Source organism: Ensifer sp. LC163 (assembly GCF_001695855.1).
Classification (GTDB): domain Bacteria; phylum Pseudomonadota; class Alphaproteobacteria; order Rhizobiales; family Rhizobiaceae; genus Ensifer.
On the sequence record NZ_MBSS01000001.1, the window covers coordinates 619213 to 725643 of the forward strand.

At 62.8% G+C, this 106431-nt stretch carries 100 protein-coding genes (1 of these 100 only partly in view); 47 read left to right on the forward strand and 53 right to left on the reverse strand.

Going from position 1 to position 106431, the window contains the following annotated elements; genetic code table 11:
• On the forward strand, positions 1-263 hold the 3' end of the coding sequence (ychF, locus tag BC360_RS03040) for a redox-regulated ATPase YchF (protein ID WP_065786355.1). Its footprint begins 841 nt before the window's first position; only the last 263 of its 1104 coding nucleotides appear in the window; its start codon lies off the left edge, out of view; the stop codon is at positions 261-263.
• A 9-nt stretch (positions 264-272) separates the two neighbouring features.
• Here ychF and BC360_RS03045 read toward each other — a convergent pair whose 3' ends face one another.
• A complete protein-coding gene (locus tag BC360_RS03045) occupies positions 273-1376 on the reverse strand; it encodes a hypothetical protein (protein ID WP_065794291.1) in 1104 nt (367 codons plus the stop codon).
• A 252-nt stretch (positions 1377-1628) separates the two neighbouring features.
• Between BC360_RS03045 and BC360_RS03050 the strand changes: the two genes are divergently transcribed.
• The 3 genes from BC360_RS03050 (at position 1629) to BC360_RS03060 (ending at position 3029) form a co-directional block, all read left to right on the forward strand.
• Positions 1629-2081, forward strand: coding sequence for a MaoC family dehydratase (locus BC360_RS03050; RefSeq protein ID WP_065794159.1), 453 nt, complete (start codon positions 1629-1631; stop codon positions 2079-2081).
• The gene (locus tag BC360_RS03055) at positions 2081-2551 is read left to right on the forward strand and encodes a MaoC family dehydratase (protein WP_083222398.1); all 471 of its coding nucleotides are present in this window, start codon (positions 2081-2083) and stop codon (positions 2549-2551) included. The genes BC360_RS03050 and BC360_RS03055 overlap by 1 nt, the downstream gene beginning before the upstream one ends.
• A 265-nt stretch (positions 2552-2816) precedes the next feature.
• Entirely contained in the window at positions 2817-3029 is a 213-nt protein-coding gene (locus BC360_RS03060; RefSeq protein WP_065786353.1) for a hypothetical protein, read from the forward strand.
• 4 nt (positions 3030-3033) lie between these two features.
• Here BC360_RS03060 and BC360_RS03065 read toward each other — a convergent pair whose 3' ends face one another.
• On the reverse strand, positions 3034-3579 hold the full coding sequence (locus BC360_RS03065) for an adenine phosphoribosyltransferase (protein WP_065786352.1): 546 nt from the start codon (positions 3577-3579) through the stop codon (positions 3034-3036).
• Positions 3580-3886: 307 nt separating this feature from the next.
• On the opposite strand from BC360_RS03065, the gene BC360_RS03070 reads away from it, so the two are divergent.
• Positions 3887-4072: a DUF1059 domain-containing protein gene (locus BC360_RS03070; protein ID WP_065793274.1), complete on the forward strand. Its 186-nt coding sequence runs from the start codon at positions 3887-3889 to the stop codon at positions 4070-4072.
• A 490-nt stretch (positions 4073-4562) separates the two neighbouring features.
• Positions 4563-4868 (forward strand): hypothetical protein, encoded by a 306-nt coding sequence (locus BC360_RS03075; protein WP_065786350.1) that lies wholly within the window; start codon positions 4563-4565, stop codon positions 4866-4868.
• Positions 4869-5027: 159 nt separating this feature from the next.
• Here the strand turns inward: BC360_RS03075 and BC360_RS03080 are convergent, their stop codons facing one another.
• From BC360_RS03080 to BC360_RS03090, 3 genes are read right to left on the reverse strand one after another with little or no spacing between them, the layout of a single operon-like run.
• Positions 5028-6287, reverse strand: coding sequence for a CCA tRNA nucleotidyltransferase (locus tag BC360_RS03080; protein WP_065794160.1), 1260 nt, complete (start codon positions 6285-6287; stop codon positions 5028-5030).
• Entirely contained in the window at positions 6284-6916 is a 633-nt protein-coding gene (locus tag BC360_RS03085) for a CoA pyrophosphatase (protein WP_065786348.1), read from the reverse strand. The genes BC360_RS03080 and BC360_RS03085 overlap by 4 nt, the downstream gene beginning before the upstream one ends.
• Complete coding sequence (locus tag BC360_RS03090) at positions 6913-7536, reverse strand: DUF1285 domain-containing protein (protein ID WP_065786347.1); 624 nt, start codon at positions 7534-7536, stop codon at positions 6913-6915. Before BC360_RS03090 ends, BC360_RS03085 begins: the two co-directional genes overlap by 4 nt.
• A gap of 194 nt (positions 7537-7730) precedes the next feature.
• On the opposite strand from BC360_RS03090, the gene BC360_RS03095 reads away from it, so the two are divergent.
• From BC360_RS03095 to BC360_RS03120, 6 genes are read left to right on the forward strand one after another with little or no spacing between them, the layout of a single operon-like run.
• Positions 7731-8744 carry an AAA family ATPase gene (locus BC360_RS03095; RefSeq protein WP_065786346.1) on the forward strand — a complete coding sequence of 338 codons (1014 nt, stop codon included), beginning with the start codon at positions 7731-7733 and terminating at the stop codon, positions 8742-8744.
• 3 nt (positions 8745-8747) lie between these two features.
• The gene (locus BC360_RS03100; RefSeq protein WP_065786345.1) at positions 8748-9668 is read left to right on the forward strand and encodes a DUF58 domain-containing protein; all 921 of its coding nucleotides are present in this window, start codon (positions 8748-8750) and stop codon (positions 9666-9668) included.
• Positions 9665-12472 carry a DUF4159 domain-containing protein gene (locus BC360_RS03105; RefSeq protein WP_065794161.1) on the forward strand — a complete coding sequence of 936 codons (2808 nt, stop codon included), beginning with the start codon at positions 9665-9667 and terminating at the stop codon, positions 12470-12472. The genes BC360_RS03100 and BC360_RS03105 overlap by 4 nt, the downstream gene beginning before the upstream one ends.
• A 10-nt stretch (positions 12473-12482) precedes the next feature.
• Positions 12483-14552, forward strand: coding sequence for a hypothetical protein (locus BC360_RS03110; protein ID WP_065794162.1), 2070 nt, complete (start codon positions 12483-12485; stop codon positions 14550-14552).
• Positions 14549-15037 carry a GNAT family N-acetyltransferase gene (locus tag BC360_RS03115; protein WP_065786342.1) on the forward strand — a complete coding sequence of 163 codons (489 nt, stop codon included), beginning with the start codon at positions 14549-14551 and terminating at the stop codon, positions 15035-15037. The genes BC360_RS03110 and BC360_RS03115 overlap by 4 nt, the downstream gene beginning before the upstream one ends.
• A gap of 38 nt (positions 15038-15075) precedes the next feature.
• The gene (locus tag BC360_RS03120; RefSeq protein ID WP_065786341.1) at positions 15076-16269 is read left to right on the forward strand and encodes a glycoside hydrolase family 5 protein; all 1194 of its coding nucleotides are present in this window, start codon (positions 15076-15078) and stop codon (positions 16267-16269) included.
• Positions 16270-16614: 345 nt separating this feature from the next.
• On the opposite strand, the gene BC360_RS03125 is transcribed toward BC360_RS03120, so the two are convergent.
• Positions 16615-17175 carry a GNAT family N-acetyltransferase gene (locus tag BC360_RS03125; RefSeq protein ID WP_065794163.1) on the reverse strand — a complete coding sequence of 187 codons (561 nt, stop codon included), beginning with the start codon at positions 17173-17175 and terminating at the stop codon, positions 16615-16617.
• A gap of 257 nt (positions 17176-17432) precedes the next feature.
• Between BC360_RS03125 and BC360_RS03130 the strand changes: the two genes are divergently transcribed.
• A complete protein-coding gene (locus BC360_RS03130) occupies positions 17433-18410 on the forward strand; it encodes a glutathione S-transferase family protein (protein WP_065794164.1) in 978 nt (325 codons plus the stop codon).
• A gap of 57 nt (positions 18411-18467) precedes the next feature.
• On the opposite strand, the gene BC360_RS03135 is transcribed toward BC360_RS03130, so the two are convergent.
• Positions 18468-18977 carry an NUDIX domain-containing protein gene (locus tag BC360_RS03135; protein ID WP_065794165.1) on the reverse strand — a complete coding sequence of 170 codons (510 nt, stop codon included), beginning with the start codon at positions 18975-18977 and terminating at the stop codon, positions 18468-18470.
• Between the two features lie 68 nt (positions 18978-19045).
• Here BC360_RS03135 and BC360_RS03140 point away from each other — a divergent pair, with 68 nt between their 5' ends.
• Together BC360_RS03140 and BC360_RS03145 are read left to right on the forward strand one after the other, a co-directional pair.
• A complete protein-coding gene (locus BC360_RS03140; protein WP_065786992.1) occupies positions 19046-19948 on the forward strand; it encodes a metallophosphoesterase family protein in 903 nt (300 codons plus the stop codon).
• A 292-nt stretch (positions 19949-20240) separates the two neighbouring features.
• Positions 20241-20792, forward strand: a complete 552-nt coding sequence (locus BC360_RS03145; RefSeq protein WP_065794166.1) for a tetratricopeptide repeat protein — start codon at positions 20241-20243, stop codon at positions 20790-20792.
• Positions 20793-20856: 64 nt separating this feature from the next.
• Here the strand turns inward: BC360_RS03145 and BC360_RS03150 are convergent, their stop codons facing one another.
• Positions 20857-21639, reverse strand: a complete 783-nt coding sequence (locus tag BC360_RS03150; RefSeq protein WP_208858144.1) for a DUF3313 domain-containing protein — start codon at positions 21637-21639, stop codon at positions 20857-20859.
• A 407-nt stretch (positions 21640-22046) separates the two neighbouring features.
• On the opposite strand from BC360_RS03150, the gene BC360_RS03155 reads away from it, so the two are divergent.
• A complete protein-coding gene (locus tag BC360_RS03155) occupies positions 22047-22565 on the forward strand; it encodes an RNA polymerase sigma factor (RefSeq protein WP_053248203.1) in 519 nt (172 codons plus the stop codon).
• Positions 22566-22568: 3 nt separating this feature from the next.
• Complete coding sequence (locus BC360_RS03160) at positions 22569-23396, forward strand: anti-sigma factor family protein (protein ID WP_065794167.1); 828 nt, start codon at positions 22569-22571, stop codon at positions 23394-23396.
• Positions 23397-23828: 432 nt separating this feature from the next.
• Here the strand turns inward: BC360_RS03160 and leuA are convergent, their stop codons facing one another.
• Positions 23829-25538, reverse strand: coding sequence for a 2-isopropylmalate synthase (gene leuA / locus BC360_RS03170; RefSeq protein WP_065786335.1), 1710 nt, complete (start codon positions 25536-25538; stop codon positions 23829-23831).
• Between the two features lie 455 nt (positions 25539-25993).
• Complete coding sequence (locus BC360_RS03175) at positions 25994-26578, reverse strand: ATP-dependent Clp protease proteolytic subunit (RefSeq protein ID WP_065786333.1); 585 nt, start codon at positions 26576-26578, stop codon at positions 25994-25996.
• 241 nt (positions 26579-26819) lie between these two features.
• On the opposite strand from BC360_RS03175, the gene BC360_RS03180 reads away from it, so the two are divergent.
• The gene (locus BC360_RS03180) at positions 26820-27398 is read left to right on the forward strand and encodes a HupE/UreJ family protein (RefSeq protein WP_065794169.1); all 579 of its coding nucleotides are present in this window, start codon (positions 26820-26822) and stop codon (positions 27396-27398) included.
• 154 nt (positions 27399-27552) lie between these two features.
• Here the strand turns inward: BC360_RS03180 and queF are convergent, their stop codons facing one another.
• The 5 genes from queF to BC360_RS03200 form a co-directional block, all read right to left on the reverse strand.
• Positions 27553-28017, reverse strand: a complete 465-nt coding sequence (gene queF / locus BC360_RS03185; RefSeq protein WP_065786331.1) for a preQ(1) synthase — start codon at positions 28015-28017, stop codon at positions 27553-27555.
• Positions 28014-28934 (reverse strand): cation diffusion facilitator family transporter, encoded by a 921-nt coding sequence (locus BC360_RS03190; RefSeq protein ID WP_065794293.1) that lies wholly within the window; start codon positions 28932-28934, stop codon positions 28014-28016. The genes queF and BC360_RS03190 overlap by 4 nt, the downstream gene beginning before the upstream one ends.
• A 260-nt stretch (positions 28935-29194) precedes the next feature.
• Entirely contained in the window at positions 29195-31384 is a 2190-nt protein-coding gene (locus BC360_RS03195) for an anthranilate synthase (RefSeq protein ID WP_065794170.1), read from the reverse strand.
• Between the two features lie 113 nt (positions 31385-31497).
• A complete protein-coding gene (trpLE, locus tag BC360_RS32485) occupies positions 31498-31542 on the reverse strand; it encodes a trpE operon leader peptide TrpLE (RefSeq protein WP_202618528.1) in 45 nt (14 codons plus the stop codon).
• 118 nt (positions 31543-31660) lie between these two features.
• The gene (locus BC360_RS03200) at positions 31661-33766 is read right to left on the reverse strand and encodes a TonB-dependent receptor domain-containing protein (protein ID WP_065786989.1); all 2106 of its coding nucleotides are present in this window, start codon (positions 33764-33766) and stop codon (positions 31661-31663) included.
• Between the two features lie 293 nt (positions 33767-34059).
• On the opposite strand from BC360_RS03200, the gene BC360_RS03205 reads away from it, so the two are divergent.
• Positions 34060-35004, forward strand: a complete 945-nt coding sequence (locus BC360_RS03205; RefSeq protein ID WP_065794171.1) for an extensin family protein — start codon at positions 34060-34062, stop codon at positions 35002-35004.
• Positions 35005-35104: 100 nt separating this feature from the next.
• Here the strand turns inward: BC360_RS03205 and BC360_RS03210 are convergent, their stop codons facing one another.
• Positions 35105-35557, reverse strand: a complete 453-nt coding sequence (locus tag BC360_RS03210) for a thioesterase domain-containing protein (protein ID WP_065786329.1) — start codon at positions 35555-35557, stop codon at positions 35105-35107.
• A gap of 230 nt (positions 35558-35787) precedes the next feature.
• On the opposite strand from BC360_RS03210, the gene BC360_RS03215 reads away from it, so the two are divergent.
• Positions 35788-36294 carry a DUF1993 family protein gene (locus BC360_RS03215; protein ID WP_065786328.1) on the forward strand — a complete coding sequence of 169 codons (507 nt, stop codon included), beginning with the start codon at positions 35788-35790 and terminating at the stop codon, positions 36292-36294.
• A gap of 96 nt (positions 36295-36390) precedes the next feature.
• Here the strand turns inward: BC360_RS03215 and BC360_RS03220 are convergent, their stop codons facing one another.
• From BC360_RS03220 to BC360_RS03260, 9 genes are all read right to left on the reverse strand, one after another.
• Positions 36391-38070, reverse strand: a complete 1680-nt coding sequence (locus tag BC360_RS03220; protein WP_065794172.1) for a formate--tetrahydrofolate ligase — start codon at positions 38068-38070, stop codon at positions 36391-36393.
• Positions 38071-38192: 122 nt separating this feature from the next.
• A complete protein-coding gene (locus BC360_RS03225) occupies positions 38193-39416 on the reverse strand; it encodes a DUF2333 family protein (protein WP_065794173.1) in 1224 nt (407 codons plus the stop codon).
• A 3-nt stretch (positions 39417-39419) separates the two neighbouring features.
• Positions 39420-40709 carry a DUF6638 family protein gene (locus BC360_RS03230; RefSeq protein ID WP_065786325.1) on the reverse strand — a complete coding sequence of 430 codons (1290 nt, stop codon included), beginning with the start codon at positions 40707-40709 and terminating at the stop codon, positions 39420-39422.
• Between the two features lie 132 nt (positions 40710-40841).
• Positions 40842-41249: an endonuclease domain-containing protein gene (locus BC360_RS03235; RefSeq protein WP_065794174.1), complete on the reverse strand. Its 408-nt coding sequence runs from the start codon at positions 41247-41249 to the stop codon at positions 40842-40844.
• A 114-nt stretch (positions 41250-41363) separates the two neighbouring features.
• Positions 41364-43280, reverse strand: a complete 1917-nt coding sequence (locus BC360_RS03240) for an AAA family ATPase (RefSeq protein WP_065794175.1) — start codon at positions 43278-43280, stop codon at positions 41364-41366.
• Between the two features lie 2 nt (positions 43281-43282).
• Positions 43283-44431, reverse strand: coding sequence for a hypothetical protein (locus tag BC360_RS03245; protein WP_065786323.1), 1149 nt, complete (start codon positions 44429-44431; stop codon positions 43283-43285).
• Positions 44432-44491: 60 nt separating this feature from the next.
• A complete protein-coding gene (locus BC360_RS03250; protein ID WP_053248181.1) occupies positions 44492-45580 on the reverse strand; it encodes a hypothetical protein in 1089 nt (362 codons plus the stop codon).
• Positions 45581-45745: 165 nt separating this feature from the next.
• On the reverse strand, positions 45746-46132 hold the full coding sequence (locus tag BC360_RS03255) for a c-type cytochrome (RefSeq protein ID WP_065794176.1): 387 nt from the start codon (positions 46130-46132) through the stop codon (positions 45746-45748).
• 157 nt (positions 46133-46289) lie between these two features.
• On the reverse strand, positions 46290-46883 hold the full coding sequence (locus BC360_RS03260; RefSeq protein WP_065794177.1) for a thymidine kinase: 594 nt from the start codon (positions 46881-46883) through the stop codon (positions 46290-46292).
• A 271-nt stretch (positions 46884-47154) separates the two neighbouring features.
• On the opposite strand from BC360_RS03260, the gene BC360_RS03265 reads away from it, so the two are divergent.
• The 6 genes from BC360_RS03265 to BC360_RS03290 all read left to right on the forward strand — a co-directional run bounded on the left by BC360_RS03265 (position 47155) and on the right by BC360_RS03290 (position 52774).
• Entirely contained in the window at positions 47155-48111 is a 957-nt protein-coding gene (locus BC360_RS03265) for a choline ABC transporter substrate-binding protein (protein WP_065786320.1), read from the forward strand.
• 82 nt (positions 48112-48193) lie between these two features.
• On the forward strand, positions 48194-49039 hold the full coding sequence (gene choW / locus BC360_RS03270) for a choline ABC transporter permease subunit (protein WP_065794178.1): 846 nt from the start codon (positions 48194-48196) through the stop codon (positions 49037-49039).
• Complete coding sequence (gene choV / locus BC360_RS03275; protein WP_065794179.1) at positions 49036-50085, forward strand: choline ABC transporter ATP-binding protein; 1050 nt, start codon at positions 49036-49038, stop codon at positions 50083-50085. The genes choW and choV overlap by 4 nt, the downstream gene beginning before the upstream one ends.
• Before the next feature lie 89 nt (positions 50086-50174).
• The gene (locus BC360_RS03280) at positions 50175-50918 is read left to right on the forward strand and encodes a HugZ family protein (protein WP_065794180.1); all 744 of its coding nucleotides are present in this window, start codon (positions 50175-50177) and stop codon (positions 50916-50918) included.
• A gap of 119 nt (positions 50919-51037) precedes the next feature.
• Positions 51038-51382 carry an ArsR/SmtB family transcription factor gene (locus BC360_RS03285; RefSeq protein ID WP_053248174.1) on the forward strand — a complete coding sequence of 115 codons (345 nt, stop codon included), beginning with the start codon at positions 51038-51040 and terminating at the stop codon, positions 51380-51382.
• 345 nt (positions 51383-51727) lie between these two features.
• Positions 51728-52774, forward strand: a complete 1047-nt coding sequence (locus BC360_RS03290) for a Gfo/Idh/MocA family protein (protein WP_065794181.1) — start codon at positions 51728-51730, stop codon at positions 52772-52774.
• Here BC360_RS03290 and BC360_RS03295 read toward each other — a convergent pair.
• Together BC360_RS03295 and BC360_RS03300 are read right to left on the reverse strand one after the other, a co-directional pair.
• Positions 52769-53905 carry a Gfo/Idh/MocA family protein gene (locus BC360_RS03295; RefSeq protein ID WP_065786315.1) on the reverse strand — a complete coding sequence of 379 codons (1137 nt, stop codon included), beginning with the start codon at positions 53903-53905 and terminating at the stop codon, positions 52769-52771. The genes BC360_RS03290 and BC360_RS03295 overlap by 6 nt on opposite strands.
• A 12-nt stretch (positions 53906-53917) precedes the next feature.
• Positions 53918-56203: a glycoside hydrolase family 9 protein gene (locus BC360_RS03300; protein ID WP_065794182.1), complete on the reverse strand. Its 2286-nt coding sequence runs from the start codon at positions 56201-56203 to the stop codon at positions 53918-53920.
• A 317-nt stretch (positions 56204-56520) separates the two neighbouring features.
• Between BC360_RS03300 and BC360_RS03305 the strand changes: the two genes are divergently transcribed.
• Both BC360_RS03305 and ade read left to right on the forward strand, forming a co-directional pair.
• A complete protein-coding gene (locus BC360_RS03305; RefSeq protein ID WP_065794183.1) occupies positions 56521-57849 on the forward strand; it encodes an aspartate aminotransferase family protein in 1329 nt (442 codons plus the stop codon).
• A 193-nt stretch (positions 57850-58042) separates the two neighbouring features.
• On the forward strand, positions 58043-59740 hold the full coding sequence (gene ade, locus BC360_RS03310) for an adenine deaminase (protein WP_065794184.1): 1698 nt from the start codon (positions 58043-58045) through the stop codon (positions 59738-59740).
• A gap of 15 nt (positions 59741-59755) precedes the next feature.
• Here the strand turns inward: ade and aac(6') are convergent, their stop codons facing one another.
• Both aac(6') and BC360_RS03320 read right to left on the reverse strand, forming a co-directional pair.
• Entirely contained in the window at positions 59756-60220 is a 465-nt protein-coding gene (aac(6'), locus tag BC360_RS03315) for an aminoglycoside 6'-N-acetyltransferase (protein ID WP_065794185.1), read from the reverse strand.
• Positions 60220-61857: an alpha-glucosidase family protein gene (locus BC360_RS03320; RefSeq protein WP_065794186.1), complete on the reverse strand. Its 1638-nt coding sequence runs from the start codon at positions 61855-61857 to the stop codon at positions 60220-60222. Before BC360_RS03320 ends, aac(6') begins: the two co-directional genes overlap by 1 nt.
• A 179-nt stretch (positions 61858-62036) precedes the next feature.
• On the opposite strand from BC360_RS03320, the gene BC360_RS03325 reads away from it, so the two are divergent.
• Positions 62037-62951 (forward strand): sugar kinase, encoded by a 915-nt coding sequence (locus BC360_RS03325; RefSeq protein ID WP_065794187.1) that lies wholly within the window; start codon positions 62037-62039, stop codon positions 62949-62951.
• A gap of 48 nt (positions 62952-62999) precedes the next feature.
• Here BC360_RS03325 and der read toward each other — a convergent pair whose 3' ends face one another.
• The 3 genes from der to BC360_RS03340 all read right to left on the reverse strand — a co-directional run bounded on the left by der (position 63000) and on the right by BC360_RS03340 (position 65897).
• Complete coding sequence (gene der / locus BC360_RS03330) at positions 63000-64430, reverse strand: ribosome biogenesis GTPase Der (RefSeq protein WP_065786308.1); 1431 nt, start codon at positions 64428-64430, stop codon at positions 63000-63002.
• Between the two features lie 117 nt (positions 64431-64547).
• Positions 64548-65216, reverse strand: a complete 669-nt coding sequence (locus BC360_RS03335) for a tetratricopeptide repeat protein (protein WP_065786307.1) — start codon at positions 65214-65216, stop codon at positions 64548-64550.
• A gap of 93 nt (positions 65217-65309) precedes the next feature.
• On the reverse strand, positions 65310-65897 hold the full coding sequence (locus BC360_RS03340; RefSeq protein ID WP_065794188.1) for an NnrU family protein: 588 nt from the start codon (positions 65895-65897) through the stop codon (positions 65310-65312).
• 176 nt (positions 65898-66073) lie between these two features.
• Here BC360_RS03340 and BC360_RS03345 point away from each other — a divergent pair, with 176 nt between their 5' ends.
• On the forward strand, positions 66074-67093 hold the full coding sequence (locus tag BC360_RS03345; RefSeq protein WP_065794294.1) for a polysaccharide deacetylase family protein: 1020 nt from the start codon (positions 66074-66076) through the stop codon (positions 67091-67093).
• 21 nt (positions 67094-67114) lie between these two features.
• On the opposite strand, the gene sbmA is transcribed toward BC360_RS03345, so the two are convergent.
• The 5 genes from sbmA to glpK form a co-directional block, all read right to left on the reverse strand.
• Positions 67115-68374: a peptide antibiotic transporter SbmA gene (sbmA, locus tag BC360_RS03350; protein ID WP_065794189.1), complete on the reverse strand. Its 1260-nt coding sequence runs from the start codon at positions 68372-68374 to the stop codon at positions 67115-67117.
• 183 nt (positions 68375-68557) lie between these two features.
• Positions 68558-69757 carry an MFS transporter gene (locus BC360_RS03355; RefSeq protein WP_167590798.1) on the reverse strand — a complete coding sequence of 400 codons (1200 nt, stop codon included), beginning with the start codon at positions 69755-69757 and terminating at the stop codon, positions 68558-68560.
• Positions 69758-69836: 79 nt separating this feature from the next.
• Entirely contained in the window at positions 69837-70589 is a 753-nt protein-coding gene (gene map / locus BC360_RS03360) for a type I methionyl aminopeptidase (RefSeq protein ID WP_065786304.1), read from the reverse strand.
• An 87-nt stretch (positions 70590-70676) separates the two neighbouring features.
• Positions 70677-71735 (reverse strand): LLM class flavin-dependent oxidoreductase, encoded by a 1059-nt coding sequence (locus BC360_RS03365; RefSeq protein WP_065794296.1) that lies wholly within the window; start codon positions 71733-71735, stop codon positions 70677-70679.
• A 129-nt stretch (positions 71736-71864) separates the two neighbouring features.
• Positions 71865-73352, reverse strand: coding sequence for a glycerol kinase GlpK (glpK, locus tag BC360_RS03370; RefSeq protein WP_065794190.1), 1488 nt, complete (start codon positions 73350-73352; stop codon positions 71865-71867).
• A 264-nt stretch (positions 73353-73616) separates the two neighbouring features.
• Here glpK and BC360_RS03375 point away from each other — a divergent pair, with 264 nt between their 5' ends.
• The 3 genes from BC360_RS03375 (at position 73617) to xdhB (ending at position 78343) form a co-directional block, all read left to right on the forward strand.
• A complete protein-coding gene (locus BC360_RS03375; protein ID WP_065786302.1) occupies positions 73617-74393 on the forward strand; it encodes a 3-hydroxybutyrate dehydrogenase in 777 nt (258 codons plus the stop codon).
• A gap of 117 nt (positions 74394-74510) precedes the next feature.
• Positions 74511-76001: a xanthine dehydrogenase small subunit gene (gene xdhA / locus BC360_RS03380; protein ID WP_065794297.1), complete on the forward strand. Its 1491-nt coding sequence runs from the start codon at positions 74511-74513 to the stop codon at positions 75999-76001.
• Between the two features lie 2 nt (positions 76002-76003).
• Positions 76004-78343 carry a xanthine dehydrogenase molybdopterin binding subunit gene (gene xdhB / locus BC360_RS03385; protein WP_065794191.1) on the forward strand — a complete coding sequence of 780 codons (2340 nt, stop codon included), beginning with the start codon at positions 76004-76006 and terminating at the stop codon, positions 78341-78343.
• A gap of 54 nt (positions 78344-78397) precedes the next feature.
• Here the strand turns inward: xdhB and BC360_RS31295 are convergent, their stop codons facing one another.
• Positions 78398-78736, reverse strand: coding sequence for a hypothetical protein (locus tag BC360_RS31295; protein ID WP_139109889.1), 339 nt, complete (start codon positions 78734-78736; stop codon positions 78398-78400).
• 12 nt (positions 78737-78748) lie between these two features.
• Between BC360_RS31295 and BC360_RS03395 the strand changes: the two genes are divergently transcribed.
• From BC360_RS03395 to BC360_RS03410, 4 genes are all read left to right on the forward strand, one after another.
• Positions 78749-79690, forward strand: coding sequence for a LysR substrate-binding domain-containing protein (locus tag BC360_RS03395; protein WP_065794192.1), 942 nt, complete (start codon positions 78749-78751; stop codon positions 79688-79690).
• 160 nt (positions 79691-79850) lie between these two features.
• On the forward strand, positions 79851-81089 hold the full coding sequence (locus BC360_RS03400; protein WP_065794193.1) for a urate hydroxylase PuuD: 1239 nt from the start codon (positions 79851-79853) through the stop codon (positions 81087-81089).
• Entirely contained in the window at positions 81086-82402 is a 1317-nt protein-coding gene (gene guaD, locus BC360_RS03405) for a guanine deaminase (protein ID WP_065794194.1), read from the forward strand. Before BC360_RS03400 ends, guaD begins: the two co-directional genes overlap by 4 nt.
• Positions 82403-82668: 266 nt before the next feature.
• Complete coding sequence (locus tag BC360_RS03410; protein WP_065786296.1) at positions 82669-83805, forward strand: alpha-hydroxy acid oxidase; 1137 nt, start codon at positions 82669-82671, stop codon at positions 83803-83805.
• A gap of 227 nt (positions 83806-84032) precedes the next feature.
• On the opposite strand, the gene uraH is transcribed toward BC360_RS03410, so the two are convergent.
• From uraH to BC360_RS03440, 6 genes are all read right to left on the reverse strand, one after another.
• Positions 84033-84395, reverse strand: coding sequence for a hydroxyisourate hydrolase (gene uraH, locus BC360_RS03415; RefSeq protein ID WP_065786295.1), 363 nt, complete (start codon positions 84393-84395; stop codon positions 84033-84035).
• Positions 84396-84408: 13 nt separating this feature from the next.
• A complete protein-coding gene (locus BC360_RS03420; RefSeq protein ID WP_065786294.1) occupies positions 84409-84906 on the reverse strand; it encodes an ureidoglycolate lyase in 498 nt (165 codons plus the stop codon).
• A 96-nt stretch (positions 84907-85002) separates the two neighbouring features.
• Complete coding sequence (gene uraD, locus BC360_RS03425) at positions 85003-85506, reverse strand: 2-oxo-4-hydroxy-4-carboxy-5-ureidoimidazoline decarboxylase (protein ID WP_065786293.1); 504 nt, start codon at positions 85504-85506, stop codon at positions 85003-85005.
• Positions 85506-86435 carry an allantoinase PuuE gene (puuE, locus tag BC360_RS03430; RefSeq protein WP_065794195.1) on the reverse strand — a complete coding sequence of 310 codons (930 nt, stop codon included), beginning with the start codon at positions 86433-86435 and terminating at the stop codon, positions 85506-85508. Before puuE ends, uraD begins: the two co-directional genes overlap by 1 nt.
• Before the next feature lie 78 nt (positions 86436-86513).
• Positions 86514-87314, reverse strand: coding sequence for a DUF1045 domain-containing protein (locus BC360_RS03435; RefSeq protein ID WP_065794196.1), 801 nt, complete (start codon positions 87312-87314; stop codon positions 86514-86516).
• Positions 87315-87521: 207 nt separating this feature from the next.
• Positions 87522-88664 (reverse strand): NAD(P)/FAD-dependent oxidoreductase, encoded by a 1143-nt coding sequence (locus BC360_RS03440; RefSeq protein WP_065794197.1) that lies wholly within the window; start codon positions 88662-88664, stop codon positions 87522-87524.
• Positions 88665-88702: 38 nt separating this feature from the next.
• Between BC360_RS03440 and mnmD the strand changes: the two genes are divergently transcribed.
• Both mnmD and BC360_RS03450 read left to right on the forward strand, forming a co-directional pair.
• Entirely contained in the window at positions 88703-89422 is a 720-nt protein-coding gene (gene mnmD / locus BC360_RS03445; RefSeq protein ID WP_065794198.1) for a tRNA (5-methylaminomethyl-2-thiouridine)(34)-methyltransferase MnmD, read from the forward strand.
• A gap of 135 nt (positions 89423-89557) precedes the next feature.
• Positions 89558-91144 carry a trimethylamine methyltransferase family protein gene (locus tag BC360_RS03450; RefSeq protein ID WP_065794199.1) on the forward strand — a complete coding sequence of 529 codons (1587 nt, stop codon included), beginning with the start codon at positions 89558-89560 and terminating at the stop codon, positions 91142-91144.
• Between the two features lie 90 nt (positions 91145-91234).
• On the opposite strand, the gene BC360_RS03455 is transcribed toward BC360_RS03450, so the two are convergent.
• Entirely contained in the window at positions 91235-91684 is a 450-nt protein-coding gene (locus BC360_RS03455) for a host attachment protein (RefSeq protein WP_065794200.1), read from the reverse strand.
• A 126-nt stretch (positions 91685-91810) separates the two neighbouring features.
• Positions 91811-92485, reverse strand: coding sequence for a helix-turn-helix transcriptional regulator (locus BC360_RS03460; protein ID WP_065794201.1), 675 nt, complete (start codon positions 92483-92485; stop codon positions 91811-91813).
• Positions 92486-92581: 96 nt separating this feature from the next.
• On the opposite strand from BC360_RS03460, the gene BC360_RS03465 reads away from it, so the two are divergent.
• The 3 genes from BC360_RS03465 (at position 92582) to BC360_RS03475 (ending at position 95847) form a co-directional block, all read left to right on the forward strand.
• A complete protein-coding gene (locus BC360_RS03465) occupies positions 92582-92881 on the forward strand; it encodes a hypothetical protein (RefSeq protein WP_139109891.1) in 300 nt (99 codons plus the stop codon).
• Between the two features lie 19 nt (positions 92882-92900).
• Positions 92901-94004 (forward strand): DNA alkylation repair protein, encoded by a 1104-nt coding sequence (locus tag BC360_RS03470; RefSeq protein ID WP_065794203.1) that lies wholly within the window; start codon positions 92901-92903, stop codon positions 94002-94004.
• A 298-nt stretch (positions 94005-94302) separates the two neighbouring features.
• The gene (locus tag BC360_RS03475; protein WP_065786982.1) at positions 94303-95847 is read left to right on the forward strand and encodes a DEAD/DEAH box helicase; all 1545 of its coding nucleotides are present in this window, start codon (positions 94303-94305) and stop codon (positions 95845-95847) included.
• Between the two features lie 101 nt (positions 95848-95948).
• On the opposite strand, the gene BC360_RS03480 is transcribed toward BC360_RS03475, so the two are convergent.
• The 3 genes from BC360_RS03480 to BC360_RS03490 form a co-directional block, all read right to left on the reverse strand.
• Complete coding sequence (locus BC360_RS03480) at positions 95949-96830, reverse strand: DMT family transporter (protein WP_065786285.1); 882 nt, start codon at positions 96828-96830, stop codon at positions 95949-95951.
• A 154-nt stretch (positions 96831-96984) separates the two neighbouring features.
• On the reverse strand, positions 96985-97473 hold the full coding sequence (locus BC360_RS03485; protein ID WP_244512656.1) for a GyrI-like domain-containing protein: 489 nt from the start codon (positions 97471-97473) through the stop codon (positions 96985-96987).
• 189 nt (positions 97474-97662) lie between these two features.
• Positions 97663-98547 carry a LysR family transcriptional regulator gene (locus BC360_RS03490; RefSeq protein WP_065794205.1) on the reverse strand — a complete coding sequence of 295 codons (885 nt, stop codon included), beginning with the start codon at positions 98545-98547 and terminating at the stop codon, positions 97663-97665.
• A gap of 80 nt (positions 98548-98627) precedes the next feature.
• Here BC360_RS03490 and BC360_RS03495 point away from each other — a divergent pair, with 80 nt between their 5' ends.
• From BC360_RS03495 to BC360_RS03510, 4 genes are all read left to right on the forward strand, one after another.
• Complete coding sequence (locus tag BC360_RS03495; protein ID WP_083222402.1) at positions 98628-99716, forward strand: YeiH family protein; 1089 nt, start codon at positions 98628-98630, stop codon at positions 99714-99716.
• A gap of 235 nt (positions 99717-99951) precedes the next feature.
• Positions 99952-101346 (forward strand): circularly permuted type 2 ATP-grasp protein, encoded by a 1395-nt coding sequence (locus BC360_RS03500; RefSeq protein WP_065794299.1) that lies wholly within the window; start codon positions 99952-99954, stop codon positions 101344-101346.
• A 4-nt stretch (positions 101347-101350) separates the two neighbouring features.
• Complete coding sequence (locus BC360_RS03505; RefSeq protein ID WP_065794206.1) at positions 101351-102289, forward strand: alpha-E domain-containing protein; 939 nt, start codon at positions 101351-101353, stop codon at positions 102287-102289.
• Between the two features lie 16 nt (positions 102290-102305).
• Entirely contained in the window at positions 102306-103133 is an 828-nt protein-coding gene (locus BC360_RS03510; protein ID WP_065794207.1) for a transglutaminase family protein, read from the forward strand.
• A 64-nt stretch (positions 103134-103197) separates the two neighbouring features.
• Here BC360_RS03510 and BC360_RS03515 read toward each other — a convergent pair whose 3' ends face one another.
• Entirely contained in the window at positions 103198-103572 is a 375-nt protein-coding gene (locus BC360_RS03515) for a hypothetical protein (RefSeq protein ID WP_065794300.1), read from the reverse strand.
• Entirely contained in the window at positions 103563-103997 is a 435-nt protein-coding gene (locus BC360_RS33090) for an NAD(P)-binding domain-containing protein (RefSeq protein WP_139109892.1), read from the reverse strand. Before BC360_RS33090 ends, BC360_RS03515 begins: the two co-directional genes overlap by 10 nt.
• Here BC360_RS33090 and BC360_RS03520 point away from each other — a divergent pair.
• A complete protein-coding gene (locus tag BC360_RS03520; RefSeq protein WP_065794208.1) occupies positions 103960-104280 on the forward strand; it encodes a winged helix-turn-helix transcriptional regulator in 321 nt (106 codons plus the stop codon). The genes BC360_RS33090 and BC360_RS03520 overlap by 38 nt on opposite strands.
• Positions 104281-104509: 229 nt before the next feature.
• Here the strand turns inward: BC360_RS03520 and araD are convergent, their stop codons facing one another.
• Positions 104510-106249 (reverse strand): L-arabinonate dehydratase, encoded by a 1740-nt coding sequence (gene araD / locus BC360_RS03525; protein WP_065794209.1) that lies wholly within the window; start codon positions 106247-106249, stop codon positions 104510-104512.
• 53 nt (positions 106250-106302) lie between these two features.
• Positions 106303-106431: aldehyde dehydrogenase family protein (locus tag BC360_RS03530; protein WP_139109893.1), on the reverse strand; the 129-nt coding region annotated here is incomplete at its 5' end.

A 106431-nucleotide genomic window follows, 5' to 3' on the forward strand; every position in this document is an offset into this window, starting at 1 on the left:
TCGACCTCATCACCTATTTCACCGTCGGCCCGAAGGAAACGCGCGCCTGGACGATCCAGCGCGGCACCAAGGCACCGCAGGCCGCCGGCGTCATCCACACCGACTTCGAACGCGGCTTCATCCGCGCCAACACCATCGCCTTCGACGACTACATCGCGCTCGGCGGCGAAGTCGGTGCCAAGGAAGCTGGCAAGGCCCGCGACGAAGGCAAGGAATACGTCGTCCAGGACGGCGACGTCATCCACTTCCGCTTCAACACGTAAGACATGAAATCACGACGCGGCATGCAGCCGCGTCGTGATCCCGGCCGGCAGAAGGTTCATCACCACGCGGCGCAGCCTCTGCCAGAAAATGCCGATGAACAGCACGGTAACGCCGACCACCGCGAAGGCGACGAAGACGTAGCTGTCCAGCGACGCGCCGCTCTTGCTCAACATCGTCCAGACCGCGCCGCCCAGCGACAACAGCCCTGAGGTGACGAAGGCGCGGCGGTCAATGACCAGCCCGGCCAGCATGAACAGGGCAACAATCAGAATGGCGGCCACCGCCTGACCGAAGCTGGCCTGCCCGTCCCACCATGTTCCGCCGCTGTTCGGCATGAAGACCAGCCCCATCATCGAGTAGAGCAGCGCCGGCGCCGCTGTGAGATGCAGCCAGAAAGCCGTGTCGGATCGCGACGTCACGCGCTGTGGATCGGAGACGTCGTAGCGCATGGCAACCGCGAACACCCCCAATGCTCCAATGAGCAGGATGGGCGGCAGGAGCGAGATATAGTCGTCGCTAGCAACATTGATGCCGAACCCGCTGTCGAGCGCGGATACGACAGACATCACCGCGATAGATGCGATCGACAGCACCAGGCCGGCCAGGGCCAGCGGAACGCGGTAGCGCCAGTAAAACAACGCCAGGGGTATCGGGAAAGCCGCGAGATACGTCAGTGCAAGGGTTTGAGGATGCCATTCATCCCGGTGTCCGCTCAACACGGCGTACGTCGCCATCGCAACCCAATGCACGAGCGCCAGTGTCAGCGCCACGGAGGGCAGCGCCAGCCGCTGGCGCCGCACCAGGATTTCCGCAAGCACGACAATCACCGGCAGCGTTGCGAACGGACCGCCCAGGCCCCAGAGGCCGATCAGGACCACCACGACGCCGATCGTGATCAGGATATCGTGAAATCCCCTGACGAACCGCGGCTGCTCGCTGTCTTCGGCCGCACATGCATCGAGAGCAACATCGTCCCGGTCTACGGCATCCGCTGCCACCGGCCCGAAGCTGATGCCGCGGTCGGTGAGATAGGCCTCGAGATCGCTCACCTGATGCGCGGAGATAATCCCTTTTTCGGCCGCTCCTGCGAGCGCCCTGTTCAGTTCGGTCACGAGCATTCCTCAATCAAAAAGGGGTCGATACATCCGTAAAACAGGTGGTTGCATGAACGACCGGCATGCGCAACCTGGAAATTCCTCGATACGGTCGTATCAACTGATGCGAGAGCGCCACGCGTCAAACGTGACGCATGAGGGACGCTGTAACGCCTGAAAGCGACTGCTCAATTTCCCGCTCAAATCGATTCCGATTTGAGAAATTATGCAGTACGTAAAGCGGCAGCAAATCAGACGGGACAACTCAGCATGCTGTATTTCGAGGATTTTTCGCAAGGGCGGCGCTTCGACTACAAACCAGTCGAAATGAAGCCCGCGGACATGGTTGCCTTTGCCCGCGAATTCGACCCGCAGCCGATGCACCTCGACGAGGAAGCCGGCAAGCGCAGCATCCTCGGTGGGCTCTCGGCCTCGGGCTGGCACACCAGCGCCGTTGGCATGCGCATGATGCTCGACGCCTTCATGGGCCAGTCCTCGTCTCAAGGTTCGCCCGGCATCGACTTCATGGACTGGAAGAAGCCGGTGATCGCGGGCGACGTTCTAACTGGCTTCAGCCAGGTGCTCGAAGCGCGCCGCTCGCAGTCCAAGCCGAGCCTCGGCATCGTCAGGTTTCGCAACGAAATCGTCAACCAGGCCGGTGAGCCGGTGGCGGTTTCGGAATGTTCCGTGCTCTTCCGTTGCCGCGACCAGGGTCAGAACTGATGATGACGATGGAGGAGTTTTACGCCACCGGCCGCAGGACCATCATCGGCAGCCTGACATTTACCGCTGACGACATCGTCCGTTTCGCCCGCGACTTCGATCCGCAGCCCTTTCATCTCGACGCCGAAGAAGCCCGGCATTCGCTCTTTGGCGGCCTGTGCGCGTCCGGCTGGCATACCTCCGCTGGATGGATGCAGTGTTTCGTCCGGTTCTGGAAGGATGAGCAACGGCGGCTTGCCGCCGAAGGCCTGCAGGCACCAAGGCTTGGCCCTTCGCCCGGTTTCCGCGATCTGAGATGGCTGACGCCGGTCTATGCCGGCGACACCGTGACCTATGCCGTGACGTTCCTCGAAAGCCGCACGCTTGCGTCGCGGCCGGGCTGGCGGATCAACAGCATCCTGTGCGAAGGCGAAAACCAGCACGGCGAAGCGGTGATCCGTTTCGAAAGCAAGGTGATCGAGTTCGTATAGAGCACTTCCCGGAAAAGGGCGAAGCGATTTTCCGTCCGGAAATGTGTAAAAACAAGGAGCTAGCGCGTTTCCGTGACGCTATCTAACGCGGAAACGCTCCAGAGCGTGAACGACCGTCGCCCATCCCAGAAGATGCGCGCTGCGGTTATTCCTTAAGTCGGGAACGATTTGGGCGTAAAATCCGTTCGGACTTTCAAAGCTCCACGCCAGTGGCCGGCAGGCCAACGCGCAGGCGAGCTTCGACAGGAGGAACGGAGAATTATCGATGGAAAAGACCCATGTTCGTGAACTGGCGGATGAGTATCTTCGCCTTGGAGGCCATCGCCGCGTGGCGATCGACGATAATGAAACCTCGATCAGAAGCTGGGAAAGCGAACCGCCGGAAGCCGACGCATTCTGGCGGAACAATGTGGAAACGCTTTCGCCGGCAACGCAGCGCGAGGTGCAGCTGATGCTGCCGACGATCAACCGGGCCTGAGCCCTTAGTGACCTTCGAATTCGATCAGCGTGCGGACGTTGACGCCGAGCGCTTCGAGCTTCTTGCGCCCGCCGAGTTCCGGCAGGTCGATCACGAAGCAGGCCGCGACGATATCGGCGCCCATCTGCTTCAACAGCTTGACGGCCGCCTCGGCCGTGCCGCCGGTCGCGATCAGGTCGTCGACCAGAATGACCTTCTCGCCAGGGCTGATCGCATCCTTGTGCATCTCCATCTCGTCGACGCCGTATTCGAGGCTATAGGCGATGCGCACCGTGTCGTGCGGCAGCTTGCCCTTCTTGCGGATTGGCACGAAGCCGGAGGAAAGCTGGTGCGCGATCGCGCCGCCGAGAATGAAACCGCGCGCCTCGATGCCGGCGATCTTGTCGATCTTGGTACCGGCATAGGGATGCACCAGTTCGTCGATCGCACGGCGGAACGCACGTGGATTTCCAAGCAGGGTGGTGATGTCGCGGAACATGACGCCCGGCTTCGGATAATCCGGAATGTTGCGGATGGCGGCGATCAGTTCCGATTGAACGGTGGTGGTCATGGGCAAAGAAGGCCTTTGTGTCTCTTGTTACCGCAAACCCATAACACCATCGACCCGCATGTCTATAACGGTTTCTTGCCCCGCGCCTACAGCGCCGCGCGTCAAGTATGACGCGCTAAGGACGCTGTAGCACTGCAAACTTGCTGTATAATTTTCTCCTTAAATCGATTCCGATTTAAGGGCTTATGCAGTCGCTGGAACAATTTGGCCGCTCCGGGGGTTGATGCTACGCTGGTGCCTACGGCACGCGGAGGAGATGGGCGTGCCGCCTGCCTCGCTTTGAGCTCACATCGGAAGGAGGAACATCATGCGCCTGTTTGAATGCGGTTCTCTTGTCCCGGGTTGCGAATGGCACACCCGCGCCGATAACGACGCCGAAATCGTCCGCCGCGTGGTGGAACACATGCGCCAGGCCCACGGCGAAACGATGATCCGCGAAAACATGATCGACAACATCAAGGCCCGCATCGTCGAAGAGACCGAGGCCGCCTGACGCAGACACATGCCGTCTGAACGCGCGGGTTTCGCGATCATAGCGCACCCGGAGCGCATCTCATTGCCTTGCCGCCCGATGATGGTGCGTGGTGCCGAACGGGTGCGAGGCACCAAAGCGATCACGGCTACTGCATAATTCCTTAAATCGGAATCGATTTAAGGAATTATGCAGTAACTCAAAGTGTTACAGCGACCTTTGCGCGTCTAAATAGACGCGCGGCGCTGTAAACCGCCCGACCTGGATTTTCAGAACGCATTGACCGATTCCGTGATCCAGTTCTGGAACTGGGGGCACACAGCACTGCCTTCGGCGATCCCAGGCGCAGTGGCAATGGCGTGAACGGAGATTTGACCCGCGCGGTACTCACGCTCTATAGCCATTCAATCAGCACGTGGCCTGCAGTCCTCATGGTGATCTCTTGCGTTTGCCGGCGGCCTGCGCGAACGTCCCATGCCCTGCATCTTTTTTGAACTGGCATTCGAAACCAATGAACGACAAAGTTTTTGAAACGTTGACCGGCATGTACTTCACGGTCGACGACCCCGATGGAAGTTACGGCACCGGTCAAGTTATTCGTCTCGCTGCCGAAGGGATCTATTTCATTCGCTTCGATGGCAACGAGGTGACACTGCCTCTGGAGCTCGTATCCATCGGCGAGATGTTGCAGACCACCGAGGAAGAGTACAAGCTCTGGCGGTTCTTCGACACGATCGAGGAAAGGGACAAGTGGATCGAATGGCTAGACGCACCGTCGAAGCCGCGGGTCGTCTCGCTCGTGAAGCCGGCCAAGTAACGGCTGTCGGCTGGTACCGCAGAGGCCGACAGCTTGTACCTGGCAGAAGGTCTTATGGGCGACACTTTCAAGGCTGCATGGTCAATCTTGGGGGCTGCCCATGAGGGGTATTTTTGCTGCCATGCTGCTGACACGACGCCAGAGTGCTTTCCGCGCGCTTTACGCGCGCGGCACCATGGCTTCGAGCCGGGCGACAAGGTTCGCCCGGTCGACGCTGAAGTTGCGCTCGACCCACAGGGTCTCCAGTTCACCCAGCACCTCGCCGACGCGCGGCCCGGCCGGAATGCCGGCCTTCAGCACATCGGCGCCCGTCAGCGGGAAGCTTGGACGCTTCCATGTCTCGGCGCGCTTCAGCAGGCGCTGGAACGCCGCCGTCTCGGCAAGCAATGTCGGATCGTTCTCGGACTTGCGTCTGGCCGAGGCGAGCGCCAGCCGCAGCCGAGCCGAAATCCCCTCTGCACCGTGGCGATAGAGCAACCGGTCGAGCGCCGCATCGACCGTCGTTGCCGGGATTGCGGGCGCACTCGCCCAGCGCGCGAAGTAGCCGGCCTCCGCCTTCGACAGGCGCAGCCGTCCAGCCATGGCTTCGAGCCGCTCTTCATCCGGTGGCACGATCGCGGCAAGGCGCAGCAGCGGATCCGGCGCCCACGAGAATGCCCGCTCGGCGGCAACCAGTTCCGGAATGGCGTCGATGCCCCATTTCTCCGTCTCGGGCAGGATTTCGGTCAACACGCCGGCCTGTCGCATCCAAAGCAGCGCTCGGCCCGGGTCCTCGGCCGAAAGCAGCTTCTTCGTTTCCGCCCAGACCCGCTCTGCCGAAAGCGTCGACAGCTTGGAGCGCGCCTGGGCGCAGGCCCTCAAGCCATCGGCATCGGGACGACCGTTGCCGTAATGGGCAAAGAAGCGGAAAAAGCGCAGAATCCGGAGATAGTCTTCGGCCACCCGCTCGGCCGCGTTGCCGATGAAACGCAAGGTCCGGCTCTCGATATCGGCAAGGCCGCCGACATCATCCACGACCTCGCCCCGATGGTCGGCGTAGAGCGCGTTGATGGTGAAGTCGCGTCGCTCGGCATCCGCTTTCCAGTCGGTGCCGAAGGCCACTTCCGCGCGGCGCCCGTCGGTCGCAACATCGCGGCGCAGCGTCGTCACCTCATAGGGCGTGCCGTCGATCACCAGCGTCACTGTGCCGTGGTCGATGCCTGTTGGTACCACCTTGATACCGGCGGCCTTGGCGCGGGCGACAACCTCGTCGGGATGCCAGGTGGTGGCCATGTCGACATCGCCTGCCGGCACGCCCATAAGGCTGTTGCGCACGGCGCCGCCGACGACGCGCACCTCCCCTCCTTCCCCATTCAGGAGGTCGAAAACGCGGCGAAGGGATGGAGCCGAAAACCAGCTCTCACCGGCAACCGAGGTCATGCATAAAGCCTTTCATAGAGCATTCGAACGATGCCGGCGGTGATACCCCAGATATTCCTGTCGCCATAGGGCATGCGATAGAAATGCCGGTCCTCGCCCTGCCAATGGCCGCTTCCGCGCCCATGGTTTCCGGGGTTCATCAGGAACGACAACGGCACTTCGAAGACACTTTCGACCTCGTCCGGATTGGGCACCAGCTCGAAGCCGGGCTGCACCACCGCCAGAACCGGCGTAATCTTGAAGCCGGACAGCGCCATGTAGTGCGGCAGTCGTCCGATGGTTTCGACGAAACGTGGATCGAGACCGATCTCCTCCTGCGCCTCGCGAAGGGCGGCAAACTCGATCGAGCGGTCCTCCGGGTCGACGGCGCCGCCGGGGAACGCCACCTGGCCGGAATGCTTACGCAGGCTTGCGGTCCGCTGGGTGAAGATGACATGCGCATCCTCGCCGTCGTCGACCACCGGCACCAGCACGGCGGCATCCTTCAGATGCAGGGTCTCAAGATGCGGCACGATGCCGGGATTGAGGAGGAAATCGCCGTGCTCCCGCCACGCGCTTTCCACCGGCCCGCCCATCTGGGTCAGTGCCCGGCGGCGAAATTCGTTGGCGGAATAGGGATGCACATTCATCGCGACAGCGCTTCCAGTTCAGCGGCTGGCATGATCGGGAAGACGGAACCACCCGAGCGCACGCAGAACATCTCGATGCCGTCGACGACCACGGTCTCGCCGAGTTCGACAATATCGTACATGACGGGCCGCGAAACCAGCGCTTCGAGCCGGCCACGCACATGCAGATAGGGCTTCAGTTCGCGGTTCTCGCCGTGGATGACAAAACGCAAGACATGTTCCGGCCCGGCCTCGACAACGTCGCCGACATTGGTGCGAAAGGTCAGCACCTGCACGCCATCCGTCTGCGTCACGCTCATTTCGACGGCAACGAAGGGCGCGTCGACGATGCGGATCGCCACCTTTTCCACAGGCGTCACCAGATAGGTAACGCCGTCGTCGTCCTTGCGCAAAACTGTGGAGAACAGCCGCACCAACGGCTGGCGGCCGATCGGCGTGCCGAGATAGAACCAGGTGCCGTCGGCGCGGATTTCCATGTCGATATCGCCGCAGAACGGCGGATTCCAGCGCTCCACGGGCGGCAGGCCGCGGTTGCCGTCACCCGTCTGGCCGGCCGCGCGCGAGATCAGCGCCGCCAGTCCGGCTGCGTCCCCGGTTCGCTGAATTTCGGCTTCTGCCATCGTTCCGTCCCGATTGGCCCCGATTTTGCACCGGAGGCGTGTATGCGGTCGCGAGATGCGACGTGTATGCTGTCACGAGATAGTGCGTCTGCGGCGACTTGTCAGCCGTCAGCCAGGGTCTAAATTGGAATAAGGCAACTGAAATCCCCGGCGGGGCGATTCGGTTCAACAACGGGCGACCGGGGAGTACGACCATGAGTGTGATGAAGGGCGCCACGGACGCGACCGACGAAAAGGCGATCGTTGCCGCGGCGGAAAACGCGCTCGCGGAGATCGCGCTCGTGCGGTCCGAAGTCGGCAAGGTCATCTTCGGTCAGGAGAACGTGGTCGAGCAGACCCTGCTTGCGGTGCTGTCCGGCGGTCACGCCCTGCTCGTCGGCGTTCCCGGCCTTGCCAAGACCAAGCTGGTGGCGACGCTCGGCACTGTTCTCGGGCTCGCTTCCAGCCGCGTGCAGTTCACGCCCGACCTGATGCCGTCGGATATTCTCGGCTCCGAAGTCATGGACCAGGATGGTGCCGGTCATCGCTCCTTCCGCTTCATCCCCGGTCCGATCTTCACGCAGCTGCTGATGGCCGACGAGATCAACCGTGCCTCGCCGCGCACGCAGTCCGCATTGCTGCAGGCGATGCAGGAGTATCACATCACCGTTGCCGGCGCCCGCAAGGACCTGCCGCAGCCATTCCACGTGCTCGCTACCCAGAACCCGCTGGAGCAGGAAGGCACCTATCCCCTGCCCGAGGCCCAGCTCGACCGCTTCCTGATGCAGGTCGATGTCGGCTATCCCGAGCTTGCGGCCGAACGGCAGATCCTGCTGGAAACCACCGGCGTCGGCGAGAGTTTTGCCCGGCCGGTGATCGACGCCGCCCGCCTGCAGCAGATCCAGAACCTCATCCGCCAGATGCCGGTCGGCGAGAAGGTGGTCGACGCCATCCTGGCGCTGGTGCGCTCGGCCCGTCCCGGCAACGGCAATGCCGCCACCGACAAGAACGTCGCCTGGGGCCCCGGCCCGCGCGCGGGCCAGGCACTGATGCTGTGCGCCCGCGCCCGCGCGCTCTATGACGGACGTCTCGCGCCGTCGATCGACGATATTCTGGCGCTTGCCGAGCCCGTTCTCCAGCACCGCATGGCACTGACCTTCGCCGCCCGTGCGGAAGGCATGACCGTGCGCGACGTGATCGCCGGGCTGGTGAAACAAGCCAAGGGATAAAGAATGGCGTCCATCGGGCACATTGTTGCGCGTACCCCCGCTGGTGAGGTTCTTTCCCGTGCGCAGCAGCGCGCGATGCTCGTTCCTGACTGCCTGGTCGAAGCCCGCCGGATCGCCAATACGGTGATCTCCGGCTGGCATGGCCGGCGCAAGCGCGGGATCGGCGAGAATTTCTGGCAGTTCCGCCCCTATAGCGACGGCGAGAGCCTGTCGCGTATCGACTGGCGCCGCTCCGCCCGCGACGATCATACCTATGTGCGCGACCGCGAATGGGAAGCGGCCCACACCATCTGGCTCTGGGCCGACCTGTCGCCGTCGATGATGTACAAGTCGACGCTCGGTTCGGTGTCGAAGGAAAGCCGGGCGTTGGTGCTGATGCTTGCGCTCGCCGAGATCCTCGCGCGCTCGGGCGAACGCATCGGATGCCCCGGGGTGATGGAGCCCGTCTCTGCCCGCAACGCCGCCGAACGGCTGGCAACCGCGATCATGCTGAGCCCGCTTGCCGAAGGGCTTCCGGACACGGGCATGATCCGCAGCGCCAGCGATCTCGTGCTGATCGGCGACTTTCTCGATCCGACCGACAGGATCATGGAGCGGCTGGGTCCCCTCGCCCGCCGCGGCCTGCGCGGCCATGTCGTCGAGATTGCCGATCCTGCGGAGGAAGTTTTCCCCTATGCCGGGCGGACCGAATTCAGCGATCCGGAAACCGGCCAGAAGCTGACGGCTGGCCGCGCCGAGATCCTGCGCGAGGACTACCAGCGCGCCTATCTCGCCCGCCGTGAGAGCCTCGGCGTGACGTTGCGCCATCTCGGCTGGACCTTTACGCCGCATAGAACCGACCGGCCGGCCTCCGAGGCGCTGGTTGCCGTCCACATGTACCTCTCCGGCATGCCGGGACGCGCCACCCATGGGGGCCAGCTATGACCGGCCTTCCATTCCTCTTTGCCAATCCTGCGCTGCTTGCCGCCCTCATCGCTCTGCCGGTGATCTGGTGGCTGTTGCGCATGACGCCGCCGAAGCCGGCGGCCGAAGTGTTTCCGCCGCTGCGCATTCTCGCCTCCGTGCTCAAGCGCGAGGAGACGCCCTCCAAAAGTCCGTGGTGGCTGACCCTGCTGCGCATGCTGATGGCGGCCGCGGTCATTCTCGCGATCGCCGATCCCGTCGTGAACCCGCGGCAGAACACGCTTGCGACCGGCGGCCCACTCGCGATCGTCGTCGACAACAGCTGGGCCACTGCCACCGATTGGGAACAGCGCGTCAATGCCGTCAGTACGCTGATCGATGATGCGGAAGCGCGCGATCTGGCGATCTCGATCGCCTTCACCGGCGATCGCCAGCACGATGCCACGCCGGGCTCGGCCGCGACCGCGCGCAACAGGCTTGCCGCTGCCGCCCCCATCCCGCTTGCCGTCGACCGCGGCCAGGCGATAGCCGCGCTGAAAACCGCATTTGCGGGCACGAAACCCGGCACGCTCGCCTTCGTCAGCGACGGCATCGAGGCTGCAGACCAGAAAACGATGGCAGCGCTCGCTGAGGTTGGTGCGGCCGAATTGCGGCTGATCGAGGCCGATGGCAGCCGCACCGTGGCGCTGACCGATACCAGCAACGGCTCGACCGGCATGTCGGTGACCGCCACGCGCCTGCGCAAGGACGGTGCGCTGACCCTGCCGATCGTCGCCTATGATACGCGCGGTCGCGCCATCGCCGACGGACAGATCGCCTTTGCCGCCGGCGATGGCGTTGCCAAGGGCAGCATCGAAGCGCCCTTCGAACTGCGCAACGACTTTGCCCGCATCGGCATCGAGAATGCCGCGACCGCCGGCAGTGTGCATCTGCTAGACGATGGCTTCCGCCGTCGCCGCGTCGCCCTTTTGAGCGGCGAAGCCCGCGACCTGTCGCAACCGCTTCTGTCGCCGCTCTACTATATCAACCGCGCGCTCGCCCCCTACGCTGACCTCGTCGAACCGCACGAGACCGATCTGGCCGTCGCCATTCCGGAACTCTTGGAACAGAAACCATCCGTGCTGATCATGGCCGATATCGGCCGGCTGCCTGAAGAGATCTATCCGAAGCTGTCGAAGTGGATCGACAATGGCGGCATGCTCATCCGCTTCGCCGGCCCACGACTAGCCGCTGCGCCCGCCGACGATCCGCTGGTGCCGGTGACGCTGCGCCAGGGCGAGCGGGCGCTCGGTGGCGCGCTTTCCTGGTCCGAACCGCAGCCGCTCGCCGACTATCCGGCCAACAGCCCATTTGCCGGCATGGCACGCCCGAACGACATTCTCGTCAAGCGGCAGGTGCTGGCCGAGCCGACTGCCGATCTTGCCGAGCGCACCTGGGCAAGCCTTGCCGACGGCACGCCGCTGGTAACGACGTCGGCCCGCGGCGCCGGCCGCATCATCCTCTTCCATGCCAGCGCCGAGGCCACCTGGTCGAACCTGCCGATCTCAGGCGACTTCGTCGAGATGCTTCGCCGCAGCGTCCAGCTTTCGCGCGGCGGCGGCGTTGCCAACGAGGGCAAGGTCCAGCAGCAGACGCTCGCGCCTTACCGGCTGCTCAATGCCGACGGCGTGCTCGTGGCCGAGACCGGAAACGCCCGGCCGCTTGACGTCGTCCCCGGCAAGGTGCCGGTTGCGACGCCGAACAACCCGCCGGGTCTCTATGGCTCGGAAGACGGTTTCACCGCGCTCAACCTGCTGCCGCGCGACGCCGAACTGCAGCCGATCGACATGGCCGCCGCCGGCGCTCACACCGTGCAGCAATTGGCCGGCTCCGAGAGCTGGTCGCTGAAGCCGGCCCTGTTCACGCTGGCGCTGCTGCTGTTGCTGGTCGACGCGCTGATCGTGCTGTTCATGGGCGGTGCCCTCTCGCGGCCGCGCGCAGCAAAGTCAATGACCGCGGCCATGCTGCTGGCAGCAAGCGCCTTCCTCGTTTCGCCGCCGGACGGTCTGGCCGACGACAGCCGACCGGAAGACGCGGCCATCCTCGAGCGCCTCGACACGACGCATCTGGCCTATGTCGTGACCGGTGAAAGCGAAGTCGACCGCCTTTCCGAGCGGGGCCTGATGGGGCTGACCGACTTCCTCACCTATCGCACGACGCTTGAACCCGGCACGCCCGTCGGCCTCGACATCGCCAAGGACGAACTCTCCTTCTACCCGATCATCTACTGGCCGGTCTCCGCATCGGCGCCGATGCCGAGCCCGCAGGCCGTCAGCCGCATCGATGCCTATATGCGCGCCGGCGGCACCGTACTGTTCGACACGCGAGACCAGTTCTCCTCGCTCGGCGCAACTTCCGGCGGCACCAGCCCCAACACCGAGAGGCTGCAGGCGATCCTCGCCAACCTCGACATCCCGCCGCTGGAGCCGGTTCCGACCGATCATGTGCTGACCAAGGCCTTCTACCTCCTGTCCAATTTCCCCGGCCGCTATGCCGGTAGTCCGCTCTGGATCGAGGCGCAGCTCGACAATCGCGAAGAGGCAAGCAATCGGCCGGCCCGCTCGGGCGACGGCGTGACGCCGATCATGATCACCGGCAACGACTTTGCCAGCGCCTGGGCGGTGGACGCCAATGGCGTCGCGCTCTTGCCGACGGTGCCGCCGGACGAGATGCAGCGCGAATACGCCTTCCGCTCCGGCGTCAACATCATGATGTATATGCTGACCGGCAACTACAAGGCCGACCAGGTGCACGTGCCGGCCCTGCTCGAACGGCTCGGACAGTGAGGGCCGATCGATGACCGCCGACTTCTCGCCTTTCATCCCCTGGCCCTATCTTGCGATGCTTGCCATTGCAGCCGCGGTTCTCGCCGCGCTCGGCATCTGGCGCGGTGTGCGCGGGGCCTGGGTTCGTGCCGCAGCCCTTGCCGCCTTCTGCCTGGCACTTGCCAATCCGATCCTGTTTCAGGAGGAGCGCGAACCGCTGTCGACGATCGTTGCTGTTGTCGTCGACCGCAGCCAAAGCCAGGACTATGCCGGCCGGCGCGAGCAGACCGACAAGGCGCTTGCCGACCTCAAGGACCGGCTCGCCCGCTTCCCGCAGATCGAGACCCGCATTGTCGAAGCTGCCGACAGCGAGGACAGCGAAGCACCATCGACGCGGCTCTTCTCCGCGTTGACATCCGTGCTTGCCGATGTGCCGCCGGCGCGGGTCGGCGGTGCGATCTTCATCACCGACGGCCAGATCCACGACGTCCCCGATATCAATCAGAAGCTCGGCTTCGACGCGCCGGTCCATGGGCTGATCAGCGGCAGACCGGACGAGTTCGATCGCCGCATCGAGATTGTCAGCGCGCCGCGTTTCGGCATCGTTGGCGAACAGCAGAAGCTATCCTTCCGTGTGGTCGACGATGGCAAGGCGCCGGGCGGAACCGCCGAGGTGACCATCCGCCTCAACGGCAACGAGATTGCCACCGAGGTCGCCGAACCCGGCACCGACGTGCCTTTCAGCTTCACCGTGCCGCGCGGCGGCAACAACATTCTCGAATTCGCCGTGAACGGCGTCCCCGGCGAAGTCACCGAAACCAACAATCGCGCCGTCCATGTGCTCGACGGCATCCGCGAGAACCTGCGCGTCCTGCTCGTCTCGGGCGAGCCGCATGCGGGCGAGCGCGCCTGGCGCAATCTTTTGAAATCCGATGCCGCCGTCGACCTCGTGCACTTCACCATTCTGCGGCCGCCGGAAAAGCAGGACGGAACTCCGATCAACGAATTGTCGCTGATCGCCTTTCCGACGCGTGAGCTGTTCGTCGACAAGATCAGCGAATTCGACCTGATCATCTTCGACCGCTACCAGCACCGCGGCGTTCTGCCGATCCTCTACTACGACAACATCGCCCAATATGTGCAGAACGGCGGCGCGCTTCTGATCGCCGCCGGGCCTGAGCATGCCGGCAACGATTCCATTGCAGCCACGCCCCTGTCGGCCGTGCTGCCGGCAAACCCCACCGGCGTGATGAATGAAAAAGGCTTCTACCCACGCCTGTCGGACGAGGGAAAGAAGCATCCGGTCACCCGTGGCCTCGAAGGCGCTGCAAGCGAGCCGCCGCAATGGGGCCGCTGGTTCCGCACCGTCGATGTCGATCGGCCGCTCGGTCAGACCGTGATGGAGGCCGCTGACGGCAAACCGCTTCTGGTGCTGAACCGCGTCGGCAAGGGGCGCGTCGCCATGCTCCTGTCCGACCAGGGCTGGCTCTGGGCTCGCGGCTTCGAAGGAGGAGGTCCGCACGTCTCGCTCTATCGCCGCACCGCCCATTGGCTGATGCAGGAGCCGGCGCTGGAAGAGGAAGCGCTGACAGCACGCGCGGCCGGCCGCACGTTGGAAATCACCCGCCAGACCATCGAAGGCGACCCCGGCCCGGCGACCCTCAGCTATCCCTCTGGAAAGACCGAGGAACTGACGCTGACCCAGCGCGAGCCCGGCCTCTACAGCGCCGAAGTCAAAACCACGGAGACCGGGCTGTTCGAAGTCGCCAACGACGAACTGACGACGCTTGTTCACGTCGGCAATGTCGACGCTCCGGAGTTCAGGGCGGCGATCTCGACCGAGGACAAGCTGCGCCCCTGGGCTGAAAAGACCAAGGGGCTGGTGCGCCGGCTGGCTAGCGCCGACGGCGCCATCGACCTGCCGTCGATCCTGCCGGTGCGCGGCGCTATCCGTGTCGCCGACGACCAGCGGCTGTCGCTGCGCATGACCGACGAGACGGTGCTGCGGGGCATCAACTCGCTGTCGCTGTTTACCGGTCTCTTCGGCCTTGCGGCCCTGCTCTTCCTGATATCGGCGACCTGGTACCGCGAGGGCCGATGACCGATCCGAGCATCGCCATCAGCAACCTGCGCGACGTGCCGTGTTTCGCGGACGATATTGCCGACCGCGTCTGGCGGGCCTGGTGGGAACCGCGCGGCTTTCCGCTCGGCCATATCGCCGGGCTGGTTGCCGGAAGCCTCGGCGACGATCACATTCCATTTGCCATCGTCGCCCATCGCGGCGCGACCTTCATCGGTACCGCATCGGTCATCGAATCCGATCTGGACGAGCGGCCGGCGCTTGGCCCCTGGGTCGCGGCGGTCTGGGTAGAGCCTACATTTCGCGGGCTGGGCATTGGGGCAAGCATCGTTCGCCATGCGGCGGAAGCGGCTTTGGCCATCGGCGTCGACAGCGTTTATCTCTGCGCCTTGCCGCAGAAGCGCGCGTTCTACCAACGCGGCGGCTGGCAGCTCGACGAAAAGGATGTGGGTGAAAGCCGGCTCGACGTCTTCAGCATGCGCCGTTCCCGATTTAGGCCACAATGACTGTCGACATCGCAGGGACAATTTTTGGAGCCCTGTAGATGCGTTTGATAGCCTCCTCCCTCCTCGCCCTTGCCTTAGCCGGTCCTGTCATCGCCGGGCCCGCCCACGCCGCCGATCTCATCGGTTTCTGGGACAAGCCGCAGCATGGCGGCAATAGCTTCAACCGGCTGCCGCCGGACGAGGCCTATTTCAAGGCACTGTCCGGCTACGGCGCCACCTGGGTTCGCCTGTCCTACGACAAGTGGAAGCCGGCCAAGCGCGACTATCTGATTGGCGACGCCGACAAGTACGAGGGCATTCCCGCCGCCGACCTGAAGACGCTGAAGGAAACGCTCGACCGGGCCGACAGGGCCGGATTGAAGATCGTCATCACCCCCTTGTCGCTGCCCGGCATGCGCTGGTCGCAGAACAACGGCAACAAGTTCGACGGCCGCATCTGGCAGGACAGGGCCTGGTGGGCTCAAGCCGCAAGCTTCTGGCGCGATCTTGCGCGCGAGCTTAGGGATCATCCTGGTGTTGCGGCCTACAACATCATCAACGAACCGGCCCCTGAAAAGCAGAATGGCCTGGCCGAACATGCCGACAACAAGGCGATGCTCGACTGGTATGCGGAAAAGAAGGACGGGGCCTCCGACCTCGTCGCCTTCTACGAAACGATCATCGCCGCCATCCGCGAGGTCGATCCAGCCACCCCGATCATGGCCGACGCCGGCTGGTATGCCGCAGCCGACGGTTTCAACTATTGGCCGTCCGGCCTCAGCGACCAAAAGGTGCTCTACAGCTTCCACATGTACGAGCCCTATGCGGCGACGAGCGCGCCCAACATGAAGCGCGAAAAGCCCTACGCCTATCCCGGCAAGGTACCCTTCGGCGAAGGCGAAGAGAACTGGGACAAGGCGCGGGTTGCGTCCTACCTCGACCAGCCAGTGCAATGGGCGAAAGACAAGGGCATTCCGCTCAACCGCGTCGTTGCCGGCGAGTTCGGCTGCATGCGGCGCTGGACCGGCTGCAAGGCCTATCTCGAAGACGTTCTGACGACGCTCGACAAGGACAGCCTGCACTGGGCCTTCTATAGCTTCCGCGAAGACAGCTGGGACGGCATGGACTACGAGCTGGGATCGAAGAAGGTCCACTGGAAATACTGGGACGCGATCGACGCCGGCGCGCCGGACCCGGTCAAGCGCACGGCGACACCGGAATTCGAGCCGATAGCCAAGCGGCTGGCGAAATAGGAGCGCCCAACCTGCGCGGACGGGGTCTGGCGGGAAAGCTGCTGGCAGCGGCCGAGGTAGAGGCGGTCCGCCGCGGCTGCTAAGGCGCCTGGATCGACACCGTCAACCTGCAGGCGCTGCGCCTACAAGCGCCAGGGCTACGAGACGTTCTGCGAGCTGCCCGACTTCCCGCCGGGCCGCAGCCGGGTCTTCCTGAAGAAGCGGTTGGCTTAGAGGCTACAGCGCCGCGCGTCTTATCAGACGCGCAAAGGTCGCTGTAGCACTTTGAACCGCTGCATGTTTCTATCCTTAAATCGGATACGATTTAAGGATAGAAACATGCAGTAGCGGCCGCGGCGTTATCTATCAGACGGCAAGCGCCAGTTCGATATCAGCCTCCGATGCAGTTGCACCGTGGGCCGCCGCATCATCCCGCCAGCTGATGACACCGGAAAGGCCGGCGTGCACACCCTCGGCCATCGGCACCACCAGCACCCGCGCCGGATCGACCGGGCCCGGAAACTCCAACGCGGCGTAGCGGACTTTTTCGAATCCGAGCGGCTGATAATAGGGCGGATCGCCGACGAGGATGACGGCCTCAGACCCCTTCCGCCGCGCCGCCTCCACGGCGATGCGCACGAGTTCCCGGCCGATGCCCATGTTCTTGTGCGACGGCCTGACGGCAAGCGGCCCAAGCAGGTGGCCCTTGATCGAACCGGCCATGACAGGCGTCATCCGCACCGAGGCGATCGTCTCGCCATTGTCGGCGCAGACGAATGACAGCGACCGATCGTGCGGCCCCTGCTCACGGATGCGCGCTGCCGCCCGGGCAAACCGGCCGGGGCCAAAGGCTTCATCGTTGATGATTTCGATGGCTGCGTCATGGGACGCGTCTTCGGTCAGGTAGACGAGGTCGTGCTTTTTCATGGGATCAGGAACCAGGCATACGAACGGACATGGGATGGCTTCGCCCGAAGGGGCGTTGGCAGCATCAGCGTCGTCGCAGGTTTCCCGAGAAGGTCATGAGTACGGTTCGTTCCGGACACAGAGAAATTTTCTGAAATCGCCGATAGCAGAAAATTGCCCGATGTCAAAGCCCAAAACGCACTGTTCAGAAATCGATACCTACCGCAGGCCGACAAAGCGGCTATCTATGAACGACGAAAACCCGAAGGAGATCGCCCATGGGCAGGCTTGTAGACGGCGTCTGGCAGGACGTCTGGTATGACACGGCGGCGACGAAAGGCCATTTCAAGCGCAGCGAATCACAATTCCGCAACTGGATCACCGCCGATGGTTCGCCGGGCCCATCCGGCCAAGGCGGCTTCAGGGCAGAGGCCGGGCGTTATCATCTCTACGTCTCGCTTGCCTGCCCCTGGGCGCATCGCACGCTGATCTTTCGCAAGCTGAAGAAGCTCGAAGACCTGATTTCGGTCTCGATCGTCGATCCGCTGATGCTGTCGAAGGGCTGGGAATTCAAGGGCAAGGATGGCGGCACCGTCGATCACCTCTTCGGCTTCGACGCCCTTTGGCAGGTCTATGCCCGTGCCGATCCCAGCTATTCCGGCCGGGTAACCGTACCGGTGCTGTGGGACAAGCAGCAAAACACCATCGTCTCCAACGAATCCGCCGAAATCATCCGCATGTTCAACTCCGCCTTCAACGGACTGACGGGCTCGAAGGACGATTTCTATCCGGAGGACCTGCGCACCGAAGTCGACGAACTGAACGGCCGCATCTATGGGGCGGTCAACAACGGCGTCTACAAGGCAGGTTTCGCCACGAGCCAGGAGGCCTACGAGCAAGGCGTCACCCCACTGTTCGATATGCTCGACGAACTGGAAGAACGGCTCGCCACTCGACGCTACCTGACCGGCAGCAAGCTCACCGAAGCCGACTGGCGGCTATTCACGACGCTGGTGCGCTTCGACCCTGTCTATGTCGGTCACTTCAAGTGCAACATCCGCCGGATCGCCGAATACAAGAACCTGCAGGGCTACCTGCGCGACCTCTACCAGGTGCCGGGTGTGGCCGAGACGGTCAACATGCATCACATCAAGGACCATTACTACCGCAGTCACACGATGATCAATCCGACCGGCGTCGTACCCGTCGGCCCGATCCTGGATCTGGATGCGCCGCATGGGCGGGAAACCATTTAGGCCCGTGCCCTTTAAGGCGTCCCCGCGCGTTCAGGCGCGCGGGGGCGGGCAGCCGGCCTACCAGTAAGTGTCGAAAGCAGTGCCACCCGCCAGCTCGGCAAGCCGGCGACGCGTTGCCGGAGTGGCATCGTCCGGCAGCGCGTCAAGCGCGAAGAAACCGCTCGCCGCGATCTCCAGATCCGGCACTTTCGGTAACGTCTGGCGCACGCCGTCGCAACGGTAGAAGACCACATGATCACGACGGCTCGTGCGCCTGTTGTAATAGACCTGCACCAGTGTCGGCGGGATCGTCGTCTCCAGATTACCCTCTTCCCGCAACTCCCGCAGCAGGCCCTCAAGCGCAGTCTCGTCGCGGTCGAGCCCACCGCCCGGCAGGTGCCAGCCGGGAAGATAGGAATGCCGCACCAGGAAGACGCGCCCTTCGCCGTCGAAACAAGCGGCGCGCACGCCGATCGTCATGCCACGCGCCAACGCGTAATAGCCATGGGCCAGACGCATCAGGACGCGGAGATACCAGCGCCGCATCTCCGGTGGCCGCTGCTGTTCCAGATGCCGTTCCTCCCGCATTTACCGCCAGGCCGGATTAATCCGGCGACATGATTCCCCTCAACTGGAATATGCGCTAGACGGGGATGATGTTCAAACTCGCCCATATCTCCGATGTCCATCTCGGCCCTCTGCCCGACCTCTCCTTGAGGGAGCTTGCCTCCAAGCGCATCACCGGCTTCGTCAACTGGCACCGGAACCGTAGACGGCACCTGTTCACGGGCACGCTCGACTGCCTGATGGCCGATATCGAGAAGCGCGATCCCGACCACATGGCGATCACCGGAGACCTGGTGAACCTCGCCTCGTCGCGGGAGATCACGGCGGTCACCGATTGGCTCGAGGACGCCGGCGATCCCGCCAACATCTCGATCGTCCCGGGCAACCACGATGCCTATGTGCCCGGCGCCTACGAAAAGACGACGCGCGCCTGGTATCCCTATATGCGCGCCGATGGCGCACCGGCCAATTGGCACGAGAGCCACCGTTGTTTCCCCTATATGCGGGTGCGCGGCCCGGTGGCGCTGATCGGCTGCTCGACCGCAGTGGCGACACCGCCCTTTGCCGCCAGCGGATATTTCGGCCAGAGGCAGGCGCGGGCCACCGTCAACCTGCTGCGCCAGGCGGGCGATGCCGGGCTCTTCCGCGTGGTGATGATCCACCATCCGCCAATCCGCGGTGCCACCTCGCTGCACAAGCGCATGCTCGGCATCCGCCGGTTTGCAGCGACGATCTCGTCCGGCGGTGCCGAACTGGTGATCCACGGCCACACGCACCTGAACACCGTCTATTCGCTCAAGGGCCCGAACGGCCCCGTGCCGGTCGTCGGCATCTCCTCCGCGTCGCAGGGGCCGGGCGGCCACAAGCCGCAGGCCGCCTACAACCTGTTCACGATTGCCGGTGAGGCCGGTAACTGGCACCTCACCCGCGAGCGCTACGCGCTCAACGCTGATGCGACCGGCGCGACGCTGGTCGAAACCACCCGCTTCTAGGTCATGTCGCGCAAAAGTGCGCAGCGGTTTTGCGATAACGACATGCGAGGGAACACGAGCTTAAAGCGCAACAAGCGGATCTGAAAGATCGCGGCGCGCTTTAGGCCCCTCGCCCGAAGGCCGCTTGAACGAGCAGACCGGCCTGTTTTTCGCCGGAGCCTCGTCGCCGGGCGAATAAATGCGTCTGTTCGTGCGTCACACTCCCGTTCGGGTTCCCACAACCGGCAGAGCGATCTATTCTCTGTGCCGAAAATGGTGTGCTCGGCGCCATTGCAGATGATGGGAGATCGGCATGATGTACCGCAAGACCATTCTATGTGCCCTGTTTGCCGCCAGCGCGGCTGCCTTTGCAGGGCAGACGGCCATGGCCGCCGGCGAGGACACCAGCGAGCCGCCGAAGAAAACCAAGACGAGCAGCGAATGCACCAATGGCAAGATCTGGGATGCCAAGAAGAACGCCTGCGTCAACGCCAAGAAGAGCGATCTGAGCGACGACATCCTGTTTGAGGCCGCCCGCGAGCTTGCCTACGCCGGTCAGTATGAGAACTCCATCAAGGTTCTCGGCGCCGTCAAGGATCAAAAAAGCGCCCGCGTGCTGAACTATCTCGGTTATGCCAACCGCAAGGCCGGCCGCATGGAACTCGGCATGCAGTATTACAAGTGCGCGCTTCAGGCCGACGAGAACTATATCCTCGCCCGCTCCTACATGGGCCAGGCCCTGATCGAGCAGGGTCAGATCGAGGATGCCCGCGTACAATTGGTCGAGATCCGCGATCGCGGCGGCGAGGACAGCTGGGCCTATCGCTCGCTGCTGCAATCGCTCGGCGGCGTCAGACAATATTGATGCATGCCCTCTGCCTTCCCGAACATGGGAAGGCAGCCGCGGCATCGACCCAAGAAGCCTTTCCTCAGATGCGCTTCTTCTCGGTCCATTCCGGCGGCAGGCCCAGCGCGCCGCCGACGATGCCCGTCACGCCCGAGCCACGCCCGAAGATAGCGCAATCGGGATCGGTCGACTTGCCGGTAACGGCATAGGAGACGCTGTTCGAGACGTTCTTCATTGACGGCAGTTCGAAGCCGGACTTCATCGGGTCGTTCGATTTTGCCAGCAACGCACTGAAATCGTCGGAAAAATCGCCGGCCAGTTCGAACGCATCGGCAGCGGTCGACGCGCGCGAACCGTTGGTCAGGATGTTGGCTCCGCGCGCCCATGTCAGCCCGGCGATCTGCTTGCCCTTCGCATCGAAGGCCTCCGCCTCGACGGCGAGACTGCCAAGGCCGATCGGAATGCGCGGAACCGGCACGGGGGAAACCGCCGTGGTGACAGTCGACACGCCGGCGACGACGGCGTTCGTTGCCTTGACCTTGCTGACCACGGAGCGCACGGCCATATCCGCCGGCTTCGATACCGGTACCACATCGAAATGTGCACTGAGTGCCTCGCACAGCGACCGGTCGATGGCCGTTGCCACCAGCTTCTTCTGCGGGTCGCCGAGCGTGCCGACATCGGCATTGGCGGCAAAGGTCGTCGGGATCAGATGCACCGTCTTGACGTTCTTGGTCGAAGCGGAATCCACCCGATATTTCGTCTTGGTCACCATGCCGTCGCTGGCGACGAAATCCTTGTAGGACGACAGCGAACCGGTTTCACTGAGGGACGCGCTCTGGCAGGCCGCAAGGCCTGTCAGCAACGCGGTCAGCCCGGCAATCCGGATGCAGGCCCGCGCCGGCCGCAACCGATCAGAACGCGATCGCCCCGTGGATCGCCGACCGTCACGTCTTCCGCTACCGCATTCTTGTTTGTTCATTGACACTTCCCCCGACAACGACCTGCAGTTGTGCGGATGAGTACCGATCAGATTCGGGCCGAACTTTGGCGCAATGCCGGCCAGCCCTTGCAGTTTACGGTAACGAAAGCGCCGCGAGATGGAACGCCGATGCGCGAAGGTTTTTGGGATAATGGCGCGCGAAAGAACAGATTTCGCTTTCCGATCCGTGACTTCCCTTGCAGACTGAGGACCAAATGTTTCATATCATTCGCTGTGGATATTACTTGGCGAATAAAGACACGATCCCGCACGTTTCATTTGGAAGAGCAATGCGCCCAGCGGCAGAAACGAAGGACTTCAGACGCGACTTGGTCAGCCTGCTGCCCAAATTGCGCCGCTTCGCGATGACATTGACGCGCAATGCACATGATGCCGATGACCTTGTCCAGGAAGCTTGCGAAAGAGCGATTACGCGCAGTCACCTCTGGAACGGCGAAGGCCGCCTCGAAAGCTGGATCTACGCCATGACGCGCAATCTTTGGGTCGACGAGATCCGCAAGAGGAAGGTCCGAACCGGCAGTGGTACGATCGATGTGTCCGACCAGGATGAACTGAGCGTCGAGGCCTCCGCCGAGAAAGCCGTCTACGCCAATCAACTGCAGAAGATGATCCTCTCTATGCCCGAGGGCCTGGCAAGCACCTTCCTTCTGGTCAATGTCGAAGGCCACAGCTACCGCGAAACGGCCGATATCCTCGGCATTCCCATCGGCACGGTGATGAGCAGGCTGTCGACGGCGCGCCTGAGGCTCGCCGCGATGATTTCCGAGAACACCGAAAGGAGGGCATGACCGTTGCAGCAGACGAAAGGTCACGCGCTCGAAATCCGGTTGTGCGCCTATATCGACGGCGAACTCGGCGAGGCAGAAAAGACTGAACTCGAGACACTCCTCGCCCATGACGAGGACGCCAAGGCGTTGTTTGAAAAGCTGAAGGCGGGCAGCGCCTTCGGCGACACGGCTTTCGAGGATTTCCTTCACGATCCCGTTCCGCTGGCTCTGGTGCGTCAGATCAAGCAGGGCTCCGGCATCAATCCCAAGGCGGAACGCGTAACCATAGCGGCCGCCAATGTGCGCAGTGCACGCATCTGGCCACGTGTCATGGCGGCATCCGTGGCGCTGGTGTTGGTCGGTGGCGCCACCGGCTTTATCATCGGCACGGCCAACAACGTCGCCGAGCCGACGAAGCTCGCGTCGGCACGCACCTGGCTTGACGACATCGCCGACTACCACCGCATCTATTCGCGACAGAAGGAACGCCTCGTCGAGGTTCCGGCCTCCGACGCGCCGAAGATCGAGACATGGCTCGCCTCCAGCGTCGGTGTCCCGTTCACCATTCCCAACCTGACCGGCAAGGGCCTGAACTTCGAGGGTGCGCGCCTGCTTGTCGCCAACAGCAAACCCGTCGCGCAACTCATCTATCGCAATGCCGATGGCGATGTGTTTGCGATCTGTTTCCTCAAGGACAGCGACAGCCCGCAGTCCGACAAGTTCTCCGAAAGCATCCGCGACGATCTTGGCATGGTTTCCTGGCAGCGCGGCGGCGCGTCCTTCGTGGTCGTCGGTCCGTCTGCCACCGTCGGCCTGCACGATCTCGCCGAAGCGGTCGCAACGACGATCTGAGTCCACGCCTTGAAAGCGTAGCTGAGCCGCGACCTCCGCGAACGTTCGGGAACGGTCTCATCGCAGCGCCCGTTGCCGGAGTGGATCTCGCGGCCGATGCAAGGACAGCGCTTCTTCAAGCCGACCGCGCGGCAAAGGAAGCCGCAGAACGACCCAGCTCGCCCGAGCGTCAGGCGGTCGCGGCGGCCCGCGAGGAGTGGCGCATCAATCGCGAACGGGTAAAAATCGAGGAGCGCGAGCGCGCGCCGGCCGAGCGCGGGGCCGACCGTGATCGGCGTCACCCCGATCGCAAGGCTCGGCGGGCCCGGCAGGCTCCTTGCGACCGACAGGCCGGCATGACGCCCGCGTCATTGCCAGACCGTGATTGAGAGTTGTGTCAGGTATCGATCGAAAACGCCGCGCGTCCGTTTCGGGCGCGCGGCGTTTTGGTGATCAGCCGCGCTTCATTTCCAGCACGCGGTTTGCCGCCGAGACGATCGCTTCCAGTGAGGCAGCCACGATGTTCGTGTTGATGCCGGCGCCGAACAGCTTGCCGCCAGGGTGCTCCATCTCGACGTAGGCGATGGCGGCGGCGTTCGAGCCGTGCTGCAGTGAATGCTCGGAGTAGTCGGCGACCGAGAGATCGACGCCGAGATAGATCGACAGCGCGTTGATGAAGCCGTCGATCGGACCGGTGCCCTTGCCCTCGATGCGCTTGATCTCGCCGTTGTCGGTGATCTCAGCCGAAACCACGCGCACACCCTTGTGTTCGCCCACCGGATAGGTGTGGTGATCGACGAACTTGATGCGCGCGCCCGGCTGCTCGACATAACGCTCGATGAAACGCTCGTGGATGCGCTTGGAGGGTAGCTCCTTGCCTTCCTCGTCAGTGATGCGCTGGATGTCCTCGCGGAACTCGACCTGCAGGTTGCGCGGCAGGTTGATGCCGTAGTCTTCCTGCAGGATATAGGCGATGCCGCCCTTGCCCGACTGCGAATTGATGCGAATGATCGCCTCATAGGAGCGACCGACGTCACGCGGATCGATCGGCAGGTACGGCACTTCCCACAATGGCTTGTTGGCGGTCTTGATCGCCTTCATGCCCTTGTTGATCGCGTCCTGGTGCGATCCGGAGAAGGCCGTATAGACCAGTTCGCCGACGTAAGGGTGGCGCTCCGGAATGACCATCTGGTTGGAATACTCGTAGACTTCCTTGATCCGCTCGATATCGGAGCAGTCCAACTTCGGGTCCACGCCCTGGGTGAACATGTTCAACGCCAGCGTCACGACGTCGACGTTGCCCGTGCGCTCGCCATTGCCGAAAAGTGTGCCTTCGACGCGGTCGGCACCGGCCATCAGGCCGAGCTCGGTCGCCGCGATGCCGGTGCCGCGGTCATTGTGCGGATGCAGCGAAATGATCAGGCTCTCGCGATTGTCGAGGTTGCGGCACATCCATTCGATCTGGTCGGCATAGATGTTCGGCGTCGCCATCTCGACGGTCGACGGCAGGTTGAGGATCAGCTTGTTGTCCGGGGTCGGCTTGACGATCTCGGTTACGGCGTTGCAGATCTCCAGCGCCACTTCCAGCTCAGTGCCGGTGAAGCTCTCCGGCGAATACTCGAAGCGATAGCCACCGCCGGCCTTGGCCGCCATGTCGGTGATCATCTTGGCCGCGTCGGTCGCGATCTGCTTGATGCCGGCGACATCCTTGGCAAACACCACGCGGCGCTGCAGTTCACTCGTGGAATTGTAGAAATGCACGATCGGCTTGTGGGCGCCCTGAAGCGCCTCGAAGGTCCGGGTGATCAGCTCCGGCCGGCACTGCACCAGCACCTGCAGGGACACGTCTTCGGCGACGTTGCCCTCCTCGATGCACCAGCGGGCGAAGTCGAAGTCCGTCTGCGAGGCCGAGGGGAAGCCGATCTCGATTTCCTTGAAGCCCATGTCCAGCAGCAGCTGGAACATGCGCGCCTTGCGGTCATGGCCCATCGGGTCGACGAGCGACTGATTGCCGTCACGCAGGTCGACCGAGCACCAGATCGGCGCCTGGGTGATCGTCTTCGACGGCCAGGTACGTTCGGCAAGCGCGATCTGCGGGTAAGGCTGATACTTCACCGCCGCTTCCGGCATGCCGTTCTTGATGGAATGGGATTTCTGGATCATTGCAGCTTCTCTTCATCACTGAGCGCTCTAGCCGCTTTGCCATAACCGATCGGGGATCGGATTGCGATGGCAAATGCCGCGGCGGGCGCGCCTTTGTCCTAAAACTCTATCGGATTCGAGGAGCATCTGCCGGCGTGGCTTTTCGGCCGCCGGGCGCTCCTCAGCGAACCCGGCAACCGCGAGTAAGGCCGAGAAGAAGAAGCGAGGCGAAGGCGCGCAACGGCGCACGATTGTCATCGTGTGCGGCAGAGATCGTAGCGATCCGATATGCGTCGGCCTTGGTCATGCCAAAGCCTATACACGGCTTGCCGAAACGGAGCAAGGCTCCCGGGAGCCGAAACATGAAGCGGGCGGCCGCCACCCCTCTCGCGCGATGCTCGGCAAAGCAAAAGGGCACCGGCGCTACCGCCGATGCCCTTTGCGACCTCAACGTCGTTGCCGACGGAATGCGGGTCTCAGATATCAGAAACCGAGGTGATGATGCGCGAGACGAGACCGTAGTTCTTGGCCTCTTCAGCCGACAGCCAATAATCGCGTTCCGTATCCTTGGCGATCTTTTCGACCGACTGGCCAGTCGCTTCGGAGAAGATCCTGTTCAGGCGCTCGTTCATCTTGATGATTTCGCGTGCCTGGATCTCGATGTCAGAAGCCATGCCGCGGGTGCCGCCCGACGGTTGGTGAAGCAGGAAGCGGGTGTTCGGCAGGCAGACGCGACGCTCCTTGGGCACGCCGACATAGACCAGCGCGCCGGCCGATGCGACCCAGCCGGTGCCGATCGTCCAAACCTTCGGCTTCACGAACTTGATCATGTCGTGAATGCTGTCGCCGGATTCGACGTGGCCGCCCGGCGAGCTGACGAAGAGGCGAATGTCGTCATCGCTGGCGGACGCAAGCGCCACGAGCTGCGAGCACACCTTCTGCGCCAGTTCCTGCGTGATCGTGCCGTAGATGAAAATCGAGCGCGACTTGAAAAGGTTCGCCTCCGTTTCCTTGCCCAAGGGCAGTTCGGTGTTCTTGTCTTCCTCGTCGTTGTCGTTCATCCGTGATTCTCCGGCGTCTCATGAATTTCTCTGTCAAAGTCAGATAATGCGACTCGACCGCGAAGACAATGCAACAAACCGAAGGGGCGACAAAGCGGCAATCCGGACTGTGCCTATGGTAAACGCTGCCACCGTCAAATGCCGTATGGACAGAGACCCAAAGCCCAATAAGATCGATCCCGTCAAAAAGCAGCAAAGGCGGGGCTGTCCTCCCAGGCCCTGTCGATCCATGGGGACAGATATGAACAGACGCATCCTGATTGCGGCGGCGGCGCTGATGGCATCCGCAGCACCCGCCTTCGCACATCTCAACCCGGACGAGCACGGCTCGTTTGCGGCCGGCTTCTCGCATCCACTCTTCGGCCTCGACCATATTCTGGTCATGGTCGCCGTCGGTCTCTGGGCGGCGCAGATTGGCGGTCGGGCGCTATGGATCGTGCCGACGGCCTTCGTTTCGATGATGGCCGTCGGCTTCGCGCTGGCAACCGCCGGCATCGAGCTTCCCTTTGTCGAGCCCGCGATCCTCGCCTCGGTCGTCGCACTGGGGTTGCTGGTGGCCATGGCCGTGCGCCTCGATACGGCCGCGTCGGCAGCGATCGTCGGCCTCTTCGCGCTCTTCCACGGTCATGCGCATGGCGGCGAACTCGGCAGCGCCGGCGCGCTTCCCTTCGCCGTCGGCTTCCTGATTGCAACCGCCGCCCTTCACGCGGCCGGCATCGGCCTTGGCATGATGCTCGGTCGCCTCTCAGGCGGCGGTGCGCTGGCGCGCGTTCTCGGCGGCATCACCGCACTTGCCGGCGCAGCCTTGATCTTCGGCTGACGGTCGTAACGAGCCGCAAAACGAAAATGGCGGGCTACAGCGCCGCGCGTCAAATATGACGGGCAAAGGACGCTGTAACACCTTAAATCTGCTGCATAATTTTCTCCTTAAATCGGACCCGATTTAAGGAATTATGCAGTAGGCCCGCCATTTTCTATCCGCGTCCGCGATAGGCGGGAACGCCCTGGTCGGGCAACCAGAGCCCTTCCGGCGGCTTGCCGGTCTGCCAGAAGACATCGATCGGAATGCCGCCGCGCGGATACCAGTAGGCGCCGATGCGCAGCCATCGTGGCGACAAAAGCGTTACCAGCCGCCTTGCAATGTCGATGGTGCAATCCTCGTGGAAGGCGCCGTGATTGCGGAAGGAATGCAGGAACAGCTTCAGCGACTTCGATTCCACCAGCCATTCATCCGGCACGTAGTCGATGACGATGTGGGCGAAGTCAGGCTGGCCGGTCATCGGGCAGAGCGAAGTGAACTCCGGCGCGGTGAACCGCACCAGGAAGTCCGCGCCCTGGTTGCCACTCGGCACGCGCTCAAGCACCGCTTCGTCGGGGCTCTGCGGCAGGTCGACCTTCGCGCCCAATTGCGACAGGCCGGATACGTCAGTCTTGCTCATTTTCGTGGTGCTCCACTCACTTTTACGCGCACGCCGTGCGCCTTTTCACCTTCCGGCTCGACATGGATCGCGATCTTGGCGCCGGGATGAACGGCGCGGATCGCGTCCTCGATCCGATCGCAGATATCATGCGCCTCGCCCACCGGCATCATTTCGGGCACGACCATGTGGAAATCCACAAAGATCACCGGACCTGCCTGGCGGGTCTTGAGGTCATGCACCCCGAGCGATCCCTTGGCATTGGCGGCAATCGCCGTCTTGATCGCCTCCTCCTCCTCGGCCGGCACCGCCCGATCCATCAACCCGTCGATCGACCGCGAGATCACCATCCAGCCCTGGAACAGGATGTTGCAGGCGACAATGACGGCGAGCAAGGGATCAAGGATCGCGTAGCCCGTGGCAATGGCAAGAACAAGGCCAATCAAAACACCGATCGAGGTGACGACATCCGACAGGATGTGGTGGCCGTCGGCGCTAAGAGCCGGCGAGCGATGTTTCCGACCGGCACTGATCAGCACATAGGCCCAGATGGCGTTGAGGACGCCCGCTGCAAAGTTGATCGCCAGGCCGAGCGCCGGCGCTTCCAGCACCACCGGCGCCATCATCGCCGGCACCGCTTCCCAGACGATCAGCAGAGCGGCAACGACGATCAGTACACCCTCGACAACCGCGGAAAAATACTCCGCCTTGTGGTGCCCGAAGGGATGGCCGGCATCCGCCGGTTTCGCCGCATAGCCGATCATCAGATAGGCGATCACCGCCGCGATCACATTGACCGTGGACTCGAGGCCATCGGACAGAAGGGCCACCGAGCCCGTTACCCACCAGGCGAGAAGCTTCAGCCCCAGCACGGCCAGAGAAAGCGGAATGCCCCAGAAGGCAAGCCGCAGGACGGTTCGGTTATCGGATCGAGACATCTTCTTCATTCCTCATGCAGATGCAAACGAGTTGCAAACGCAAGCCCATTGAAACGCAAAACCGCCCGCGCGAATTTCGCGCAGGCGGTTACTGGAAAACATATGTGCCAACGATGCCGGATTGTCAAAGGGGTGATCGGCTCACTCCCGCTTTCATTCCTGCTACGCCAAACGTCCCATGAAGACGCCTACAAGCCCAACAACGAAAAGCGCCGCCCCTTGGTACGGAGGCGGCGCCTGACTGTCTGCAAATACTTTCCTTAAGCGGCCTTGACCTTCGCCCGCTTGGCGAGATGCGCGACCACGTTTTCGATCATGCGCATGCCGGCATCACCACCGAGCGTCATGATCGATTCCGGATGGAACTGCACGGCGGCCACGGGCTCCTTGGTGTGCTCGATGCCCATGATCGTGCCGTCTTCGCTTTCGGCGGTGATCATGAAATCGCGCGGCAGGCTGGACGGATCGGCAAAGATCGAGTGGTAGCGACCGACGGTCACCTCCTTGCCGAGGCCGGAGAAGACGATGCCGGGTTCCAGCACGCGGATGCGCGACGGCTTGCCGTGCATCGGGATCGCCAGTTGCCTGAGGTCGCCGCCATAGGCCTCGGCAAGGGCCTGAAGGCCGAGGCAGACGCCGAAGATCGGCAGGTCGCGGGCGCGCGCCTTCTTGATCGTCGCCTTGCAATCGAAATCCTTCGGATTGCCGGGTCCGGGCGAAAGCACGACGAGATCCGGCTTCACTCGATCGAAGATCTCCTCGGCCACCGGCGTGCGCACCGTCGTCACCGTCGCCCCCGTCTGGCGGAAATAGTTCGCCAGCGTGTGCACGAAGCTGTCCTCGTGATCGACAAGCAGGATGTTGACGCCCGCGCCGACGGCAGCGACGTCGCGGCCAGCCTTGCCGGCGTTGGCGGATTTCGCGTCACGAATGGCTGCGATCATGGCAGAGGCCTTCAGTTCCGTCTCGGCTTCTTCTTCTTCCGGGTTCGAATCGTAGAGCAGCGTCGCGCCCGCCCTCACCTCGGCAATGCCGTCCTTGATGCGGATGGTGCGCAGCGTCAGCCCGGTGTTCATGTCGCCGTTGAAGCCGACCATGCCGATGGCGCCACCATACCATGCGCGCGGGCTCTTCTCGTGGCTTTCGATGAAGCGCATCGCCCAGAGTTTCGGCGCGCCGGTCACGGTCACCGCCCAGGCGTGGCTGAGGAAGCCGTCGAAGGCGTCCATGTCGTCGCGCAGGCGCCCCTCGATGTGGTCGACGGTATGGATCAGGCGCGAGTACATCTCGATCTGCCGGCGACCGATGACCTTGACCGAACCCGGCACGCAGACACGGCTCTTGTCGTTGCGGTCGACGTCCGAGCACATGGTCAGCTCGGATTCGTCCTTCTTGGAGTTCAGGAGCTTGAGGATCTGCTCGCTGTCGGCGATCGGGTCGTCGCCACGCTTGATCGTGCCCGAAATCGGGCAGGTCTCGATCCGGCGGCCGGACACGCGCACGAACATCTCCGGCGAGGCGCCGACCAGATATTCCTGGTTTCCGAGATTGATGAAGAAGGAATAGGGCGACGGGTTGATCGCCTTCAACCGGTTGGAGATCTCCGACGGCTTGCTGTCGCAGCGCTCGAAGAACTTCTGGCCGGGAACGACTTCGAACAGGTCGCCGCGGCGGAAGCTTTCCTTGGCCTTGACGACCAGCTCGGCATATTCACCGGGACGATGGTCGCCATGCGGCGGAATGCTGTCGACTGTCTGGAAGGGTTCGCTGGCGATCTCCTCGGCCTTGCCTTCGGTCGAAAGCCCGTCCTTGGCGAAATCATAGCGGTCGATCCAGGCCTTGGCGGCATAGTGGTCGACGACGAGAATCTCGTCGGGCAGGAACAGCACCATGTCGCGCTGGTCGTCCGGGCGCTTCAGCTTCAGGTCGATGGCGTCGAACTGAAAGGCGAGATCGTAACCGAAGGCGCCGTAGAGGCCGAGGCTCGCATCCTCGGCCGAATGGAAGAGATTGGTGACGGCCCGAAGCACGGTGAAGACCGTCGGCATCTTCGAGCGCTCTTCTTCGGTGAAGACGCGGTCGGGCGCGTTGATCGTCAGGTCGAGACGGGTCGCCGTTAAGGCGCCGAGCGTGATGTCGGCGACCGACTTGAGGTGATCAGCGATGATCGACAGCAGCACTTCGCCGCGGCCGTTATAAGCTTCGATCCAGAGCGAGCGGCCGAAGGAGGAGATGCCGAGCGGCGGGTCGACGACGGCCGTGTCCCAGCGGGTGTAGCGGCCGGGATATTCGTAGTTGGATGAAAACACTGCGCCGCGGCGCTCGTCCAGCCTGTCGACATAGCTTGAAATCGCTTCCGCATAGGAGGCCTCGCGCCGCCTGCGGGTGACGACGATGCCGCCCCTGGTGGTATAGCTTTCCGCACCGTCTTCGAGAACTACCGTTGCCATTCATCTCGCTCCGTAAAAGCCCGGTTTTCCCACACGGCCAGAATACGAAAAAGCCGCCTCGAAATCTCCGGGCGGCTTCATGTCTCAATCACGCATGACTGGTCAAGGCCGCCTCAGCGAGCCCACCACCAGATCGAAATGTTGCGTGCGCTTGTCATGGGCGAAAGTGTTAGCGCGGGTTGGTGCCTTGCGCAAGCGGGAAAAGCGGTGCCGTGAGGGCAAAAGAGAAGGCGGCCACAAGGACCGCCTTTTCGACTGGAGCTCGTCTGCAAGAGCTCAGAATTTGGCCTTCGCCGTGACGAGGAAGGTTCGGCCGCGGCCGGTGTCGATCGAGCTGCCGGCAATGGTGCTCGACGACGGAGTGTAGGTCTTGTCGAACAGGTTCGTCACTGTCGCCGTCACTTCGAAGCCGTTCTCGAACTTGTAGTTCGCGAACATATCGACCAGGCCGTAACCCGGAACGGTCGGCGGTGTGCGGTTGATCGCGCCGACGTCGGCACTCGATACGGCGTAGAAGCGCGTTCCGACAGTCAGGCGCTGGTCTTCGAGGAAGCGGGCACCGAGCGTGGCGCTGACAATATTGTCCGGCAGATAGCTCTGCACGCCGAAACCGTTGATCTGTGACGGCAGCTTGCTGTCGGTATACGTATAGGCGAGGTCACCGAAAACATAACCGGCATCATAGGCCGCCTGCAGCTCGAAGCCCTGAACCGTCGAGGTGCCGGGATTGTTGACGAAGAAGATCTGACGGCCGCCATTGAGCAGGGCTGCGGTGATGTAGTTGTCGATCTTGTTGTGGAAGTAGTTCGCCTTCACACGCAGGCTGTCGCTTGAGTCGAGCAGGCCGTCGAAGGTGAAGTTGGCGCCGACTTCCCAGCCCTTGGAAGTTTCAGGCTCCAGGAACGGATTGGGGAAGAAGGACTGGCCGCTGGAACCCGGATGCGTGCCGCCGGCAAACGTCTCGTTCACGGTCGGCGAACGCGAGGTCTCGGCGTAAGTCACATAGGGCTGGAACCAGTCGGTCGGGTTGAGCGCAAGCGTGATGCTCGGGTTGAGGCGGCCGTCCGACTTGTCGACCGTATAAGGGCCCGCCGGAAGACCGATCGGGTTGCCGGCAACGACAGCGCCCGAGCCGTCGAGGCTGAAGTGGTCCCACCGCAGGCCGGCCGTCAGGTCGACGATGCCATAGGTGAAGGTCGTGTTGCCGAAGACGCCCGTCGTGGCATTGGTGCCACTGCCGTTGACGCCGGCGCCCGGCCGCGCCGTGCTGTTGATGACGTCGTAGTCGTCGCGGAAATATTCGACGCCGTAGTTGGCCCTGACCGCGACTTCGCCGAGATCGAACAACGAGGTGTTAGAGATATCGAAGCCCTTGCCGGTGTCGGTGATCTGACGGCCGGCGGCAGTACCACCACCTCTGACATCGGTGTCGTACTTCATCTTCAGCCGATTCCAATAGGCATTGGCGCGAAAATCGATGAGTTCGTTATCAGGCGTATAGGAATAGCTTGCAGCCAGCGTCTGGTTCTTCACGTTCTGGAAGTAGGAGTTGGCGAAGAAGTCGTTGTCATAGGTGATGCCGCTGAACTTGAAGGTATGATCCTCATCCGGCGTCACCTCGAACTTCAACATGCCCGACAGCAAATCTTCTTCGGTGTAGGGAACCTGAACGCCATTGCCGTTGTCGTAGTTGCCGGGGTCGGCCTTGCTGATGCCCCCCAGCACCGAGAAAACGTCGTTGAAGCGGTACGCGCCGATCAGTGATTCCGACCAGCCGGCGCCGTTGGTGCCGTAGGTGGCGGAGGCGATGCCGCCGTAGTTCTTGCCGTCCTGGATCAGGTCTTCGATGTCATAGGTCCTGAAGTTGACCGAACCGGCCAGCGCGCCGCCGCCGACGCCGTTGACGGCGCCGCGGGTCACGTCGATCTCGGACAGGAACGCCGGATCGAAGTAGGCAAGACCTTGCGCTTCGTGACCGGTGAAGCGGAAATTCTGACGCACGCCATCGATCATCATGTTGACGCGGCCGGAACCTTCGAAGCCGCGAATGTTGACGGCCACGCCCGGGTTCTGCGGGTTGTTCGCCGTCGATGTGCCGGGCACGCCGCGCAGCAGCTCGTCGGTTTCAAGCCCGGACTGGAGGTCGATCTGGTCGGTCGTTACCACGCTGACCGGGCCGGCCTTGGCATAGGGATCGCCAGTGCGCGCACCCTTGACGACGATCGGCGAAAGGAAGGTCTCGCCTTTCTTGGTGGCCTCGGCGTTCTGCTCGTTTGCCTTTGGCTCGTTCGTCGCGGTCTGCGCGAAAGCACCAGTGGCAGCGGAAAGAGCAAGTGTAGTCGTGCAAGCCAAGAGAGCCAGGCGACGGTGCCGGTTAAGCATGGACCAATCCTTTGAAATCATGGGCCGGGCTTGCTGTTGAGCGGCGAACTCAAGGGGCTGGCTGGGCGTGGGTTCGAATACGTTGCGACATTGCGTCGCCTCATTTATGCCGCATAAAAAACATGACTATTATTGTCAACATAGAAACACCTCCCCCACAATTTATAGGATCGTCCCAATTCGGAGCGTTGCCGAACTGCAACGCCCCTTGCCATCAGGTCGATGAAACCAGATGGCTTCCCATGCGTTCCTCCCCTCGGGGCCTGCCCTCGCGGACATGTGAAAGGAAATGCATGCGTTGTCATATGCCCCTGATATTCCTGTCGTCATTGCTCCTCATGAGCGCAAGCCTTCCAAAAACCGGCCCCCTTCCCTCCAGCAAACCACCTGCTGACGCGCAGGCGGAGGCACCGATCCCCGCTCCGGAAAAAAAGCCGGAGACGCCGGTGAAGGAAGGGGACGAAGACAAGAACCAGCCGCCGCCAGACGGAAAACACGGCAGCCAGGCGCCGACGCCTGAACCGAAGCCGACGGAAGGCACAGAAGGCGAAAAGGCTGGTGACAACGGAGCAGACGGGATGAAGGACGACGACGCCGAAGAGGAAAAGAACAAGGACAAGTCGGCGGACGACAAGGCGGACCAAGCGCCTGTCACCTACCCGCCTGTCGAAAACGAGAACCCGGCCGAATACGCCAAGTGCCTGTCCGAGCTGAAAGCGCTGGGCGCCGTCTTCGCCGAAGCCAGGCGGATCGACGACGGCAAGGGCTGCGGCATCGACAAGCCGCTCGATGTCGAGAGCGTGTTGCCCGAGGTCAAGCTGGCGCCGAAAGGGCTGATGCGCTGCGAGGCGGCATTGGCATTGGCGCGCTGGACGAAAGAAACGGTGCAGCCGGCCGCCGACGTCGCGTTTGCCAAGGGCACGACCGTCAAGACGTTGAACCAGGCCTCCACCTATATCTGCCGCCTGCGCAACAATGGCGCGACAGGCAAGATCTCGGAGCATGCCCACGGCAACGCCGTCGACATCGCCTCGTTTACCCTCAGCGACGGCAAGACCATCGAGATCCAGCCCCGCGACGAAGACGGCACCATGACCGGCGCCTTCCAACGCGCGATCACTGCCTCGGCCTGCCTCTACTTCAAGACCGTGCTCGATCCGGGCAGCGACGCAGCTCATGAGACGCACCTGCATCTCGATGTGATCGAGCGCGGGAACGGATACCGCTACTGCCGATAGAGCCGTTCCGCCTTAGACGGCGTCGCAGAAACGCTCTATCAATTTGTTTTTTTACGCATTTCCCGACGGAAAACCGCTTCGCGCTTTTCCTGGAAATGCTCTAATCCGCACCATGCCCCAGGGCGACGAACTCGCCTTCGAAACGCCCGGCAAGGTCGCCGCCATCGAGCAACTCGGCGGTAACGACGATGCGTGCCCTGCCCCGGCGGTGAAGCATGCGCAGAAAGCCCGGCCATTGCCCCGTGTCCGCCAGGGTTGACCGGGCGGAGAATGCGCCGGCAACCGGCTTCAGATACTCCATCCGGTTGCTCTGGATAACGAGGCGGGCCGCAACGCCGGCGCGGCTCAAGCGCACGTGCAGCAGCGCCCAGGCGGAAAGGATCGACAGCGCCGAGGCGCTGCCGCCGAACACGGTTTCACGGTGATTGATGTTGGGAGCGAGCGGCGCAGAAAGCTGCACATGCTCCTCCGTCGCCTCGTCGACATGAACCTGCATCGCTGCGGAAAGCGGGATATGGTTGTGAAGATAGGCTTCAAGGTTGAGTGGAGTCATGGAGGCACATATCCATTTCGAGCTTAAGACGTGTTCGTCAGCGGGCAATCACAACATGAACATAGAGGCGGCGATGCAGACAATACCCACCACCTTTCGTCGCCAGCCCGCGAACAATCCGTAAGGTTCGCACGGCATCAAAGATGGCGCCGGCGCCTTGCAGGATCAAGTTTCGTTTCCCAGATAGCAGTCCAGGAATATCACCTTCCCCAAGCCCGAGGAAACGTCCCATGGCCCTCACAATGTACAGGCTCTCCGTCCCCACTTTCGTTCATGGCTTCAATGTCCTCGGCAAGCTGCTCGACAAGGCCGAGGCCCATGCCGGCGAAACCGGCCTTTCGCTCGATGAACTGGTCAACGCCCGGCTGGTCGCGGATATGCTGCCGCTCTCAGGCCAGGTGCAGCGCGCCAGCGACACGTCAAAGGGCACCATCGCCCGGCTGACCGCACTTCAGGTGCCGAGCTTTCCCGATGAGGAGAAAACGTTCGGTGAGCTGCGCGAGCGCATCGGCAAGACCGTCACCTTCCTGGAAACGGTTCGGCCGGCCGATCTCGAGGGCAGCGAGACCCGCGAGGTCACATTGAACTTCACCAAGCTGAAGATGACGCTGAGCGGCGAGGATTATCTGCTAAAGTTCGTGTTGCCCAACTTCTACTTCCATCTGACCACCGCCTACGACATTCTCCGCCACAAAGGCGTTCCGGTCGGCAAGGCGGACTTCATCAACCTCAGCTGAGGCGGTGCATAAAACAGGACGCGGTAGAGCTTTAAGATCACGCCGCAACGCCTCAAATTGATTCCGTTTTGAGGCGCTGTGGATAGCCGCAACCGGCTAGAACAGGCCCTCGATATAACCCTGCTGGTTGAGATAGATCTTCTCCGACGATGGCGCCTTCGGCAGGCCCGGCATCGTCATGATCTCGCCGGTAATGACGACGATGAAGCCGGCGCCGGCGGCGAGCCGCACTTCGCGGATCGGCACCGTGTGGTCGGTCGGCGCGCCACGCAGGTTGGGATCGGTCGAAAACGAATACTGCGTCTTGGCCATGCAGATCGGCAGGTGGCCGTAACCCTGATCCTCCCAGGTCCGCAGTTGATCGCGCACCGACTTGTCGGCGATCACTTCGCCGGCGTGGTAGATGTCCTTGGCGATCGTCTCGATCTTGTGGAACAGCGACATCTCGTCGGGGTAAAGCGGTGAAAACTGCGAGTGACCGCCTTCGGCCAGCTCGGCTACCTTTCGCGCCAGTTCCTCGATGCCGGCCGAGCCTTCGGCCCAGTGGCGGCAGAGCACGGCTTCGGCCCCGAGCGTCGCGACATAGTCCTTGATCGCCTGAACCTCCGCCGGCGTATCCGAGGTAAAATGATTGATCGCGACGACCGCCGGCACACCGAATTTCTTGACGTTCTGAACATGGCGACCAAGGTTGGCGCAACCCTTGCGCAGCGCCTCCAGGTTCTCCTTGCCGAGATCGTCCTTCTTGACTCCGCCATTCATCTTGATGGCGCGCACTGTTGCGACAACGACGGCCGCATCGGGTTTAAGCCCGGCCTTGCGGCACTTGATGTCGAAGAACTTTTCCGCACCGAGATCGGCGCCGAAACCGGCTTCGGTCACGACGTAATCCGCAAGTTTCAGCGCCGTCGTCGTCGCGATTACCGAATTGCAGCCATGGGCGATGTTGGCAAACGGACCACCATGCACGAAGGCCGGATTGTTCTCCAGCGTCTGCACGAGGTTCGGCTGCATCGCATCCTTCAAAAGCACGGTCATCGCGCCATCGGCCTTGATGTCGCGGGCAAAGACCGGGCTCTTGTCGCGCCGGTAACCGATGATGATGTTGCCGAGGCGCTTTTCGAGATCCCTAAGGTCGGTTGCCAGGCACAGGATCGCCATGACTTCCGAGGCGACGGTGATGTCGAAACCGGTCTCGCGCGGATAACCATTGGCGACACCGCCGAGCGGCCCGACAATGCTGCGCAGTGCCCGATCATTCATGTCTATCACGCGGCGCCAGGCGATGCGGCGGATGTCGACGTTCTGCTCGTTGCCCCAATAGATATGGTTGTCGAGCAATGCCGCAAGCAGATTGTGCGCCGAAGTGACGGCGTGGAAATCGCCCGTGAAATGGAGGTTCATGTCCTCCATCGGCACCACCTGTGCGTAGCCCCCGCCGGCGGCCCCACCCTTGATGCCGAAGCAGGGGCCGAGCGACGCCTCGCGGATGCAGACGATCGCCCTCTTGCCGATACGATTGAGCCCGTCGCCAAGACCGACCGTCGTCGTCGTCTTGCCCTCACCCGCCGGCGTTGGGTTGATCGCCGTCACCAGGATCAGGTGGCCGTTCTTCCGGTCTTTCTGGGCGGCGATGAAGTCGGCGCCGATCTTTGCCTTGTCGTGACCGTAGGGCAGCAAATGCTCCGGCGGAATGCCGAGCTTTGCGCCGATCTCCATGATCGGTTTCTTCTTCGCGGCGCGCGCGATTTCGATATCGGACTTGACCTCCGCCATGGGTTTTCCCCTCCCCCCAAGCTGCATTCTTGTACCTCATCCCTTATGGGATGATGTGTTTCGTTCAGCTTCGCCGTGGCGGGCAGCTCCGGACTGGAGCCGCCGCCAACAGGGGCTGATTTCTATCGTGCGAGGATGTCGCGCATCTCGACGATGTTGGAGCGCACCCGCAGGATATAGAAGCCCATGGTCGCCAGATGCGTCGGCATGATCCAGCCGGCCTCCTCGCCGTTGGAGATGATCAGCGGCTGGATGCGAAGTGCCGCGCGCAACTGCTTGATCGTTTCCGTCCAGATCGGCGTCAGACCGCGCTGGACAACGACGTTGTCGAAGTCGGCGCCGGCAGCGGAGAGGATACCGTAGTAACCATAGAGCTGGCCGTAGGCGAACCAGAAACGGTCGTCGGCACGCGTATCGAACCAACCGCCATTGTGGTTTTCCGAGCGCTCCCGAATGATCGCCGAGGTATTGCCGAGATCGTTGGCGATGCGGTCGAGGAATTCGACCAGGTTGTCCGCGCGGCCGTCAAAGATCGCCTCGCACTTGGCAAGCGAGGTGTTGAAGGTGCGCATGTCCTTCATCGCCGCGCGATAGAAGCTCGGCGTCGGGGTCTTCGGGCCAAACGGATTGAGGCCGAAGTACCAGGTCTCCTCATCAAACTGGATGTTGCCGCGCGCGCGCTGCAGATCGTTGTTGATGCCCGACGTGCCGCGAACGCGGCCGAGCGAATCGACCAGCTCCACCGAAGTACGGCGAACCGCCTGGTTGATGCCGCGCTGGAACGACGCCTTGTTGTCGAGCCAGGGCGTATCGTCCCAATCGAGACCGAAGAAGCCGACCTTGTAAAGCAGCATCGACGAAATCCAGGCATTCTCGTTGACGTTGAAATCGATGAGGTCGGCCGCAACATCGACGATCGCCGAGGTCTGGCACTGGGTTCCGGCCGGCAATTGCACGGCGGCGAGCGCCTCAGGCGTGACTTCGGCCGGCGGGGCCGCTGCCGCTGCCTGGTTCGCGGCCGGTGCGCCGGTCGTCGTTTGGCCCGTCGTCGCACCCGGCCCGCTCACCGGAGAACCGGCCGGCGCCTTGCGCTCGGCGAGCTTGTAGCGATCGACATAGTCGGCATCGAAATTCGTCCAGGCCTGGGTCTGCCAGATGAAATAGCCATAGAAGAAGATCAGACCAAGCAGGATGATGCCGATCGGCCCCTTGATGATCCAGCTGCGCGCCCGATACCAGTTTCCAAGCGCAACGAACGGCCACAGCAGCCAGGCAACGGCCAGGCCGATGCCGCGACCGATCGCGGTAAAGACACGCTGGAAAAACGCGACGATCGGATCAAACATGTCCTATTCCTCTCTGAGGCCGTAAAGCTTGCGGCGGAAAGCCGCCTTGTCCTTGAGATATGTGCCGGTCAGTGTCGCCACAACATATTCCCTGAACTTTTCGCTGTAACGCTCATAGGCGTCATAAAATCCCTGCTTGTCGAAGACGAAGCGGGAAACGAAATCGCGGGGAACGAGCTGGGCGATCAAGCGGTTGACCAGCCACTGATCGGGATGCGTCGGCGAGGCCCTGACCAGCATGAAGCGGTTTGCCGGCGCGACATCCTGCATCCTGATGCTGCCTGTCGTCTGCACGGTGCGCAGCATTTCCTGCAGGAAGGGATAGGCCCCGTCGCTCGCGACAAGCGCGGCATTGCGGTGCATCCAGGTCTGCAGCCAGATGCGGTCGGCACGGGCAAGATCCGTCGTCGGATCGGCGTCATTGATCAAGCCGCGTACCACCATGTCGGCACGATGCTGGTAGAGCCCGGAGTCCTCGACCCAGGACGCCTGCGGCAGCTGCAGCCGCTTCGTCGAGGCGAGAAAGTCGTAGATGCGGGCATGATCGTCGATCGCGATATAGCTGACCTGCCAGGGCCGCGATCGGCGAAACCCGGGAACCGACGGATCGCAGATAACCGTCGTCGTCTTTTCGTCGAGGAAGACATAGACACCGCCGAAATGATTGGCCCAGAAGGCATCGTGGCGGAAAACCAGCTGATCGGGCACCAGCGCGTTCTGGCGGATGTCGCCCGTCACCTTCGCCAGCTCGACCATGCGGTTCAGCATGTCATCGTCCGTCCACGCCGTCGGCACCTTCTTCAGCCGGTCGACGAGGGCCCTGAGTTCGGCCGCCTTGCCGAGCATGTCTTCGGCCGAGAGCACCCGGAAACGCACCTCGTTGATCGACAGCAGATCGTCGATGTCGTCGACGATGGAAACCGAATCCTCGATCTCGCCGTAGAGCGCATCCTTGATCGTCACCGCGTTGATCGCGCGACTGTTGGCGTTGAAGAACTCGTGCATCAGCGCCGCCGTGTTGGAAAAGCTCGTATGCACGACCGGCAGTTCCGCCTGATCCGGCGTCATGATGATGAAGCGACGGTTGACGCGGTTCGGATCGAGATAGTCGCGGTCGCCGAGCTCGTCGGCGATCTCAGGCGAGAACCCGGTCATGTCAATGCTGAAGCGCGTCAACGCCGTCGGACGCAGACCGAACCCCTGCAGCGCCTTGTTGTAGCGCGCGATCAGATGCGGTTCGGCAATGTCAAGCAGCCGTCCATAGATAAGCTCGGCTTCGAGCAGACGTTTCATGCCTGCACCTCCGCCGTGAAGATATCGCGAGGTTGCTCAGCGCCATCGAGCTCGTGTTGGCCCAACAGGTGTCCGCGTCCCCTCTCCCCGCTCGCGGGGAGAGGGCTAGGGTGAGGGGCAAATCTCCATCGCTCAATCATGGCTTTCGCCCGCGGGAATGAACGTCAAATCCGATGTTCTCACTTCACCTGTCAACCGCTTCTCCAGGATCGCGACGATTGTCTCCAGAACCGTCTCACACTCCTGAAGAACGTGGGTGTTCCAGAAGCGAACGACACTCCACCCGTTGGCCACCATGTACATATCGCGAATTGAATCGCTACTCCTATTCGCGTGCTGGCTTCCGTCTACTTCGACAATGAGATGATCATCCCGACAGGCGAAGTCAGCAAAATAGCGACCGATAGGAAACTGCCGCACAAACTTGTAGCCGTTGAGCCGCCGACCTCTGAGTTCTGCCCACAGCATCGCTTCTGCCTCGTTGTCCGAACGTCTTAGAAGGCGGGCACGCGCAGTCTCTTTCGTGTTCGCTCCCCTCAATATCGGCCCCTCACCCTAGCCCTCTCCCCGCAGGCGGGGAGAGGGGACGGCGCTGCGCCCCGCTTCCGATTTGCAGAACTGGGCGTGACAGAAGCTGATATGCATTCTGGACCATCAGCCCTGCCACCGGCCGTCGCGTTTCATCGCCTCGATCTCGCGGATCGCCTTTTCGCGCTGGCGCTCGCGGCGGATGATGTCGGTGACGGCGGCATCGTCCGACTTGTCGGTGTAGCGGAATTCGCTGTCGGCGTAGCGGTTGATTTCCTGCAGCACCATCTCGATGGTGATCGGGCCGCGAAGCGCCTCGATCATCGCCTTCTTCTCGTCGTAACCCTTGTGTATGAACGAGCCGGCATCCCTGAACCAGTCGTCGGGCAATTCGACGTCCATCGCCCTCAGCTTGACTGCGTCGGTGATGTTCTTGATCGCCCGGCCGGTAAAGCGCGGCTCGGCTTCCTTGATCATGTGCAGATAGGCGCCGACATCGGCGAGCGTGGCAAGCGCCCCCTTCTCCTTCTGATAACGCTCCCAGACGGAAACGAGGCCCTCTTCCTGCGGTCGCGAATGCGCCTCGTAGGACTGCGACACGGCGCGGTTGATCTCCTGTCCTTCGAACAACGCGTGCTCGCCGAGCGGGATCTTATGGTTCTTGCCGACCAGCAGCGCGAAGATGTCGACATAGTCGTCTTCCGTCTGCGGCCCGTCGACCAGCCAACGGGCGCCGGCGCGCTGGCGCAGCGCATCGTCGACATTCTCAGGATAGTTGGAGAACATGCCGAAGGTGCAGTTGCCGCGCACCACCGTCGAGGCGCCGGCAAAGCTCTCCATCAGCACCGCCGTCACCTCGTGCTGGCCGGCGGACGCCCGGTCGTCGGAACGCTTGGCCGCGACCTGGTCGACGTCGTCGATGGTGCCGAAGCCGATCGCCCGCGGGTTGACGACGTTGTTGACGAACTCCTTGCAGTTCTGGCCGGACTTGCCCTGATAGGACGAGATCTGGTCGACGCCGAAATTCTCGTAGTGGAAGGCGTAGCCGGCGATCTCGCAATATTCGTTGAGCATGCCGGCGAGCATCTGGATCAGGATCGTCTTGCCGGTGCCCGGCATGCCGTCGCCGATGAAGGTAAAGAGGAAGCCGCCAAGCTCGACGAAGGGGTTCATCTGCCGGTCGAAGTCGTAGGCCATCAGCATCTTGGCAAGCTTCAGCGCCTGGTACTTGGCGATATGGTTGCCGATGATCTCTTCCGGCTTCTTGAAGGTCATCACCAGCGGCTTGCGCTTCTGGCCCGGCGCGACATCGAAGCCGTTGAGCGTGAAGTCGTCCTGGTCGAGACGGATATGCACGTTCTCGAAACTCTGCAGGCCGGTAAAGCGGCCCTTGCGCGCAATCAGCCCTTCGATGGCGACGCGCGAAAGCGCGCGCGCGCGCGCCGTCAGCGCCAGATCGTCGGCCGCCCCGGCAATGCTCCGGTCGAGTGCGGCGATCAGTCCTTTGAGCGCATCCTGCGGCGTGTCGAACAGGAAATCCGGCTCGACCGCATCGTCCACCGGCTCGCCCTCGCCCGACAGCGTCGAGCCGAGATAGGCGGCCAGCGTGAAGGCGCAGATGTAGGCAGAGGCGTTGAGCAGCGCCTTGAACTGGCTGGCGTCCTCACCGGCAAGCGGCGCGGTCGTATTGCGGGCCTGCAACTGTTCAAGGCTCGTCTGGCGCGCAAAGACGTCGGCCACGGCCAGCGCCACCTGAATACCGCGGCGGGTCCTGTAGAGGACGGCGTGCTGCGCCGGCGACAGCATCGGGTCGCCCTGCCGCACCGCCTGGATGGTCTTAACAAGCTCGACCTCGCGCGTGCGGCGTTGGCCGCCGGTCGAAACCGTCGAGACGAACCGCCGCCCGGTGCCGGCGAGCGGCGCGCCGACTGAGCCCTCGTCCCGCTCGAGGATCACCAGCTTGGTCACCAGCCCCTGCGCGATCGCCTGGTGCTTGGCAATCTCGTCCTCGTGCAGCGTCGTCAGTCCGGTATTGAGTGTCATGCTTAAACCTCGCTCACGACCTGGTTTCCGGAGATGACATGCACCTTGTAGTCGCCGAAGACCTGGGCCGCCTCGCCGGATGCATAGAGCGCCTGATAGGCGTCGTGCGGCACCAGCGCATGCTTCTCGTAGGACGACACGCCCATGCGCGTGGCCTCCAGATTGTCGGTGTCGATGTGGAACTCCTCCTGTGCCGGCGTCGTCGACCAGAAGCCGCGCTTTGCGGCGCGTTCGGCCTTGGAAAACACCTCCTGCACGGTCCAGGTCAGGAGCCAGGCATTTTCGGGCTTGCGCACCTTGGACAGGATCTCGTTGATTTTCTCGTTGTTCTCGGTGATCCCGGCCGAATAGAACGGACCAAGCACGATGCGCCGCAACTGCTTGGGGTGCAGTTCGGGGAAATCCTTGTCCATGTTGGTGGCGATCGTCACCGGTGTCAGCGAATAGGTGCTGTTCTTCGAGGCGAAATCATCGAAGCGGCTGGCAAGTTCCGGATTGAGCAGGCCGCCCACCGGCAGCGGAATATCGATCTGCGGATTGAGCTTGCCATCCTCGGTGACGAGCATTTCGACGATCTTCTCGGACGAATCCTCGATTGTCGCCATGTAGACCATCGGCAGGGTCTGGGTGCCGTCGAAGGCGCCCCAGCTCACCACATAATAGGGTCGCATGGTCTTCGGGTTGACGGCGACGCGGATCGTTTCCGGCAGGATGAACGGCGAGAAGATCTCGCCCTTGCCGATCTGTTCGAGATAGAGGCGCTCGGCCATGCGCGACTGAAGCGCTTCGGGAAAAGCCTTCTGCCGCAGGATGAAATCGGCCATCTCCTCGCGCAGCGCATCGGCCGAGGGAATATCCGCAAGCCGCTTGCCCGCCGCCTGGCGGTCGTTTTCCAGTTCGAGCACGTTCTGGAAAACCGGAAAGCCGCTCTCAGCCCGGGAGATCCTGAACTGATCGACGAAGCCGATGCGGTTCTCCCAGCAGGCGATCGACGCCTTCAGCCGGGCGAGGTAGGGAACGATCACCTCGCCGACCACCGTGTTTCGATAGAGCGGCGAATTGCGGTCGCCGAGAAACAGCTCGAGCCCGGCCAGCGCCGAATGGATCGAGGTAAAATACTGCGTGACGGCAGAAGATGCTGCGACTTTCATGCCGTTCCTCCCGGCGTGTGCCGCAAGGCAAACTCGGACCGTATCATGCCCTGGCGCCGATCACTGCTGCACGTAGTTGGCGGTGTTGTGCTTGTCCATCACCGCCTGGAACCGGCGGGCAAAGGCGTCGTCAGCCAGCTTCTTGCGGCGCTGGATGTCCTGCGTCGACAGCATGTTCTTCTCGTGCATTTCAAGAAGGTCGCCGATGTGCCGCTGGGCCGCCGCGCCGATGCCGGCCATCGTCTCTTCGGCTGCCGTATCGACCTGGCTTCCGAGCGTATTGATCTTGTGGGCGACGTCCTGCTGGGCCGCCGTCTTCAACGAGTCTTCCAGTGCCTTGTAGAGCACGATGCGCTGTTCGGTATCGATCGTCAGCTTGTTGATCAGCGTGTTCTGCGCAGCGATCTGGTTGTTGAGCGAATCGACGAAGGTCTGGAACATCGAGGTGTAGCGCTCGAGCGTCTGGCTTTCGGCCAGCAGTTCCTGCTCTTTCGCCTGCTTCTCGTTGTATTCCGTCGCCAGTGCCGAGCGCTCGCCTTCAAGCTCGGTGCGCACCTTCTGCTCGGTCGACGCGGCGATGCGGTTCTCGATATCGAGCAGCAGCGGGTTCAGCTCCTCGATGCGCTTCTGCACCGCTTCGAGATTGGACATCGTGCCCTTGCGGCGCTCGATCACCTGGATCAGGCTCTGCTCGGAGGTCTTGTAGCGCTGGTCGAGGATCGACTTCTGGTCCTTGAGGATGCCGACGATGGTGTCGGATTTCGACAGCAGCTCCTGCAGGTTGCCGGCAAGCGACATGTTGCGCACCCGGTCGGTGCGCATGCGCTGCATCTTCTGCTTGGAGAAGATGCCGATGAACTTTTCGTAGCCGGTGTAGTTCTTCATGCTCTCGAACTCGGAGCCGAAGATGTTGGTCGCATCTTCCAGTCCGATGATCAGGTCGGCGATGTTGGCCTCCATCACCTTCTGCTGGCTGATCACGTCCTGGATGCGGGCGTTCTCGATATCGAAATTGACATCGCCGAGCTTGGTCTCGGCCTTGGCGAATTGCTCCAGCACGACGCCGGATTGCTCGAGCTTGCCGCGCATCTGCTCGACAACGCTTTTCGTCTTCTCGATTTCCGCGTCAAAATTCTGAAGAGTCGCCATATCATCCCCCTGGATCGGTTGAGGCAACAGGTGCCATCCGGGCCAAATTACTCAGCCTTCGATTGCAGTTATATAAAGGGTGTTTATCGAAAGAGAACAAGTCTCGACCGCCGGCTTTTTTGGTCAACCGTCCCGTCGAAGTACTTGAGATATCGACGGCATTGCCTATTTGGCGGCCGACGGGTCCCTCAGATAGGCAATGACGTCGGCAATGTCCTGCGGCTTCTTCAGCCCGGCAAAGCTCATCTTGGTGCCGCCCACCATCGCCTTGGGGCTCAAGAGATACTCGCTCAGCGTCGCCTCATCCCATACATGCCCCTCGGAACCGAAGGCCTTCATGGCCTCGGAATAGCTGTAGTCGGGGACCGAGGCGGCCGGGCGGCCGATGACGCCCATCAGGCTCGGCCCCACCCTGTTGTTGGGCTCGGTCGCCGTGTGGCAGGCGCCGCATTTGCGGAAGACGCCAGCGCCCGCCTTGGCATCGCCGCCGGCATGGCCGGGCGTGGCCCCGAGACAGAGACAGAGCAGGAGAGACGGAAGCAGACGCGGCATCGCGAACCTCATCGGGAAGAACCGGGATCAGCATGGCATCCCGAAGGCGTGACTTTCAAGGTGCCACGCGGCCGCACACGGCGCCACGCGTCCAATGGGACGCTGTAACACTCTAAAGCTGCTGCATAACGCCTTGAATCGAATCCGGTTTAAGGCGTCAAGCAGGGTCGCAGCGCATCTTTTCTTCCCAATGGCGCCGGCAATAGGAGACATATTTCTCGTTGCCGCCGACCTCGACCTGGGCACCCTCGCGCACGACATTGCCCTGCCCGTCGAGACGGACGACCATGGTCGCCTTGCGGCCGCAGTCGCAGATCGTGCGCACTTCGCGCAGCTCGTCGGCAATTGCCAGCAGCGCCATCGAGCCCGGAAAGAGCTTGCCCTGGAAATCGGTGCGCAACCCGTAGGCCATGACGGGAATGCCGATCCGGTCGGCGACCCGCGCCAGCTGCCAGACCTGCTCCTCATCGAGAAACTGCGCTTCATCGACGAAGACACAGGCAATCTGACCGGCGCCATCGGTGTTGAGCTTTTCGATCAGCGCGTAAAGATCGTCGCCGCCATGGAAGGGAATGGCATCCGCATCGAGGCCGATGCGGGACGAAATACGCCCGGTGCCTGCCCGGTCATCGAACGCCGCAATCAGCATGACGACGCGCATGCCGCGTTCCTGATAGTTGTAGGATGCCTGCAACAGCAACGTGCTCTTGCCCGCATTCATCGTCGCATAGCTGAAATAGAGTTTGGCCATATCCTGCCGTTTCCGGAAATCGTCTTGCCGGTACATGACGAGGCTTCGCCCCGAAGGCCAGTGCCTGTTTGCGCGACCCACAGTTTTTCGCCCGGCTTGACCATTTCGTGGGCATTGCGACATTCAGCGTCGCATCGTGCATCCCGTCCGCGTATTGACGCAATACACTTCCTTCGACATCAAAGCGCTTGAATTCGCTATCCAATGGTGTTTGGCTAAAATGCCAATGGTGTTTGGCTAAAACAATAATAGAGGCAGGGGAACGACAACTATGAACAAAGCACTCTCTCTCAAATTCATGCTCGCGGGCGCCGTTTCGGTGGCTGCCCTCGTTGCAGGAAACGCCGCGGCAGCCGAGCCGGAAAGCTGTGGCACCGTCCGGTTCTCCGATGTCGGATGGACGGATATCACCGCCACCACCGCCACGGTTTCCGCTGTCCTCAAGGGGCTCGGCTACGAGACCGACATCAAGGTTCTCTCCGTTCCGGTCACCTACACCTCGCTCAAGAACAAGGACATCGACGTCTTCCTCGGCAACTGGATGCCGACCCAGGAAAACGACGTGCGCCCTTATCTTGACGACAAGTCGGTGGAATCCTTCGGGCCTAACCTCGAAGGCGCGAAGTACACGCTGGCGACTAACGCCAAGGGTGCTGAACTCGGCATCAAGGACTTCAAGGACATCGCCGCCCAGAAGGACGCGCTCGAGGGCAAGATCTACGGCATCGAGCCGGGCAATGACGGCAACCGCCTGATCATCGACATGGTCGACAAGGACACTTTCGGCCTCAAGGGCTTCGAAGTCGTCGAATCCTCCGAACAGGGCATGCTGGCGCAGGTCGCCCGCTCCGAAAAGGACGGTGCGCCGATCGTATTCCTCGGCTGGGAACCGCACCCGATGAACGCCAATTTCAAGCTCACCTATCTCTCCGGCGGCGACGATATCTTCGGCCCCAACTTCGGCGGCGCCACCATCTTCACGAACGTGCGTGCCGGCTATACCACCGAATGCCCGAATGTCGGCAAGCTGCTCACGAACCTCAAGTTCTCGCTGCAGATGGAAAATGAGATCATGGGCAAGATCCTCAACGACGGCAAGGAACCGGACGCCGCCGCCAAGGAATGGCTGAAGGCCAACCCGACGGCGATCGAACCATGGCTTGCCGGCGTCACAACCAAGGATGGCGGCGAAGGCCTCGCCGCGGCGAAGACCGCGCTCGGGCTCTGACCGGTAGCAAGGCGGGGCAAGTCCCCGCCTTTTTTCACCGCATCGCGCGATATTTTTGATCTGACGAGACGGATTCACTCCTGTGGAATTTCTGACCGAAAACCGCATCCCCATCGGCGGCTGGGCCAAGGCGTTCGTCGACTGGCTGACAACGAACTTCGAGCTGTTCTTCGACCAGCTTGCTGGCTTCCTGTCGGGCGTCGTCGGCGTTCTGCTCTATATCCTGCAGACGCCGCACCCGATGATCGTCGTTGCCGTGATCACGGCGCTCGCCTGGTGGTTCCGCCGTTCGCTCGGCGTGACGCTTTTCACCGGCCTCGGACTGCTGCTGATCATCAACCAGGGCTACTGGAAGGAAACGACGGAGACGCTGGCGCTGGTGCTGGCCGCGAGCGTCGTCAGCATGGCCGTCGGCGTTCCACTCGGAATTGCCGCCGCGCGCCGGGCCTGGGTCTATGCCGTCATGCGGCCGATCCTCGATCTGATGCAGACGATCCCGACCTTCGTCTACCTGATCCCGGCTCTGATCCTCTTTGGTCTCGGTATGGTGCCTGGCCTGATCGCAACCGTGATCTTCGCCATTCCCGCACCCATCCGCCTGACCCGCCTCGGCATCATCTCGACGCCGCCCTCGCTGGTCGAAGCGGCACAGGCCTTCGGCGCAACGCCCGGCCAGGTGCTGCGCAAGGTCGAGCTTCCCTTCGCCATGCCGCAGATCATGGCGGGCCTTACCCAGACGATCATGCTCTCCCTGTCGATGGTGGTCATCGCCGCGCTCGTCGGCGCCAACGGCCTCGGCGTTCCCGTGCTTCGGGCGCTTAACTCGGTCAATGTCGCCAAGGGGTTCGAGGCCGGTCTCTGCATCGTTATCCTCGCCATCATCCTCGACCGCCTGTTCCGCTCGTCCGACGAAGGAGAGGGTGCATGACCGACGCCGTCGTTTTCAAGAATGTCGACATCATCTTCGGCAACAATCCGCAGACAGCACTGCAGATGGTCGACCAGGGCAAGACCCGCGACGAAATCGGCGCCGCCACCGGGCTGGTGCTCGGCGTCGCCGGCGCATCGCTGGCGATCAACGAGGGCGAGATCCTCGTTTTGATGGGCCTCTCCGGCTCCGGCAAGTCGACCCTGCTTCGCGCCGTCAACGGCCTTGCGCCCGTCGTTCGCGGCGAGGTCGAGGTCAAGACGGCAAACGGGCCGCTCAACCCCTATCGCACCAACGCCAAGTCGCTGCGCGACTTCCGCATGCACACTGTGTCCATGGTGTTCCAGCAGTTCGCGCTCTTGCCCTGGCGCACTGTCGCCGACAATGTCGGCTTCGGTCTCGAGCTTGCCGGCATGCCGGACGCCGAACGCAAGGCCCGCGTCGGCGAGCAGCTTGAACTCGTCAACCTGACGAAGTGGGCAGATCGCAAGGTCAACGAGCTTTCGGGCGGCATGCAGCAGCGTGTCGGCCTTGCCCGCGCCTTTGCGACCGGCGCGCCGATCCTGTTGATGGACGAGCCGTTCTCGGCCCTCGATCCGCTGATCCGCACCCGGCTTCAGGACGAGCTGCTTGAATTCCAGCGGCGCCTGAAGAAGACGATCGTGTTCGTCAGCCACGATCTCGATGAGGCGTTCCGCATCGGCAACCGCATTGCCATCATGGAAGGCGGCCGCATCATCCAGTGCGGGACTCCGCAGGACATCGTCAGAAACCCGGCGAACCAGTATGTCGCCGATTTCGTCCAGCATATGAACCCGATCAGCATGCTGACGGCCAAGGACGTGATGCAAACCGGCGTCGAGCGTGGAGCGACCGTTGCCGGCGTAACGGCGACCGCCAAGCCGACGACGCCGCTCGTCGACATCCTCGATGCCATGTCCCGCCACCCGGGCAGCGTCGGCGTCGTCGACAACGGCTCCGTCGTTGGCACGATCAACGCGCAGAACATCGTCGACGGCCTGACGCGACATCGCAGCAGAAGTTGACGAACGCACACAAGAAGCCAATAAAAGCCCGGAATCCGTTCCGGGCTTTTTCGTCTGGAGCCGGGCTGAAATTCAGGAAGGACTGACGAATGAGCGACAAACCGAATGTGTTGCGCGAAACCGATGACGAGGCCCGCACGCTGGCGCATACGCTGTTGCGTGGCGCGCGCAGCGGCTCGCTTGCGGCAATCGAACCGGAGAGCGGCGGTTTCCCCTTCGTCAGTCGTGTGCTCGTCGGCATGGACGTCGACGGCGTACCGGTGATCCTGATCTCCAAGTTGTCGACCCATACCAAGGCGCTGCTTGCCGACGCGCGCGCCTCGCTGCTGACCGGAGAGCCCGGCAAGGGCGACCCCCTCGCCCATCCCAGGCTCACTGTGCAGTGCGAGGCCGAAGCGGTCTCGCACGATTCGGAAGCCCATGCGCGCATCCGCGAGCGATTCGTTCGTCGTCATCCGAAATCGAAGCTCTATGTCGACTTTCCCGATTTCGGCTTCTTCCGCCTGAACCCGTTACGCGCCAGCCTTAACGGTGGCTTCGGCCGCGCCTATGTCCTGACGGCGCAGGACCTGGTGATCGAATCACCGGCGACGGCATCGCTCGCCGCCATGGAAGCCGGGGCTATCGAACATATGAATGCCGATCATGCCGACGCGGTCAGATTTTACGCTGAGAAACTCTGCGGTGCTCCTGCGGGCGACTGGAAAGTCGTCGGAATCGACGCTGCCGGGCTCGATCTCGCCCTTGGCGACCAATTGAAGCGGCTTGAGTTCCCTGCGCCAATGCGGGACAGTTCGGAGTTACGGCCACTTTTGCGCGAACTTTACGGTTAATCGCTCGCCAGCTACCCCCATTTCTTGCAGTAGGTAGTTGCCCTTTTATGCATCACGACTAATTATCGTCCTTCGTCAACCATAACTACGTGTGATGTAATTTTCGCATGGAGCACGCAATGCAGCCACTTTCGCCTGAAAAACACGATGAAGCCGAGATAGCAGCCGGCTTCCTCTCGGCCATGGCAAACCCTAAGCGCCTTCTCATCCTCGATTCCCTTGTCAAGGAAGAGATGGCGGTCGGCGCATTGGCCAATAAGGTGGGGCTGAGCCAGTCCGCTCTGTCCCAGCACCTGTCCAAGCTGCGAGCCCAGAATCTGGTCAGCACTCGGCGCGACGCTCAGACGATCTACTATTCCAGCTCGTCCGACGCCGTCATGAGAATTTTGGGTACGCTCTCCGATATCTACGGCGTTGCAGCAAATGCCGTGGAAGAAAAGACATTGGTCCGCCGCTCGGCCTGACCTTCTCAGTCCGCAACAGGGATCATGCCCTGAAGTAGCCCCACACGAGAAATCGCGCGGGGCTTATTCTTTTCTGGAAGATCGGCAGACGGGGCAAGCCATTGCCCGGCCGAAGCGCCCGTTGCCCTGATAACATCGGCAGCCAATGTTGCCCGGAGCTTGCCGCCGATGTTTACGCGGCCTTGAGGTTTCCGGGTCAGGATGCGCCCGGACATTACAGCGCCGCGCGTCAAATATGACGCGCAAAGGACGCTATACGCTTTAAACCTGCTGCAGGATTTTATCCCTAAATCGGATCGATTTAAGGAATTATGCAGTAGCAGCCGGGACATCGGGTTTCACGCAATGCAAGACAAGGTCCGTTGGGGCATCGCTGGTACTGGCGCCATCGCGAACAGCTTCGCGTCCGACATCCGGTTTACCGGCAATGCCGTGCTGGCCGCCGCCTATTCCCGCAGTCAGGAAAAGGCTGATGCCTTCGCCGCCCGTTTCGGCGGCATCGCCAGCCATTCCAGCATCGAGGCCTTCGCCGCCGATCCGGGTATCGACGCGGTCTACGTCGCCTCGCCGAACGCCGTCCACCTGGAGCACGCCATCGTCTTCCTGTCGGCGAACAAGGCCGTGCTGGTCGAAAAGCCGCTGGCGACTTCGTTCGACGACGCGCGTTCGCTCGCCGCCTTGGCCGCAGCCAAAAGCCTGTTCGCCATGGAGGGCATGTGGTCCTGTTTCCTGCCGGCGATCACAAAGGCGCGCGCCCTGCTCGATGGAGAAGCGCTGGGTCGCATCCGGCATGTCAAAGCCGAGCTTGCCTATGAGAAGCCGTTCGATCCCACGAGCCGCTTCTTCGACGCCAGGCTCGGTGGTGGATCGCTGCTCGACCTAGGCATCTACCCGCTGTCCGTGTGCCTTAACCTGTTCGGGCACCCGCAAGCCGTCGACGGCCACTGGCAAAGCGCACCCACGGGCGTCGACCTCTCGGCGGGCATACGCCTTGCCTATACCGGCTTCGAGGCTCATCTTTCCTGCGGTTTCGACCGTGACGGCGACAATCGCTTCATTATCGACGGAGACCGCGGTACGCTCGTCATCGACGCGCCGTTTCTGAAGGCGAACCGGCTGTTCCTCGGCAGCAACGGCCTGGTGCGCAAGGTTATCGCACCAAAGGGCCAGGGCCTGTGGGCAAAGGCACTGACGCGAATTGCCAGGCGTACCTCGCTGCCCGGCCTTCAGCGCTTCGATCTGCCCTTCCCCGGCAACGGATTGCAATTCGAGATCGAAGCGGCAAGTGCGGCGATCCTGGAGGGCTGGCACGAGCATATCCTGATGCCGATGTCGCGCAGCACCCAGGCGGTCGAAATCATCGAGAAGATCCGCGCCCTGCCGCCGTCATAGATCGAGCGGGCGATAGCCCTGGCGGCCGTTGTTGAGGGCAAGCACGATCTCGGTGAGGTGGCGCGCCGTCGTTCCGGAAAAGAACGGCGCCTCCCCACGCGCGATCGCATCGGCCTGAGCAGCAATGCCACTGACAAAATCGATCTTTGAGGGATAGGCGGGCAAGACCGACGCCTTGGCCCTGGTCGGATAGCGCACCTTGTTGCCGGCGTAGAGCCGGACAGGCAGCTTGCGACCGGTCTTCCACTCGACCCAGTCGAGGATGCGGTGCTGCAGCGAACGCTTGGCACCGAAAGCTTCGACATGAATGGGAGAGCGGTTGTCCCAGAGATCACGTACGACGATGGTGCCCTTGTCGCCGATAACTGTCAGCGAACGGTCGCGCGGGGCCGCAAGCCCGCAGGTTACGCGCGCCGTCACGCCTGAACGGAAGGAAAGGCAACCGACGGAAAAATCCGGGCCGAGGTGCAGCCGTTCCGTGCCCGGTCCCTTGTCCGGGAAGGTCAAGGCAGAAACGGCGCTGACCTCGGCAACCGGTCCGAAAAGCGAAACAAGCCAGCTTGCCGCATAGCCCGCATGCTCCAGCGTGCAGCCGACTTCGAACTCATGCACGCCGGGCCAGCGGGCGCCGGAACGGCTGCGCCATTCGCGCCAGTTCGCTCTAAACACCGGGCCGTCTTCCATTTCCGCATAGACGAGGCGCGGCTTGCCTATGGCGCCGGCCGCAAGCAGCGAGGCACAGAGCGCCTGCGCTTCGCTGAGTGCATTGGCCGGGGCGCCACCAAGCACCAGCGCCCGCTCTCGCGCCAGCTCTACGAGTTCACTCGCCTCCTCGACGCCCATTGCCAGCGGCTTTTCACAATAGACGTGCTTGCCGGCGAGAAGCGCTGCGCGGTTTACCGTATAGTGGCTCTCCGGCGTCGTCAGGTTGACGACGATCGCCACCGCCGGATCCGCTAGCACCTCGTCCAGCGTCGCGTAACGGTTGACCTTCCAGTAGGCGGCAAACTCCGTCAGGCGTGTTTCGTCTCGATCCCAGACGCCGGTGAGCCGCAGCTGCGGATGGTTGGCAAGCGTCGTCATGTAATAGTCGGCAACGAAACCCGTTCCGACAAAGGCTATCCCGGTCATCACTGCAGCCCCCTAGCGTGCGTCGGCAAGGAACGACGCGACATAGACCAGCGGCGCATTCCAGTTGATGGTGATTTCATTGGAGCCATAGGCTTCGATATCGTCGACATAACAGGTCTGGGGCGCGCAGCCCTGCAGCCGCTGTTTTGCGATGGCATCCACCGGCGTCGAATTCGGCCCGCCGGCAAGCGAGCCGACCGGCGGATTGGGCAGCGTCGGGTCGACCTGATGCGCGTACCAGCGGCTGTGCTGGTTCTCGGGCGAGCGCGCGCCGTAACCGCTGATGTAGGCGAGCGCCATGGCGTTGCGGCCAAGGATATAGTCCATGCTTTCGCGCGCCGCATTGAGGAAGACCTTGTCGCCCGAAAGGTCAAAGGCCGCCGACAGGACGATGATGTTTTGCAGGATCAGCTGGTTCGACCCCCAGTCAAATTGGTGGTTTTTCGGGCGATAGATCTGCCCGAACGGCTCGGCCGCCTGCAGCGACAGGAATGCCCGCGCCGCCGTCAGAACCGAGCGTCGCACCATGTCGAGATCGGCTTTGGGCAAGGCTTCACCGTAAAGCGCCAGCTGCAGCCGGGCAAAGCCGGCAACATTGCGCCAGTGGAAAGCGCCGGTCGGCGGCAGCACCTCGCCTGACCAATGCGGAGAAGCGCGCAAGGCATCGATATACTTCGCCTCTCCGGTGGTCAAAAACAGTTCGGCCGCGGCCCAATAGAACTCGTCGGAAACATCGTCGTCGTCATAGTCGCCACCGCCTGAGAGGCCGTCCGATTTCGCGGCGAACAGGGCCGGATTGGCATTGGCCGCCACCCACGCCTTGCGCGCGGCCGCAAGCAGCCTTGCGGCGAAGGTCGGATTGTCCTTGGCAAAGAGCCGCGAGGCCTGCGCGGCAACCGCCGCCACGTCGAAGGTCGCGGCCGTCGAAGGCCGGTGAAGCGCCCGCGGCTTCGGGTCCTCGCTCGGTAGCATCGGTGGCGACGTCCAGGCCGTGTCGTGGATCTTGTGGTGCACCATCCCGGCAAGCGGCTCGCCGTCCGGCACCATCATCGAAAGCAGAAATTGCAGCTCCCACCGCGCCTCGTCGAGCAGATCGGGGATGCCGTTGCCGCTCTCGGGAATGCGCGAAAGCCGATCGCTAAGGACAGGCGAAGCGGCATCGCCGAAAACACGGCCACGCTCGAACGTGGCCAGCAACTGCGCGACCGAGATCGCACCATTGACGGCGTACTTGCCGTGATCGCCGGCATCGTACCAGCCGCCGGAAACGTCGAGACGATAGGAGCAGGACCAGTCGCCGTAGAGCGCGGCGGCCCCAGCGCCAGTGAAGCAGCCGACGGATTTGTCGCCCTCGTTCGGTGCGACACCGACATGGCCGGCCGGCCGCGCATAGGCCTTTCCGGCGATATCGCCCCGGATTTTGATACCGCTGCGCTGCGGGTAGAACCAGGAGAGCGCATCGACGGTGAGGCGGCCATAGAGATCGTCGGAGATCGAGAAGCGATCGCTGGTCCAGTCGCCGGAGACCAGCCGGTAACCGTCGCCGGGAGCGGCATAGGCGGAAAAGTCCGCCACATGCGTCCTGACCCCGGCGGACGGATCGAAGCCGCTCGGCCGTGTTGTCCCCTCGCCGACGACGACATCGCCTGCATCGACCAGCTGGAAGGAAATGGGGCGGCGCGCCTCCGAGATCACCGTCGCCCGCTTCGGACCATCGGTGAAATAGCCGAGCTGGTTAACGCGGATGACCGGCCCCTGGTCCGCGCGGTTGGCCGCAGCAGGCGGTGCGGCAATCTCGACCAGCGACAGGTTGTCGATACAGAAGCGCCAGGCGTTCTCGGCACCACCGAGCGGGAAAACCAGCTGGGCCTCTTCCTCTTCCGACGCCATGAAATCGGCTGAAAACAGCACGCGCTCGGCCGAGCCGCCGACGCTGAACTCGCCCTGCACCGTCCAGGGCTCGGCACCGCGCTGGATGCGGGCCGATACCGCACGGGCGGGATCGGCCATGGCCGACAACGAAAGCCTGTAATGAAGTCCCGGCTCGAGTTTCAACCCGTTGACGCCGATGAGCCTGTCCCAGGTGTCGCCGCCTGCCGAAACCCCGGCGCACAGCTGCCCGCCATCCCGCGTCAGCACCACGCCTTTTCCGGCCCAGAACGTATCTTGCCCGTGTTCGAAGCGGCCGTCGACGATGAGGTCGGCGCCCGCTGCCATGCCGGGCAGAATGAGGACGGCAATGGCCGCCTGCGCGATCCCCAACCTCGACACCGTCTCGCCACTCCGCTTCTTTGCCACCGGATCGCGCCGTCAGACGACGGCGAGAAACACGGCCATGGATCCGGCGATACACGGCGCGGCAGCGTTGACGCAAACAGGTTAAACTTGAGAAAACGTCCGGGCCCACGACGAAAATTCCCCGGTACAGCCTCGACCCGACCACATGATTTTCGCCACGGATCATGCTCCTCCGCGAAATCGGACGCGAGCCTTGAACCATCGCACGCGGCGCGCGAGGCTTGACCCGAACCGGCGCCCTGATAGTTTGACCAAAGGGTAAAAGAATCCAAGCGGGCACCGCGACCCGACACAGGACCATGCCGAGGAGAACTGGAATGTCGAACCGTCTGAATACCACGCCGAACGACCTGCGCGCCTTCTGGATGCCGTTCACCGCCAACCGGCAGTTCAAGAAGGAGCCGCGCCTCTTCGTCGGCGCCAAGGACATGTACTACACGACCCATGACGGTCGCACGGTCCTCGACGGCACGGCAGGTCTCTGGTGCGTCAATGCCGGCCATTGTCGCCCGAAGATCACTGAGGCGATCCGCGAACAGGCGGGCGAACTCGATTATGCGCCGGCCTTCCAGCTCGGCCATCCCAAGGCCTTCGAACTGGCGAACCGCCTGGTCGATATCGCGCCAGAGGGCATGAACCACGTTCTCTACACCAATTCCGGTTCGGAATCGGTCGACACTGCGCTGAAGGTGGCGCTGGCCTATCACCGCGCCAAGGGCGACGGCTCGCGCTTCCGCCTGATCGGTCGCGAGCGCGGCTATCATGGCGTCAATTTTGGCGGCATCTCCGTCGGCGGCATCGTCTCCAACCGCAAGATGTTCGGCACGCTCCTGACCGGCGTCGACCACATGCCGCACACCCACCTGCCGGCCCAGAACGCCTTTACCCGCGGCGAGCCCGAGCATGGCGGCGACCTGGCGACCGAGCTTGAGCGCATCGTCACCCTGCACGACGCCTCGACGATCGCCGCCGTCATCGTCGAGCCGGTTGCGGGTTCGACCGGGGTGCTGATCCCGCCGAAGGGCTATCTCAAGAAGCTCCGCGATATCTGCACCAAGCACGGCATCCTGTTGATCTTCGATGAGGTCATCACCGGTTTCGGTCGCCTCGGCACGCCGTTCGCCGCGCAATATTTCGACGTGACGCCGGATATCATCACCACGGCGAAGGGGCTGACCAACGGCGTGATCCCGATGGGCGCCGTGTTCGTGACCTCGGAAATCCACGATGCCTTCATGAACGGTCCGGAACACCTGATCGAGTTCTTCCACGGCTACACCTATTCCGGCAATCCGATCGCCTCGGCCGCAGCGCTTGGCACCCTCGACACCTACAAGGAGGAGGGCCTTTTGACACGCGCTGCCGAGCTTGCCTCCTATTGGGAGGACGGGCTGCATTCGCTGAAGGATTGCCCGAATGTCATCGACATCCGCAATGTCGGCCTGATCGGCGCGATCGAGTTGCAGCCGATCGCCGGCGAGCCGACCAAGCGTGCCTTCTCCGCGTTCCTGAAGGCCTATGAGAAGGGCCTTCTGATCCGCACCACCGGCGACATCATCGCGCTCTCGCCGCCGCTGATCATCTCCAAGGCGGAGATCGACGAGCTGTTCGGCAAGCTTCGCGACGTGCTCGTCAACAATATCTGATTGCGTCGTCCATCGACGAATACGACCCTTTCCTCGGCAACGGGGAGAGGGTTAATCTTATTTACAGCGCCGCGCGTCAAATATGACGCGCTAAGGACGCTGTAGCACTTTAAACTTGCTGCATAATTTTATCCTTAAATCGGATCCGATTTAAGGAATTATGCAGTAGAGGCCGAAAATGAGGGGTGCAGTGATGTCCGCGGCGTTGGAACGAATGATCGACCAGGGCGTCGGCCGCGAGCCGGCCGACATCGCGCTCAAGGGCGGGCGCTTCTTCGATCTGGTGACGGGTGAGCTGATTGCCTCCGACATCGCCATATCGGGGGGCCGCGTCGTCGGCACCTATGGCGACTATGAGGGGCGCGAGGAGATCGATATCTCCGGCCGCATCGTCGTGCCCGGTTTCATCGATACACATCTGCACATCGAATCCTCGCTCGTCACGCCGCATGAGTTCGACCGCTGCGTGCTGCCGCTCGGCATCACCACCGTCATCTGTGACCCGCACGAGATCGCCAACGTGCTCGGCACCGAGGGCATCCAGTTCTTTCTCGATTCCGCCCTCGAGACCATCATGGATATCCGCGTGCAGCTGTCGTCCTGCGTGCCGGCAACGCATCTGGAGACATCAGGCGCCGACCTGCCAATCGAAAGGCTGCTGCCTTTCCGCGACCATCCGAAGGTGATCGGCCTTGCCGAGTTCATGAACTTCCCCGGCGTCATCCACAAGGATCCCGTGTGCCTGGCGAAGCTGGAGGCGTTCCAGGGCGGCCACATCGACGGCCACGCGCCTCTGCTGCGTGGAAAGGACCTCAACGGCTACCTCTCGGCCGGCATCCGCACCGAGCATGAATGCACCACCGCGGAAGAGGCGATGGAGAAGATCCGCAAGGGCATGCACATCCTGGTGCGTGAAGGCTCCGTCTCCAAGGACCTGCACGCGCTGATGCCTGTTATAACTGAGCGGCTTTCGCCCTATCTTGCGCTCTGCACCGACGACCGCAATCCACTCGACATCGCCGAGCAGGGCCACCTCGACTACATGATCCGCACCGCGATCGCCGCGGGCGTCGAGCCGCTGGCGATCTATCGCGCCGCCTCGATCTCGGCCGCGCGTGCCTTCGGCCTTCGCGACCGTGGGCTGGTGGCGCCCGGCTGGCGCGCCGATCTCGTCGTGCTCGACAGCCTCGAAAGCTGCCGGGCGCAGATGGTGTTTTCAGGCGGTCGCCGCGTGACCGACGCGCTGTTTGCCACCCGCAAGCCGGTTGCCCCCGTCGGGCTCGACAGCGTCAAGGCCGGCCATGTCAATGCAAGCGACTTCGGCGTGCCCTATTCCGACAGCGAGACGTCGGTCATCGGCGTCTTGCCGGGCAAGATCATCACCGAGCACCGGCGTTACCGTCTGCCGGCTGATGGCAACGAGACCGGCGTCGACCTCGGTCGCGACATCATCAAGGTGGCGGTGATCGAGCGGCATGGGGTCAACGGCAACCACGCCAACGGCTTCGTGCAGGGCTTCGGTCTCAAGAAGGGCGCGATCGCCTCGACGGTTGGCCATGACAGCCACAACATCTGCGTCGTCGGCGTCAACGTCGAGGACATGGCGACCGCCGCCAATCGGTTTGGCCAGATCAAAGGCGGCTTCGTCGTCGTCGAGGATGGCAAGGTTACCGGCGAGATCGCATTGCCGGTGGCGGGCCTGATGAGCCTGGAGCCGCACGAATCCGTGCGCGACACCCTGCATCACCTGCGTCAGGCGGCCTTCGCACTTGGCGCAACGTTGGAGGAGCCGTTCCTGCAGCTCGCCTTCCTGCCGCTACCGGTGATCCCGCACCTGAAGATTTCCGACCGCGGACTTGTCGATGTCGACAAGTTCATGCTGATCGGCTGAACGAGATCGGCTCGCTCAGTTGTCGGTGAACGACGCCGAGAGCTCCTTGCGAAAATAGACGACCCGCTCGGTTTCCTCGAAACCGAGCGCGGTGTGCAGGCTCAGGCTTTCCAGGTTGTTAGTGTCGGTGTCGGAGGCAAGCTCCCGGCAGCCGCGGCTGACGGCCCAGCGCTCGGCGGCCGTGATCAGCGCCCGCGCCACGCCATGGCGCCGGTAGCGGGGAATTACATAGATGCCCTCAAGAAAGGCAACCGGTGACGTCTCGCAGCCATTGACGTAATCGGTGCGCAACGAAACCTCGGCAAAGCCGGCAGCGACACCGGCATCGTCTTCGCAAAGGAAAGCGGCCTGCCGCTCCCCGGCGGCGAGACAGGTCTCTATCTCGCCGCGGTGGATGCCAGCCGGCGTATCGGACCAGAGCGCCAGCCGCATATCCAGCCAGCGTCCAACCATTTCTGTATTCATCGACACCACGCGCATCAAAGTTTCCCGCAATAGGCAGTCAGACCATTGAGTTTGAGCACGCCGCCCGCGACCTGCGCCGATTGGCCCGGCAAGGGCATGGCTTCCACGACCGTATCGGAAACGAGGAATTCCTGCGGCTCCCGCGTCAGGTTGAAGACGAAGAGCAACCGCTCGCCATCCTTCTCGCGGATGAACGCCAGAAGGTCGCGGTTGCTCTCGACGAACGACATGTCACCGTCGTGCAGGACCGCATGCGATTTGCGAAAGGTCAGCATGGCGCGATAATGGTTCAGCACCGTGACAGCGCCAGCCTCCTGCGTATCGACCGCCAGCCGCGCCTGTTCAGCCGGCACCGGCAGCCACGGTTTTCCGGCAGAGAAACCAGCATTCTCGGCGGTCACCTCCCACACCATCGGCGTGCGGCAGCCATCCCTGCCCTTGAAGGACGGCCAGAAGCGAATGCCATAGGGGTCGCGCAGATCCTCGAAGGCGAGATCCGCCTCAGATAGGCCAAGCTCCTCACCCTGGTAGAGACAGACCGAGCCGCGCAGGCTTGCGAGCAAGGTGATCGCCAGCTTGGCGACCACGTCCCGTTCCGCCTCGCTCTCGGCAAAGCGGCTGACATGGCGCATGACGTCGTGGTTGGAAAAGGCCCAGCACACCCAGCCGTCGGTGACGGCCTTCTGGAAATTGTCGACGCAGCGGCGGATATGGCCGGCGGTGAAATCCGGACCGAGCAGATCGAAGGTGTAGCACATGTGCAGCTTGTCGCCGCCGCTGGTGTAGGCCGCCACCGTCTTCAGCGACCGTGCCCCGTCTCCCACCTCGCCCACCGTCGTGCGCCCGCCATAGCCATCGAGCAAGGCCCGGAACCGCTGGAGAAAGGCGACGTTCTCCGGCTGGCTCTTGTCGTAGAGATGGTCCTGCATGCCGTAGGGATTGACGTCGGGCGCATCGTTGCTGGTCGCATCTAGGTCCGGCACGAGCGGCGGATTGTCCCTGAGATGGCGATCGTGGAAATAGAAGTTGACGGTATCCAGCCGGAAGCCGTCGACGCCGCGGTCGAGCCAGAAGCGCGCGGCATCAAGCACTGCGTCCTGAACTTCCGGGTTATGGAAATTGAGATCCGGCTGCGAAGCGAGGAAGTTGTGCATGTAATATTGCTTGCGCACCCCGTCCCATTCCCAGGCCGGGCCGCCGAAGATCGAAAGCCAGTTGTTGGGCGCAGTCCCGTCCGGCTTCGGGTCGGCCCAGACATACCAGTCTGCCTTCGGGCTCTCGCGACTGGCGCGGCTTTCGACGAACCAGGGATGACGATCGGACGAATGCGAAATCACCTGGTCGATGATCACCTTGAGGCCAAGGTGGTGCGCCTCCGCCAGCATCGCATCGAAATCGGCAAGGGTGCCGAACATCGGATCGATATCGCAATAATCCGAGACGTCATAGCCCATGTCTGCCTGCGGCGAGGTAAAGAACGGCGACAGCCAGATGGCGTCGACGCCGAGCGAGGCGATGTGGCCGAGCCGTCGCGTGACGCCCTTCAAGTCGCCGATGCCATCGTCATCGGTATCCTGAAACGAGCGCGGATAGACCTGATAGATCACCGCGCCGCGCCACCAATCGTCACCCGAACCCTGCTGAGACGCCATGCCCTGCCCCCGTGAAACCGATCTGTGCGCCAAGATGTAGCCTCGCCCGGCGCGCGAGTAAACGCCGGACTGCGGTCGCGTCACCGCCCAAATCGGCAACGTCGGAAAACAATCTCTTGCCGAGACCGGCCTTGAACCTTATCCCGTCAGCACGGGAAAAACCAAAGGGAGAGAAGACGTTGGCCGGAACGATGCTTTCGATCGGGGAGTGCATGGTCGAACTGATGCAGGCCGAGGGCGGTCTGTTGCGCAAGGGCTATGCCGGCGATACTTTCAACGCTGCCTATTACGCGCGGCTGTTCATGCCGAGCGACTGGACGGTCGGCTATTGCTCGGCCGTCGGCATCGACACCGTTTCCGACGAAATGCTCGCCTTCATGGCCGAAAAGGGCATCGACACCACGCCCGTTCGCAAGATCGAGGGCCGCACGCCGGGCCTCTACATGATCCATCTGAAGGACGGCGAGCGCAGCTTCTCCTATTGGCGCTCGGCTTCCGCAGCACGGCTTCTCGCCGATGATCCCGACCATCTGCGCCGCGCCATCGAAGGCTCCGATCTCATCCTGTTTTCCGGCATCACCCTTGCGATCCTGGCGCCCGAGGCGGTGGAAACGCTGCTTGCCGAACTGCGCCGCGCCAAGGCCACAGGAAAACGCGTCGTCTTCGACCCCAACATCCGCCCTCGCCTCTGGGACGACGCCGAGCGCATGCGCCAGACACTGACGGATGGCGCCCGCGCCGCCAGCCTGGTGATGCCGAGCTTCGACGACGAAGTCACGCATTTCGGAGACGGCTCGATCAAGGCGACGATCGAGCGCTACAAGGCGCTGGGTGTCGCGGATGTGGTCGTCAAGGACGGGGAAAAGGGTGTGACACTGGCTTTTGCTGGCGCAGAGGTCGACCACGTCCCGGCAACGCCGGTCGAGCGTGTGGTCGACACCACCAGCGCCGGCGACAGCTTCAACGGCGCTTTCCTCTCGCGCCTCGTTGCGGGCGACACGCCGAGCGAGGCTGCAACCTTCGCGGCCCGCATCGCTGCCGGCGTCATCGGCCATCACGGCGCACTCGTCGACAAGAGCAAGCTCGTCGGCTGAGGTTCCCCCCAACCGCGATCTGCGGCAGAGAGCGCTGATGCCGACGGCTTAGCGCTTCTTGCGGGCCTTGTTCTCGAACGGATTGTCCGATGCGCGATAGTGGATGCGGATCGGCACGCCGGGCAGGTCGAAATCGTTGCGCAGCCCGTTGATCAGGTAGCGCGTATAGGATTCCGGCAGCGCGTCGGGGCGTGTGCACGAGATCATGAAGCCCGGCGGGCGGGCCTTCACCTGCGTCATGTACTTCAGTTTCAGGCGGCGGCCGGAAACGGCCGGCGGCGGATGCTGCACCTGCTGGGAATCGAGCCAGCGGTTGAGACGCGCGGTCGAGATGCGACGGTTCCAGGTCTTGTCGGTGTCGATGATCGCCTGCATCAGGCGGTCGAGGCCGTAGCCGGTATGGCCGGAAATCGGTATGGCGCGAATGCCGCGCGCCTGTGGCAACAGCCGCTCGGTCTTTTCGCGAAGGTCGGCAAGTACCGCCTGCCAATCTTCCACCAGATCCCATTTGTTGAAGGCGAGCACGGCGGCCCGGCCTTCGCGAATGATGAGATCGACGATCTGCAGGTCCTGTTTTTCGAACGGAATGGTCGCGTCGAAGACGATCACCACCGTTTCGGCAAACCGGATGGCGCGCAGCGCATCGGCGACCGAGAGCTTTTCCAGCTTCTCCTGCACCTTCGCCTTGCGGCGCATGCCGGCGGTATCGAACATCTTGATGGTGCGGCCGCGCCAGTCCCATTCGACCGAGATCGAATCGCGGGTAATGCCGGCTTCCGGTCCGGTCAAAAGCCGGTCTTCGCCAAGGAAACGGTTGATCAGCGTCGACTTGCCGGCATTCGGCCGGCCAACGATCGCCACGCGAAGCGGCTTGGTTTCGTCATAGGCCGGCTCGACCTCATCCTCTTCCGCCGCCTCACCGGTGGTCGGGCGCAGGTCGATGTCAGTCTCGGCCACGTCGTCTTCCGGCGGGTAGGCACGGTCTTCACCGATCGCCGCGACGATCGCGTCGCGCAGATCGAGCATGCCCTGGCCATGCTCGGCAGAAATCGGGCAAGGATCGCCAAGCCCCAGCGTAAAGGCGTCATAGAAGCCGCCGTCCGAACCGCGCGCCTCGGACTTGTTGGCAACCAGCACGACCGGCTTACCGCGCCGACGCAGCATTTCCGCCAGCGTCTTGTCGGCCGGCGTCAGGCCTGCCTTGGCATCGACCACGAACAGCGACAGGTCGGCTTCGTCGATCGCGGCCTCGGTCTGTGCCCACATGCGGCCCTGAAGGCTGGAGGGTGCTGACTGCTCGAGACCAGCGGTGTCGACGATGCGGAAGCGCAGGTCGATGAGCTTGGCATCGCCCGGACGGCGGTCACGGGTAACACCCGGGGTATCGTCGACGAGCGCCAGCTTCTTGCCAACCAGGCGGTTGAACAAGGTGGACTTGCCGACATTGGGGCGCCCGATGATGGCGACGGTGAAACTCATGAACGTATCCGTTTCCGTCTGAAAGCGCTGCGCGTCATCAGGACACGCAGCGCTCCAACACTTTGAAAATCAACATATCCTTTCCAAAGACCGGTCCCGGTCTTCAGGGATATGCGCTTAGGCTTTGCCGCTCGCGGCAATCACGTCGAGCAGCATCTGCGCCCGGCCTGCGACATTGCGCGGGCTCTGGGCGTCATCGACGATCTGTTGGAACCAGCTCTTCGCCTTGGCGACGTCGCCGGCCTTGTAGGCAGACAGGCCAAGCGCCTCGCGGGCCGAGTGGCGCATAGTGTTCTGCGGCACCGCCAGTTGCTCGACTTCGGCAGAGACTTGGTCATAGGTGCCGTGATCGACCAGCAGGTAAGCGGCACGCAGCCGGGCGGCATCGCGAAGCGCCTCGGGCAGGCTTGTATCCTTGCCGATATCCGAAAACGCCTTGATGGCGGCATCGGTCTCGCCCTTCTCGGCCTGAAGCGTCGCCGCGCGAAGACGGGCGAGCACCGGATAGGCGCCGTAACCGTCCTTCTGCAGGTTGTTCAGGGCGGCCAGCGCTTCATCGGCCTTGTTTTCCTTGGCAAGGTTCAGCGCCTGGAGGAATTCGTCGCCGGATTTCGAGGACGCGTTGTCGCGCCAGTAGTCGTAGCCGACCTTGCCGACGGTTCCCAGAACGATAAGCACGGCGATCGCCACGATGACGCTGCCGAAACGGTCCCAGATGTTCTTCATCCGGTCCGAACGCAGTTCTTCATTCACCTCGCGGATAAAGCTGTCGTCTTGGTTCGCCATCGATTGCCCCGGCCTCTCGGCCTTCCCTGCACGCTATTAGGATTTTGCGCCTTCTACCCGATTTTGTGGCAGTTGTAAGGGGGCGTGCGTCATTTAGCCGACAACCATCGGAGAAACACCGATCACCAGTTCGTGCAACTTCCATACAATCACCCCGTAAAGGGCAAGCCCGAGTACCACGGCGATGAGGTCGTAGCGGTAGGAAACGAACGCCGGATAGGTGATTTCACCGGCGCGCCAGCGCTTTTTCATCGAAATTCGCAGGATGACCGCCCAGGCGAGGAAGGCGCCGAAGAGCAGCACCGACGACGTCTCGCCATTGGCAAGGAGATGGGCGAGTGCCCAGATCTTGATAGCAAGGATCGCCGGATGTTTGGTGACCGCCCTGATCTTGCCCGGGGGCAGATAGGTGGCCACAAGACAGATGCTGGCGATCAGCATCAGTGTCAGCGCGATGTGCGCGAAAAAGACCGGGGGCGTGTAGAGCATGCCGGTGGTGGCACGCGCCTGGTCGAAGCCATAGGCTATCAGGCCGAGGCCGACCAGCGCGCAAATGCCGTGGATCGCATGCCAGGCACCGGTGCCGCTGCTCGATATCACCGATGCGCGCAGGCCGGGCGCGAAGCTGCGAACCAGGTGGATGCCCAGGAAGATCACGATACCCAATATCAGCAACGCCATGTCGTCACCCGTCCTTCATTGTTGTTCTGTCCACTCATACCAAGTCTCGATGATGGGTTCCTATCACCGAGACTTGGTATCAGGCATAGCCGGAGTGTTGAGAAATTTCCAGACAGATCAAAGGATTGCCGCATTCCTGGATAATGGGACGGCATACGCAAATCGTCGCAGATATCATGATCCGAACATTTATTGCCCTTTCCCTCGCCCTTGTCCCTACCCTCGCCCCGGCCGCCGAACCCACGTTCGACACGACCACGCCTGCTGTTCCTGCGAAGGACAAGCAGCTCGTCATCGTTTCCTTCGACGGCGCACATGACAACGCGCTGTGGGAGAAGAGCCTGGCGATGGCCAGGCGCACCAATGCGCATTTCACCTATTTCCTCTCCTGCACGTTCCTGATGACACGGGCCGACGGCAAGCAGATCTACAAGCCGCCGGGGCTGAAACCGGGTCGCTCCAATGTCGGCTTTGCCCAGAGCCGCGAAGAAATCTCCGCCCGCGCCGGCCACATCTGGCAGGCCCATCTCGACGGCCACGACATCGCCAGCCACGCCTGCGGCCATTTCGACGGCAAGGACTGGACGAAGGCTGACTGGCAAAGTGAATTCTCGACCTTCGACACGGCTCTGCGCGATGCCTGGAAGAAGGCGGACAAGCCCGAAGCCGAGCCTGAAGGCTGGGCTGAATTTGCCCGGACCGGCATCAAGGGTTTCCGCGCCCCCTACCTTTCGCTGAGCGATGGCCTGCTTCCCGCCTTGAAGGCATCCGGCTTCACCTATGACGCGAGCCTGGTGACCAAGGGGCCGGGCTGGCCGATGGAGAAGGACGGCCTGCCGCGCTTCGGTCTGCCGCTGATCCCCGAAGGGCCGTCCAAGCGCCCCGTGATCGGCATGGACTACAATCTGTTCGTACGCCATTCGATGGGCGTCGAAAACAAGAAGGACAGCGCCGCCTTCGAGGCCCGCACATACGGGGCCTACAGGAAGGCCTTCGACAGGGAGTATGCCGGCGACCGGGTCCCACTGCAGCTCGGCTTCCATTTCGTCGAAATGAACGGTGGCGCCTACTGGCGCGCGCTCGACCGGCTGCTGACCGAGGTCTGCACCAAACCCGATGTCGCCTGCGTCAGCTACGCCCAGGCGCTGCCGATGATCGCGCAGGCAGAAAAGAAGGCGGATCGCTCCGCCTTCTGATTGTTTCGCATTTGGCCCGGCTCAGGCCAGTTCTTCGTCGCCACCGACGGCGATGAACTTCTGCTCGATCTCCGGCAGGGGCTCATCGTCGATTGCCGCTTCGAAGGCGCGCAGACGCTTGTAGATCGACAGAAGCTCGACAATGGTCGGCCAGGACGAAACGAGGTACTGGAACGACGACGTCACCTGCCCGAAAGCACCCGAGATCTGGTTCAACGCACCGAGCGTGATCTTGCCGGCGATGATCGACGGCGCCAGGATCAGCAACGAAAAGATGTTGTTGATCTGCAAATAGAAGATGCGGGCGATGTTGAAGTAGAGATAGTGGAAATAGAGCCGGAAATAATTCCGGCGGACGTTGTCGAAGAGATCGGCAACGGTCGGAGGCTGTGCGCGGTCGGCGTGATCCTCGCCATAGACCAACTCCTTGCGAAAGGCCGCCTCGACACGCTGGTTGCGGAACTCGAGACCCGGCAGCTTGATACCGACGACCGCCAGAAACACCGTGCCGAACAAGGACCAGAGCACGGCGGCAGTGACGAGCGGATAGGGAATGGCGCCGACAATCGGCAGTTCGGTCACATTCGCCGAAAGGCGGATCAACACCGGCGTGAAGGCAATCAACGTCATGACGCTGTCGATCAGGCTGACGCCGAGCCCCTCGACCGTCGTGGAAAAGCGCATCGTGTCTTCCTGCACACGCTGCGAAGCACCTTCGATATGGCGAAGCTTGCCCCAATGGGTCATGTAGTATTCGTTCATCGCCGTGCGCCAGCGGAAGATGTAGTGGCTGACGAAGAAGCGCGTCATGACGGCAACGGCCACCGCGACAAGCGCAATGCCGAGGAAGACAGCAATCTGGCTGTAGAACTCGTCTGCCGTAACCACCTTGGACTTCGAAACGGCGGCCTGGATCAGATCCCAAAACGGCCCGTACCAGTTGTTGATCGCCACGCTCACCTGCACCTGGAAATAGGTGACGAAGAGGATGAGTGCCGAGCCGAGGATCGACCAGTTCTGCCAGCGGTGCGGCGAGTAGACATACCAGAATGCCGCGAACAGCCCGACGACCAGCCCGAAGTAGAGATAGAACCAAACGAAGGCGGGGGACCAGAAGGCGGAGATGCCGACGATCGGCGGCGCGTCCGAAGACAAGGGTGGCATACCGAAGACGGCGCCCAGTTGCTCGCCTTCGCCGTACCAGAAGGCAATGGCGACCAGCGACCAGACGACGAAGGAAATGAAAAAGAGCTTCGGCTTCGGGAAGAAGGATAGGAACAAAGTACGGCACTCTCGTTTCGGGGGAGGAGAACAACTCGCCTCCCGAAGCGCCGAAACTAGGGCAAAGCACCTTCTTCAACAATCGGGTAATATGAACGTTACTGTTATTTCATGATGGGCGATCGGTTGGCGCAGCCCCTCAACCGAGCGAAGCTGCTATAGCGCAGGCGACCCCGACACCGTTCAGCGCGGCAGTGCCGCCGCGATCCGCCTGAGCTCGGCGACGATCACGCCACCGCAGACAAACAGCACCGCCGCCGCAATCAGCGTGGGCGCTGAAAAACTGCCGGTGCGCTGCGCGAGCCACCCGGCAACCACAGGGCCGATGATCTGGCCGATGCCGAAGGCCGCCGTCATCAGGGCAAGCGCCTTGCGCGGGCTTTCCGGCGCCAGGTGCCGGCCGATCTGCAGGCCGTAGGCGGTGATCATCATGAAGGTGGCGCCCAGCATCAGCCCGCCTGCAAGCGGCGCATAGGGCAGCGGCAGGCTGACGGTCAGCACAAGGCCGACGGCCTCAACCAGCAAACCGATCGCGTAGACGCCGGCAAGCCCGAAACGCGGCACGGCCGAGCGCCAGAGATAGACCGACAGCGCCGCACTTAAGCCCGTCAACAGCCAGGCCAGGAACTCGATGCTGTGGCCGCCGCTCGCATCGCGGGCCATGGCGACGAGGAACGTCGCGGTAATCACGTAGCCGAACCCGAAGAAGCCGTAGGTCAACGTCACCACGGTCAGGGGTCGCGTCCAGGTGAGCGGCTTTTCACGCGCGGCGCCATTGCCGGAGACGGGACCTGCCGGCAGCATGAGGGCGACAACAATCGTGCCGATGAGCGCGACAAGAGCGCCGGCGAACCAGTCGGCTTGCGACGCCGAAAGCCCGGAGGCACCGGCGAGAGGCGCCAACCAGACGCAGAGCGAGGAGAAGGCGATGCCGAGCCCGACGCCGCCGAAATGCAACGCCGGCACATGTTCCGACCGCGCCAGCAGTCCGTGACCAAGAACGATGCCGGAGATGAAGATCATCGAAAAGGCGCTCGCAAGACCGGCGAGAAAGCGGATGAGGCTGAGCACGAAAACCGAAGATGAAAGCCCCATCGCTGCAAGCAGCAGCGTGGTCGCCGCTAGCGCCGAAAGCCCGATCCTGCGCTCATGCCCGTGCGCCCAGCCGTAAGCGCCCAGCACGGCGCCGGCGAGATAGCCGACGAAGTTTGCCGAGGCGATGAGACCGGCATCCGCCGGCGACAGACCGAGGTCCGCCATCATCGCCGGCAGGATCGGCGTGTAGGAGAAGCGGCCGAAGCCCATGGCCACCGCCATGGCGATGGCGCCGGCGGTAGCGGTCGAGGCGAGGCTTGCGTGATGTGGTCTGTCGAACGTGGTCATGGCAGTTTATTGCACTGCAAAACGAACACCACAAATCACTATAATTGAACGACCTATTGAAGGAATCGAACGATGCCCGTCAGCCGGGCAGCGTCACCACCAGCGGGCCACCGCGCGTGACGACGACCGTGTGCTCGTACTGCACGGTCGGTGCCCGCGGTTCGCTATAGAGCGTCCAGTCATCCTTGTCGCCGCTCTCGGCCCAATCCGCTCCCATCGACAGGAACGGTTCGACGGTAAAGACCATACCGTCGGTCATGCGCCGCCGCTCGCTCGGATCCGGCCAGGTGGCGATTTCCTTCGGCTCCTCGTGCAGGGAGCGGCCGATGCCGTGGCTGGCAAGGTTGGTGACCAGCGAATAGCGGTTCTTGCGGGCAAAATCGCCGATGGCGTTGCCGATCGCGGCAAGCGACTGGTCGGGACGCACCTGTTTGAGGCCGACCCACATCGCCCGCTTGCCGTCGCGGCAGAGCCTGTCGATCGCGGCCGTCACCGGCGGCACCGGGAAGGAAGCGCCGGTATCGGCGAAGATGCCGTCCTTTTCAGCGGAGACGTCGATATTGACGAGATCGCCGGCGCGGATGATGCGGCTGCCGGGAATGCCGTGGGCGATTTCCTCGTTGACGCTGATGCAGGTGGCACCGGGAAACTGGTAGCAGAGTTCTGGCGCGGACCGCGCGCCGGCATCTTCCAGCACCTTGCGGCCGATGGCATCCAGTTCCGCCGTGGTGATGCCGGGCTCCAGAGCTTCGCCCATCGCCTGCAGCGCATTGGCGCAGATGCGGCCGATTTCCTTCAGCCGCAGCAGATCTTCTTCGTTGTTGAGGGTCATCCGTGTCTCGCTTTCGCGCTCACATGTAACCCGTCGGCACCGGATTTTCCAGCGCCGACAGTCGATAGATGACGGGCCTGCGATGGCTCAGGCCGAAGCGGCCAGTCCGGCCCGCTCCTCCGCCAGCGCCTTGCGCACCAGCGGCGCGACCTTGGTGCCGTAGAGTTCGATGCCGCGCATGATCTGCGCATGCGGCATCGGGCCGATCGCCATCTGCAGCAGGAAGCGGTCGTTACGGAAGAGCTTCCAGTTCTCGACGATCTTCTCGGCCACAGTTTCCGGATCGCCGAGGAAGAGGTTGCCGGCGGGGCTACGCGCCTGGTCGAAATGCGCGCGGTTCGTCGGCCCCCAGCCACGCTCGCGGCCGATGCGGTTCATCACCTCCGCCTGCGGGCCATAAAACTGGTCGGCGGCAAGATCGGTCGTATCGGCGATGAAGCCGTGAACGTTGATGCTGGTCTTCAGCTTCGCCGGATCCTGGCCGGCGCGGCAGGCGGCCTCGCGATAAAGGTCAAACAGCGGCGCGAACCGGCGTGGCTCGCCGCCGATGATGGCGAGCGCCACCGGCAGGCCGAGGGCACCGGCGCGGGCCACCGACTGCGGCGTGCCGCCGACGGCAATCCATAGCGGCAGCATCTCCTGCAGCGGACGCGGATAGACGCCGCGATCGCTGATCGCCGCGCGCATCTCGCCGACCCAGGAGACCTTCTCTGTTTCGCGCAACGCCATCAGCAGGTCGAGCTTTTCGGCAAAGAGCTGGTCGTAATCGTCGAGCGACTGGCCGAAGAGCGGGAAGGATTCGATGAACGAGCCGCGACCGGCCATGATTTCGGCCCGGCCGTTGGAGAGAAGGTCGAGCGTGGAAAACTGCTGGAACACGCGCACCGGGTCGTCTGAACTCAGAACGGTCACGGCGCTCGTCAGCCTGATAGTCTTCGTCCTGGCCGCGGCTGCGGCAAGGATCACGGCTGGCGCCGAGGCCGCATAATCGGGCCGGTGATGTTCGCCTAGGCCGAAGACGTCGAGCCCAACCTGATCGGCCAGTTCGATCTCCTCGAGCAGATTGGCAAGTCGACGCTGGCCTTCCCGGCCCTTGTCGGCAGCATTCGGATCGACATCCGCAAATGTGTAAAGCCCGAGTTCCATGGTGCCCATCCTATCGTTGTTTTACCGACAGATAATTGGCTCCGGCGCGGGCAGCAAATGCGCATCCGGGAAACACTGTGTTTCCCGGATGGTGCCAAACGGTGCTTAGATCAGGCCAAGGGTCAGGACCTAGCTCAGTGTGCGCTTGACTGCATTGCGCCAGCCCTTGAGCTTCGCCTTGCGTGTCGTCTCGTCCATCGCGGGCTCGAAACGGCGATCACGGGCCCAGGATTTGGCAAAATCTTCCTGCTTCGGCCAGACGCCGGCGCGGCTGCCGGCGAGCCAGGCAACGCCGAGCGCCGTCGTCTCGAGGATGGTCGGCCGGTCGACCGGCGCATCGAGAAGGTCGGAAAGCCGCTGCATCGTCCAGTCCGAGGCGACCATGCCGCCGTCGACGCGCAAGACCGTTTCCTTGCCGTGGTTGCGCCAGTCCTTGTGCATGGCCTCGAGCAGGTCGCGCGTCTGGTAGCAGACCGCCTCGAGCGCAGCACGTGCGAACTCGGCAGGCCCTGTATTGCGGGTCATGCCGAAGATCGCGCCGCGGGCATCGGGATCCCAGTGCGGTGCGCCGAGACCGGTAAAGGCCGGGACCAGATAGACCTCCTGCGACGGGTCGGCACTTTCGGCAAGCGTGCCGGTGTCGGGTGCCGCCTTGATCACCTTCAGGCCATCGCGCAGCCACTGCACCGCCGCGCCGGCAACGAAGATCGAGCCTTCGAGCGCATAGATGGTTTCGCCATCCAGCCGATAGGCGATGGTGGTGAGCAGCCGGTTCTTCGACCGCACCATGTCTTTGCCGGTGTTGAGCAGCGCGAAGCAGCCCGTGCCGTAGGTCGATTTCAGCATGCCCGGCTTGAAGCAGGCCTGGCCGATGGTGGCGGCCTGCTGGTCGCCGGCAACGCCGAGGATCGGGATCGCAGCACCAAAGAGCGCCTTGTCGGTGACGCCGAAATCGGCGGCGCAGTCCTTCACCTCCGGCAGCATGGCGCGGGGCACGCGCAGGATGTCGAGCAACTCGTCATCCCAGGCATTGTCGGCGATGTTGTAGATCAGCGTGCGCGAGGCGTTGGTCGCATCCGTGACGAAGGACTTCCCGCCAGTCAGCCGCCAGATCAGGAAAGTATCGATGGTGCCGAAGCAAAGCTCACCCTTGGCGGCTCTGGCCTGGGCGCCCTTTACGTTCGACAGCAGCCAGCTGAGCTTGGTGCCGGAGAAATAGGGATCGAGCAGCAGGCCGGTCTTCTTGGTGAAGGTCTTTTCCAGACCCTGCTTCTTCAGCTTGTCGCAGTAAACAGCGGTGCGGCGGTCCTGCCAGACGATGGCGTTGTGGATCGGCTTGCCGGTCTGGCGATCCCAGACGACGACGGTTTCGCGCTGGTTGGTGATGCCGATGCCGGCGATATCGCTTGCCGAGATCCCCGCCTTCTTGATCGCCTCGTTGACGGTGACGACGACCGTCTCCCAGATTTCCTCCGGATCGTGCTCGACCCAGCCGGATTTCGGAAAGTGCTGCTTGAATTCCTTCTGGCCGGCGCCCGCCACCTGCTGCTTGCCATCGAAGACGATCGCCCGGCTCGACGTCGTGCCCTGATCGATCGCGAGAATATATCCGCCCATATGCCCCTCCCCGGCCTGCATCACGTGTTACGACGCCCTTCCCAAGGGGCGCGGCGTCCATTTCGAAAAACTTCAATACGATGGCAAAACGAATGTCAAACGAAAACAAAACGCAAGAAATCGCCGCGAAGCCTCCGGCCGCAAACTCTGCGTCGGCGGCCTGAAAAACACAATTGTCACCTCAGCGGTTTTACGCGTAGGTTGACGCTGTTGCGTCGCAAAAACCGGGCAGGATCGGTGGCGCTGCAAAGGGAGAGATCAGGAATGACGAGAACTGCGGTCATCACCGGTTCGACGAGCGGCATCGGCCTTGCCATTGCCAAGGCATTCGCCAAGGGCGGCGCCAACATTGTCTTGAACGGCTTCGGCGCACCGGACGAAATCAAGGCCGCGACGGACGAAGTCGGCGCGCTCACCACCGGAACGGTCATCTATCACCCGGCCGACATGACGAAGCCGAACGAGATCGCCGATCTGATGGCGACGGCTGAAAAGCGCTTCGGCAGCGTCGACATCCTGGTCAACAATGCCGGCGTTCAATATGTCGAGAAGGTCGAGGATTTCCCGGTCGAGCAGTGGGACCGCATCATCGCCATCAACCTCTCCTCCTCCTTCCATACCATTCGCGCCGCCCTTCCCGGCATGAAAGCAAAGGGCTGGGGCCGCATCGTCAACATCGCCTCGGCCCACGGGCTCGTCGCCTCGCCGTTCAAATCCGCCTATGTCGCTGCCAAGCATGGCATCATGGGGCTGACGAAGACCGTCGCGCTCGAAGTTGCGGAAAACGGCATCACCGCCAACTCGATCTGCCCGGGTTATGTGCTGACCCCGCTTGTCGAAAAGCAGATCCCGGATCAGGCCCGCACCCGCGGCATCACCGAAGAACAGGTGATCAACGACGTGATGCTCAAGGGCCAGCCGACCAAGAAGTTCATCACGGTCGAACAGGTGGCGTCATTGGCCGTCTACCTCGCCGGCGACGATGCGGCGCAAATCACCGGCACGCATGTTTCCATGGACGGCGGCTGGACCGCGCAATAGAGCGCGCCCGTCCATTGAGACAAGGCGGATGACGCCCTAACTCTATGAAAATGCGCATGGTCCGCTGCCGGGAACGATTCCGGTTTTTGCGGCCAAGCATCAGCAGGAATGAATGGCATGCCCAAGCACAGGGAACGCAAGGACGACGACAGCATTCGCTTCATCCTCAATGACAAGGAGGTGGCGCTGTCCGATGTCGCGTCGACAGCGACGCTGCTCGATTATCTCAGGCTCGAGCGCCGGCTGACCGGCACCAAGGAAGGCTGCGCAGAGGGCGATTGCGGCGCCTGCACCGTGCTCGTCGGCCGCCTTGCCGGCGACGCGCTGGTCTATGAAAGCGTCAATGCCTGCATCCGCTTCGTCGGATCGTTGCATGCGACCCATGTGGTGACGGTCGAGCATCTCGCGGCCAAGGACGGAACACTGCATCCGGTGCAGCAGGCAATGGTCGATTTCCATGGTTCGCAATGCGGCTTCTGCACCCCCGGCTTCGTCATGTCGCTTTATTGCCTGTGGCTGTCGAACGATGATCCCAGCCGCGCCGACATCGAAAAGGCGCTGCAAGGCAACCTCTGTCGCTGCACCGGCTACGAGCCGATCGTAAAAGCGGCCGAAGCCGCCGCCAAGGCGCGACCCTCCGCCGTCTTCGATCCGATCACCGCGGCGCGCGAGGCGACCATTACCCGCCTCAAGGCGCTGCAACCGGAAAAGACGATCACCATCCGCCATGGTGAAAGCTGTCTGATCGTGCCGGCCGATGCCGCCGGCCTCGCTGACGCTCTTGCCGAACACAAGGGCGCGACGGTGGTCGCCGGCGCGACCGATGTCGGCCTCTGGGTCACCAAACAGATGCGACCGATCGATCCCGCCATCTTCATCAACGGCATCTCGGAGCTGCAGCGCATCGAGGAAAGCGCCGCCGGCCTGACCATTGGTGCCGGCGTCAGCTACACCGCCGCCTTTGCAGCCCTCAGCAAGGCCTACCCGGCCTTCGGCCGGCTGATCGACCGTATCGGCGGCGAACAGGTGCGCAACATGGGCACGATCGCCGGCAACATCGCCAACGGCTCGCCGATCGGCGACAGCCCGCCGCCGCTGATCGCGCTCGAAGCAACCGTCACGCTGCGCTCGACGGAAGGGGTGCGCACCCTGCCGCTGGAAGATTTCTTCATCGCCTACGGCAAGCAGGACCGCAAAGCCGGCGAATTCGTCGAGAGCGTCTTCGTACCCAGGCTGCCGGCGGATGAGCTGTTTGCGGCCTACAAGATCTCCAAGCGCCGCGACGAGGACATTTCCGCATTGCTCGGTGCCTTCCGCATTTCCCTCGACGGCAACAGGGTGAAGTCTGCCCGCATCGCCTTCGGCGGCATGGCCGGTACGCCGAAGCGCGCCGCAACCGTGGAATCAGCGCTCATCGGCAAGCCCTGGACCGAGGAAACGGTGCGCGCCGCTCAAGCAGCCTTCGAAGCGGACTACCAGCCCTTGAGCGATTGGCGCGCCACCAGCACCTATCGCATGCTGGCTGCAAAAAACCTGCTGATGCGCTTCCTGCTGGAAACCAGCGGTCAGCCGGCGGAGCTCGTGCGCTATGCGGCGGGAGAGAGGTGATCATGGACAAGTCGACCTTCGAGGAACGCAAGGCGATCCGCGGCGAAATGCATGCGCCGCAGCGCCACGACAGCGCCCACAAGCATGTGGCCGGCACCGCTGACTATATCGACGACATGCCGGAACCAGCGGGCACCCTGCATGGCGCGCTGGGGATGACCGATCGCGCCCATGCCGAAATTACCGAGATGGATCTCTCGGCCGTGGTCGCGGCGCCCGGCGTCGTCTGCGTGCTGACCGCCAGCGACATGCCCCATTCCAACGACATCAGCCCCAGCCACCTGCATGACGAGCCGGTGCTTGCCGACGGCATCGTGCAGTTCCACGGCCAGCCGGCCTTTGCCGTCATCGCCGAGACGCGCGACATCGCCCGCCGTGCTGCCCAACTGGCGAAGATCAGCTATCGCGACCTGCCGCATTTCACCGATATTACCGATGCCGTCGCCCATGGCGGCGAACTCGTCACCCAGCCCCTCACCCTCCAGCGCGGCGATGCCGACGCCGAACTGGAAAAGGCGCCGCGCCGGCTGAAGGGCCGGATGCGCATCGGCGGCCAGGAACATTTTTATCTCGAGGGCCACATCGCCCTTGCCATTCCCGGCGAGGACGACGAAGTCACCGTCTGGTCGTCCACCCAGCACCCGAGCGAAATCCAGCACATGGTCTCGCACGTGCTCGGCGTTCCCTCCAATGCAGTGACCGTCAATGTGCGCCGCATGGGCGGCGGCTTCGGCGGCAAGGAAACGCAGGGCAACCAGTTCGCAGCGCTTGCGGCCGTGGCGGCGAAGAAGCTCGGCCGCGCCGTCAAGTTTCGCCCGGACCGCGACGACGACATGACGGCCACGGGCAAACGTCACGACTTCCTCGTCGACTATGACGTCGGCTTCGACGACGACGGCCGCATCCGGGCTGTGCATGCCAATTACGCGGCGCGCTGCGGTTATTCCTCCGATCTCTCCGGACCGGTGACCGACCGCGCGCTTTTCCACGCGGACAGCTCCTATTTCTACCCGCATGTGAAGCTAACGTCGCAGCCGCTGAAGACCAACACGGTCTCAAACACCGCCTATCGCGGCTTCGGTGGTCCGCAGGGCATGATCGGCGGCGAGCGCATCATCGAGGAGATCGCCTACCAGCTCAGCAAGGATCCGCTCGAAATCCGCAAGCTGAATTTCTATGGCGAGAAGGGCTCCGGCCGGGACATCACGCCCTACCACCAGCACGTCGAAGACAACATCATCGCGCGCATCGTCGCCGAGCTTGAAGCCGACGCCGACTACCAGGAGCGTCGCAAGACCATCGTCGGGTTCAACCGCACTAGCCGCATCATTCGCAAGGGCATCGCACTGACGCCGGTGAAATTCGGCATCTCCTTCACCATGACCGCCTTCAACCAGGCGGGTGCCCTGGTGCACATCTATCAGGATGGCTCGATCCACCTGAACCATGGCGGCACCGAAATGGGCCAGGGCCTCTATGTGAAGGTCGCCCAGGTGATCGCCGACAGTTTCCAGGTCGATCTCGACCGCGTCAGGATTACCGCGACCACGACGGGCAAGGTGCCGAACACGTCGGCAACCGCCGCATCCTCCGGCTCGGATCTCAACGGCATGGCCGCCTTCGATGCGGCACGCCAGATCAAGGAACGGCTCGTCGCCTTTGCCTGCGAGCGCTGGCAGACGAAGGCGGAAAACGTCACCTTCGTACCCGATCACGTGAAGATCGGGGAAGAGCTGGTACCCTTCCCGGAATTCATCAAGCTCGCCTACATGGCGCGCGTGCAGCTTTCGGCCGCCGGCTTCTACAAGACCCCGAAGATCCATTGGGACCGCGCGACCGGCCGGGGAACGCCCTTCTACTACTTCGCCTATGGCGCCGCGGTGTCGGAAGTGTCGATCGATACGCTGACCGGCGAATACATGGTCGACCGCGTCGACGTGCTGCACGATGTCGGCCGCTCGCTCAATCCGGCAATCGACCTTGGTCAGATCGAAGGCGGCTTCGTCCAGGGCATGGGGTGGCTGACGACCGAGGAACTGTGGTGGGACGACAAGGGGCGGCTGCGCACGCACGCGCCCTCGACCTACAAGATCCCGCTCGCCTCCGACCGGCCGAAGATCTTCAATGTCAAACTGGCCGAGTGGTCGGAAAATGCGGAAAGAACCATCGGGCGGTCCAAGGCCGTGGGCGAGCCGCCCTTCATGCTGCCGATCTCGGTGCTCGAGGCGCTGTCGATGGCCGTGGCGAGCGTTGCCGATTACCGCGAATGCCCGCGTCTTGACACGCCGGCGACGCCGGAGCGCGTGCTGATGGCCGTCGAACGCCTTCGGCAATCCCTTTGATTGATGACAGCACCGCGCATCATGCTTGACACGCGGTGTTCAGGAAACGCCCGGTCAGATCCGGGGCAGCTCGTCGCTGTTGAAGAGACGGCGAGCGTCGGAATTCGCCTCGGCATCGTCCCCATAGGGACCGCGACCATCCATGAAACCCATGTCTCTTTTGATATGGTCGGACAGCGCATTGACATCCAGGATGGGCTTGGCGGCAACGGCGCCGCGAAACAGGGTGGACGTGAACCGCACGACCGTTCCCAGCGAAAAAACTGGTTTTCTTTCAGTATGTTCGAGAACGTCGCAAGTCATTTTGATCACCTGTTCGTCTTGGGAAGTTGACTTGCAGGATGCCGTGGAAGAGGATTGAAATCCAATCGAACATCCGTCTGCATGCATCAAGAGAGCTTATCCATGAAGATGTCCAGGCAGTTTCCGCTGAATGCGCTGAGGGTCTTCGAAGCCGTGGCGCGGCTCGGCAGTTTCACCAAGGCCGGCGAAGAGCTGGGCATGACCCAGACCGCCGTCAGCTACCAGATCAAGCTGATCGAGGAGAATGTCGGCGAACCGCTGTTCCTGCGCCGCCCGCGCCAGATCGCATTGACCGATGTCGGCCAGCGGCTGGCGCCGCGGGTCACCGAGGCCTTCGAGATGCTGCAGGAGGCTGTCTCCTCGGCGCGCGGCGACATCGACAGCGCACTCCTGATCAGCTCGACCCCGACCTTCGCCTCGCAATGGCTCGCCCGCAACATCGGCTCGTTTCAGCTCGCCCATCCCAACATCGCCGTGCGGCTGAGCACCAACGACAAGATCATTGATTTTGCCAGCGAACCCGCGGATCTGGCGATCCGCTCCGGTGCCGGCGTCTGGCCGGGACTCGACAGCCACCCGCTGATGCGGGTCGAGTTCAGCCCGATGCTGAGCCCGGCCCTTGCCGAAACCGTCGGGGGGATACGCGAGCCACGCGATCTCCTGAAGCTCAGGATCATCGACGCGGGCGATCCCTGGTGGCGGATCTGGTTTTCCGCCGCCGGCGTCGACGATCCGGACCTCGAGGGTCGCCCGACGAGCCGGCTCGGCGCACAATCCTTCGAGGCGCGCGCAGCCGTTGCCGGCCAGGGGGTGGCGATCCTGACGCCGGAATTCTACGGCGACGACGTGGCGCTCGGCCGGCTCTACCAGCCTTTCGACCTGCGCTGCAGCGACGGCTGCGACTACTGGCTGGCCTATCCCCACGCGCGCCGCAACACGCCGAAGATCCGCATCTTCCGCGACTGGATCCTCGGCGAACTCTGCCCCTCGGTCCAGTTCGGGGCCGATTGGGAAGAAAAGCGCAAGAGGGCTTCCGCAGTCTAAGTGTAACCCCTTAGAATCCATCAGGTTTATCACCAGGGCGAATTCATCCTTGAAATCGTGCCGATCCCGGCAAATCACGTCCGGGGGCGCATTCGCCCCCTTCCCCAACCCCCGGTTTTTGCGCAAGGTGCGATGACGGAGAGAATAAAGGGGACCCCGAATGTACGAGTTCGCCATCGCCTGGGAATGGCTGGCCTTCGCCGTCCGCTGGCTGCATGTCATCACCGCCATCGCCTGGATCGGCTCATCCTTCTATTTCGTCGCGCTCGACCTCGGCCTGGTGAAGCGCGATCACCTGCCGGCCGGCGCCTATGGCGAGGAATGGCAGGTGCATGGCGGCGGCTTCTATCACATCCAGAAATATCTGGTCGCCCCCGCCTCGATGCCGGAACACCTGACCTGGTTCAAATGGGAATCCTACATGACGTGGCTTTCGGGCTTCGCCATGCTCTGTCTCGTCTATTACGGCGGCGCCGATCTTTTCCTGATCGACCGCCACGTACTCGATATCTCGGCGACCACGGCAATCCTGATCTCGCTCGCCTCGCTCGGCATCGGCTGGATCTTCTATGACCTGCTCTGCAAGTCGCCAATCGGCAAGAACACCTGGGGCCTGATGGCGCTTCTCTATGTGGCGCTGGTGGTCATGGCCTGGGGCTATACGCAGGTCTTCACCGGCCGCGCCGCCTTCCTGCATCTGGGCGCCTTCACCGCGACCATCATGTCGGCCAACGTCTTCTTCCTCATCATCCCCAACCAGAAGATCGTCGTTGATGACCTGATCGCCGGCCGCACCCCCGATCCCAAACTCGGCGCCCAGGCCAAGCAGCGCTCGCTGCACAACAACTACCTGACCCTGCCGGTCATCTTCTTCATGCTGTCGAACCACTATCCGCTGGCGTTTGCGACCGCCTTCAACTGGATCATCGCGGCACTGGTGTTCCTGATGGGCGTCACCATCCGCCATTGGTTCAACACGACGCATGCGCGCAAGGGCAGGCCCACCTGGACCTGGCTCGCCACCGTCCTCCTCTTCATCCTGATCATGTGGCTTTCGACCGTGCCGAAGGTGCTGACAGGCGAAGAAAAGGCAGAGGTCGCACCGGTCTTTGCCCGCTTTACTGAGAACGCCCACTTCCCCGCCGTCAAGGACGCGATCTCGACCCGCTGTTCCATGTGTCATGCGGCCGAACCGGTCTATGAGGGCATCAGCCGGCCGCCCAATGGCGTGGTGTTGGAAAGCGACCGGGAGATTGCCGCCCGCGCTCGCGAAATCTATATCCAGGCGGGGCGCAGCCATGCCATGCCGCCCGGCAACATAACTGATATGACGACGGACGAGCGCCAGTTGCTGACAGCCTGGTTCGAAAGCGCCGTCGAGGAAGGCAAGACACAATGACATCGACGCTCATCCGCGGCCGCCTGCTGAGCTTCCATCGCGCCCCTGACAATATCGACGATAGCGCTGCCTATGCCTACGAGGCCGATGGCGCGCTGCTGGTCGAGGGCGGGCAGATCAAGGCGTCGGGCGCCTACGCGGCCGTCAGAGCCGAGGCAGCGGATGATAGTGTCGAGATCGATCACCGCCCGCATCTGATCGTGCCGGGTTTCATCGACACCCATCTGCACTTCCCGCAGATGCAGGTGATGGCGTCATACGCCGCCAATCTGCTCGAATGGCTGAACACCTACACCTTCCCCGAAGAATGCCGCTTCGTCGAGACCGTCCATGCCGAGCGCATCGCCAGCCGCTTCTTCGACGAAATGGTTCGCCACGGAACAACCACGGCAGCTGCCTATTGCTCGGTGCACAAGGCATCCGCCGACGCCTTCTTCGCCGAGGCGCTGCGCCGCGACATGCGCATGATTGCCGGCAAGGTGATGATGGACCGCAATGCCCCGCAAGGCCTGCTCGACACGCCGCAGATGGGCTACGACGAGACGCGCGCCGTGATCCGCGAGTGGCACGGCAAGGGCCGCAACCATGTCGCCATCACCCCGCGCTTTGCCATCACCTCGACGCCGGAACAGATGGACGTCGCCAGATCGCTCGTGCACGAATTCCCCGATCTGCACGTCCAGACGCATCTCTCGGAAAACCGAGACGAGATCGCGTTTACCTGCGAGCTTTATCCGCAAGCCAAGGACTACACCGACGTCTACGCCCGTTACGGCCTGCTTGGGCCGAAAAGCCTGTTCGGCCACTGCATCCATCTCTCCGAGCGCGAGGCGGATGTGATGAGCGAGACGGGGTCGGTGGCGGTCTTCTGCCCCACATCCAACCTCTTTCTCGGTTCCGGCCTGTTCCCCCTGCGGGCGCTCAACCGACGGGAAAAGCCGGTGCGCACCGCGGTTGCCTCTGATATCGGCGGCGGCACCAGCTATTCCATGCTGAAGACGCTCGACGAGGCCTACAAGATCCTGCAGCTGCAGGGCGAGCGACTGAACCCGTTCGACAGCTTCTTCATGATGACCCGCGGCAATGCCGAGGCGCTGTCGCTGGGCGATCGCATCGGCACGCTCGAGGCCGGCACCGACGCCGACTTCATCGTGCTCGACATGGCGGCGACGCCGGCGATGGCGCTGCGCGCCGAAGTGGTCAACTCGCTCGCCGACGAGCTTTTCCTGCTGCAGACCATGGGCGACGACCGCTCGATCGTCGAAACCTATGTGGCGGGAAAACCGGCCAAGTCGGCACTCGCGGCCGCCTGATCGTTCGGTCAAACGCAAAGAGGTCAAAAAAATTGACCTCTTTGCGCCAATGCTATTAACAAGCCTCCGGCAAACATGGTAAGGGCTCGGCAGTCATCCCGCTGCATGTGTCCCGATTTCGGGACACATGCAGCAATTCAAAGTGCTACAGCGACCTTTGCGCGTCTGATCAGGCGCGCGGCGCTGTAGAGCGGGATGAGGAAAACTGTGTGCGGTTTTCCGCCCGCATCCCGCTCTAACCCTTGATTCAGATGAAGGCCGTTTCCATGACGCAAATCCTCGAAATCAGCGACCTCAAGGCACTCGCCAAGCGCCGCGTACCGAAGCTCTTCTTCGATTACGCCGACAGCGGCGCCTGGACCGAGGGCACCTATCGCGCCAACGAGGAAGACTTCGCCAAGGTGAAGCTGCGCCAGCGCGTGCTGGTCGACATGACCAACCGCTCGCTGGAAACGACCATGATCGGCCAGAAGGTGTCGATGCCGGTGGCGCTGGCACCGACGGGCCTCACCGGCATGCAGCACGCCGACGGCGAGATGCTGGCCGCACAGGCGGCAGAAGCCTTCGGCGTTCCCTTCACGCTGTCGACCATGAGCATCTGCTCGATCGAGGACGTCGCCTCGGTCACGACCAAGCCGTTCTGGTTCCAGCTCTATGTCATGCGCGAGCGCGAATTCGTGCTCAACCTGATCGACCGGGCAAAGGCGGCCAAGTGCTCGGCACTGGTGCTGACGCTCGACCTGCAGATCCTCGGCCAGCGCCACAAGGACCTGCGCAACAGCCTGTCGGCCCCGCCGAAGCTGACCCCCAAACATCTCTGGCAGATGGCAACGCGTCCCGGCTGGTGCATGAAGATGCTCGGCACCAACCGCCGCACCTTCCGCAATATCGTCGGCCACGCCAAGAGCGTCACGGACCTCTCCTCGCTCGGCGCCTGGACGGCGGAACAGTTCGACCCGCAGCTTTCCTGGAAGGACGTCGAATGGATCAAGGAGCGCTGGGGCGGTCCGCTGATCCTGAAGGGCATTCTCGATCCGGAAGACGCCAAGATGGCGGCTGCGACCGGCGCCGACGCGATCATCGTCTCCAACCATGGCGGCCGCCAGCTCGATGGCGCCCATTCCTCGATCAGCATGCTGCCGCGTATCGTCGATGCGGTCGGCCACCAGATCGAGGTGCATCTCGATGGCGGCATCCGCTCCGGCCAGGACGTGCTGAGGGCCGTCGCCATGGGCGCCAAGGGCACCTATATCGGCCGGCCGTTCCTCTATGGCCTCGGTGCCATGGGCAAGGAAGGCGTGACCAAGGCGCTGGAAATCATCCGCAAGGAGATGGACATCACCATGGCGCTTTGCGGCAAGCGCGATATCAACGACGTCAACCGCGACATTCTTGCGGATTGACGCACCGACCCTCGGCAATTGGTTCATAAGGGCGACCAGGGCCGCCTCTACGGCATTTCCACTCTCTCCGTCATGCTCGGGCTCGACCCGAGCATCCAGCGCTCAAGCGCGCGGCGCAGGACTGGATCCTCGGGTCAAGCCCGAGGATGACGGGACGAGGTCGGGCCGATAAAGCAGCGCTGTCATTACCCTGGAGGTCGCCTTCCAGCGATGCAGGAAGCCAGCGCTTAGCTGCCGCGATAGGTCGAGTAGCCGTAGGGCGAAAGCAGCAGCGGCACGTGATAGTGGCTGGCCGGATCGGCAATGCCGAAGCGCAGCGGGATCAGGTCGAGGAAAGCAGGTTCCGGCAGCGCCGCGCCCGTTGCGCGCAGATAGTCGCCGGCGTGGAACACCAGTTCGTAGCTGCCGGCCATGAAGCCGACGCCTTCGACCATGGGGCCGTCGACGCGCCCATCGCTGTTGGTATGAACGGTGCGGATCAGCTGCCGCTCCTCGCCTTCAAGCCAATAGAGATCGATGCGCAGGCCTTCGGCCGGCTTGCCGAGCGCGGTATCGAGGACATGGGTGGTCAGGCGGCCGGTGCTGCTCATCGCGTCTCTTCCCTCACACTGCGCTTTGGATAACGAAGGGCTCTTCGTAGAAATACTCTTCGAGATTGTTGCCCGGCCCCTCCCTGTCGACGACGATGAAGTCGCTGACCGCGCCGACCGACATCAGCGGATGGTGCCAGACATTGCGCCCGTAATTGACGCCCTGCCGTCCGTTCGCCCGGAAGACCCGTGGCGCCCCCGGTCGGCCGCCCTCGTCTTCGGCAACGACGATGAGCCACGGCCTGTCGTCGAGCGGCGAGAAGCTCTGGCTGCCGAAGGGGTGCCGCTCCATCATCGCCACCGCGTAGGGGAAGGCACGCGGCTGGCCGCGAAAGATGTTGATGATGACGTTGGCGCCTTCGCCGACGACGTCGGCGCGCGCAAGGCCATGGAAGCGCTCGGTCGTGCCGCTGTTGATGTAGCGCATCGAAGCCGGATCGGCCTCGATCACCGTGCCGAACGGCGCGAAAGCGTCCTGCGTCAGGGTTTCGATCGAAAGAAGACGCGACATCAGACCGCCGCCCCGCAGTGCGCGTCGCCAGCGGCACCGGCATGGTCCGGTTCGACTGCCCTCAGTGCAGATGAGAGCAGATATCGAACTGATATGTCAGGCATTTTCGTCTCCTGGAAGCATGGATTGCAGCCGCAGACGAGCGATTTTCTCCACCTGCGCGCAGGCGGTTTCAAATTCCTCTTCGGTCGAATTGTCAATGCGCCTTTCGAACGAGGCGAGAATGTCCTTCTTCGTCAGGCCCTTGACCGCGACAATGAAGGGAAAGCCGAATTTCTGCGTGTAGGCTTCGTTAAGCGCCGTGAACCGGGCATGCTCCTCGGCCGAAAGGCGATCGAGGCCGGCGGACGCCTGCTCCGCCGTCGAGTCCGCCGTCAGCTTGCCGGCGATCGCCAGCCTACCGGCAAGATCCGGATGGGCGCGCAGCACGGCGAGCCTTTCGCGCGGCAGGCCGGCGCGAAAGGCCTGGCAAAGTGCCGAGTGCACGTTGCCGGCCGAAAGTCCCGTTGCGGCCGCCCGGTCGTAGGCTCGTTCGGCAACCCATGGAGAATGCTCGAACACGCCGCCGAAGCGGCTGACAAAGGCGTCGCGATCGGACATCAGAGAGCCCCTTCCGGCTTGTGGTGTTCGTACCAGTGGCGAGCGATATCGACGCGCCGCGGTACCCAGACCTTGTCGTGCGACATGACGTAGTCGACGAACCGCGCCAGCGCCGCGGCGCGGCCCGGACGACCGACGAGGCGGCAGTGCAGGCCGATGTTCATCATCTTGGCATTGCCTTCCTTGCCCTCCTCGTAGAGCACGTCGAACGTGTCCTTGAGGTAGGTGAAGAACTGTTCGCCGGAGTTGAAGCCCTGGTTCGTCGCAAAGCGCATGTCGTTGGCGTCGAGCGTGTAGGGGATGATCAGGTGCGGCTTGTCGGCCGTCAAGCCCGGCACCCAATAGGGCAATTCGTCCGCATAGGAATCCGACGAATAGAGGAAACCACCCTCTTCGAGAACAAGCTTCAGCGTGTTGTTGGAAGGCTTTCCCTGGTAGAGACCGAGCGGGCGCTCGCCGGTCAGTTCGGTATGCAGCCGAACGACTTCGCGGATATGCTCACGCTCCACCTCTTCGGGGAAATCCTTGTATTCGAGCCAGCGCAGACCGTGGCTGGCGATCTCCCAGCCCGCTTCCTTCATCGCTGCGACCGCTTCCGGATTGCGGGCCATCGCCCGCGTCACGCCGTAGACCGTCAGCGGCACGTCGCGGCTGGTGAACATGCGCCACAGCCGCCAGAAGCCGGAGCGGGAACCGTATTCGTAGATCGATTCCATGTTGAGGTTGCGCTGCCCCTGCCAGGGTTGCGCGCCGACTATCTCCGAAAGCAGGCTCTCGGACGCCGGGTCGCCATCGAGGATGCAGCTTTCGCCGCCCTCTTCGTAGTTGAGCACGAACTGCACGGCGATGCGCGCATCGCCCGGCCAGTTTGCCTTGGGCGGGTTGCGGCCATAGCCGACGAGGTCACGCGGATAGGTAGTCTCAGACATCAAATCACCCTTCGAATTTTCCGGAACGGTATCATTGCCGACCGGATTGTCGAGACAAAATGACGTCAGTGCAGACGGTTAGCGGCCCGCCATCAGCGAGGCAACCATCCGCGACAACGGCGGAACGGGGCTCGGCGCAAGCGGCGCTTCGGTGGCTACCCGCTTGATCCGGTCGCCCCGTTTGGTCGCGGAGATCTTGCCGAGCGGGTGCTGCGAGTGGACGCGCATCGGCGCGCCCGATTCCTGTTCGACGAACAGCGCCAGGCTGCCGATCGTCAACGGCAGCGCCAGGCATGGTTCGAACAGATCCCGAAGCGGCGCCTCGATACGGCGCATGGCGTCCTGGCTGAGCGGCCCGGTCAGCATCATGTGAAAGCGATATTCATCCATCACATGAGGATCGCCCCAGCGATGCAGATTGGAAAATTGCGGCGCCGTCAGCCGATCCGGGTCGGAGCGCTCGATCTCGTCTTCGCTGAGCGGCGCGCGAAACGCGTCGAACTCCTGGATGATGCTGGCGGCCAGAAGATGCATCGCCGTGCTGGGGATCTGCGGCATCAGTCCCCAGCACTGGCCGAGCCGGGCCACTTCCAGGCGCTCGATCTCGAACGGCGTCTGGGCGCCGGCAAAATGCATCAGCGCCTTGAGAAGCTGTGCCTCGTCCATGTCAGGATGAAGCCGGAAGGGCGACATCACCACCGCATGAAAGCCGAAGCGGCGCGGAACGGCGGTGTGAAAGGCGATCTCGGATGCGGTCAACCCGGAGATCGACGGCAGTTCTGCCGGCTCGCCGGAATAGACGTTGCGGCCGAGCCAACTGGCAGCAACCGTTGAAAGCGGATCAGCCATCGGCGGCGTGAAACAAATGGCGTAACGCATGCGCATGCTCCGGAAGTCCGCTCTGGCACAGACCCGCGACAACCGATCTCGATCGTCGCCAGGGCGCACGCAGGGTTCAAAACCTTAGAGCTTCAACAATGCCCTTAGATGGGGAGATGCGGCGCTCTATTGCCCGCGTCTTAGGTGATTTGCGTGACAGATTGACGAACCAAACGGGGCAATACCGCTCCATTGCCGGCCAGCGACTTAAAGATGTTTCTCGCGAAGTGCTGCTATGTGATTCCGGCACAAGAAGGATTCGGGAACATCGATCGACGGCAGGCCGGCGACCTCGTCGATGACGAAGCGCGCAAGGCGATGGGCGATGCCGAAGCTCACCTTGAAACCGCCGGTCAGTACCGACAGGTTTTCGTGATCCGGATGGCGCCCGACCATCGGCTCCCTGCCGGTCGATTTCGGCCGTATGCCGGCCCAGCGCTCAACCACCTCTGCCCCGTGCAGAGCCGGCACCAGCGCTTCGGCCCGCCCCAGCAGCTCAACAAGCAGTTCATCCGTCGATAGCGGATCGGCAAATTTGTTCTCGCTGGTACTGCCGATGGCGACATGGCCGTCGTCATGGGCGACGATATAGACGCCGTCGGTGAAGATGACGGGCAATTGCGGATCGACGTCTGCCAGAAGCAGCGCCGCCTGGCCCTTGACCCCGGTGCCGCTCGATCCGCGGATAGGTCCGCAGAGCGTATCGATGAGCGGGAAGCTGCCGACGCCGGCGGCCAGTACGCAATGGCCGAAGGAGATTTCCGTTCCGTCGTCGAGTTCGGCTCGGCCGTGGCCCGGATAGATTGCCCGAGCGCCGGTTCCCTCGACGATCCGCACGTTCGGCGATTGCGCCAGCACCGCACGCAGGACCGCCAGCGTCTGGCGCGGGGAGAGCCGGCCGCCGAGCGTATCGAACACCATGCCGCAGGCAGCAGCCTCCGCACCGAGCCAGCCGGACGGCGGATCGTCGCGCACATGCCAGAAGAATCGGCGGTCGCCTGCCCGCCAGTTTTGCATCGCATCCTGCTCATGGCGAAGGGCGATCTCACGCAGATGCGGCTTGGCGAGCGGCATGATCCGCCCGCTGCGGCGGTAACCCGCCGAAAGCCCGGTTTCAGCCTCGAGCGCTGCGATCTCGCCTTCGAGCAAGACGAGGGCGTCGAACTGGAATTGTTTCTTGGCGTTCCATTTGTCCGGCATATGCGGCATCAGCGCGCCGAGTATGCCGCCGCTGGCGCCGGCACCGATGCGGCGCTCTTCGACCAGGCAAACGTCCATGCCGGTCCGCGCGGCCGTAAGAGTGGCCCAAAGCCCCATGATGCCGCCGCCGACGATCAAAAGTTCGCTCATCGATTGACCTTCTCCGGTGGCGGGATTATCGCCATCGCATGACAGGATCCGCCGCAGAACCGAACCAGCCCCCGGCCCATCAAAGCCTCGATTGGCACGAGGGCGATATGCCCTATTCCAGGGAATTTGGCGATCACTTTTATTGCCGCACCGATGGTCGGCTGGAATGCGGGCATGTGTTTCTTGCCGGCAATGGCCTGCCCGAACGCTGGATCTCCGGCGGTGCGTTCACCATCGGCGAGCTTGGCTTTGGCACCGGCCTCAACTTCTGCGAAACCTGGCGGCAATGGAAAGCCACGGTTGCCGAAAGCGGCACACTGCATTTCGTCAGTTTCGAGCGATTTCCCATGCAGGCGGAGGAGATCTCCCGTGCCCTGTCGCACTGGCCCGAGATCGACGCCGAACGGCTGGCCCTTGTCGAGCACTGGCCCGCGACAAACGACGGCAGGATCGAGATCGATTTTGGCGACGGCGTTCGCCTGAGCGTCGTCTGCGGCCCCGCACTCGATGGCCTTGGCGAGGCCGCAGAACGCTTCGATGCCTGGTTCCTCGATGGTTTCGCGCCATCACGCAATCCCGACATGTGGTCGGAGGAACTGATGCGGCTGGTGTTCGACAGGACAGCGCCCGACGGCAGCTTCGCCACCTATGCCGCGGCCGGCTTTGTTCGCCGCAATCTGCAAGCCGCCGGCTTTATCGTCGAGAAGCGCAAGGGCTTCGCCGGAAAACGCGAAATGCTGCGCGGCGACAAACGCTGAACGAGGCAAACGCCTGGTCGCCACCGCCGTTTTGATGGCCTTTACTCCACCAGAGAACTGAACTGTCGCAAATGGCGGGGGCATCGCCGCGAAAAATCTGCGACAGAAATCCATCGGCAACGCGGTGGGTTTCTCATGAACGACGATCAGTTTCCGGATACTGCTACAGGCGAAACGTCCTCATCCCCGCTCGAGCGGCGACGCAGGCCCAGCGGCCGCGGTGGCGAGCGCACACGAAAATCCTCAGGCGGTAAGTATCTCAATCTCGTCAACACCCAGAGCAGGTCTTCGGTGCTCTCCGACGATGCGCTCGAAGCGATCCACGAGGCGTCGCTGACGATCCTTGAGGAAATCGGCATGGACATCATCCTGCCGGAGGCGCGCGAGCGCATGAAGGCAGCAGGCGCCGATGTCACGCCCGGTACCGACCGCGTCCGCTTCGATCGCGGCCTGATCATGGACATGATCGCGTCGGTGCCCCCCTCCTTCACCATGCATGCGCGCAACCCGGCCCGCAATGTCGCGATCGGTGGCAACAACCTCGTCTTTGCCCAGGTCGCCAGTGCGCCGTTCGTGGCCGACCGCGAAGGCGGCAGGCGTACCGGCAACCACGAGGATTTCCGCAAGCTGGTAAAGCTTGCCCAGTCCTACGACATCATCCACACGACCGGCGGCTATCCTGTCGAGCCCGTGGATTTACACGCCTCGGTGCGCCACCTCGACTGCCTATCCGACATGGTGAAGCTCACCGACAAGGTCTTCCACGTCTATTCGCTCGGCCGCCAGCGCAACACCGACGGCATCGAGATCGCCCGCATCGGCCGCGGCATATCCATGGAGCAGCTGGAGCGCGAGCCTTCACTGTTCACGATCATCAACACTTCCTCGCCGCTGCGCCTCGACGGGCCGATGCTGCAAGGCATCATCGAAATGTCGTCGCGCAATCAGGTGGTGGTGATCACGCCCTTCACGCTTGCAGGCGCCATGGCGCCGGTGACGATCGCCGGAGCCCTGGTGCAGCAGAATGCCGAGGCGCTGTGCGGCATCGCCTTCACCCAGATGGTGCGACGCGGGGCGCCGGTGATGTATGGCGGCTTCACCTCGAATGTCGACATGAAGACGGGCGCGCCCGCCTTCGGCACGCCGGAATACATGAAGGCGGTGATCGCCGGCGGCCAGCTCGCCCGCCGCTACAACATCCCCTACCGGACCTCGAACACCAATGCCGCCAACACGCTCGACGCCCAGGCCGCCTACGAGTCCGCGCTGTCGCTCTGGGCCCTGACGCAGGGCGGTGGCAATTTCATCATGCATGCGGCCGGTTGGACCGAGGGCGGACTGACGGCCTCCTTCGAGAAGTTCATCCTCGACGTCGACATGCTGCAGATGGTGGCGGAGTTCCTGACGCCGCTTGACGTCAGCGACGACGCGCTCGGGCTCGACGCAGTGCGCGACGTCGGCCCCGGTGGACATTACTTCGGCACGCTGCACACGCTGCAACGCTATGAGACAGCGTTCTACTCGCCGATCCTGTCCGACTGGCGCAATTTCGAGACCTGGACGGAAGCCGGGCGGCCGACGACCTATGACCACGCGAACCGGGTTTTCAAGCAGAAGCTCAACGAATACGAACGGCCGCCGCTGGATCCGGCGATCGAAGATGAGCTCGACGCCTTCGTTGCAAAACGCAAGGAGGAAGGCGGCGTCCCGACAGACTTCTGAGGGAACGCGGCATACGTCTGAGAGCGTTTCCGGTCTCTACTTTACGCGTTTCCTGACGGGAAACCGCTACGCACATTCCCTGGAAAAGCTTCAGGGATAGACGGCCGAGCGCGCGGTGGCGATCAGTTGCTCGATCGGCACCGTGACGCAATTGCGATCGATCTCGGCAACCGTCTTCTGCTTCACATTGGCAGAAAGCAGCTTGCGCAAATCTCCGAGCGTCCGTGGAGCCGCGCAGATCACCAGGCTGTCGAAGGCGTTGTCGCTCAGATAGGCTTCGAGCTTGCTGGCTACATCGACAGCGAAGCGGTGTTTTTCCTCGCGCACCGGATCACTGCTGTACTCCATCACTGAACGTCCATGACCGACGGACGAATGGCTGCGCCCCGGCTTGTCGGCCATGATATCCTGGGCGCGTTTAGGGTCGGTATGGATGACCTCCTCCTCCGGGTGCTGACGTTCGTCTTTCCGCAGGTTGACGCCCTTGACGAAGCGCGCCGTATTGCCATCCGCGGCCAGTATCCAAGTCCGGTTTTGCACGATTGTCTCCCATGAAATGATGTTGCTCGTGGGCAGGCCAGAATAAGCCTTTAATAGAAACGGATGAAGGCCCATCTGGTTCCATGGCTTGCTCGATTGGGGACTTTTATCGTGTGCTCGCGGGCCTCACATGCGCGAGAGATAGGCATCGAAGCTGCGGGTGGGCGACGGCTGGAAATGCTCGCGCTCAAGCTTCATCTCCCTGATGCGATCCACCCGAAAATCGCGAAAATCCTGGCGCAGCTCGCACCAGGTGGTCAGCAGCCAGTGATGGCCGAAGACACTGAGGCCAAGCGGCCAGACGGTGCGCTCGGAACTCTGGTCGGCAAGGCTTTCATAGGCCAGGCGCACCTTGCGCTCCTCTGCGATCGCCCGGCGCAACTCACCGAGCATCGGCGGCGGCTTGGGCTGCAGCGCCGAGCGGAAGGCGCGGATCGGGGCGCTGCGCAATCGCGCCACGTGCTCGGGCGGAAGGCCGTGTTCGATCTTTTCCATGGCCTCGCGCGCGGCTTGCGCCAGTCGGTGGTCACCGAGCATCTGCACTGCCCTCGCACCGAAGGCCAGCGCCTCGAGCTGCTCGAAGGTAAAGGTCAGTGGCGGCGCGTCGAAACGCTCGCGCAGGAGGTATCCGACACCGCGCTCGCCGTCGATCGGCGCGCCTGAAGCCATCAGATGCTCCATGTCGCGATAGATCGTCCGCCGCGCGACTTCCATCTTGTCGGCGATTTCCTGCGCCGTCATCGCCCGGCCGGTGGCCCGCATGAGCTGGATGATTCGAAACAGCCGGTCGGCGGGTCTCATTCGCGGGTTCCTGTCGTGTGTCCATGTGAGGTTATGGCCATAAGGCTGTCAGTTGACCTGTGATTAAGTCAAGCGGCAATCAACATGGAGCATGACATGACCGCCAAAAGCATCCTCGAACTCGCCGTCTGCATCGTTGCGGACAGGCCGGCGGCCGCAGCCGCGCGCCAACAGGCGATGCAGGCCGTTTCCCACTATCCCGGCTTCATTTCCTGGCGTGCCGTCGGCTCGTGCGAAAACCCCGGCATGCTCGCGGATCTGGTCGAGTGGGAAACGCTTGATGACGCCAAATCGGCAGGCGAGCGCGTGCGCCGCGACCCGGATTTCGCCCCTTACATGGCGGCAATCAGCGCGGTAATGCTGATGCAGCATTTTGCCGTCGAGCAACAGATCTGAGCCGGGAGAATACCGAGAGATGGCGGAGCCACTGAAAAACCTGCTGCATCCAGGCGTCGTCACCGCCATCGCCGGCCGCCTGAGCGCGGCCCGCCCGACATTCGATCGCGGAAGGTTCGAAGCGCTTGCCGGCGACAATCTCGAGGGGCTGGAACTGATGCAGCGATCGCTGCAGATCCGCGATGCGCTCATCGAAACCCTGCCGCAGTCCTTCCCGCAAGCTGCGGCAGCACTTGGCGGCTGCCTGCCCTTGGATGACCGACCCGGCCTCAGCGGTTGGGCCCTGTTGCCCGTCAGTCAATATGTCGCCGCGCGCGGGCTTGGTGATTTCGAGCTCTCGCTGTCGCTGCTGCGCGCTTTGACGCCGCACTTCACCGCCGAGTTCGGCATCCGCGTCTTCATCGACCAGGACCAGGAGCGGGCGCTGACGATCATCGGCTCCTGGGCCACCGACGCCAATCACCATGTCAGGCGTCTGGCAAGCGAAGGCACGCGCCCGCGCCTGCCCTGGGCGATGCGGCTGCCGAAGCTCATCCGCGATCCCCAGCCGATCCTGCCGATCCTGACGGCCCTCCTGGACGATCCCGAGGACTATGTGCGTCGCTCGGTCGCCAACAGCCTCAACGACATCGCCAAGGATCACCCCGATCTGGTGGCAGGCTTCGTGGCCACGCACATGGCAGGCGCCTCACCGGAACGGCGGCAATTGCTGCGCCACGCGTCGCGAACCCTTCTGAAGCAGGGCCATAAGGCAGCCCTTTCGAACTTCGGCTTTGCGGTGCCCTCCGGCATCGACGCTGCCTTCTCGCTCGACCGGTCGGAGATCGCGCTCGGGGAAAGCCTCATGTTCAAGCTCGCGGTCAGGCACACCGCAAAGACGGCCCAGAAGATCATGATCGACTATGCCGTGCACCATCGCAAAGCCAATGGCACGACCTCGCCCAAGGTGTTCAAATGGACATCGGCGACGCTGGAGCCGGGCGCGACGATCGAGATCGAGAAGCGTCACGCCATCCGGCCGATTACAACCCGCCGTTACTATCCCGGCGCCCATCGCGTGGTGATCCTCGTCAACGGCCAGGAGGCTGCCGACGCCGATTTCGAGCTGTCGGTGGACGAATAGCGCCCACCTCATTTCGCACCTGCGAAAAGATGCACCTTGACTTTTGAGGCCAAAACGACGACATGGTCGCAGCGTCACCTTCAGGCCGCCGCGTGAGCGCGCCCTCGGCAACACAGAAAGCCGTGAAGAAGGAAAAGCGCACCCATACGCCGTAACCGGCGACAGCACAGGCGCTTGACGACTTTTTTCTTAACCCACAAGTTCCCAATTCACGCGGGGTTCTTGACGCCGAACGACACCGGAACAGCAGACTGCGGTTCCGGCGAATGCGTTTGGCGCCCCCAAAAGGTATATGCATTTGTCCACCTTTAAAGATCTTGGTCTTTCCGAACACATTCTGGAAACCCTGTCCGCCAACGGCTTCGAAAAGCCGACGCCGATCCAGGCACAGGCCATTCCGCTGGTGTTGAAGGGCAACGACCTCATCGGTCTCGCCCAGACCGGAACCGGCAAGACGGCCGCCTTCGGCCTGCCGATGATCGAAAAGCTCGTTGCCGACGGCAAGCGCCCCGACCCGCGCAACATCCGCGCCCTGGTGCTGGCGCCGACCCGCGAACTGGTCAACCAGATCGCTGCCAACCTCAAGCTGTTCGTCAAGAAGTCCCCGCTGAAGATCGGCGTTGTCGTCGGCGGCGTCTCGATCAACAAGCAGACCGAGCAGCTCGCCCGCGGTGTCGACATCCTCGTCGCAACGCCCGGCCGCCTGCTCGACCTGATCAACCGCAAGGCCGTGACGCTGACGCAAGGGCGCTACCTCGTGCTTGACGAGGCCGACCAGATGCTCGACCTCGGCTTCATCCACGACCTGCGCAAGATCTCCAAGCTGGTGCCGAAGAACCGCCAGACGCTGCTGTTCTCGGCCACGATGCCGAAGCAGATCGCCGAACTCGCCGGCGAATATCTGACCGACCCGGTCAAGGTTCAAGTGACGCCTCCGGGCAAGGCCGCCGACAAGGTCGAACAGTATGTTCACTTCGTTCCCGGCAAGGACCTGAAGACGACCATCCTCAAGAAGACCCTGACCGACAATCCGGATGGCCTGTCGCTGATCTTCAGCCGCACCAAGCATGGCGCCGAGAAGCTGATGAAGCATCTCGACCACGTCGGCTTCAAAGCCGCCTCGATCCACGGCAACAAGAGCCAGGGCCAGCGCGAACGCGCGCTGAAGGCCTTCCGTGACGGTGAGATCCGTGTGCTCGTGGCAACCGACGTGGCTGCCCGCGGCATCGACATCCCCGGCGTCACCCACGTCTACAACTACGACCTGCCGGAAGTTCCTGATGCCTATGTTCACCGCATCGGCCGTACCGCCCGTGCCGGCCGTGACGGCATCGCGATCGCCTTCTGCGCCCCTGACGAAATCCGCCTGCTGCGCGACATCGAGAAGCTGATGGGCATCAACATCGCTGTTGCCAGCGGCGAAGCGCCTGCCGACCAGGCCCGTCCGTCCAAGGGACGCGGCGGTCGCGGCGGCAATGGCAACGGCCAGCACCGCGGCAATGGCGGTGGCGGTCAGCGCCAGGACGCCCGTCCGCGCCGCGAGCGCCCGGCCCGCCAGTCGGCACTCGCCCCGAGCAGCTTTGCCGGCGACGACCTTCTGCGCGACGACCGTCCGCAGAAGGCGGAACACCGTGGCCAGCGCCCAGCCGGCCAGGGTCATGCCGACGGCCGCTCGGAAGGCAACCGCAACCACGAAGCCAAGAAGCACCACGGTCGCCCCGGCCAGAAGCAGGGCGAATGGCGCAACCGCGGTCCGCGGCCTGAGGGCCAGGGCGGCGAACGCCGCGAAGGTGGCCAGGGCGGCATGCGTCGCGGCGGCGGCAATCGCGGCCAGCAGGGCTGATCTGCACGAGCATTTCCAGGAAAGGCGCGAAGCGGTTTTCCGTCCGGAAATGCGTAAAAACAAAGAGATAAGAACGGCGGGTCGCTTCGGCCCGCCGTTTTTTATGCCTGCTGTTTGCGGTTGGTGAGGTAGACGCCGGCAACGGCAATGACCGTACCGATGATCATCGGCAGCGTCAGCGCCTCGCCGAAGAACAGCCACGCCTGCACGGCCGCAAGCGGCGGCACGAGATAGATGAGCGAGGCCGCGCGCGATACCTGGCCCCGGCGGATGAGATAGAGCAGAAGCGCGATCGCGCCCATGGAAAGCCCCAGCACCGACCAGGCGAGCGCTGCGAAGATCTGCAGGTTCCAGGTGACGTGCAGGTTCTCCAGCATCAGGGCCAGCGGTACCGTGACGATCAGGGCACCGAGATATTGAAGCGCTGCGATGGTGCGAATGTCGCCGCTTTGCAGATGCCGCTTCTGATAGAGCGTGCCGTAGGTGACGGCGGCCATGCCGAGGACATTGATGATCACGGGCAAGAGATGGATCGGCGTTGCGCCGGTGTCGATCGAAAGTACCTTCGGCAGCACGGCAAGCGCGATGCCGAAGAAGCCGAGTACCAGCCCGAGTTTCTGCTGAACACTGAGCTTCTCGGCGATGACGACGGAGGCGGCCACAGCCGTCATCAACGGCTGCAGCCCGGCGATGATGCCCGAGATCGCGGCGGGCACGCCCTGCCCGATCGCCCACCACACGGCGCCGAGATAGAGCCCGTGCAAAAACATGCCCGAGATGACCGCATGGGCAGCAGCCGACCAGGACGTCGGCCATTTCGCCCCGGTCACAAGGCAGAAGCCCATGAAGAGCAGGATCGCCAGGCTGTAACGCAACACCAGAAACGTCAGCGGATCGGCAAAGACAGCCGCATATTTGGCGACGACCCAGCCGGTCGACCAGAGCAGTACGAAGATGGCCGGAGCCAGGCGGGCGAGCGTCATTGACCTATCCGAACGGACAAAGGGAGGTCAGCCGCGATAGACGCGGGGGCGTTGATGGTCAAAGCAATTTTTCTGATAGTGACGATCAGCCACTCGCATAGTTCCTCAAATCGGGATCGATTTGAGGATAAAATTATGCAGCAATTTTAGAACGTTACAGCGTCCTTAGCGCGTCATGCTCGACGCGCGGCGCTGTAATCGGAACCATCAGCCGTAGCGACGACAGCGAGAGTGAAACAAAGCCCGGCTCGTATTCCTCGCGATAGTGCAGCATGCTGGTGTCGACTACCATGCCCTCGGACCCGATCCAGTCGAACATGCGCTGATAATGGGCGAAGACGTCACCATCGTCAGGGTGATGCATGGCGCTGACGAAGCGCATGGCCGGCAGGTCAACATAACCGGGATGGCTGGTCGCTTCCGCCGTTTCGGAGACATAGCCGACGAGGTAGCGGAAGCCGTCCGGACGATCGTTCCAGGAAAGGCCGACGAGCGTCGGATGGCCCTTCGGATGCAACCGCAGATGATGCTCCTGCATCGCTGCGATCAACCGGCGCACGGCGCCGTCCGCCGCCTCGACGAAGGTTCCCTCCCAGAAGGAGCCGGCAATCCGCTGCGCCGGCCTTTCGACGATTTCGAACACGATGTCATCTCCTCACAGGAAAGATGCCGGTCCAGCCTCCTGGACCGTGGCGTGCATTGATAACGCGGCCGCCCCGGATGGCGATCGCCTACGGCGCCCGACTACAGCGCCGCGCGTCTATTTAGACGCGCAAAGGTCGCTGTAACACTTTGAGTTGCTGCATAATTTTGTCCTTAAATCGATTCCGATTTAAGGAATTATGCAGTAGAGCAGATCGACGAAGGCCCGCGCCGCGCGGCTGAACTGGCGATCGCGATGCGTCAACAGCTCAAAGCTACGCTCGGCAAGCTCGAACGGCAATTCCAAGAGCCGGCCACTGTCGACGAAGGGCTGGGCGGCAAGCCTGGAAACGGCGGTGATGAAGGGACCACTCTCGACGGCCGTCAGCACCGCCTCGTTCGACGGTAATTCGAGCTCGACCTTCAGCTGACCGATATCCGCACCCTGCGCCCGCATCGATTGCAGGAACATGGCGCGCGTGCCCGATCCTTCTTCGCGCAGCACCCAGCGCGCGGCAAGCAGCGCCTCGAGATCGACTGGCCTGCCGGCAAGGACGTGGCGGGGTGGCGCATAGATGGCAATCCGGTCGACCGCCACGCTGCGATGGTCGAGCTTCTCAGCGTCGACCCTGCCCTCGACGAAGCCGAGCTGCGCTGTTCCCTCCTCGACCGCCTCGGCAACGACAGCCGTGTTGCGCACAGTCAGCTTCACATCGATATGCGGATAATCATGGGTGAAGCGGGCGAGACGGGCCGGCAGCCAGTAGCTTGCGACCGTCTGGCTTGCGGCGATCGCAAGCGTCCCGCGGCGCAGATCGGACAGATCGCTGAGGCAGGCGGTTGCCGCCATGGCCCGCGCGAGAACGGCTTTCGCCTCCGGCAGAAAAGCTGTTCCAGCCTCCGTCAGCGCCAATCCACGGCCGACCCGATCGAACAACCTGACGTCGTGTTGCGTCTCAAGCGCGGCGATCGCCGCACTGGCGGCAGACTGCGTGACGTTCATCGCCTCGGCCGCGCGCGTCATATGCAGACGCTCCGCGACAGCTACAAAAATGCGAAGTTGGTCGAGTGTCATAGAAAATCAATCGCAAAAACCGATCAGATTGACAAGAACAATCCGTTAGACAGATTTATCAATCGGACTAGGTTGCGGCCATGTCCAGATCGCATTCCCCATCGACCACCCCCGCATCCACGTTCATTTCCCGCATAGCGCGCATCGCGCCGGGCTTGATCCTCTGTTGCCTCATAGCACTCGCCGCCTTCGGCCTTGAACGGGTCGAGGCAAGTTGGACCGGTCGGCCATGGCTGGAAGCGCTGGTTATCGCCATCCTTCTCGGCGCCTTTCTGCGCACCTTCTGGACGCCCGGCGATCGCTGGATGGCCGGCATCCGCTTTTCCTCCAAGCTGCTGCTGGAGGCGGCGATCGTCCTGATCGGTGCGACCCTCAGCTTCAAGGCGATCCTGGCAAGCGGTCCGGTGCTGCTCGCCACCATCGTCGGCATCGTCTTTCTGTCGATCGTTTCCGGCTATCTCATTGCCCGGCTGCTTGGCCTGCCCAAGCGAATGGCGACGCTGATCGCCTGCGGCAACGCCATCTGCGGCAATTCGGCGATCGCCGCCGTCGCGCCGGCAATCGGCGCCGAGGGCGATGAAGTCGCCGCCGCCATTTCGTTCACCGCGATCCTCGGCATTGCCGTGGTCCTGTCCCTGCCGCTGATCGGCGGTTGGTTCGGCATGTCGCCCTATGGCTTCGGCGTGCTGGCCGGCATGACCGTCTATGCGGTGCCGCAAGTGCTGGCGGCGACCGCTCCGTTCAGCGTGCTGTCCGTGCAGGTCGGCACGCTGGTCAAGCTCGTGCGCGTACTGATGCTTGGCCCGGTCGTGCTGTGCTTCTCGATCATCAACCGCGAGGGCGAAGCGCATCCGCTGGCGCCAAGCCTGCCTGTCGGCAATCGCCGTCCCCGCCTCGCCACGTTTGGACATTTCGTCCCGTGGTTCATTCTCGGCTTCCTCGCCGTCGCGGTGGCCCGCAACAGCGGAATGATCCCTGACGCGGCCGCCACTGGCGCTGCGCACCTCGCCACGTGGCTCACCGTCATCGCCATGGCGGCACTCGGCCTTGAAGTCGACATCCGCAAGCTCGCCGACGCCGGCCCGCGCGCCAGTGCCGCCGCGATGCTCTCGCTGCTGGTTCTGGCTGGCCTGGCAGCTGCAGCGATCATCGTTTTCGGTCTCGGCTAACTTCCCGGTCGCGCCCAAATTTCAAGCATTTGCTTATTTTCTAAGACGCCGAGGTCGGGGCGCATCCAGCCGCGGACCGCCACCGCCCCATTGTTGGGCATCTCATTGCCCGGAAGAGCCGGGATAACGCGCCAGAACTTTCTTGTCCCGCGACTGTGCACGCTTCTTGCATTGCAACCGGCGTTGTACTCAAATGGTCAAAAATAAGGGGATCACGCCTTTGGCATTTGACGAAATGATGAATGCGGACAGCAGTCCGCGCCAGCCATATTCGACCTATCATGAATGGTATGCCAGCCAGGACAGAAATCGGCTCATAGCGAAATCGAAGGACGCCGAGAACATCTTCCGGAAAACCGGCATCACCTTCGCGGTCTACGGACACGCAGACTCCTCCGAAAAGCTCATCCCCTTCGACCTCATCCCCCGCATCATTTCCGGCCGCGAATGGCGCAAGCTCGCCCAGGGCATCGAACAGCGGGTTATCGCCCTTAACGCCTTCCTCGACGACATCTACCACAAGCAGGAGATCATCCGCGCCGGACGCGTGCCGCGCGAGCTGATCGAGAAGAACGTGGCGTTCCTGCCGCAGATGATCGGCTTCCGGCCGCCGGGCGGCGTCTACACCCATATCGTCGGCACCGACATCGTGCGCACCGGCGAAGATCAGTTCTACGTGCTCGAGGACAATGCCCGCACGCCGTCCGGCGTCAGCTACATGCTGGAAAACCGCGAAACGATGATGCAGATGTTCCCCGAACTCTTCCATCAGAACCGCGTGCGCCCGGTCGAGAACTATCCCTACCTCCTGCGCCAGAGCCTGGCGTCGCTGGCGCCCCCCGGCTGCAGCGGCAAGCCGCGCGTCGCCGTTCTCACCCCCGGCATCTACAACTCCGCCTATTACGAACATGCCTTCCTCGCCGACATGATGGGCGTCGAACTGGTCGAGGGATCGGACCTGCGCGTCATCGACGGCAAGGTGAAGATGCGCACCACGCGCGGCTATGAGGCGATTGACGTGCTCTATCGCCGCGTCGACGACGACTTCCTCGACCCCCTCACCTTCCGTCCGGATTCCGCCCTTGGCATCCCCGGCATCATGGACGTCTACCGCGCCGGCAACATCACGATCGCCAATGCGCCGGGCACCGGCATTTCCGACGACAAGGCGATCTACTCCTATATGCCGGAGATCGTCGAGTTCTATACCGGCCGCAAACCGCTGCTCGAAAACGTGCCGACCTGGCGCTGTTCCGAGCCGCAGAGCCTGAAATACGTGCTCGAACACCTGGAAGAGCTGGTGGTCAAGGAGGTGCATGGGTCCGGCGGCTACGGCATGCTGGTCGGCCCGACCGCCAGCAAGAAGGAGCGCGCCGTCTTTGCCGAAAAACTGAAGGCCCGCCCAACCAACTACATCGCCCAGCCGACGCTGTCGCTGTCGACCGTGCCCATCCTCGTCAACAAGGGCATCGCGCCCCGGCATGTGGATCTTCGTCCCTATGTCCTTGTCTCCGACAAGGTGCAGATCATTCCCGGCGGCCTGACGCGCGTCGCCCTCAAGGCTGGTTCGCTTGTCGTGAACTCCAGCCAGGGCGGCGGGACCAAAGACACCTGGGTGCTGGAGGACTGAGACCATGTTGGGAAGAACTGCAAACGGTCTCTACTGGATGTTCCGCTATATCGAGCGCGCCGAAAACAGCGCCCGGCTGATCGATGCCGGCCTGCGCATGGCGCTGACCCGCAGCGAGGCGACGGAGGGCGACTGGGACGGCGTGCTGCAAAGCGCCGGCGTGCGCGAACTCTACGACGAAGTGCACGACACGTTGACGAGCATCGACGCCATCGACTTCCTGTTGCGCGACCGCGCCAATCCGTCGAGCGTGATGTCCTGCATCGAGGCGGGCCGCCACAACGCCCGCATGGTGCGGACGGCGCTGACGCGCGAGACCTGGGAAGCGACCAACGAATGCTACCTTGAGATGAAGGCGATCCTTGCGAAGAAGGCGCGTCCGACCGACATGCCGGAGATCATCGACACGATCAAGCGGCGCGCCGGTCTCATCCGCGGCGCCTTCCACGGCACGATGCTCAGGAACGAGATCTTCAACTTCTCGCGCATCGGCACCTTCATCGAGCGCGCCGACAACACCGCGCGCATCCTCGACGTCAAGTATTACGTGCTGCTGCCGGCGGTCGCCGCAGTCGGCTCGTCGATGGACAATGTCCAGTGGGAATCGATCCTGCGCTCGGTTTCGGCGCACCGCGCCTATGGCTGGGTCTATGATGCCGAACTGAAGCCGGCGAATATCGCCGATTTCCTGATCTCCAACGGTCGCATGCCGCGATCGCTTGCCTATTGCTATGAAAAGATCGCCAGCAACCTCGGCTATCTCGAGCGGGAATACGGTGAGCGCCACGAGGCGCATGAAACGGCGGAACGCACGCTGGCCGCGCTGCGCAGCCTCTCGATCACCGACATCATGGACCAGGGCCTGCACGAATATCTCGAGGATTTCATCAGCCAGAACAACCGTCTGGGACAGGAAATCTCCGACGGCTATCGCTTCAACTGAGTTTCGGGAGGACAACATGCACCTGAAAATCAGCCATACGACCGAATATCACTATGACGAGCCGGTGCAGTATGCGCTGCAGCGGCTGCGCCTGACGCCGATCACCGGGGTCGGCCAGACTGTGCTTGGCTGGCAGACGCTCGTCGACGGCGCGGCGATCGAGGTGAGCTACGACGATCACTTCGGCAACCGCGTCCATCTCGTCAGCGTCGACGGCGACCAGCAGGCGATCCGCATCACCGCGAGCGGCGAGGTCCACACCGAGGATCGCGCCGGCGTCTTCGGGCCGCACCAGTCCTACGTGCCGCTGTGGCTCTATGCCCGCGAAACGCCGCTGACCAAGGCCGGCAAGCTGATCCGCGATCTGGCGAAATCGGCCGAGGGCGAGACCGATCTGGCCCGCATGCATGCGTTGATGGCGATGATCCATGATGCGGTGGAATACAAGGCCGGCGAAACCCACGCGGAGACGGCGGCCGAGGATGCGCTGGAGAGCGGCCATGGCGTCTGCCAGGACCATGCCCATATCATGATCTCGGCAGCTCGCTCGCTCGACATGCCGGCACGCTACATCTCGGGCTACCTGATGATGGAGGGGCAACCGGAGCAGACAGCAAGCCACGCCTGGGCCGAGGTGCATCTGCCCGGCCTCGGCTGGGTCGGCTTCGATGCCGCCAACAAGATTTGCCCGGACGACCGCTATGTACGGATCGCGTCCGGCCTCTGCTACCGCGATGCCGCCCCGATATCCGGCCTGATCCACGGTGAAGCCAACGAGACGTTGAAGGTATCGGTGACCGTCGAGCAGCAGGCGCAGAACCAGAGCCAGACGCAAAGTCAGTAGGATGTCCTGCCGCCAGCCAAAGCCCTCGTCGCCGGTTGGGGCTGCGGCTGCACGGCGTTGTGGCCTACGACACTGAAGACCTTACCAACGGTCCGAAAAAGCCGATGATACGTGTTATTCGCTCCTGGCGGGGGTCGAGGAACGCTATGTCCAAGCCCTCGGGGAAGGATGATCCATCAGGCATCACAAACTTCCACGCGAAGCGTGCGATCCCATGATGAACATCGACGTCGCTTGTCCGTATGATGCGTGCACCGGGATGCTTGGCCTGAATTCCTGCGATATGTGCGAGCAATTCTTCCGCGCCGACAGCATGAACTGTTGGATCAGTGTACGTTACGCCATCGCTCCAGATCGGCAACAGCAACGCCCGCCGCTGCTGGCTGTCCTCCTTCGACCAGGCAGCACAATACGAATCGATGAGATGCGTTAAAGACATTCCATTCCGCTCCTGTAGATCATTGGTCTGACTCGCCCCGTGCTCGAACAACCGGGCCCGGGCGCATCCTCCTTCTCATGCCGCAAACAGCTGACAGCCATACGGTCAGCTGCTGCGACGGTCGCGCCGGCAGCAGCCGACGGCCTGGTCTTTTCTGTTGTCTTGTTCCGGATCGACGTGCGGTCTCCAGCCTGAATCAGTGCGAAGGCGAGTGCCGCTCCCATACGCCCGGTTCCCAAAACACGGATTGCAGGCTTCAATCCGACACTCCATATTGAGCCGCGCAATGCTCGGCACGCTTGCCGTTGGAGGAAACCTACGATGTGGACGGTGTGACACCAATACGCACGGAGCCGTAAGTGGTTACCCGCCGGTAAGGTGACTGGGGTGGACAAGCCTGCGGACAATGGCTTTTCGACAGCCATGAAGATGGTCGCGGGTAAGTGGAAGAAAAATATCCTTTGCGAGCTCGGCGTAGCACCCCGCAGGTTTGGCCGGCTGCGACAGTCGATTCCGGCGGTCAGTGAAAAGGTGCTGACGCAGCAATTGCGCGAGCTGGAGGCCGACGGGCTTGTGAACCGAAAAGTCTATCCGGGATCCCAGACCAAGGTCGTCTATTCGTTGACGGAAAGCGGAGCAGCGCTCAACGCTGGAGCAGTGGGGCTGTGCCGTTGGGCTGAGCAATTCCCAGCCCGTGCCGAGGCTTAAGGGCATGCACAACCATGCTCATCTAGCTCTTCAGAGAGCAGCTCTGCTGAGCCGACACCGATCCTGTCGCACTGCAATCGCGGTGCGACAGGCGTAGGAGCATGGGCTGACTGGATAATTCCTTAAATCGAAATCGATTTGAGGAGAAAATTATGCAGCAAGTTTAAAGCGTTACAGCGTCCTTCGCGCGTCAAATATGACGCGCGAAGGACGCTGTAACGCGGCGCGCTTAGTGGCTGTCGCGTTCGACGACGGAACCGCGTGCGCCGACGAGGAAGTCGAGGTCGGCACCGGTATCGGCCTGCATGACCGTATTGACGTAAAGGCCGCCATAACCGCCCTTTTGCGGCTTTACCGGCGAGACCCAGGCCGCCCGACGCCGGGCCAGCTCGTCGTCGGACACATCGAGCCGGATGGTGCGGGCAGGAACGTCGACGGCAATCATGTCGCCGTTCTCAACCAGCGCCAGCGGACCACCATCGGCGGCTTCCGGCGCGGTGTGCAGGATGACGGTGCCATAGGCGGTGCCCGACATGCGCGCATCGGAAATGCGGATCATGTCGGTGACGCCCTTCTTCAGCACCTTCGGCGGCAGGCCCATGTTGCCGACCTCGGCCATGCCGGGATAACCCTTCGGCCCACAGTATTTCAGCACCATCACGCAGGTCTCGTCGATGTCGAGATCGTCGCGGTTGATGCGGGCGTGGTAGTCCTCGATGCTTTCGAAGACGACGGCGCGGCCCTTGTGCTGCATCAGGTGCGGCGATGCCGCCGACGGCTTCAGCACGCAGCCCTTGGGCGCGAGATTGCCGCGCAGCACGGCGATGCCGCCCGACTGCGTCAGCGCCTTCTCGCGCGGCACGATGACGTCGTCGTTGTAGTTGGTGACGTCCTTGACGCCGTTCCAGATCGTGTCGCCGGTGACGGTCAAGGCATCCTTGTGCAAGAGACCCATCTCGCCGACGGCCTTGATGACCACGGGCAGGCCGCCCGCATAGTAGAACTCTTCCATCAGGTGCTTGCCCGACGGCTGCAGATTGACGATCGTCGGTACGTCGCGGCCGAGCCGGTCCCAGTCATCGAGCGTCAGATCGACACCGATGCGGCCGGCGAGCGCCAGAAGATGCAGCACCGCATTGGTCGAGCCGCCGACAGCGCCGTTGACGCGGATGGCATTCTCGAACGCTTGTCTGGTCACGATGTCGGACGGCTTCAGATCCTCTTTGACCATGTCGACGATACGACGGCCGGAAAGCTGGGAGATCACCCGTCGGCGAGCGTCGACGGCGGGGATTGCCGCATTGCCGGGAAGCGTCATCCCCAGTGCTTCGGCCATCGACGCCATGGTCGAGGCCGTGCCCATGGTCATGCAGCTGCCGGCCGAGCGGGCCATGCCCTGCTCGGCGTCCATGAACTCGTCCAGCGACATCTCGCCGGACTTCACCATTTCGGAAAACTGCCAGATGGCCGTGCCGGAGCCGACGTCCTTGCCACGCCACTTGCCGTTCAGCATCGGCCCGCCGGAGACCAGAATGACGGGGATGTCGACGCTGGCCGCACCCATCAGCAGGCTCGGCGTGGTCTTGTCGCAGCCGCCGAGCAGTACGACGCCATCGACCGGATTGCCGCGGATCGCCTCTTCGACGTCCATGGCTGCCAGGTTGCGGAACATCATCGCCGTCGGCCGCAACGTGCTCTCGCCGACGGAAAAGACCGGGAACTCGACCGGGAAGCCGCCGGCCTCGTAGACGCCGCGTTTCACCCGTTCGGCAAGATCACGCAGGTGCGCGTTGCAAGGCGTCAGCTCCGACCAGGTGTTGCAGATGCCGATGATCGGCCGGCCGTCGAACGTGTCGGCGGGCAGCCCCTGATTCTTCATCCAGGAGCGGTGCATGATGGCATTCTTGCCCGTGCCGCCGAACCATTCCTGCGAACGCAACTTGCGCGGCCACTCAGCTTTCTTCTTCATTTTGTCCTTCCTTGAGCGGCCCGCGTCGAAACGCGGGCCCTGGACGGCGCCCCTTATGCCAGGGTGTAGGCCGTCTTGACGGTGGTGTAGAATTCGGCGGCATAACGACCCTGCTCGCGCGCGCCATGGGAGGAGCCCTTGCGGCCACCGAACGGCACGTGGAAATCGACGCCGGCGGTCGG

What these genes read in the sequence shown, in the direction of transcription:
- BC360_RS03335 (WP_065786307.1), bottom strand. Translation starts at nt 65,216, where the DNA reads ATGGCGAACCAAGACGACAGCTTTATCCGCGAGGTGAATGAAGAACTG.
- BC360_RS03065 (WP_065786352.1), bottom strand. Translation starts at nt 3,579, where the DNA reads ATGACCACCACCGTTCAATCGGAACTGATCGCCGCCATCCGCAACATT.
- mnmD (WP_065794198.1), top strand. Translation starts at nt 88,703, where the DNA reads ATGACAGGATCCGCCGCAGAACCGAACCAGCCCCCGGCCCATCAAAGC.
- queF (WP_065786331.1), bottom strand. Translation starts at nt 28,017, where the DNA reads ATGAGCAAGACTGACGTATCCGGCCTGTCGCAATTGGGCGCGAAGGTC.
- BC360_RS03465 (WP_139109891.1), top strand. Translation starts at nt 92,582, where the DNA reads ATGACCGCCAAAAGCATCCTCGAACTCGCCGTCTGCATCGTTGCGGAC.
- BC360_RS03055 (WP_083222398.1), top strand. Translation starts at nt 2,081, where the DNA reads ATGATGACGATGGAGGAGTTTTACGCCACCGGCCGCAGGACCATCATC.
- BC360_RS03480 (WP_065786285.1), bottom strand. Translation starts at nt 96,830, where the DNA reads ATGACGCTCGCCCGCCTGGCTCCGGCCATCTTCGTACTGCTCTGGTCG.
- BC360_RS03110 (WP_065794162.1), top strand. Translation starts at nt 12,483, where the DNA reads ATGACCGCCGACTTCTCGCCTTTCATCCCCTGGCCCTATCTTGCGATG.
- BC360_RS03345 (WP_065794294.1), top strand. Translation starts at nt 66,074, where the DNA reads ATGATCCGAACATTTATTGCCCTTTCCCTCGCCCTTGTCCCTACCCTC.
- BC360_RS03205 (WP_065794171.1), top strand. Translation starts at nt 34,060, where the DNA reads ATGCGTTGTCATATGCCCCTGATATTCCTGTCGTCATTGCTCCTCATG.
- BC360_RS03410 (WP_065786296.1), top strand. Translation starts at nt 82,669, where the DNA reads ATGACGCAAATCCTCGAAATCAGCGACCTCAAGGCACTCGCCAAGCGC.
- BC360_RS03450 (WP_065794199.1), top strand. Translation starts at nt 89,558, where the DNA reads ATGAACGACGATCAGTTTCCGGATACTGCTACAGGCGAAACGTCCTCA.
- BC360_RS03255 (WP_065794176.1), bottom strand. Translation starts at nt 46,132, where the DNA reads ATGCCGCGTCTGCTTCCGTCTCTCCTGCTCTGTCTCTGTCTCGGGGCC.
- BC360_RS03440 (WP_065794197.1), bottom strand. Translation starts at nt 88,664, where the DNA reads ATGAGCGAACTTTTGATCGTCGGCGGCGGCATCATGGGGCTTTGGGCC.
- BC360_RS03515 (WP_065794300.1), bottom strand. Translation starts at nt 103,572, where the DNA reads ATGTCTTTAACGCATCTCATCGATTCGTATTGTGCTGCCTGGTCGAAG.
- BC360_RS03435 (WP_065794196.1), bottom strand. Translation starts at nt 87,314, where the DNA reads ATGCGTTACGCCATTTGTTTCACGCCGCCGATGGCTGATCCGCTTTCA.
- map (WP_065786304.1), bottom strand. Translation starts at nt 70,589, where the DNA reads ATGACCCTCAACAACGAAGAAGATCTGCTGCGGCTGAAGGAAATCGGC.
- BC360_RS03195 (WP_065794170.1), bottom strand. Translation starts at nt 31,384, where the DNA reads ATGGCAACGGTAGTTCTCGAAGACGGTGCGGAAAGCTATACCACCAGG.
- BC360_RS03140 (WP_065786992.1), top strand. Translation starts at nt 19,046, where the DNA reads ATGTTCAAACTCGCCCATATCTCCGATGTCCATCTCGGCCCTCTGCCC.
- BC360_RS03105 (WP_065794161.1), top strand. Translation starts at nt 9,665, where the DNA reads ATGACCGGCCTTCCATTCCTCTTTGCCAATCCTGCGCTGCTTGCCGCC.
- BC360_RS03295 (WP_065786315.1), bottom strand. Translation starts at nt 53,905, where the DNA reads ATGACCGGGATAGCCTTTGTCGGAACGGGTTTCGTTGCCGACTATTAC.
- uraD (WP_065786293.1), bottom strand. Translation starts at nt 85,506, where the DNA reads ATGTCCGATCGCGACGCCTTTGTCAGCCGCTTCGGCGGCGTGTTCGAG.
- BC360_RS03090 (WP_065786347.1), bottom strand. Translation starts at nt 7,536, where the DNA reads ATGGCAGAAGCCGAAATTCAGCGAACCGGGGACGCAGCCGGACTGGCG.
- BC360_RS03320 (WP_065794186.1), bottom strand. Translation starts at nt 61,857, where the DNA reads ATGGCGTCTCAGCAGGGTTCGGGTGACGATTGGTGGCGCGGCGCGGTG.
- BC360_RS03395 (WP_065794192.1), top strand. Translation starts at nt 78,749, where the DNA reads ATGAAGATGTCCAGGCAGTTTCCGCTGAATGCGCTGAGGGTCTTCGAA.
- BC360_RS03060 (WP_065786353.1), top strand. Translation starts at nt 2,817, where the DNA reads ATGGAAAAGACCCATGTTCGTGAACTGGCGGATGAGTATCTTCGCCTT.
- BC360_RS03365 (WP_065794296.1), bottom strand. Translation starts at nt 71,735, where the DNA reads ATGGAACTCGGGCTTTACACATTTGCGGATGTCGATCCGAATGCTGCC.
- BC360_RS03155 (WP_053248203.1), top strand. Translation starts at nt 22,047, where the DNA reads ATGCGCCCAGCGGCAGAAACGAAGGACTTCAGACGCGACTTGGTCAGC.
- BC360_RS03290 (WP_065794181.1), top strand. Translation starts at nt 51,728, where the DNA reads ATGCAAGACAAGGTCCGTTGGGGCATCGCTGGTACTGGCGCCATCGCG.
- BC360_RS03230 (WP_065786325.1), bottom strand. Translation starts at nt 40,709, where the DNA reads ATGAAACGTCTGCTCGAAGCCGAGCTTATCTATGGACGGCTGCTTGAC.
- BC360_RS03120 (WP_065786341.1), top strand. Translation starts at nt 15,076, where the DNA reads ATGCGTTTGATAGCCTCCTCCCTCCTCGCCCTTGCCTTAGCCGGTCCT.
- BC360_RS03305 (WP_065794183.1), top strand. Translation starts at nt 56,521, where the DNA reads ATGTCGAACCGTCTGAATACCACGCCGAACGACCTGCGCGCCTTCTGG.
- glpK (WP_065794190.1), bottom strand. Translation starts at nt 73,352, where the DNA reads ATGGGCGGATATATTCTCGCGATCGATCAGGGCACGACGTCGAGCCGG.
- BC360_RS03470 (WP_065794203.1), top strand. Translation starts at nt 92,901, where the DNA reads ATGGCGGAGCCACTGAAAAACCTGCTGCATCCAGGCGTCGTCACCGCC.
- puuE (WP_065794195.1), bottom strand. Translation starts at nt 86,435, where the DNA reads ATGTCTGAGACTACCTATCCGCGTGACCTCGTCGGCTATGGCCGCAAC.
- BC360_RS03500 (WP_065794299.1), top strand. Translation starts at nt 99,952, where the DNA reads ATGATGAATGCGGACAGCAGTCCGCGCCAGCCATATTCGACCTATCAT.
- BC360_RS03100 (WP_065786345.1), top strand. Translation starts at nt 8,748, where the DNA reads ATGGCGTCCATCGGGCACATTGTTGCGCGTACCCCCGCTGGTGAGGTT.
- BC360_RS03260 (WP_065794177.1), bottom strand. Translation starts at nt 46,883, where the DNA reads ATGGCCAAACTCTATTTCAGCTATGCGACGATGAATGCGGGCAAGAGC.
- BC360_RS03495 (WP_083222402.1), top strand. Translation starts at nt 98,628, where the DNA reads ATGTCCAGATCGCATTCCCCATCGACCACCCCCGCATCCACGTTCATT.
- BC360_RS03375 (WP_065786302.1), top strand. Translation starts at nt 73,617, where the DNA reads ATGACGAGAACTGCGGTCATCACCGGTTCGACGAGCGGCATCGGCCTT.
- BC360_RS03245 (WP_065786323.1), bottom strand. Translation starts at nt 44,431, where the DNA reads ATGAAAGTCGCAGCATCTTCTGCCGTCACGCAGTATTTTACCTCGATC.
- BC360_RS03145 (WP_065794166.1), top strand. Translation starts at nt 20,241, where the DNA reads ATGATGTACCGCAAGACCATTCTATGTGCCCTGTTTGCCGCCAGCGCG.
- BC360_RS03505 (WP_065794206.1), top strand. Translation starts at nt 101,351, where the DNA reads ATGTTGGGAAGAACTGCAAACGGTCTCTACTGGATGTTCCGCTATATC.
- BC360_RS03180 (WP_065794169.1), top strand. Translation starts at nt 26,820, where the DNA reads ATGAACAGACGCATCCTGATTGCGGCGGCGGCGCTGATGGCATCCGCA.
- BC360_RS03175 (WP_065786333.1), bottom strand. Translation starts at nt 26,578, where the DNA reads ATGAACGACAACGACGAGGAAGACAAGAACACCGAACTGCCCTTGGGC.
- BC360_RS03070 (WP_065793274.1), top strand. Translation starts at nt 3,887, where the DNA reads ATGCGCCTGTTTGAATGCGGTTCTCTTGTCCCGGGTTGCGAATGGCAC.
- BC360_RS03420 (WP_065786294.1), bottom strand. Translation starts at nt 84,906, where the DNA reads ATGTCGCGTCTTCTTTCGATCGAAACCCTGACGCAGGACGCTTTCGCG.
- BC360_RS03240 (WP_065794175.1), bottom strand. Translation starts at nt 43,280, where the DNA reads ATGACACTCAATACCGGACTGACGACGCTGCACGAGGACGAGATTGCC.
- BC360_RS03115 (WP_065786342.1), top strand. Translation starts at nt 14,549, where the DNA reads ATGACCGATCCGAGCATCGCCATCAGCAACCTGCGCGACGTGCCGTGT.
- BC360_RS03050 (WP_065794159.1), top strand. Translation starts at nt 1,629, where the DNA reads ATGCTGTATTTCGAGGATTTTTCGCAAGGGCGGCGCTTCGACTACAAA.
- BC360_RS03125 (WP_065794163.1), bottom strand. Translation starts at nt 17,175, where the DNA reads ATGAAAAAGCACGACCTCGTCTACCTGACCGAAGACGCGTCCCATGAC.
- BC360_RS03095 (WP_065786346.1), top strand. Translation starts at nt 7,731, where the DNA reads ATGAGTGTGATGAAGGGCGCCACGGACGCGACCGACGAAAAGGCGATC.
- BC360_RS03340 (WP_065794188.1), bottom strand. Translation starts at nt 65,897, where the DNA reads ATGGCGTTGCTGATATTGGGTATCGTGATCTTCCTGGGCATCCACCTG.
- BC360_RS03400 (WP_065794193.1), top strand. Translation starts at nt 79,851, where the DNA reads ATGTACGAGTTCGCCATCGCCTGGGAATGGCTGGCCTTCGCCGTCCGC.
- BC360_RS03215 (WP_065786328.1), top strand. Translation starts at nt 35,788, where the DNA reads ATGGCCCTCACAATGTACAGGCTCTCCGTCCCCACTTTCGTTCATGGC.
- der (WP_065786308.1), bottom strand. Translation starts at nt 64,430, where the DNA reads ATGAGTTTCACCGTCGCCATCATCGGGCGCCCCAATGTCGGCAAGTCC.
- araD (WP_065794209.1), bottom strand. Translation starts at nt 106,249, where the DNA reads ATGAAGAAGAAAGCTGAGTGGCCGCGCAAGTTGCGTTCGCAGGAATGG.
- leuA (WP_065786335.1), bottom strand. Translation starts at nt 25,538, where the DNA reads ATGATCCAGAAATCCCATTCCATCAAGAACGGCATGCCGGAAGCGGCG.
- BC360_RS03085 (WP_065786348.1), bottom strand. Translation starts at nt 6,916, where the DNA reads ATGAATGTGCATCCCTATTCCGCCAACGAATTTCGCCGCCGGGCACTG.
- BC360_RS03135 (WP_065794165.1), bottom strand. Translation starts at nt 18,977, where the DNA reads ATGCGGGAGGAACGGCATCTGGAACAGCAGCGGCCACCGGAGATGCGG.
- BC360_RS33090 (WP_139109892.1), bottom strand. Translation starts at nt 103,997, where the DNA reads ATGGCTGTCGAAAAGCCATTGTCCGCAGGCTTGTCCACCCCAGTCACC.
- guaD (WP_065794194.1), top strand. Translation starts at nt 81,086, where the DNA reads ATGACATCGACGCTCATCCGCGGCCGCCTGCTGAGCTTCCATCGCGCC.
- BC360_RS03280 (WP_065794180.1), top strand. Translation starts at nt 50,175, where the DNA reads ATGAGCGACAAACCGAATGTGTTGCGCGAAACCGATGACGAGGCCCGC.
- xdhA (WP_065794297.1), top strand. Translation starts at nt 74,511, where the DNA reads ATGCCCAAGCACAGGGAACGCAAGGACGACGACAGCATTCGCTTCATC.
- uraH (WP_065786295.1), bottom strand. Translation starts at nt 84,395, where the DNA reads ATGAGCAGCACCGGCCGCCTGACCACCCATGTCCTCGATACCGCGCTC.
- BC360_RS03285 (WP_053248174.1), top strand. Translation starts at nt 51,038, where the DNA reads ATGCAGCCACTTTCGCCTGAAAAACACGATGAAGCCGAGATAGCAGCC.
- ade (WP_065794184.1), top strand. Translation starts at nt 58,043, where the DNA reads ATGTCCGCGGCGTTGGAACGAATGATCGACCAGGGCGTCGGCCGCGAG.
- BC360_RS03460 (WP_065794201.1), bottom strand. Translation starts at nt 92,485, where the DNA reads ATGAGACCCGCCGACCGGCTGTTTCGAATCATCCAGCTCATGCGGGCC.
- BC360_RS03355 (WP_167590798.1), bottom strand. Translation starts at nt 69,757, where the DNA reads ATGACCACGTTCGACAGACCACATCACGCAAGCCTCGCCTCGACCGCT.
- BC360_RS03490 (WP_065794205.1), bottom strand. Translation starts at nt 98,547, where the DNA reads ATGACACTCGACCAACTTCGCATTTTTGTAGCTGTCGCGGAGCGTCTG.
- BC360_RS03200 (WP_065786989.1), bottom strand. Translation starts at nt 33,766, where the DNA reads ATGCTTAACCGGCACCGTCGCCTGGCTCTCTTGGCTTGCACGACTACA.
- BC360_RS03075 (WP_065786350.1), top strand. Translation starts at nt 4,563, where the DNA reads ATGAACGACAAAGTTTTTGAAACGTTGACCGGCATGTACTTCACGGTC.
- choV (WP_065794179.1), top strand. Translation starts at nt 49,036, where the DNA reads ATGACCGACGCCGTCGTTTTCAAGAATGTCGACATCATCTTCGGCAAC.
- BC360_RS03225 (WP_065794173.1), bottom strand. Translation starts at nt 39,416, where the DNA reads ATGTTTGATCCGATCGTCGCGTTTTTCCAGCGTGTCTTTACCGCGATC.
- BC360_RS03190 (WP_065794293.1), bottom strand. Translation starts at nt 28,934, where the DNA reads ATGTCTCGATCCGATAACCGAACCGTCCTGCGGCTTGCCTTCTGGGGC.
- BC360_RS03265 (WP_065786320.1), top strand. Translation starts at nt 47,155, where the DNA reads ATGAACAAAGCACTCTCTCTCAAATTCATGCTCGCGGGCGCCGTTTCG.
- BC360_RS03080 (WP_065794160.1), bottom strand. Translation starts at nt 6,287, where the DNA reads ATGACCTCGGTTGCCGGTGAGAGCTGGTTTTCGGCTCCATCCCTTCGC.
- xdhB (WP_065794191.1), top strand. Translation starts at nt 76,004, where the DNA reads ATGGACAAGTCGACCTTCGAGGAACGCAAGGCGATCCGCGGCGAAATG.
- BC360_RS03220 (WP_065794172.1), bottom strand. Translation starts at nt 38,070, where the DNA reads ATGGCGGAGGTCAAGTCCGATATCGAAATCGCGCGCGCCGCGAAGAAG.
- BC360_RS03250 (WP_053248181.1), bottom strand. Translation starts at nt 45,580, where the DNA reads ATGGCGACTCTTCAGAATTTTGACGCGGAAATCGAGAAGACGAAAAGC.
- BC360_RS03130 (WP_065794164.1), top strand. Translation starts at nt 17,433, where the DNA reads ATGGGCAGGCTTGTAGACGGCGTCTGGCAGGACGTCTGGTATGACACG.
- BC360_RS03210 (WP_065786329.1), bottom strand. Translation starts at nt 35,557, where the DNA reads ATGACTCCACTCAACCTTGAAGCCTATCTTCACAACCATATCCCGCTT.
- BC360_RS03510 (WP_065794207.1), top strand. Translation starts at nt 102,306, where the DNA reads ATGCACCTGAAAATCAGCCATACGACCGAATATCACTATGACGAGCCG.